The sequence below is a fragment of the Corynebacterium sp. LaCa54 genome (assembly GCF_046717495.1).
Classification (GTDB): domain Bacteria; phylum Actinomycetota; class Actinomycetes; order Mycobacteriales; family Mycobacteriaceae; genus Corynebacterium; species Corynebacterium kefirresidentii.
Genome location: NZ_CP177115.1, coordinates 1,136,680 through 1,252,022, shown reverse-complemented (window position 1 = coordinate 1,252,022; position 115,343 = coordinate 1,136,680). Strand labels below are relative to the sequence as shown.

General features: G+C 56.9%; 105 protein-coding genes, 2 tRNA genes, 3 rRNA genes, 1 pseudogene and 2 riboswitches (2 of these 113 only partly in view). Of the genes and pseudogenes, 61 read left to right on the top strand and 50 right to left on the bottom strand.

Features of this window, described 5'->3' with window-relative positions:
- A protein-coding gene (locus ACLI1M_RS06155) for a TVP38/TMEM64 family protein (protein ID WP_248098308.1) crosses the window boundary here: on the bottom strand, positions 1-584 show its 5' portion. 133 nt of this gene lie to the left of the window's left edge; only the first 584 of its 717 coding nucleotides appear in the window; it begins with the start codon at positions 582-584; the stop codon falls past the left edge of the window.
- A gap of 76 nt (positions 585-660) precedes the next feature.
- Positions 661-746: transfer RNA gene (locus tag ACLI1M_RS06150), tRNA-Leu, on the bottom strand.
- A 227-nt stretch (positions 747-973) separates the two neighbouring features.
- On the opposite strand from ACLI1M_RS06150, the gene ACLI1M_RS06145 reads away from it, so the two are divergent.
- Both ACLI1M_RS06145 and ACLI1M_RS06140 read left to right on the top strand, forming a co-directional pair.
- Positions 974-1,513 (top strand): YbhB/YbcL family Raf kinase inhibitor-like protein, encoded by a 540-nt coding sequence (locus tag ACLI1M_RS06145; RefSeq protein ID WP_086587667.1) that lies wholly within the window; start codon positions 974-976, stop codon positions 1,511-1,513.
- The gene (locus tag ACLI1M_RS06140) at positions 1,513-1,905 is read left to right on the top strand and encodes a hypothetical protein (protein ID WP_396335061.1); all 393 of its coding nucleotides are present in this window, start codon (positions 1,513-1,515) and stop codon (positions 1,903-1,905) included. The genes ACLI1M_RS06145 and ACLI1M_RS06140 overlap by 1 nt, the downstream gene beginning before the upstream one ends.
- A gap of 98 nt (positions 1,906-2,003) precedes the next feature.
- Here the strand turns inward: ACLI1M_RS06140 and ACLI1M_RS06135 are convergent, their stop codons facing one another.
- Positions 2,004-3,119, bottom strand: coding sequence for a quinone-dependent dihydroorotate dehydrogenase (locus ACLI1M_RS06135; RefSeq protein WP_248098294.1), 1,116 nt, complete (start codon positions 3,117-3,119; stop codon positions 2,004-2,006).
- 4 nt (positions 3,120-3,123) lie between these two features.
- Positions 3,124-4,170, bottom strand: coding sequence for a hypothetical protein (locus ACLI1M_RS06130; RefSeq protein ID WP_248098292.1), 1,047 nt, complete (start codon positions 4,168-4,170; stop codon positions 3,124-3,126).
- Between the two features lie 66 nt (positions 4,171-4,236).
- Here ACLI1M_RS06130 and ACLI1M_RS06125 point away from each other — a divergent pair, with 66 nt between their 5' ends.
- From ACLI1M_RS06125 to ACLI1M_RS06085, 9 genes are all read left to right on the top strand, one after another.
- Positions 4,237-5,091, top strand: a complete 855-nt coding sequence (locus ACLI1M_RS06125) for an undecaprenyl-diphosphate phosphatase (protein WP_239205993.1) — start codon at positions 4,237-4,239, stop codon at positions 5,089-5,091.
- Positions 5,092-5,116: 25 nt separating this feature from the next.
- Positions 5,117-6,355 carry a cysteine--1-D-myo-inosityl 2-amino-2-deoxy-alpha-D-glucopyranoside ligase gene (gene mshC, locus ACLI1M_RS06120; RefSeq protein WP_248098290.1) on the top strand — a complete coding sequence of 413 codons (1,239 nt, stop codon included), beginning with the start codon at positions 5,117-5,119 and terminating at the stop codon, positions 6,353-6,355.
- Positions 6,356-6,379: 24 nt separating this feature from the next.
- Positions 6,380-6,763, top strand: a complete 384-nt coding sequence (locus ACLI1M_RS06115; RefSeq protein WP_023021542.1) for a hypothetical protein — start codon at positions 6,380-6,382, stop codon at positions 6,761-6,763.
- Between the two features lie 128 nt (positions 6,764-6,891).
- Positions 6,892-7,608: an HAD family hydrolase gene (locus ACLI1M_RS06110; RefSeq protein WP_023021543.1), complete on the top strand. Its 717-nt coding sequence runs from the start codon at positions 6,892-6,894 to the stop codon at positions 7,606-7,608.
- A 58-nt stretch (positions 7,609-7,666) separates the two neighbouring features.
- On the top strand, positions 7,667-7,930 hold the full coding sequence (locus ACLI1M_RS06105; RefSeq protein WP_023021544.1) for a phosphoribosyl-ATP diphosphatase: 264 nt from the start codon (positions 7,667-7,669) through the stop codon (positions 7,928-7,930).
- Positions 7,931-7,959: 29 nt separating this feature from the next.
- The gene (gene hisG / locus ACLI1M_RS06100) at positions 7,960-8,805 is read left to right on the top strand and encodes an ATP phosphoribosyltransferase (RefSeq protein WP_023021545.1); all 846 of its coding nucleotides are present in this window, start codon (positions 7,960-7,962) and stop codon (positions 8,803-8,805) included.
- A 110-nt stretch (positions 8,806-8,915) separates the two neighbouring features.
- Positions 8,916-10,475, top strand: coding sequence for an aspartate ammonia-lyase (gene aspA / locus ACLI1M_RS06095; RefSeq protein WP_023027852.1), 1,560 nt, complete (start codon positions 8,916-8,918; stop codon positions 10,473-10,475).
- Positions 10,476-10,827: 352 nt separating this feature from the next.
- Positions 10,828-12,135 carry an anaerobic C4-dicarboxylate transporter gene (locus tag ACLI1M_RS06090; protein WP_023021547.1) on the top strand — a complete coding sequence of 436 codons (1,308 nt, stop codon included), beginning with the start codon at positions 10,828-10,830 and terminating at the stop codon, positions 12,133-12,135.
- 137 nt (positions 12,136-12,272) lie between these two features.
- On the top strand, positions 12,273-13,940 hold the full coding sequence (locus ACLI1M_RS06085; RefSeq protein ID WP_023021548.1) for a formate--tetrahydrofolate ligase: 1,668 nt from the start codon (positions 12,273-12,275) through the stop codon (positions 13,938-13,940).
- A 12-nt stretch (positions 13,941-13,952) separates the two neighbouring features.
- On the opposite strand, the gene ACLI1M_RS06080 is transcribed toward ACLI1M_RS06085, so the two are convergent.
- Positions 13,953-14,783, bottom strand: coding sequence for a RecB family exonuclease (locus ACLI1M_RS06080; protein WP_023021549.1), 831 nt, complete (start codon positions 14,781-14,783; stop codon positions 13,953-13,955).
- A gap of 46 nt (positions 14,784-14,829) precedes the next feature.
- On the opposite strand from ACLI1M_RS06080, the gene ACLI1M_RS06075 reads away from it, so the two are divergent.
- From ACLI1M_RS06075 to ACLI1M_RS06015, 13 genes are all read left to right on the top strand, one after another.
- Positions 14,830-16,083: a M18 family aminopeptidase gene (locus ACLI1M_RS06075; protein ID WP_023021550.1), complete on the top strand. Its 1,254-nt coding sequence runs from the start codon at positions 14,830-14,832 to the stop codon at positions 16,081-16,083.
- 28 nt (positions 16,084-16,111) lie between these two features.
- Positions 16,112-16,948 carry a tRNA (adenine-N1)-methyltransferase gene (locus ACLI1M_RS06070; RefSeq protein ID WP_023021551.1) on the top strand — a complete coding sequence of 279 codons (837 nt, stop codon included), beginning with the start codon at positions 16,112-16,114 and terminating at the stop codon, positions 16,946-16,948.
- 73 nt (positions 16,949-17,021) lie between these two features.
- Positions 17,022-18,587 (top strand): proteasome ATPase, encoded by a 1,566-nt coding sequence (gene arc, locus ACLI1M_RS06065; protein ID WP_248098288.1) that lies wholly within the window; start codon positions 17,022-17,024, stop codon positions 18,585-18,587.
- Complete coding sequence (gene dop / locus ACLI1M_RS06060; RefSeq protein WP_049378141.1) at positions 18,584-20,116, top strand: depupylase/deamidase Dop; 1,533 nt, start codon at positions 18,584-18,586, stop codon at positions 20,114-20,116. The genes arc and dop overlap by 4 nt, the downstream gene beginning before the upstream one ends.
- A 44-nt stretch (positions 20,117-20,160) precedes the next feature.
- A complete protein-coding gene (locus ACLI1M_RS06055) occupies positions 20,161-20,352 on the top strand; it encodes a ubiquitin-like protein Pup (RefSeq protein ID WP_023021554.1) in 192 nt (63 codons plus the stop codon).
- A 38-nt stretch (positions 20,353-20,390) separates the two neighbouring features.
- Entirely contained in the window at positions 20,391-21,770 is a 1,380-nt protein-coding gene (gene pafA / locus ACLI1M_RS06050) for a Pup--protein ligase (RefSeq protein WP_411706738.1), read from the top strand.
- Between the two features lie 38 nt (positions 21,771-21,808).
- Positions 21,809-22,795 carry a helix-turn-helix transcriptional regulator gene (locus tag ACLI1M_RS06045; RefSeq protein ID WP_248098285.1) on the top strand — a complete coding sequence of 329 codons (987 nt, stop codon included), beginning with the start codon at positions 21,809-21,811 and terminating at the stop codon, positions 22,793-22,795.
- 2 nt (positions 22,796-22,797) lie between these two features.
- Positions 22,798-23,754, top strand: coding sequence for a helix-turn-helix transcriptional regulator (locus tag ACLI1M_RS06040; RefSeq protein WP_248098279.1), 957 nt, complete (start codon positions 22,798-22,800; stop codon positions 23,752-23,754).
- A gap of 97 nt (positions 23,755-23,851) precedes the next feature.
- A complete protein-coding gene (gene tatA / locus ACLI1M_RS06035; protein ID WP_248098276.1) occupies positions 23,852-24,115 on the top strand; it encodes a Sec-independent protein translocase subunit TatA in 264 nt (87 codons plus the stop codon).
- A 109-nt stretch (positions 24,116-24,224) separates the two neighbouring features.
- Positions 24,225-25,319, top strand: a complete 1,095-nt coding sequence (tatC, locus tag ACLI1M_RS06030; protein WP_248098274.1) for a twin-arginine translocase subunit TatC — start codon at positions 24,225-24,227, stop codon at positions 25,317-25,319.
- A 21-nt stretch (positions 25,320-25,340) separates the two neighbouring features.
- The gene (locus ACLI1M_RS06025; RefSeq protein ID WP_248098264.1) at positions 25,341-28,157 is read left to right on the top strand and encodes a DEAD/DEAH box helicase; all 2,817 of its coding nucleotides are present in this window, start codon (positions 25,341-25,343) and stop codon (positions 28,155-28,157) included.
- A gap of 32 nt (positions 28,158-28,189) precedes the next feature.
- Positions 28,190-29,317, top strand: a complete 1,128-nt coding sequence (locus tag ACLI1M_RS06020) for a M24 family metallopeptidase (RefSeq protein ID WP_248098262.1) — start codon at positions 28,190-28,192, stop codon at positions 29,315-29,317.
- Complete coding sequence (locus ACLI1M_RS06015) at positions 29,318-30,064, top strand: SDR family oxidoreductase (RefSeq protein ID WP_248098260.1); 747 nt, start codon at positions 29,318-29,320, stop codon at positions 30,062-30,064.
- Between the two features lie 14 nt (positions 30,065-30,078).
- Here the strand turns inward: ACLI1M_RS06015 and ACLI1M_RS06010 are convergent, their stop codons facing one another.
- Positions 30,079-30,867, bottom strand: a complete 789-nt coding sequence (locus ACLI1M_RS06010; RefSeq protein WP_248098258.1) for a precorrin-3B synthase — start codon at positions 30,865-30,867, stop codon at positions 30,079-30,081.
- Positions 30,868-30,952: 85 nt separating this feature from the next.
- Between ACLI1M_RS06010 and ACLI1M_RS06005 the strand changes: the two genes are divergently transcribed.
- Genes ACLI1M_RS06005 through ACLI1M_RS05995 form a run of 3 tightly spaced genes read left to right on the top strand, consistent with a single transcriptional unit; the run spans position 30,953 to position 33,983 of the window.
- A complete protein-coding gene (locus ACLI1M_RS06005) occupies positions 30,953-31,555 on the top strand; it encodes an FxsA family protein (RefSeq protein WP_248098257.1) in 603 nt (200 codons plus the stop codon).
- Positions 31,555-33,084 (top strand): apolipoprotein N-acyltransferase, encoded by a 1,530-nt coding sequence (gene lnt, locus ACLI1M_RS06000; protein WP_248098254.1) that lies wholly within the window; start codon positions 31,555-31,557, stop codon positions 33,082-33,084. The genes ACLI1M_RS06005 and lnt overlap by 1 nt, the downstream gene beginning before the upstream one ends.
- Positions 33,085-33,089: 5 nt before the next feature.
- On the top strand, positions 33,090-33,983 hold the full coding sequence (locus ACLI1M_RS05995) for a polyprenol monophosphomannose synthase (RefSeq protein WP_023021566.1): 894 nt from the start codon (positions 33,090-33,092) through the stop codon (positions 33,981-33,983).
- A 78-nt stretch (positions 33,984-34,061) separates the two neighbouring features.
- On the opposite strand, the gene ACLI1M_RS05990 is transcribed toward ACLI1M_RS05995, so the two are convergent.
- The gene (locus ACLI1M_RS05990; RefSeq protein ID WP_023021567.1) at positions 34,062-34,445 is read right to left on the bottom strand and encodes an RNA polymerase-binding protein RbpA; all 384 of its coding nucleotides are present in this window, start codon (positions 34,443-34,445) and stop codon (positions 34,062-34,064) included.
- A gap of 130 nt (positions 34,446-34,575) precedes the next feature.
- Here ACLI1M_RS05990 and ACLI1M_RS05985 point away from each other — a divergent pair, with 130 nt between their 5' ends.
- From ACLI1M_RS05985 to ACLI1M_RS05975, 3 genes are read left to right on the top strand one after another with little or no spacing between them, the layout of a single operon-like run.
- Entirely contained in the window at positions 34,576-34,917 is a 342-nt protein-coding gene (locus ACLI1M_RS05985; protein ID WP_034655353.1) for a hypothetical protein, read from the top strand.
- 3 nt (positions 34,918-34,920) lie between these two features.
- A complete protein-coding gene (locus tag ACLI1M_RS05980; RefSeq protein WP_023021568.1) occupies positions 34,921-35,622 on the top strand; it encodes a YceI family protein in 702 nt (233 codons plus the stop codon).
- Positions 35,623-35,635: 13 nt separating this feature from the next.
- The gene (locus ACLI1M_RS05975) at positions 35,636-35,800 is read left to right on the top strand and encodes a hypothetical protein (protein ID WP_023021569.1); all 165 of its coding nucleotides are present in this window, start codon (positions 35,636-35,638) and stop codon (positions 35,798-35,800) included.
- 495 nt (positions 35,801-36,295) lie between these two features.
- Here ACLI1M_RS05975 and ACLI1M_RS05970 read toward each other — a convergent pair whose 3' ends face one another.
- Complete coding sequence (locus tag ACLI1M_RS05970; protein ID WP_200287501.1) at positions 36,296-36,769, bottom strand: hypothetical protein; 474 nt, start codon at positions 36,767-36,769, stop codon at positions 36,296-36,298.
- Between the two features lie 144 nt (positions 36,770-36,913).
- Here ACLI1M_RS05970 and ACLI1M_RS05965 point away from each other — a divergent pair, with 144 nt between their 5' ends.
- A complete protein-coding gene (locus tag ACLI1M_RS05965; RefSeq protein WP_200287502.1) occupies positions 36,914-37,822 on the top strand; it encodes a Dyp-type peroxidase in 909 nt (302 codons plus the stop codon).
- Here the strand turns inward: ACLI1M_RS05965 and ACLI1M_RS05960 are convergent.
- Positions 37,819-39,132, bottom strand: a complete 1,314-nt coding sequence (locus ACLI1M_RS05960) for an SAM-dependent methyltransferase (protein WP_200287504.1) — start codon at positions 39,130-39,132, stop codon at positions 37,819-37,821. The genes ACLI1M_RS05965 and ACLI1M_RS05960 overlap by 4 nt on opposite strands.
- A gap of 232 nt (positions 39,133-39,364) precedes the next feature.
- On the opposite strand from ACLI1M_RS05960, the gene ACLI1M_RS05955 reads away from it, so the two are divergent.
- From ACLI1M_RS05955 to ACLI1M_RS05940, 4 genes are all read left to right on the top strand, one after another.
- Positions 39,365-40,708, top strand: coding sequence for an NAD(P)/FAD-dependent oxidoreductase (locus tag ACLI1M_RS05955; protein WP_023021572.1), 1,344 nt, complete (start codon positions 39,365-39,367; stop codon positions 40,706-40,708).
- A 161-nt stretch (positions 40,709-40,869) separates the two neighbouring features.
- Positions 40,870-40,967: riboswitch (TPP riboswitch) on the top strand.
- Positions 40,955-41,767, top strand: a complete 813-nt coding sequence (thiM, locus tag ACLI1M_RS05950; protein ID WP_248098253.1) for a hydroxyethylthiazole kinase — start codon at positions 40,955-40,957, stop codon at positions 41,765-41,767. It overlaps the preceding riboswitch by 13 nt.
- Complete coding sequence (thiE, locus tag ACLI1M_RS05945; RefSeq protein ID WP_023021574.1) at positions 41,768-42,397, top strand: thiamine phosphate synthase; 630 nt, start codon at positions 41,768-41,770, stop codon at positions 42,395-42,397.
- A complete protein-coding gene (locus ACLI1M_RS05940; protein WP_248098249.1) occupies positions 42,390-43,925 on the top strand; it encodes a bifunctional hydroxymethylpyrimidine kinase/phosphomethylpyrimidine kinase in 1,536 nt (511 codons plus the stop codon). Before thiE ends, ACLI1M_RS05940 begins: the two co-directional genes overlap by 8 nt.
- On the opposite strand, the gene ACLI1M_RS05935 is transcribed toward ACLI1M_RS05940, so the two are convergent.
- Complete coding sequence (locus ACLI1M_RS05935; RefSeq protein WP_034655351.1) at positions 43,922-44,524, bottom strand: class I SAM-dependent methyltransferase; 603 nt, start codon at positions 44,522-44,524, stop codon at positions 43,922-43,924. The genes ACLI1M_RS05940 and ACLI1M_RS05935 overlap by 4 nt on opposite strands.
- Positions 44,525-44,632: 108 nt before the next feature.
- Here ACLI1M_RS05935 and ACLI1M_RS05930 point away from each other — a divergent pair, with 108 nt between their 5' ends.
- Together ACLI1M_RS05930 and ACLI1M_RS05925 are read left to right on the top strand one after the other, a co-directional pair.
- Positions 44,633-45,706: a magnesium and cobalt transport protein CorA gene (locus ACLI1M_RS05930; protein ID WP_023021577.1), complete on the top strand. Its 1,074-nt coding sequence runs from the start codon at positions 44,633-44,635 to the stop codon at positions 45,704-45,706.
- A 23-nt stretch (positions 45,707-45,729) separates the two neighbouring features.
- The gene (locus ACLI1M_RS05925) at positions 45,730-46,896 is read left to right on the top strand and encodes a saccharopine dehydrogenase family protein (RefSeq protein WP_200287510.1); all 1,167 of its coding nucleotides are present in this window, start codon (positions 45,730-45,732) and stop codon (positions 46,894-46,896) included.
- Here the strand turns inward: ACLI1M_RS05925 and ACLI1M_RS05920 are convergent.
- On the bottom strand, positions 46,893-47,339 hold the full coding sequence (locus ACLI1M_RS05920) for a PaaI family thioesterase (protein WP_023021579.1): 447 nt from the start codon (positions 47,337-47,339) through the stop codon (positions 46,893-46,895). The genes ACLI1M_RS05925 and ACLI1M_RS05920 overlap by 4 nt on opposite strands.
- 59 nt (positions 47,340-47,398) lie before the next feature.
- Here ACLI1M_RS05920 and gndA point away from each other — a divergent pair, with 59 nt between their 5' ends.
- The 4 genes from gndA to ACLI1M_RS05900 all read left to right on the top strand — a co-directional run bounded on the left by gndA (position 47,399) and on the right by ACLI1M_RS05900 (position 52,011).
- The gene (gene gndA, locus ACLI1M_RS05915) at positions 47,399-48,850 is read left to right on the top strand and encodes an NADP-dependent phosphogluconate dehydrogenase (RefSeq protein ID WP_023021580.1); all 1,452 of its coding nucleotides are present in this window, start codon (positions 47,399-47,401) and stop codon (positions 48,848-48,850) included.
- Positions 48,851-48,955: 105 nt separating this feature from the next.
- Entirely contained in the window at positions 48,956-50,257 is a 1,302-nt protein-coding gene (locus tag ACLI1M_RS05910; RefSeq protein ID WP_023027850.1) for a DEAD/DEAH box helicase, read from the top strand.
- Between the two features lie 19 nt (positions 50,258-50,276).
- Positions 50,277-51,125, top strand: a complete 849-nt coding sequence (locus tag ACLI1M_RS05905) for a 3-methyladenine DNA glycosylase (RefSeq protein WP_248098248.1) — start codon at positions 50,277-50,279, stop codon at positions 51,123-51,125.
- 40 nt (positions 51,126-51,165) lie between these two features.
- Complete coding sequence (locus tag ACLI1M_RS05900) at positions 51,166-52,011, top strand: hypothetical protein (RefSeq protein ID WP_200287516.1); 846 nt, start codon at positions 51,166-51,168, stop codon at positions 52,009-52,011.
- A gap of 274 nt (positions 52,012-52,285) precedes the next feature.
- Here the strand turns inward: ACLI1M_RS05900 and ACLI1M_RS05895 are convergent, their stop codons facing one another.
- From ACLI1M_RS05895 to secA2, 5 genes are all read right to left on the bottom strand, one after another.
- Positions 52,286-52,849 (bottom strand): MerR family transcriptional regulator, encoded by a 564-nt coding sequence (locus tag ACLI1M_RS05895; RefSeq protein ID WP_023021584.1) that lies wholly within the window; start codon positions 52,847-52,849, stop codon positions 52,286-52,288.
- A 146-nt stretch (positions 52,850-52,995) separates the two neighbouring features.
- Entirely contained in the window at positions 52,996-53,589 is a 594-nt protein-coding gene (locus ACLI1M_RS05890; RefSeq protein WP_239208335.1) for a bifunctional nuclease family protein, read from the bottom strand.
- A gap of 38 nt (positions 53,590-53,627) precedes the next feature.
- A complete protein-coding gene (locus ACLI1M_RS05885; RefSeq protein ID WP_034655346.1) occupies positions 53,628-54,374 on the bottom strand; it encodes a MerR family transcriptional regulator in 747 nt (248 codons plus the stop codon).
- Positions 54,375-54,474: 100 nt separating this feature from the next.
- A complete protein-coding gene (gene odhI / locus ACLI1M_RS05880) occupies positions 54,475-54,909 on the bottom strand; it encodes an oxoglutarate dehydrogenase inhibitor Odhl (RefSeq protein ID WP_023021587.1) in 435 nt (144 codons plus the stop codon).
- Between the two features lie 85 nt (positions 54,910-54,994).
- A complete protein-coding gene (gene secA2, locus ACLI1M_RS05875; RefSeq protein WP_200287520.1) occupies positions 54,995-57,286 on the bottom strand; it encodes an accessory Sec system translocase SecA2 in 2,292 nt (763 codons plus the stop codon).
- 87 nt (positions 57,287-57,373) lie between these two features.
- Here secA2 and ACLI1M_RS05870 point away from each other — a divergent pair, with 87 nt between their 5' ends.
- From ACLI1M_RS05870 to ACLI1M_RS05860, 3 genes and pseudogenes are all read left to right on the top strand, one after another.
- On the top strand, positions 57,374-58,525 hold the full coding sequence (locus ACLI1M_RS05870; protein ID WP_248098246.1) for an alpha/beta fold hydrolase: 1,152 nt from the start codon (positions 57,374-57,376) through the stop codon (positions 58,523-58,525).
- Positions 58,525-58,915: pseudogene (locus tag ACLI1M_RS05865) on the top strand (YchJ family protein). Before ACLI1M_RS05870 ends, ACLI1M_RS05865 begins: the two are co-directional and overlap by 1 nt.
- Before the next feature lie 71 nt (positions 58,916-58,986).
- A tRNA-Pro gene (locus tag ACLI1M_RS05860) sits at positions 58,987-59,060 on the top strand.
- Between the two features lie 221 nt (positions 59,061-59,281).
- On the opposite strand, the gene ACLI1M_RS05855 is transcribed toward ACLI1M_RS05860, so the two are convergent.
- Together ACLI1M_RS05855 and ACLI1M_RS05850 are read right to left on the bottom strand one after the other, a co-directional pair.
- On the bottom strand, positions 59,282-61,048 hold the full coding sequence (locus ACLI1M_RS05855) for a hypothetical protein (protein WP_411706732.1): 1,767 nt from the start codon (positions 61,046-61,048) through the stop codon (positions 59,282-59,284).
- Positions 61,049-61,930 (bottom strand): hypothetical protein, encoded by an 882-nt coding sequence (locus tag ACLI1M_RS05850; protein ID WP_411706731.1) that lies wholly within the window; start codon positions 61,928-61,930, stop codon positions 61,049-61,051. It lies immediately after the preceding gene.
- Positions 61,931-62,095: 165 nt separating this feature from the next.
- On the opposite strand from ACLI1M_RS05850, the gene ACLI1M_RS05845 reads away from it, so the two are divergent.
- Positions 62,096-62,407, top strand: a complete 312-nt coding sequence (locus tag ACLI1M_RS05845; RefSeq protein ID WP_167315508.1) for a helix-turn-helix domain-containing protein — start codon at positions 62,096-62,098, stop codon at positions 62,405-62,407.
- A gap of 269 nt (positions 62,408-62,676) precedes the next feature.
- Here ACLI1M_RS05845 and ACLI1M_RS05840 read toward each other — a convergent pair whose 3' ends face one another.
- Entirely contained in the window at positions 62,677-63,672 is a 996-nt protein-coding gene (locus tag ACLI1M_RS05840; RefSeq protein ID WP_411706729.1) for a tyrosine-type recombinase/integrase, read from the bottom strand.
- Between the two features lie 613 nt (positions 63,673-64,285).
- On the opposite strand from ACLI1M_RS05840, the gene ACLI1M_RS05835 reads away from it, so the two are divergent.
- From ACLI1M_RS05835 to ACLI1M_RS05825, 3 genes are all read left to right on the top strand, one after another.
- Entirely contained in the window at positions 64,286-64,954 is a 669-nt protein-coding gene (locus ACLI1M_RS05835; RefSeq protein ID WP_411706728.1) for a hypothetical protein, read from the top strand.
- 179 nt (positions 64,955-65,133) lie between these two features.
- Positions 65,134-67,419: a site-specific DNA-methyltransferase gene (locus ACLI1M_RS05830; protein ID WP_411706727.1), complete on the top strand. Its 2,286-nt coding sequence runs from the start codon at positions 65,134-65,136 to the stop codon at positions 67,417-67,419.
- A complete protein-coding gene (locus ACLI1M_RS05825) occupies positions 67,419-70,205 on the top strand; it encodes a DEAD/DEAH box helicase family protein (RefSeq protein ID WP_411706726.1) in 2,787 nt (928 codons plus the stop codon). Before ACLI1M_RS05830 ends, ACLI1M_RS05825 begins: the two co-directional genes overlap by 1 nt.
- Positions 70,206-70,898: 693 nt before the next feature.
- Here the strand turns inward: ACLI1M_RS05825 and ACLI1M_RS05820 are convergent.
- Positions 70,899-71,102 carry a hypothetical protein gene (locus ACLI1M_RS05820; RefSeq protein WP_411706725.1) on the bottom strand — a complete coding sequence of 68 codons (204 nt, stop codon included), beginning with the start codon at positions 71,100-71,102 and terminating at the stop codon, positions 70,899-70,901.
- Positions 71,103-71,565: 463 nt separating this feature from the next.
- Positions 71,566-72,138, bottom strand: coding sequence for a cadmium resistance transporter (locus ACLI1M_RS05815; RefSeq protein ID WP_200287524.1), 573 nt, complete (start codon positions 72,136-72,138; stop codon positions 71,566-71,568).
- Between the two features lie 91 nt (positions 72,139-72,229).
- Between ACLI1M_RS05815 and ACLI1M_RS05810 the strand changes: the two genes are divergently transcribed.
- The gene (locus ACLI1M_RS05810) at positions 72,230-73,153 is read left to right on the top strand and encodes an ABC transporter ATP-binding protein (RefSeq protein WP_248098241.1); all 924 of its coding nucleotides are present in this window, start codon (positions 72,230-72,232) and stop codon (positions 73,151-73,153) included.
- Positions 73,154-73,192: 39 nt separating this feature from the next.
- Positions 73,193-73,984 (top strand): ABC transporter permease, encoded by a 792-nt coding sequence (locus ACLI1M_RS05805; protein ID WP_248098238.1) that lies wholly within the window; start codon positions 73,193-73,195, stop codon positions 73,982-73,984.
- A gap of 152 nt (positions 73,985-74,136) precedes the next feature.
- Here ACLI1M_RS05805 and ACLI1M_RS05800 read toward each other — a convergent pair whose 3' ends face one another.
- Positions 74,137-74,340: a hypothetical protein gene (locus tag ACLI1M_RS05800; protein WP_411706724.1), complete on the bottom strand. Its 204-nt coding sequence runs from the start codon at positions 74,338-74,340 to the stop codon at positions 74,137-74,139.
- Positions 74,341-74,373: 33 nt separating this feature from the next.
- Here ACLI1M_RS05800 and ACLI1M_RS05795 point away from each other — a divergent pair, with 33 nt between their 5' ends.
- Both ACLI1M_RS05795 and ACLI1M_RS05790 read left to right on the top strand, forming a co-directional pair.
- The gene (locus ACLI1M_RS05795) at positions 74,374-75,129 is read left to right on the top strand and encodes a sensor histidine kinase (RefSeq protein WP_411706723.1); all 756 of its coding nucleotides are present in this window, start codon (positions 74,374-74,376) and stop codon (positions 75,127-75,129) included.
- The gene (locus ACLI1M_RS05790; RefSeq protein ID WP_200287529.1) at positions 75,122-75,730 is read left to right on the top strand and encodes a response regulator transcription factor; all 609 of its coding nucleotides are present in this window, start codon (positions 75,122-75,124) and stop codon (positions 75,728-75,730) included. Before ACLI1M_RS05795 ends, ACLI1M_RS05790 begins: the two co-directional genes overlap by 8 nt.
- A gap of 46 nt (positions 75,731-75,776) precedes the next feature.
- On the opposite strand, the gene ACLI1M_RS05785 is transcribed toward ACLI1M_RS05790, so the two are convergent.
- On the bottom strand, positions 75,777-77,159 hold the full coding sequence (locus ACLI1M_RS05785) for a hypothetical protein (protein WP_408918417.1): 1,383 nt from the start codon (positions 77,157-77,159) through the stop codon (positions 75,777-75,779).
- A gap of 204 nt (positions 77,160-77,363) precedes the next feature.
- Positions 77,364-77,537, bottom strand: coding sequence for an antitoxin (locus tag ACLI1M_RS05780; protein WP_023021594.1), 174 nt, complete (start codon positions 77,535-77,537; stop codon positions 77,364-77,366).
- Between the two features lie 357 nt (positions 77,538-77,894).
- On the opposite strand from ACLI1M_RS05780, the gene ACLI1M_RS05775 reads away from it, so the two are divergent.
- Entirely contained in the window at positions 77,895-79,154 is a 1,260-nt protein-coding gene (locus tag ACLI1M_RS05775) for a site-specific DNA-methyltransferase (RefSeq protein WP_239206083.1), read from the top strand.
- Here the strand turns inward: ACLI1M_RS05775 and ACLI1M_RS05770 are convergent.
- Genes ACLI1M_RS05770 through ACLI1M_RS05760 form a run of 3 tightly spaced genes read right to left on the bottom strand, consistent with a single transcriptional unit; the run spans position 79,151 to position 83,279 of the window.
- Positions 79,151-80,110: an alpha/beta hydrolase family esterase gene (locus ACLI1M_RS05770; RefSeq protein WP_023021596.1), complete on the bottom strand. Its 960-nt coding sequence runs from the start codon at positions 80,108-80,110 to the stop codon at positions 79,151-79,153. The two genes, ACLI1M_RS05775 and ACLI1M_RS05770, sit on opposite strands and share 4 nt — an antisense overlap.
- Positions 80,107-81,849 carry an ABC transporter ATP-binding protein gene (locus ACLI1M_RS05765; RefSeq protein WP_248098826.1) on the bottom strand — a complete coding sequence of 581 codons (1,743 nt, stop codon included), beginning with the start codon at positions 81,847-81,849 and terminating at the stop codon, positions 80,107-80,109. Before ACLI1M_RS05765 ends, ACLI1M_RS05770 begins: the two co-directional genes overlap by 4 nt.
- Positions 81,849-83,279 carry an ABC transporter transmembrane domain-containing protein gene (locus ACLI1M_RS05760; protein WP_248098235.1) on the bottom strand — a complete coding sequence of 477 codons (1,431 nt, stop codon included), beginning with the start codon at positions 83,277-83,279 and terminating at the stop codon, positions 81,849-81,851. The genes ACLI1M_RS05765 and ACLI1M_RS05760 overlap by 1 nt, the downstream gene beginning before the upstream one ends.
- A 37-nt stretch (positions 83,280-83,316) precedes the next feature.
- On the opposite strand from ACLI1M_RS05760, the gene ACLI1M_RS05755 reads away from it, so the two are divergent.
- On the top strand, positions 83,317-84,123 hold the full coding sequence (locus tag ACLI1M_RS05755) for a class I SAM-dependent methyltransferase (RefSeq protein WP_023021599.1): 807 nt from the start codon (positions 83,317-83,319) through the stop codon (positions 84,121-84,123).
- On the opposite strand, the gene ACLI1M_RS05750 is transcribed toward ACLI1M_RS05755, so the two are convergent.
- The 5 genes from ACLI1M_RS05750 to scpB form a co-directional block, all read right to left on the bottom strand.
- Positions 84,120-85,505, bottom strand: a complete 1,386-nt coding sequence (locus tag ACLI1M_RS05750) for an anaerobic C4-dicarboxylate transporter (protein WP_049360916.1) — start codon at positions 85,503-85,505, stop codon at positions 84,120-84,122. The two genes, ACLI1M_RS05755 and ACLI1M_RS05750, sit on opposite strands and share 4 nt — an antisense overlap.
- A gap of 156 nt (positions 85,506-85,661) precedes the next feature.
- A complete protein-coding gene (gene der / locus ACLI1M_RS05745; RefSeq protein WP_411706722.1) occupies positions 85,662-87,242 on the bottom strand; it encodes a ribosome biogenesis GTPase Der in 1,581 nt (526 codons plus the stop codon).
- Entirely contained in the window at positions 87,235-87,930 is a 696-nt protein-coding gene (gene cmk, locus ACLI1M_RS05740; RefSeq protein WP_200287537.1) for a (d)CMP kinase, read from the bottom strand. Before cmk ends, der begins: the two co-directional genes overlap by 8 nt.
- Positions 87,930-88,841: a pseudouridine synthase gene (locus tag ACLI1M_RS05735; RefSeq protein ID WP_005329503.1), complete on the bottom strand. Its 912-nt coding sequence runs from the start codon at positions 88,839-88,841 to the stop codon at positions 87,930-87,932. Before ACLI1M_RS05735 ends, cmk begins: the two co-directional genes overlap by 1 nt.
- Positions 88,842-88,896: 55 nt before the next feature.
- Positions 88,897-89,451, bottom strand: coding sequence for an SMC-Scp complex subunit ScpB (gene scpB, locus ACLI1M_RS05730; RefSeq protein WP_023021604.1), 555 nt, complete (start codon positions 89,449-89,451; stop codon positions 88,897-88,899).
- An 88-nt stretch (positions 89,452-89,539) separates the two neighbouring features.
- On the opposite strand from scpB, the gene ACLI1M_RS05725 reads away from it, so the two are divergent.
- A complete protein-coding gene (locus ACLI1M_RS05725) occupies positions 89,540-90,106 on the top strand; it encodes a GNAT family N-acetyltransferase (RefSeq protein WP_200287538.1) in 567 nt (188 codons plus the stop codon).
- Here the strand turns inward: ACLI1M_RS05725 and ACLI1M_RS05720 are convergent.
- From ACLI1M_RS05720 to ACLI1M_RS05635, 18 genes are all read right to left on the bottom strand, one after another.
- Positions 90,103-90,900, bottom strand: coding sequence for a segregation and condensation protein A (locus tag ACLI1M_RS05720; protein ID WP_200287539.1), 798 nt, complete (start codon positions 90,898-90,900; stop codon positions 90,103-90,105). The genes ACLI1M_RS05725 and ACLI1M_RS05720 overlap by 4 nt on opposite strands.
- 6 nt (positions 90,901-90,906) lie before the next feature.
- Positions 90,907-91,779: a ParA family protein gene (locus ACLI1M_RS05715; RefSeq protein ID WP_034668724.1), complete on the bottom strand. Its 873-nt coding sequence runs from the start codon at positions 91,777-91,779 to the stop codon at positions 90,907-90,909.
- A gap of 127 nt (positions 91,780-91,906) precedes the next feature.
- Positions 91,907-92,902, bottom strand: a complete 996-nt coding sequence (locus ACLI1M_RS05710; protein WP_248098233.1) for a hypothetical protein — start codon at positions 92,900-92,902, stop codon at positions 91,907-91,909.
- A 12-nt stretch (positions 92,903-92,914) separates the two neighbouring features.
- Positions 92,915-93,805, bottom strand: coding sequence for a site-specific tyrosine recombinase XerD (gene xerD, locus ACLI1M_RS05705; protein ID WP_239208317.1), 891 nt, complete (start codon positions 93,803-93,805; stop codon positions 92,915-92,917).
- Positions 93,802-94,440: an NUDIX domain-containing protein gene (locus tag ACLI1M_RS05700; RefSeq protein ID WP_239208316.1), complete on the bottom strand. Its 639-nt coding sequence runs from the start codon at positions 94,438-94,440 to the stop codon at positions 93,802-93,804. Before ACLI1M_RS05700 ends, xerD begins: the two co-directional genes overlap by 4 nt.
- A 3-nt stretch (positions 94,441-94,443) precedes the next feature.
- A complete protein-coding gene (locus tag ACLI1M_RS05695) occupies positions 94,444-95,346 on the bottom strand; it encodes a copper transporter (RefSeq protein ID WP_248098231.1) in 903 nt (300 codons plus the stop codon).
- 3 nt (positions 95,347-95,349) lie between these two features.
- A complete protein-coding gene (steA, locus tag ACLI1M_RS05690) occupies positions 95,350-96,501 on the bottom strand; it encodes a putative cytokinetic ring protein SteA (protein ID WP_239208314.1) in 1,152 nt (383 codons plus the stop codon).
- Positions 96,502-96,529: 28 nt separating this feature from the next.
- On the bottom strand, positions 96,530-98,191 hold the full coding sequence (gene recN / locus ACLI1M_RS05685) for a DNA repair protein RecN (RefSeq protein WP_239208313.1): 1,662 nt from the start codon (positions 98,189-98,191) through the stop codon (positions 96,530-96,532).
- On the bottom strand, positions 98,191-99,075 hold the full coding sequence (locus ACLI1M_RS05680; RefSeq protein ID WP_023021614.1) for an NAD kinase: 885 nt from the start codon (positions 99,073-99,075) through the stop codon (positions 98,191-98,193). The genes recN and ACLI1M_RS05680 overlap by 1 nt, the downstream gene beginning before the upstream one ends.
- Entirely contained in the window at positions 99,072-99,878 is an 807-nt protein-coding gene (locus ACLI1M_RS05675) for a TlyA family RNA methyltransferase (RefSeq protein WP_411706721.1), read from the bottom strand. Before ACLI1M_RS05675 ends, ACLI1M_RS05680 begins: the two co-directional genes overlap by 4 nt.
- Positions 99,878-100,039: a hypothetical protein gene (locus ACLI1M_RS05670; protein ID WP_005324658.1), complete on the bottom strand. Its 162-nt coding sequence runs from the start codon at positions 100,037-100,039 to the stop codon at positions 99,878-99,880. Before ACLI1M_RS05670 ends, ACLI1M_RS05675 begins: the two co-directional genes overlap by 1 nt.
- Entirely contained in the window at positions 100,030-101,013 is a 984-nt protein-coding gene (locus ACLI1M_RS05665) for an HAD-IIA family hydrolase (RefSeq protein ID WP_200287549.1), read from the bottom strand. The genes ACLI1M_RS05670 and ACLI1M_RS05665 overlap by 10 nt, the downstream gene beginning before the upstream one ends.
- Positions 101,013-101,822, bottom strand: coding sequence for a hypothetical protein (locus ACLI1M_RS05660; protein WP_234288096.1), 810 nt, complete (start codon positions 101,820-101,822; stop codon positions 101,013-101,015). Before ACLI1M_RS05660 ends, ACLI1M_RS05665 begins: the two co-directional genes overlap by 1 nt.
- 468 nt (positions 101,823-102,290) lie before the next feature.
- A 5S ribosomal RNA gene (gene rrf, locus ACLI1M_RS05655) occupies positions 102,291-102,408 on the bottom strand.
- A gap of 135 nt (positions 102,409-102,543) precedes the next feature.
- Positions 102,544-105,609, bottom strand: a 23S ribosomal RNA gene (locus ACLI1M_RS05650).
- Positions 105,610-106,077: 468 nt separating this feature from the next.
- Positions 106,078-107,595, bottom strand: a 16S ribosomal RNA gene (locus ACLI1M_RS05645).
- Together the 16S, 23S and 5S rRNA genes form the textbook arrangement of a ribosomal RNA operon.
- A 636-nt stretch (positions 107,596-108,231) precedes the next feature.
- On the bottom strand, positions 108,232-109,518 hold the full coding sequence (gene tyrS, locus ACLI1M_RS05640) for a tyrosine--tRNA ligase (RefSeq protein WP_023021619.1): 1,287 nt from the start codon (positions 109,516-109,518) through the stop codon (positions 108,232-108,234).
- Between the two features lie 64 nt (positions 109,519-109,582).
- The gene (locus ACLI1M_RS05635) at positions 109,583-109,756 is read right to left on the bottom strand and encodes a Trm112 family protein (RefSeq protein WP_034656461.1); all 174 of its coding nucleotides are present in this window, start codon (positions 109,754-109,756) and stop codon (positions 109,583-109,585) included.
- A 148-nt stretch (positions 109,757-109,904) separates the two neighbouring features.
- Positions 109,905-110,019, top strand: a riboswitch (TPP riboswitch).
- 1 nt (position 110,020) lies between these two features.
- On the opposite strand from ACLI1M_RS05635, the gene thiC reads away from it, so the two are divergent.
- The 6 genes in view from thiC to ACLI1M_RS05605 are tightly spaced (at most 28 nt apart) and all read left to right on the top strand, a layout consistent with a single transcriptional unit that may run on beyond the window.
- Positions 110,021-111,952, top strand: coding sequence for a phosphomethylpyrimidine synthase ThiC (gene thiC / locus ACLI1M_RS05630; RefSeq protein ID WP_023021621.1), 1,932 nt, complete (start codon positions 110,021-110,023; stop codon positions 111,950-111,952).
- A gap of 28 nt (positions 111,953-111,980) precedes the next feature.
- Positions 111,981-112,646 (top strand): thiamine phosphate synthase, encoded by a 666-nt coding sequence (locus ACLI1M_RS05625; protein WP_259825613.1) that lies wholly within the window; start codon positions 111,981-111,983, stop codon positions 112,644-112,646.
- Positions 112,639-113,847 carry a glycine oxidase ThiO gene (gene thiO, locus ACLI1M_RS05620; protein WP_248100396.1) on the top strand — a complete coding sequence of 403 codons (1,209 nt, stop codon included), beginning with the start codon at positions 112,639-112,641 and terminating at the stop codon, positions 113,845-113,847. Before ACLI1M_RS05625 ends, thiO begins: the two co-directional genes overlap by 8 nt.
- Positions 113,848-113,871: 24 nt before the next feature.
- Entirely contained in the window at positions 113,872-114,075 is a 204-nt protein-coding gene (thiS, locus tag ACLI1M_RS05615; RefSeq protein ID WP_200287553.1) for a sulfur carrier protein ThiS, read from the top strand.
- Between the two features lie 10 nt (positions 114,076-114,085).
- The gene (locus ACLI1M_RS05610) at positions 114,086-114,874 is read left to right on the top strand and encodes a thiazole synthase (RefSeq protein WP_023021625.1); all 789 of its coding nucleotides are present in this window, start codon (positions 114,086-114,088) and stop codon (positions 114,872-114,874) included.
- Positions 114,874-115,343: the 5' portion of a ThiF family adenylyltransferase gene (locus ACLI1M_RS05605; RefSeq protein ID WP_248100394.1), read on the top strand. The gene runs 706 nt beyond the window's last position; 470 of the gene's 1,176 nt are visible here — the first part of the coding sequence; the start codon lies at positions 114,874-114,876; the stop codon falls past the right edge of the window. Before ACLI1M_RS05610 ends, ACLI1M_RS05605 begins: the two co-directional genes overlap by 1 nt.

The window sequence follows — 115,343 nt, the reverse complement described above, 5'->3', positions numbered from 1 at the left end:
GTAGTAGGAATAGAACCGACAAGGGTGGCCAAGGTGAAGTGGCTGAGCTTTACCGGAGTAAGGGCAGCAACGTAGTTTAGGAGGCTAAACGGGACGCCGGCTACCATCCGGAGGGAAGCGATGGCCAGCCACCCGCGCCGCTCGAGATGCGCGTTGATTGTGAACACTGCGGGATGGGTCAGGTGCGGGCGGATCCAGGCTCCGAGGAGCTTGCGAACGATAAGAAAGGACAACGCCGCTGATACCGTCAAGGCGCACAGGGAAAGCGCGAGTCCCTTCCACGGGCCAAATAATAGTCCTGCGGCTACCGTCCAGAAGGTTCGAGGAAAGGGAAACTGGGTAAATATGACATAACCTAGGGTGAAGATGAAGGGGAACCATGCGCCAAATCGGGTGGAGGCATCACGCAGGCGAGCCACATCCGGCAGATCGTAGAAATAAAGCACGGCGAGGAGGGCGATTACTGCAGCGAGAACGGCTATCCACCGCTGCACGGTCCACCGCTGGATTGAGCGCCAAGCGGACCGAGTGAGCGAAAGCAGGAAGTGGCCGAAATTGCGCACCCAACTCAGAAATGTGGTCATGGGGAAATCGTAGTCCTTGAGGGAGTGCAGGATAGAAAAATCCGGCGGCTACCTCGTGGTAACCGCCGGAAGCCTGTGCCCGAGGGGGGACTTGAACCCCCACGTCCGTTAATAGGACACTAGCACCTCAAGCTAGCGCGTCTGCCATTCCGCCACCCGGGCAGGGTGTTTGTCAGCCTCTCGGCTGGGCACTCCGATACTGTATCTTGCGTGGGGTGTGCTTTACAAATCGCCAGCGTAGGGCGCCGAAAAGTCCATGCGTGAAGGGTGGTGAAATACATGGGTGTAATCCGGCCTAGGCGTCGTACTGGGGTACGACTGTAGTGTGACCATGGCGTGCGGTTACACCACATCGACATCGCCTTGTGAGGTGGGGTACAAATGGGTCTATGACTTCTTATGCAGATGACTCCCGTTTCCCTGGACCAGATCCCTACGCACCGCTGCGTGATGTTCCTTCCTTTGTTCTTTCTTCCACCGACGTGGTCGAAGGCGATGAGCTGCAAGAAAAGCTTCGCGCTCCGGAAAGCGTTTCCCCTCAGCTTGCGTGGTCCGGTTTGCCTGAAGGCACTAAGTCCCTGGCTGTGACCTGTTTCGACCCGGATGCACCCACCGCTTCTGGTTTCTGGCACTGGGCGGCCTTCAATATCCCCGTTGAGGTAAGCGAGTTGCCTACCAATGCTGGTGCTGCAGAAGACCTGGGCATTGACGGTGTTATTAGCTTGCGCAACGATTCGGGCGAGCGCACCTACTATGGTGCCAACCCGCCTGCCGGTCACGCACCTCACCGCTATCTGTACGCAGTCCATGCAGTAGACGTGGAGAAGCTCGATATCGACCCAGATGCAACCCCGACTGTGCTCGGTTTCAACCTGCATTTCCACGCGCTCGGCCGTGCCATTTTGTGGGGCTGGTACGAGGCAAAGTAATGGCAAGTGGCTCTAGTGCATCGCAGGCTAGCCCTCCGGCGACCCTGCGGGTCGGCGGCGCCTTCATGGTGGTCGCATTCGTGCTGGCTCTCTTCGCGCTAATCTCTGTCTTTTCGGATGGCTGGGGAGCCGACTTCGCATGGACGTATTCGAAGGTGGCTATTGTTGCTGCCGCGTTCCTCGTCGGGGCCTTTAGCACCATGAGTAAAGGCCAGGCGGGAAGCCGCGCCCAGGTTGTGGCATTAGTGGTTGCGATCGTAGTCATTGCGGCGAGCAGCTTCTTACCCGGCGGGATTTTATTCACCCAAGCGCAGTTTTGGGTGGTGTTCTACGCCGGCTTCGCAGTCCTGTGCGCACTTATTCTCAGGCGCAGCGCGATGGCGCAAGCCTAGCCAGTACCGTGTTTAATCAATGAAAGTCCGCCCCCAGCTGCTTAGGGTAGAGCAGGTGGGGGCGGACTTTCTTGTTCAACCAAGAGTCTCTATAGGGATTAATCCACGGGTTTCCATGGCAGGCCAGAGCCAACCGCTTGGGAAATATTGCGCAAGCCGTGGGCGCGGATTTGGGCGGCAATGCCACGGTGGATATCGCGGATCCAATCCGGACCGCCATAGATGAGGCCGGTGTAGCCCTGCAACAAGGAAGCGCCGGAAGTGATGCGTTCCCACGCCTGCTCCGGCGTGGAGATGCCCCCGACGGAGATGAGGGTGAGCTGGCCTCCGACACGCTCATTGAGACGGCGCAGCACCCCCAGAGAGCGCTCGGCTACCGGGGGACCAGATACGCCACCGGCCCCCATTTCCGCTACCTCGGCAGGAGGGGTCTTGAGCCCCTCGCGGGAAATGGTGGTATTGGTCGCTACGATACCGTCGAGACCGAGTTCAAGGGCTAGGTCTGCCACGGCATCTACGTCGGAATCCGAAAGATCGGGAGCGATTTTCACCAACACTGGAACGGCGGTGCACTCTTGCACGGCAGAAAGAATGGGGCGCAGCGACTCCACTGCTTGCAGATCACGCAGGCCCGGGGTATTCGGCGAGGAAACGTTGACTACAAGGAAGTCAGCCAAGTCGCCCAATACGGAAGCAGAGCGGCGGTAGTCTTCCACAGCGTGCTCGGCAGGGGTGACTTTAGTCTTGCCAATATTGATGCCGATAACATCGCTGTAGCGGCGCTTGCGGAGGTTTTCTGCAGCGGCCGCTGCGCCTTCATTGTTAAAGCCCATGCGGTTCAAGATGGCCTTATCGGCCTTTAGGCGAAAAAGTCGCGGCGCAGGATTTCCCGGCTGTGCTTGGGCGGTGACGGTGCCCAACTCCGCGAAGCCGAAACCAATCGGGGACCAGGTATCAGCAGCGGCGGCATTTTTATCAAACCCTGCAGCTAGTCCCAGTGGGCGGGGAAACTCTACGCCAAAGACCTCTTGGCGGAGCACCGGATCGTTGACCGGCAGCACCTTTGCCAAGGCCCGGTTGGCCGGACCAGCCGCCTGGAGTCCACTCAGTGCGGTGTTGATAATTCCGTGGATTCGCTCCGGGCTGAGCTGAAACATGCCTCGCAATGCCACTTGGTAGGCCTGCGCGCGCAGTCGATCGATTGTGCTGGTCATGGTGTTAAGACTCCTTCTTCAGGTGCGGGGTGTCCACGAACTGGAGGCCGTGGCCGGTGGTGGAGGCGGCGACAAAGGTGCCATCGGCAAGCACGGCAATGTTTTGTGCATCTGGCACGGTAGAGATATCTCCGCGCAGTTCCGGAACGCCTTTATTTATCTCATAGGCATGAGCCTTGTTCGTATCTGTGGCGCTGACCCACGCCAGATTGTGCTCCTTGTCCCAAGCTACGCCCCATGGGGTGCCATTGACGTTGCCGTATTGGTGCAGGCGAACGACATCATCGGAAGTGTAGATAGCCAAGCGTCCGCCCTCAGTATCGGAGGCAAGAACAACGCCATTGTCGCCCACCGCGATGCTTCCTACACCCTGGCCTACGCGCAGTCGACCGCCCGCGCGATCATTAGTCCAATCCACGTTTTGAATGGTGGAATCCTCGCGGTGAATGCGTACCACTCCATCGTCACCCGTGGAATTGGGCACGGCTAGTAGCTGGTCCGAGCCGGCTTCGACCTCGATGTCACCTTCGCGTTTGCCGTCTTTATAAATGCCAACGGTGCTGGAATCGGCTGAGGTAGCAAAGATCTCGCCGCTGGAAAGCTGGGTGGCAGCAGTAACAGGAGTCTCCTCCTCCATACGGACCTCCTCGGGAGAATCCGGGGAGGAGGGATCGATGAGCAGGACCTTTTCCGGGCAGGCCAGTACAAAGCCCGACGACGATGAACTTAGATCACCGCACTCCGCAGAAATGTCTAAAGCAGTGGCCTTATGGCCCGCAAACTCTTTATGGCTGCCGATAAGGAGCTGGTCCTTAGTGCGCACCGCAAGCGAGTTATCGACGGCAGCAAGGTCTGTGATGTCTTCCTTAAGGCCTACGACGGTGCCCTCCGGGTCCGCCTTGACAGGGGAGGCCGCTGGGGTGGCATTGCCCTTGACCGCGGTTTCTGGGTCGGCGCCTACGCCCACATCAGGCTGGCAGGCAGCCAATGCGGTGGCGCTTAACGCCAGCAAACTGGATAAGACAAGTGCGGTGCCGGATTGAGATTTCACGGCTACTAATCCTAACAGTGCGCGTTGTAAAAACCCGAAGCTTAGCGCGGCTGTAGTGTGAAGCAGGTGATTTCTAATACCGCTACTGACGCTGTTTCTTGGGCGCAGGTCATTGTTTTATCGATCGTGCAGGGGCTGACCGAGTTTCTTCCGGTCAGTTCTTCCGGTCACCTGCGCATTGTTTCCGAGCTTTTCTGGGGCAAAGACGCCGGCGCTTCCTTTACTGCCGTTATTCAGTTGGGTACCGAGCTGGCTGTGCTGGTCTATTTCGCTCCTATGATTTGGCAGATTCTGTCCGGTTGGTTCCGCGGTTGGACCGATAAATCTTCTCGTGGCCAAGACTGGCGCATGGGATGGATGGTCATCGTTGGCTCCATTCCCATCGGTATCATCGGCTACGCCTTCGAAGACGCAATCCGCGGAGCGCTACGCAACCTGTGGATCACCGCCGCCATGCTGATTCTTTTCTCCTTTGTGTTCATCGCCGCAGAAAAGCTAGGAAAAAAGGAGCGCGGTTTTGAACAGCTGACTATGAAAGACGCCATCGTCATGGGCCTGTGCCAGTGCTTGGCACTCATCCCAGGCGTTTCTCGCTCTGGCGGCACCATCTCTGGTGGCCTGTTCTTGGGGCTGGACCGCGAGGTGGCCACGCGCTTTAGCTTTTTGCTCGCCATTCCAGCAGTCCTGGCTTCGGGGCTTTTCTCGCTTCCCGACGCCTTTTCTCCCGACGCCGGCCAATCCGCTACCGGCCTCCAGCTTCTGGTAGGCACCGGCATCGCCTTCGCCCTAGGCTACGCCTCCATTGCATGGTTGCTGAAGTTCGTGGGCAACCATTCCTTCTCGTGGTTTGCCGCTTACCGCATCCCAGTCGGTGTTCTCGTTATGATCCTATTGGCGCTGGGAGTCCTGCAGCCGTTGTAAAGCACACCGCGTTAGTATGGTGGCTATGCATTCTTGGCCTATACCTTCTTTCCGCCCTGTGCCGGGTGAAGCGGCGCAGCTGCACTTGTACGATTCCGCGAATCAGACCATCGCTCCCGTAGAGGTCGCAGGGGATACCGCAACCATGTACGTGTGTGGCATTACGCCCTATGACTCCACCCATTTGGGCCATGCTGCCACGTACCTGACGTTTGACCTTATCTACCGCGCGTTCTTGGACGCCGGGAAGAAGGTCCACTACGTCCAAAACATCACCGATGTCGATGATCCACTGTTTGAGCGCGCCGAACGCGATGGGGTGGACTGGCGCGAGCTCGGTACGTCTCAGATTGAGCTCTTCCGCTCCGATATGGAGTTGCTTTCCGTCTTTCCACCGCAAGACTATGTCGGTGCCATGGAGGCCGTCGATGAAATCGTGGAGATGGTCCAGAAACTTCTAGACGCCGGTGCGGCCTACGTCGTAGATGATCCCGAACACCCAGATATCTACGCCTCCATCGAGGCCACCGAGCAGTTTGGATACGAGTCCAATTATTCTGCGGCAGAGATGCAGACCTTCTTTGCAGAACGCGGCGGCGATCCAGACCGCCCAGGAAAGAAGAACCCGCTTGATGCACTCATCTGGCGCGCTCACCGCGAGGGAGAGCCCGCTTGGGAGTCGCCCTTTGGTCCTGGCCGTCCGGGCTGGCATATTGAATGTTCCGCTATTGCCACCAATCGTTTAGGTTCGACCTTTGATATTCAAGGTGGCGGTAGTGACTTGAAGTTCCCACACCACGAATTTTCCGCCGCCCACGCCGAGGCGGCCCTAGGCGTGGACCGCATGGCAAAATTTTATGTACACACAGGCATGATCGGCCTCGACGGGGTCAAGATGTCTAAGTCCTTGGGCAACCTTGTCTTCGTCCACAAGCTAGTAGGAGCAGGCGAGGAGCCCTCCGCTATCCGCCTGGGCGTCTTCGCTGGGCATTACCGCGATGAGCGGGATTGGTCGGATGAAGTGCTCAAAGAGTCAAAGCACCGGTTGTCCGCGTGGCGGGAAGCAGTGGCTACGCCAGGAAGCATGGCGGGGGCTCAAGGGGTCGTCGCCAAGCTGCGCGCGGCGATTGCCAATGACCTCGATACCCCTGCGGCGCTGGCTGCTGTGGATGAGTGGTCGCAGGCTGACCGTGGCACAGACGAAGAAGGAGCGGCCGATTTGGTTCGCACTGCCCTAAATTCACTCCTCGGCGTGCAGGTTTAGCCAAGATAGGGCAGTATCTACAGCATGAGCATTCGCGCCGATTTCCAGCCCACCGTAGATGAGTTCATAAGTGATCTGAAGTCCTTCGCCACCGGCGATTACCTCAAAGAGGAGGAAAAGGAGTTCTGGGAGGCTCCGTTTGATGCCAGCGTGCTTCCGGAGCTGCGCGGTCACCTTGAGAATATGCTCGATGGGCTGGATGCCCTTCCGGATGATCCAGATGGCCCGCAGCTGGTAACCGTGTTGTCCAAGACCGTTCGTGCGTTGGCCGATTTTAATCGTGCCCAGCACGACGCTGTCCTCGAGCCGGAAGAGAAGGAAGAGCTATCTGAGCTTATCTACAATGCCTGCGCGGCAACTGGAGCAGATGACGAAGCTCTATCGCACATTCCAGAACTAGACTTTTAGTTCTTGTCCTCCCGCTTTTTGAGCGCCGGCCCGCGGCATATTCGCAGCCTGGCGCTTACTTCTGTGCCCTTAGCGCATGGTCGGTTTCACCCCACAGCCTTTTTAAAGAGAAAGTTAGTTTTATTCTCGTGCAGCACCCCGATGCCGTTTCTGGTCTGACAAAGCCCGCCGCCATTTTCTGGGACATGGATGGCACGCTCACCAATTCGGAGCCGCTTTGGGCGGAGGCAACGTTCTATCTCTCGGAGCTCCTGGGGAAGCGTTTAACTCCCACCCAGCGCCTTGCCACTGTGGGGGCGACTTTTGAGACGACCTTGGGGATTTGCGCAGATAATGCGGGGGTGACACTGCGGCCCGGTGACAGCGATCGATACCGCGCTCGGATGTTTGACTATGTCAAAGGTCTTTTCGCTCGCAAGCTGGAGATTTTCCCTGGCATTCCTGCGTTGCTGCATGAGCTGAAGGCGGATCGCGTGCCAATGATGGTGACGACTAATACCGAGCGCAACGTCGCCGATGCCGCCATTAGCGCGTTGGGGTGGCAGTACTTTGTCGATACTATTTGCGGGGATGAAGTGCCTGCCGGGAAACCTGCACCGGATATGTACCGCGAAGCGGCCCGCCGCATCGGAGCTAAGCCCGCAGATTGCTTGGTATTTGAAGATTCCGCCAACGGAATGCGCGCCGCAGTTGATGCTGGCTGTGTAGTCATCGGCTTGCCCGAAGATGACGAGGTGGAGGTTCCGCCGGAGGTCACCGAGGTCTCCCAGCTCCGCAACTCGCGGCACCTCGCCGGTGCCCGGGCCTCCGAGGTCTATGAGTGGTTTAGCAAGATTTCGGAATAGCGGTAGGACTTCAGGGTTTTACTACATTCCCTAACTACCTGTGGAACAATAGGTAGCCGTGAAGAACTTTGAGAACCTTTTTGCTGAATTATCCGAAAAAGCTGCCCAGCGCCCCGCTGGTTCTGGCACCGTTGCCGCATTGGATAAAGGCGAGCATCACATAGGCAAAAAGATCATCGAAGAAGCCGGGGAAGTGTGGATCGCCGCAGAGTATCAGTCTGATGCTGAGCTAGCAGAAGAAATGTCTCAGCTGCTCTATTGGATTCAGGTCATGATGCTCAAGCGGGGGCTTACCCCAGAAGACATCTACAACTACCTTTAAACAGCGCCCCACGGGACGGAAGGATCCACATGATAAAGATTGCTGTACCGAACAAAGGCTCATTGTCAGAATCCGCCGTGGAGATTCTTACAGAGGCCGGCTACAAGGGGCGTGGACATTCCAAAACACTCAACGTGGTTGATGCGGATAACGGGGTTGAGTTTTTCTTCTTAAGGCCCAAAGATATCGCCATCTATGTTGCCCGCGGTGTTTTGGATCTGGGTATTACCGGTCGCGATTTAGCTCTCGACTCAAAGGCGAGCTTTGATGAGGTTCTGCCATTAGGGTTTGGAGGATCTACTTTTCGCTATGCAGCCCCGCAGGGGGAGGAGTGGGATATCTCTCAACTGGATGGTCGCCGGATCGCGACCTCTTACCCCAATCTTGTCCGTGCGAACCTTGCCGAGCATGGAATTGAGGCCGATGTTATTCGGCTAGACGGCGCGGTAGAGATCTCCATCCGGTTAGGCGTTGCCGATGTCATTGCTGATGTCGTGTCAACTGGTACTACCTTGCGCCAACAAGGGTTGGCGCCGTTCGGCGAGCCGATCATTGAGTCCGAGGCCGTAGTAATCAAGCGCACAGGGGTAGAAGTTAGCGAAGAAGAGCAGGTGGTGCTCGACCGCATGCAGGGAATTTTGCACGCTCGCACCTATTTGATGATCGATTACAACATCGCGCAATCCAATCTCGATGCGGCTGCTGGTACTACTCCCGGGTTAACCGGTCCTACGGTCTCACCTTTGGCGCGTGAGGGCTGGGTGGCGGTGCGCGCGATGGTTCCCAAGAAAAACGCCAACCAAGTCATGGACCGGCTTTCCCAACTCGGCGCAGAGGCGATCTTGGCTTCTGATTTACGCATCGCCCGCTTTTAGGGGGAGCGAATTTTCTGGGTCGGCCCAAATAGATTCAGTCGTGGCTAACATTAGCGCTTGAGGTTACTCATCCGAATATAAGTCTCGACAGGCAAAGGAGCCGAGCCATCATGGCAAAGTCCTCTAAGAAAGAAGAAAAGGACACCAAGTCTGCAGCAAAGGACGTGAAGAAGAAGGAAGCTGATACTTCCACTCACGCTGCACAGCAGAAGGTGGCCGAACAGAAGGCACCTAAGAATTCCAGCAAGAAGACTCGCACCGAGACCGACCTTCTTGGCTCTTTGGAAGTTCCAGCGGACGCTTACTACGGTGTGCACACCGTTCGCGCTATGGAAAACTTCCAGATTTCTTACGTGACCATCAACACCATCCCGCACTTCATTCGAGGCATGGTCCAGGTCAAAAAGGCGGCTGCCATGGCAAACCGTCGCCTTCACGTGTTGCCTAAGAAGAAGGCCGAAGCCATCATCTGGGCTTGTGACCAGATCCTGGAAGAGGGCCGCTGCATGGACCAGTTCCCACTGGACGTTTTCCAGGGTGGTGCTGGTACCTCGCTGAACATGAATACCAACGAGGTCGTTGCCAACCTCGCTCTGGAATACCTTGGTGAGGAGAAGGGCTCTTATGACATCATCAACCCCAATGATGATGTGAACATGTCCCAGTCCACCAACGATGCTTACCCGACCGGTTTCCGCCTGGGTCTGCATGCAGCGGTTGACCACCTCATTGAGCGCATGGATGGCCTGCGCGCCGCGTTCCAGGACAAGGGCAATGAATTCCAGGACATCCTGAAGATGGGCCGTACCCAGCTCCAGGACGCTGTTCCGATGACCTTGGGCGATGAGTTCAAGGGCTTTGCCAATAACCTGAACGAGGAACAAGCATTGCTGCGCGATGCTCAGCGCCGCCTGCTGGAGATCAACCTGGGTGCAACCGCAATCGGCACCGGCGTAAACACTCCTGCCGGCTACCGCCACCAGGTCACAGCAGCCTTGTCTGAGGTTACGGGCTTGGAAATGAAGACCGCACGCGATCTCATTGAAGCAACCTCTGACTGTGGTGCTTACGTGCTGCTGCACGCAACCATTAAGCGCGCAGCGATGAAGCTCGCCAAGATTTGTAATGACCTGCGCCTGCTGTCCTCCGGCCCTCGCGCTGGCCTGGCTGAGATTAATCTGCCAGCCCGCCAGGCTGGCTCCTCCATCATGCCGGGTAAGGTAAACCCGGTTATCCCGGAGGTTGTCAACCAGACTTGCTTCAAGATCTTCGGCAATGACCACGTAGTCACCATGGCCGCTGAGGCAGGCCAGCTGCAGCTAAACGTCATGGAGCCGGTCATCGGCGAAGCACTGTTCCAGTCCATTCGTATCATGGGCAACGCCGTCGATGCGCTGCACGAAAAGTGCGTCACGGGCATCACCGCCAACGCGGATGTGTGCCGCGCCTACGTAGAAAATTCCATTGGTATCGTCACCTACCTGAATCCGTTCATCGGCCACCACAATGGTGATTTGATCGCTAAGGAGTCCTTGGAGACCGGCAAGGGCGTCAAGGAACTCGTCTTGGAGAAGGGCCTGCTGGATGAAGCAACCTTGAACAAGGTTCTGTCCGTAGAAAACCTCATGCACCCAGAGTTCCGAGGCCAGCTCTTCATTGACGAAGACTAAGCCCACAGCGCTTTAGGAGCAGCAGGGTATAGTGCCCGCGGAGTAGGCCCCCGCAGTTGCCGCCACTTTTACTTCACATGGAAGTAAAGCAGGCGGAGGCTGCGGGGGTTTGTGCATGGTGAAGGGGCACTATTCACATTCATCTTTTATTCTCCTATACAGGGACGATGCGTCTTAGAATACCGGTCATTTTATAGCGGAATCCTTATTTTATGTGGGAATCAACACAAACAGGCACTTTGAATGAATAAATCACCACAGCGGGTGCAAAATAGAAGATGTTGAGGACGGCATGCACTCTTTATGGAGATGCGTGCCCATAGTTTGCATAGAGAGCGTATGGAGTACGTCCATGGTTATTGTTCATATAGTCATCGTTCTCGCGGCCATCGTTTTGGGTGCGAGAATTGGATCAATTGGTATCGGTATGGCCGGCGGCCTCGGCGTGTTGGCGCTTGGTCTCACCGGTGTTCCCATTACTAGGGAAGATATCCCCTTCGATGTTATCGGCATCATCATGACCGTCATTGCTGCTATCGCAGCAATGCAGCGAGCTGGCGGTATGGACTATTTGGTGCACATTGCAGAGAAGTTCCTGCGCAAAAACCCAAAGCGGATCACGTTCTACGCGCCAATTGTGACGTGGCTAATGACGGTTCTCGCTGGCACCGGGCACACTGCGTTTTCTACTTTGCCGGTTATCGTCGAGGTAGCTAAAGAGGGTAAGGTTCGTCCTTCACGCCCGCTATCCATCGCGGTAGTTGCCTCTCAGATGGCAATCTGTGCTTCGCCCATTTCGGCAGCCGTGGTGTTGCTCGCTAGCCTGCTAGAGCCGACTGGGGTGGGCTATTTGCAGGTACTGGCGGTCGTTATTCCGGCGACATTCCTGTCTATCTTCCCAGCTGCCTGGGTAGCTAATAAGTTTGGCAAAGAGCTTGAAGATGATCCGGTTTACTTGGAGCGCAAGGCACAAGGCCTGGTCAAGGAACCACTCGGCGCAGGGAACTACTCTCCGCAGAAGGGTGCCAAGGCTTCTGTTCTCGTGTTCTTGGTAGCCATCATCATCGTGATGGCGTGGGCCACCCTGACCTCGGAGCAGGTGGGGCTTATCGCCGACCCGACCCTTCCACGTAATGAAGCCATTATGACGGTCATGCTCACCGCTGCCACCATCATCGTTATGATGACCAAGGTCCCGGCTGGAGATGTTTTGAATACGCCGGTCTTCAAGTCCGGTATGTCCGCATGTATTTGTGTGCTGGGCGTGGCTTGGCTGGGCACCAGCCTTATCAACCACTACATGGACGATATTCAGTCTATGGCTGGCAGCGTTATTGAATCTTCGCCGTGGCTGCTCGCAGTGGTGCTATTCTTCGCTGCAGCGTTGCTGTACTCGCAAGCCGCTACGACCAAGGCCCTTATGCCGGCAGCCCTTGCCCTGGGAGTAAGCCCCATTACCGCAGTCGCTGCGTTCCCGGCGGTGTCCGCTCTGTTTATCCTGCCGACTTACCCAACCTTGTTGGCAGCAGTGGAGATGGACGATACCGGCTCGACTCGTATCGGCAAGGCCGTATTCAACCACCCATTCCTGATCCCAGGTACGGTCAGCATCGTGCTCTCGGTTCTCTTGGGCTATGCATTCGGTTTCGTCCTCCTATAACTAGAGGAAGTTAAAACCATCTCCAAGGCGCCCTTCAGGGCGCCTTTTTGGTTGCAGCATCAGCGGGCAACTTAATTCATTTCACTTTCTTGTCTAAATGAGCCTTATTTAACTCAATCGCTCGGTAGGCTTAGGCCATGACTACTCAGCTATCCGATGTTGAAATTGCCCAAGCCCACCAACTGCAGCCGATCACGGAGATTGCCGCCAAGGCGGGCATTCCTTCCGACGCCGTGATTCCCTACGGCACCACCAAAGCCAAGGTAGATATCACCAAGGTTGACTATTCCAAGGAAAACCGGGGCCAGCTGGTGCTTGTCACCGGCGTATCACCTACCCCTGCCGGCGAGGGAAAATCCACCGTTCTCATCGGCTTGACCGATGCCCTAGACCAATTGGGCAAGAAAGCGATAGTTGCCCTGCGAGAGCCCTCCCAAGGGCCAGTGATGGGCATTAAGGGCGGTGCGGCTGGCGGCGGCTATGCACAGATTGTGCCCATGGAGGACATCAATCTGCACTTCACCGGGGATTTTCACGCGATTACCTCCGCAACCAACACCTTGGCCGCCATCATTGATAACCACATACATCAAGGAAACGCGTTGGGTATCGACCCACGACGAGTAACGTGGCAGCGGTGCATGGACGTCAACGACCGTGCCTTGCGCAACGTGGTCACTGGACTGGGCGGCCCAGCCCACGGCGTACCCGCTGAAACCGGTTTCACCATTACTGCCGCTTCTGAAATCATGGCCATTTTGTGCTTGGCCACAAACCTTGAAGACCTGAAGAAACGTCTTGGCGATATCACCATCGGGTTCACCTACGATCAACGCCCTGTTACCGCGCGTGACCTGAACGCAGAAGGTGCGCTCACGGCACTGATGCGTGATGCCCTTAATCCGAACCTCGTACAGACCCTCGGCGGGGTACCAGCCTTGGTACACGGTGGACCATTCGCCAATATTGCCCACGGTTGCAACTCCCTATTAGCAACTCAAACCGCTCTACAATTCGGCGATATTGTCCTGAGCGAAGCTGGCTTCGGCTCCGATTTGGGCGGGGAAAAGTTCGTCGATATCAAGGCACGCTTTGGCGATCTGGATGTTGCCGGTGCGGTTGTTGTTGCCACCATTCGTTCGCAAAAATACAACGGCGGAGTAGCCAAAGATAAGCTCACGGAAGAGAACCTAGATGCGCTCAAGGCGGGCATTGTCAACCTTGAGCGCCACGTAGAAAATCTGCGCAAATTCGGTATCAAGCCAGTGGTAGCGCTCAACCTCTTTTGGTCGGATACGGAGGCGGAACGCGAGTTTATGCGGCAGTGGGCCAAGGACTTTGGAGTGGCCTTGGAAGAAGCCAACGTCTGGTCCGAGGGCGGTGCAGGTGCGACTAAGCTGGCAGAGACCTTGCTGGAGAACCTGCAGGGCGGTGCCAAGCAGCTCTACGATCCGCAGCAAGGAATTGAAGCCTCCATCGAGACCATTGCTCGCGAGATTTATCGCGCCGACCGCGTGGAGTATGGAGCAAAGGCGCTTAAAGATCTGAAGTACATCCAGGACAATGGCTGGGACAAGCTACCCGTGGTCATTTCCAAGACTCAGTATTCCTTCAGCGATGATGCATCTGAATTGGGTGCGCCGGAAGGCCATACGCTGCATGTCCGTGAATTGCTGCCGCGCACCGGCTCAGGCTTTATCGTTGTGCTTACCGGCAATGTTATGACGATGCCGGGGTTGCCAAAGAAGCCAGCGGCCAACAACATAGACGTCGATAAGGACGGCACTATCTCCGGACTTTTCTAAGGCCGCGTGGACCTAGTCCTTGTTATCCGCCGCGGAACCAGGCCACCCTGGATACTGCGGCGGCGTGCCGCCGAATTCGGGGCAGAGATCCTGGTGGGCACACCAGCCACATAGCTTGGAGGGCTTGGGGCGGAAATCCCCGGCGCGCCCATCGGCTTCAATTTTGGCCCACAACTCGCCGAGATCGCGCTCGAAGTACTCCAGCTCCTCTCGGTTTGGGCTAAGAAACATCGAGTCCAAGACCTTGAGGTACATAAGCCGCAACTGGTGGGGGATAGTGCCTAGAATGCGCCAGTAGACTAGCGCGTAGAAACGCATTTGGAATTGGGCATCTTGTGAATAGCGGGGCAGTGGTTTCTTGCCGGTTTTATAGTCAACGACGCGGACCTCGCCCGTCGGCGCGCGATCCACTCGGTCGATGAAGCCACGAACGGGAACGCCATTGGGAAGAACTGTGTTGACGTACATCTCGGTTTCTTGGCAATCAAAGCCCTGTGGGTCTTCCATCTGGAAATAGCCTTTGAGCAGTTCTCTGGCGGAAACGAAGAAGTCATAGGTGTCTTCTTCTGGCACGAGCTCGAGCAGTTCCGCGTCCTTTGCGGTCATGTCTGCCCACGAGGGCTTAATCATCTTTACTGCGGCAGGATAGGTGCGCTCTGCGCGCGGTAGCTTATGCATTTCTTCCAGTACGGCATGCACTAGGGTTCCTTTGACCTGTGCAATGGTTTTGGGTTCGGGCAGCTTGTCAATGGCCCGGAAGCGATAGAGCAGTGGGCACTGCTTGTAATCGGAAGCGCGCGAGGGTGACAGGGCAAGCGGGCGGGGTGTCGATGAAGTAGCCATGGTGTATCTAGCCTATCGCCGTGCGTTTCGTGGCAAGCTAGGAGGTATGAGTTATACCGAAGAATTCCTTAATTTCATCGCCGCTTCTCCTTCCTCTTATCACGCTGCGGAGGAGGTATCCCGCCAATTGCGCGAGGTGGGATTTGATCTACAGGATGAGAGTGAGGAATGGTCGGCCGCACCAGGTGGCCACGTGATGGTGCGCGGTGGCGCGGTAGCGGCTTGGTATGTACCACAGGAGGCGGATAAGAATTCTGGTTTTCGCATCGTGGGGTCACATACGGACTCGCCGGGCCTGGTGCTCAAACCCACGCCGGACTTTTCGGCGGCGGACTGGCAGCAAGTAGCAGTAGAGGTCTACGGCGGGGCGCTACTGCATACCTGGTTTGACCGAGAGTTGACCGTCGCTGGCCAGATTGTGACTAAGGACGGCACGCGGCATGTGGTAAATACTGGCCCTGTCCTGCGCCTGCCGTCTTTGGCCATCCACCTGTACCGCAAGGATGAGTTCAAACCAGACCGACAGCACAATATGCAGCCTGTCTTAAGCGTCGGTGACCCAGAGGCATCGATCTTGCAGGTAGTGGGGGAGAAGGCGGGCGTCGGCAAGCAGGATATTGCATCCTTCAACCTGATTACGGCCGATGCCGCCCGCGGTGAGGTCTTTGGGGCAGGAGAGCAGTTCATTGCAGCCGGGCGCATGGATAATCTTTCTTCTGTACATGCCTCCTTGGCGGCGATGAAGAATGCTGCAAAGGACTATCAGGGCAAGGATATTTTGGTCATGATGGCCTTTGACCACGAAGAGGTAGGTTCCAGCTCCCGCTACGGTGCGGGCGGGCCTATTCTGGCGGACGTCATTACTCGAACGGCCCGGGCACTGGGAGCTAACGAGGAGGAACGCTTCCAGATGTTTTCCCGCTCGAGTTGTGTGTCGGCCGATGCGGCACATTCGGTGCATCCCAATTACGTGGGCAAGCACGATCCCACGCACCACCCGATAATCGGCAAGGGCCCAGTGACCAAGATCAACGGCAACCAGCGCTATGCCTCCGATGCCACCACAGTGGCGTTGTGGGAAGCAGCGTGCGACAAGGCTGGCGTGCCGGTGCAGCGCTTTGTGGGCAATAATGACGTGCCGTGCGGATCGACCATCGGTCCCATCACCGCAACCCGTTTGGGCATCGACACCGTGGATGTGGGCGTGCCCATGCTGTCGATGCACTCGGCGCGTGAAATGGTGGGCGAGCGGGACCAAGTATGGCTTGCACAAGCGCTTGAGGCATACTTGGTGGGATAGTAATCGCAACCTCGAGGAGTCTTGAGACATGGCTTATTCCGGCCCCTTTGCCTATGGCGACCGCGTGCAGCTTACTGACGCCAAGCGGCGCCACTACACGGTCATCCTTGAAGAGGGAGGCCAGTTCCACTCCCACAAGGGCATAATTAACCACGATGACATCGTGGGTATGGATGAGGGTTCGGTTATTGAGTCCACCCTTGGCTCCTCCTTCCTGCTGTTCCGCCACCTGATGGTGGACCATGTGCTGTCCATGCCGCGCGGTGCCGCGGTGATTTACCCCAAGGATGCGGCACAGATCTTGGTAGAGGGCGATATTTTCATGGGCGCGCGCGTGCTCGAGGCCGGTGCCGGTTCCGGTGCGCTATCCATGTCTTTGCTGCGTGCCGTCGGCCCAGAAGGCCATGTGTATTCCTATGAGGTGCGCGATGATCACCTTGAGTATGCGGTGGATAACGTGAAGGAATATTTTGGCGAGCAGCCGGAGTGGTGGTCGCCGCGCCTTGGTGATCTGGCAGACGTTACCGCTGCAGACCTGGGTGGGCCGGTAGACCGCGTTATCCTCGACATGCTCGAACCATGGGAACACTTGGAGACCGTGCGCGATCTCCTCATCCCAGGTGGCGTGTTTATGACCTACGTGGCAACGGTGCCACAGCTAATGAAGGTCATGGAAGGCATTCGTGAACTCAAGTGCTTCACTGAGCCCAAGGCATGGGAATCGCTGGTGCGTGAATGGAAGGTCGAAGGCCTAGCTACCCGCCCAGAGCACCGCATGAATGCGCACACCGCCTTCCTCATCTGGACTCGCCGCCTGGCCGATGGTGTCACCCCACCACGCCCGCAGCGCCGTGCCCGGAAGTAGGGCCGCTTTAACGCCCAGAATTTAAAGCGGAAGTGCCCTCTTTCGCTGCCCGCGCCGCGTTAGAGTAGTGGGCATGGATGAAGCCACGGACTATAAGCGGCAGGTAAGCCAGCTTGCCGCCCGCAATCAGAAGTTGGCGGGCTTATTAAAAGAATCGCGCGTGAAGCTGGAGCAGCTTTTTGCCGAGCTCAACGCGCTGGCTGAGCCGGCATCGACCTACGGTGTTTTTCTAGGTTATTCGCCGAACCACAGCGAGGTGGGAACCACCGCGGAGGTCTATACCAATGGCCGCATTATGCAGCTTAAGGTCTCGCCTAACGTGGAACCAGGCAGTCTCTCGGCCGGCCAGCAGGTTCGCTTGGGCGATGGCTTCGTGGTCGTGGAAGGGTGCCCGCCTGAGCGTACAGGCGAGCTAGCAACGGTGGTGGAGCGCCTCAGTCAAGACCGCCTGATAGTGGCAAATTCCTCTGGTGAGGAAAAGGTAGTGCTGCTAGCCCAAGCACTGCGCGAGGATACCCGGGTGTCGGCAGGCGAGGTAGTACTCGTGGATCCCAAAGCTGCCATCGCACTAGAAAAGGTGGAAAAGACTGAAGTCACCCAGCTTTCTTTGGAAGAGGTCCCGGATGTGCGCTATGAGGATATCGGCGGGCTGGACGAGCAGATTTCCCAGATCCGCGATTCCGTAGAGCTACCGTTTATCCATCCCGACCTCTATCACCAATACGAGCTACAGCCGCCTAAGGGCGTGCTCCTGTATGGCCCTCCAGGGTGCGGTAAGACGCTTATTGCCAAGGCAGTAGCCCACTCTTTAGCCCAGCAATTAGGCAGCGACGGCACGAGCTACTTCCTCAATATCAAGGGCCCAGAGCTGCTCAATAAGTATGTGGGGGAGACGGAACGCCGCATCCGCCTCATTTTTGAGCGGGCCCGCGAATTGGCCCAGCTCAGCGCTGACCGGCCAGTGGTCATCTTCTTCGATGAGATGGAATCGATCTTCCGCACTCGTGGCTCGGGTGTGTCCTCCGATATGGAAACCACGGTTGTTCCCCAGCTGCTCACGGAGCTCGATGGAGTTGAGAGCCTGTCCAATGTGATCGTCATTGGCGCTACCAACCGCGAAGAACTCATCGATCCCGCCATCATGCGCCCCGGCCGGCTTGACATCAAGATCCGGGTTAACCGCCCGAATAAACAGGGGGCCCGAGAAATTTTCGCCCGGCACTTCACCGAATCCGTCCCGCACCAGGGCGCGTTGGACGAACTCATTATCGCCGCGGTGGATGAGCTTTATGCCGATCGCCCCTTCGTACAGCTGCACTTTTCCAGCGGGGAACGGGAAATATTGCATTACCGCGACTTTGTCTCCGGCGCAATGATTGCCAATATCCTCTCGCGGGCCAAAAAGCTGGCTATCAAGGACGCTCTCCGGTTGCGTGCAGGCAGCGAGCAGGCGGCAGGTGGGGACCACGAGGGCATCGCCAAGCAACACTTGCTCGATGCCATCGCAGCCGAGCGCGCCGAGTCCGAATATGTACCTACCTCCACCAACCCGGAGGAATGGACCAAGATCATTTCCCAAGACCATTCCGGTGCCCGCGTGGAACGGGTGGAGTTATTGACCACAAGGAGGAGCGCATGAGCCGCATTGTAGGTACCGAAACCGAGTACGGAATTGCGACCCCAGAGCTACCGGAGTACTCACCTATTATTTCTTCCACTCACGCGGTAGTAGCTTATGCCGCGATGCACACAGGGGCGCGCTCACGCTGGGATTTTGCCGAGGAACACCCGCTGCGCGATTCCCGCGGTTTTGATCTCAAGCGCTACCAGACGGTGCCCGTAGTCGACCCGAATGCCATCGGAGTAGCCAATGTGGTCACGGCTAATGGCGCGCGCTTTTATGTTGACCACGCGCACCCGGAGTATTCCGCACCGGAATGCACTAATGCCTGGGAAGCTACGCTTTATGACGCCGCAGGGGACGCCACGCTCCTGCAAGCGGCTGCGGCCGTGGCGGGGCTGAGCGCGCAAGGAAAGTCCGTTCTTGCCAACCACGAGCCCTGCCCAGCCCTGCGTTTTTATAAAAATAACGTGGATGGAAAAGGCGCCTCTTATGGCTCTCATGAGAACTATCAGTACTCCCGTGAAACGGACTTCGACACCATGGCGCAGGCCCTCATCCCTTTCTTCGTTGCTCGCCAGGTAGTCATCGGCGCCGGGCGCATGGGACGCGGCGAGTTTGGTGAAGAGCCAGGTTTCCAGATCTCCCAACGCGCTGATTATATTGAGCAAGAAATCTCGCTGGAGACCACCCTCAACCGCGGCATTATCAATACCCGCGATGAGCCGCATGCGGTCCATGCTGACTTCGGCCGCCTCCACGTCATCATTGGGGACGCGAATATGTCGCAGACGTCTACATTGCTCAAACTGGGGATGACCTCTCTGGTGCTCGATGCCATCGAAGAGGGCGTGGACTTCAGCGACCTCCGCCTGCAGGATGCTGTGGCGGAAGTCCCACGCGTGAGCCGCGATCTTAGGCTTCAGCATCGGCTCACGCTTGCCGACGCCCGCCAGCTCACCGCCCTAGAGCTCCTTGCCGAATATCGCGCACGCGTCACCCCACGCACACCCACCGATCACAAGGTCCTCGCGGCCTGGGACGAGGTAGTTTCGCTACTGGAGAAAGACCCGATGCAGGCCGCACACCTGCTGGACTGGGTGGCAAAGTATCGCCTGATTAAGGGCTATCTCGACCGCGGCGTCAATCCAGACGACCCCAAGCTGCGGCTCATAGACCTGCAATACGCGGAGATTGACCCAGCCAAATCGCTTCACCACGCTCTAGTGCGCAAAGGCCAGATGCGGCAGCTTTTTAGCGCCGCCGAAATTGAGCGTGCTTCCAGCTGTCCGCCGGAGGACACCCGCGCTTATTTCCGCGGCCGAGTAACGCAGAAATTCGGCGAGAACATCATTGCCGCAAGCTGGCAAAGCCTCACCGTACGAGTAGGGGAGGGCACCGACGCACCGTGGGCCACAGTCCCCATGGATATCGCCACTGGTCTCACTCAGGCTGAATGTGGAGAGATGATTGACGCCGCCGACACGGTCGAGGATCTTCTCCAAAGACTCACTGACAGCGAGATCCACCCCGAGTACCGTAATTAACAACCACGAATTAAAGCAGGATCCACAGAAAGGATTTCCCACCTATGTCCACTCACCAGTCTCAGGTCACCGGCGGTAATGGCGGCGATAACTCCGCTGGCGACGAGGAATTTACCTCCACGCAGCTCAGCATCAATACAACCGGCACCGATGAACTCCTCGATGAGATCGACGGGCTACTAGAAAATAACGCCGAGGAATTCGTGCGCTCCTATGTCCAAAAGGGCGGGCAGTAAGGGTGAGTGACCAGCGCCCTGTCTTTGCCCGACGCATCATGGGCATTGAAACAGAATATGGCCTAACTACCAGCGCGGGCTCGAAGGAACGGACTCTGAGCCCCGATGAGGTAGCGCGCGTGCTTTTCCGGCCCATTGTCCAAGAGCATTCCTCCTCCAATATTTTTTCTACCAATGCCAGCCGCCTCTACCTCGATGTCGGTTCCCACCCCGAGGTAGCCACCGCCGAGTGCGATAGTTTAAGCCAGCTTTTAGCCTATGAATGCGCCGGCGATGCCATTGTCAACCGGCTTGGCGAGCAAGCAGAGCAAACTTTCGCCGCTGAGGGCCACCCGCGTGCGGTGTACCTTTTTAAAAACAACGTGGACTCGGCTGGCAATTCCTTCGGCTGCCACGAAAACTATCTCATCAGCCGCCATATGGTCCTCAAGGACTTGGGCCTTGAGCTCCTGCCGTTCCTCATCACCCGTCAGCTCATCTGCGGCGCCGGCATGGTCCAACCCGCTAAGGGCGATAAGCCCGCCCAATTCCTGCTCTCGCAGCGTGCGGACCAGGTGTGGGAAGGCGTTTCTTCTGCTACCACCCGTTCGCGTCCCATCATCAATACCCGCGACGAGCCGCATGGCGATTCCAAACGCTTCCGCCGCATGCACGTCATCGTGGGAGATTCCAATATGGCCGAGCCAACTATGGCGCTGAAAGTAGGTTCAACGCTGCTCATTTTGGAAATGTTGGAGGCCGGATTTGAGCTGCCGAAATATGAGATCGAAAAGCCGATTCACCATATCCGCGCTATTGCGCGCGATATGACGGGATCGACCGAACTACCACTTAGCGGAGGTGGATCAGTCACCGCGCTGGAGGTGCAACAGCAGCTCTGTATGCGCGCAAGCCAATGGCTGGAAGAAAGGGAAGACGCTGGTACCCCTACCTCCGAAATGCGGCGCGTAGTTGATCTCTGGCAACGCACCCTGCGCGCCATTGAGACCCAAGATTTTTCCGAAGTGGACAGGGAAATCGACTGGGTCATTAAACTCGCCCTGCTTGAGCGCTACCGTGCGCGGCTCGGTGGGCAGTGGGACCACCCTAAGCTGGCCCAGATTGATATGACCTATCACGATATCCGTCCTGGACGCGGGCTCTACCATGTACTGCTGCGCAAAGGTCTTATCGATCGCTGGATTGAGGATTCTGATATTGAACGCGCGATGGACACAGCGCCGGCGACCACGCGCGCTGCGCTGCGCGGCCAGTTCTTGGCTACCGCGCGTAACTGTGGCGCCAATGTCACCGTTGATTGGACGCGGCTGAAAGTCAATCGGCCCGAACCGCGAACCGAGGAACTTTTGGATCCCTTCATTGCCCACGATGAACGAGTCGATGCATTGCTAGACTATTTGCGTTCACACCACAGCTAGATCCACCATAGAGTCATATCAGGGAGACAACACAGCACGTGGCAGCACACAACCCCACGCCCAAACGGCATGATGAGGCGGTAGAAAGGCTCACCAACCTCTCCTTCGCGCTACAAGGCGCGGCAAACTCCGGCGGTAGCCCTGATCGCAGCGCTGCATGGATTCGTCGCCACGTTGCCGGGTACGGCGATAAGTCGGGCGAGGCTTTTGCCAAGTCCTTGGCGCGCGATATAGCGACCCTCCAACGCGCTGGGGTGCCCATTGTGCATTCCGGTGGTGAGGATGGCGCGCGCTACCGTCTTGACGCGAGTAGTTACCAGCTACCGCCGGTGGAATTTTCTCCGGAAGAGGCCATGGTTTTAGGCATAGCAGGGGGAATGGGTACCACGGGAGGCTTAAGCGATTTCTCTTTATCTGGGTGGACCAAGATTGCCGCCAGCGGCGCCTCGCGCAACCTTTCCGGCGCGCCGGTGTACACAGCAGTCAATGACATCACCCGCCTCGCCCCGGAAGTTATTACCTCTGTCCTCGCTGCGGTGCGCAACCGACTGCGCATTACTTTTTCCTACCGCGCAAACCCGGCCGCTAAGCCAGTACGCCGCGTGATGGATCCTTGGGGAGTGGTCAACCGTGATAGCCACATTTACATCGTGGGTTTCGATGTGGACCGCGGCGCCCCACGTGTCTTTCGTGCGCTTCGCGTCTCCGATATCAAACGCTCACATCATCCTGCAGAACACACCGTGCCAACAGAGACCTTGCAGGTCTTGGTAGAGCGCGCATTGCAGCGCGGAGAAAAGGTAGACGCGCGGCTTATTATTCCGGTGGGAAAGGCACAGGAGTTAATGGATGCGGGCGAGAAGCAGCCTGATGGCACGGTAATGCTGCGCAACGTGGATAAGGATTGGCTCGTGCGCACAGCGGCCGGGTACGCGCCAGAGGTACAGGTGGTCGAACCTGCCGGGGTGCGCCAGGAGGTCATTTCTCTTCTGCGCGCCGCCGCGCAACGGCAGGAAGGACGCTAGATATGGCCGATGCATCGCAAAAGCTCCAGGCGCTCGTGCGCTCTTTGAACCTGATTCCTTACTTTAAAAATCACCCCGACAAGACGCCGATGGAAGCGGCTACGGATTTGGGAATGGAGCCCGGTGAGCTGAAGGAGGCCCTCGATCGTCTATTTTGTTCCGGCACGGGCCGCAATACTGAAGATCTCATTGATCTCAGCTTCAGCTACCGCGACGGGGTAACCATCCACAATGATCAAGGCCTAAGCCAAGCGTTGCGTCTTACTCCCACCGAGGCCGGCGCCTTGCTCCTTACCTTGGAGTCACTGCAGGCAATGCCGGGGCTCATTGACGCCCAGGCTGTCGAATCCGCCGCTGCTAAACTACGCGGCATCATGGATGAAAAGACGGCAGCAATCTATGATTCGCTGTCTACTCCGGCCCCTGAAGAGACGGATATCCAAGCGCTTTTGACTCAAGCGGTCAATGAACGAAAGCGAGTGAGGCTGCGCTACTGGAGTGCTTCATCTAATGCAGAATCCGAGAGGCTGGTGGACCCAGCCCGCATCTTCATCGTTGATTCTGAGCCTTATCTAGCGGCATGGGAAGAAGCTAAGCAAGCCCATCGCACCTTCCGGATCGACCGTATAAGGACCGCTCACATGGAAGAAGAGCAGTCGCAGCCGCACTTAAAAGACCTCGATTTCGATGCCGTTTCACCCTTTAATTTGGGCAATGGGGACACCGTGAAACTAGCAATTAACCAAGAATTCACGTGGCTGGCTGAGTATTACGATATGCGGCTGGGCGAAGACCTAGGAAATGGGGAAGTAGCTGCGACGATGCCTGTGGGATCAGTGGACTGGCTGATTCGTTTTGCCTTGGGTCAAGCTGATAGGTTGCGAGTAGTTGCTCCTCAATCCGTGGTTAAGCTCATTGCGGAGCGAGGAAATGCCGCTTTGAGCGGCTATACTCAATAGCCAGTTACTTGCCCGTTAACTGCGCCCGCCCGCTGGAAGATTTTCCGGCAGTACCGCTGCTCGGCATGCTGGCGCACTAGTTGAAAGAGGTTTCTCCATGAACCTAGGACCTATGGAAATCGGCCTAATCGTTCTCGTTATCGTCTTGCTATTCGGTGCAAAGAAGCTGCCGGATCTGGCACGTTCCATGGGCCGTTCCATGCGCATCTTCAAATCTGAGGTTAATGAGATGCAGTCCGAGGATACCCAGCGTTCCCAGGCGCAGGCACAGCTGAACCAGAAGCAGCAGTCCGACGAGGAATTCTGGAATCGACCGGACATGCAGCCGGGCCAGCAGAGCAACACCAACCCTCAGCAGTAAACGCCCCCAGCCCGTCGTTGCGCGAACACCTCTGCAGCGCGTGGATACACTCTCGTAATCCGCGCAGCAGGGAAGTGTTCGCTTCTTTGCGTTTGAAAGAGCCATACTGATGTCGCCACAGTCACAACCTGTTTCTGCCCCGAAGGCAAGCAAGAACGTGAAGGGGAAGCTGCGTTTTTCGCGCAAGCAGAAGAACCCTACCGGGGAGATGACCTTGGTGGAGCACCTGCAGGAGCTTCGCCGCCGCGTCATCATCGCCGTTTTAGCGGTGGTCGTCGGCGCCATCATTGGCTTTATCTGGTACCAACGCGCACCGTTCGGTATCTCCCCGCTGGGTGAGATCCTCCGCGAGCCCTATTGTGCGCTGCCAGCAGACAAGCGCGCCTCTTTCAGTGCGGATGGCGAATGCCGTCTTTTGGCCACCAGCCCTTTTGAAATGCTCCTGCTGCGCTTGAAGGTAGGCGCTCTGGCGGGCACCGTATTGTCCTCGCCGGTGTGGCTATATCAGATTTGGGCCTTCGTAGTCCCTGGCCTCCATAAAAATGAGCGTCGCTACACCTTGAGTTTCGTCTCTGCCGCAGTGGGACTATTCGTTGCTGGCGCCGTGCTCGCGTATTTCATCCTGTCCGTTGGGCTGGAATTCCTCATGGGCATCGGTGAAGAGTACCAAACAGCAGCGCTGACAGGTGAACGCTATTTCTACTTCCTTTTGGCATTGCTGCTGATATTCGGCATCAGCTTTGAAATTCCCCTGCTTATCGTCTCGCTCAATCTTATCGGCGTGCTCGAATATGAGCATGTCAAAGACAAACGGCGGATCATTATCGTCCTCGTGATGATTTTTGCCGCCTTTGTCACCCCGGGCCAGGATCCCTTCTCAATGGTGGTCTTAGCTGGATCCCTCATTCTTCTTATTGAGATTGCATTCCAGTTCTGTCGCCTCCACGATAAGCGCATGCAACGCCAGCGCCCCGAGTGGATGGACCTTGATGACGAGACAGCCTCACCGCTCGGCGCCGGACCAGGAGCGGTCGGCGGGCCTACTCCCGTCGCGGCGCCAACCCAGGTACACCCTTCGCCCGCTCCTTCTCAGCAGGTTTCTCAACCAGTCCAGCAGGCACAGCGACAGCAGCCGCAGACGTGGACCACCGGCGGCACCGGGACTTCGTCGAACAGCGGCGGCTTTTTCGACGATGTCCTCTAGGCACGGGTAGCCTGGGGAGTCATGACTGAAACTCATCTGGATTCTTTTTCTGCAGCCCTGCCATACCCCTTGGATGAGTTCCAGGTTAAGGGCTGCCAAGCCGTGGAAGACGGGCACGGTGTGCTGGTGTGCGCGCCGACCGGCGCCGGCAAGACCATCGTGGGCGAGTTTGCGGTGTCGCTGGCATTAAGCCGAGGTACCAAGTGCTTTTATACAACTCCCATTAAGGCGTTGAGCAACCAGAAGTATCACGACTTGGTGGAAGAGCACGGTGAGGAAGCCGTCGGCTTGCTCACCGGTGATGTATCGATCAACTCCGATGCAGAGATCGTCGTTATGACCACCGAGGTGCTGCGCAATATGATCTACGCAGAATCCGCAGCACTAGATCGCCTTACCCATGTGGTCATGGATGAGATCCACTTTTTGGCCGATGCCTCGCGCGGCGCAGTGTGGGAAGAGGTAATCCTCAACCTGGCAGACCATGTCTCCATCATTGGTCTATCTGCCACAGTGTCCAATTCGGAAGAATTCGGCGATTGGCTTTCCACTGTGCGTGGCGATACCACCGTCATCGTTTCCGAACACCGCCCAGTTCCGCTCGACCAGTGGATGATGCTGGGACGTAAGATTTATCCGCTTTTCGAACCCGAATCCGGCGGACAAGTCAACGCCGAGCTAGAGCGTAGAATCCAGCGCCTTGAGGCCGGCGATACCGACGACGGTCGCGCAGACTATAAGTCCGGCAAGGGTTTTCGCGCACGCGCCCGCCACAAGAGCGGCGGTCGTAGTGAATTCCGTGGAAGGGGAAGGGGACGCTCCGGTGCTTCTCGCCAGCAGGATCGCTATCGCCCCTTGGGCCGTCCGGAGGTACTGAAAGTACTCCAGTCCCAAGACATGCTGCCGGCCATTACCTTCATTTTCTCCCGCGCTGGCTGCGATGGCGCGCTCTATCAGTGTCTGCGCAGCCGCATGGTGCTTACCTCCCAAGAAGAAGCGCAGCAGATCAAAGAAATCGTCGATGCTGGTGTAGAAGGTATCCCCGAAGAAGATCTACAGGTCCTAGACTTCAAGCGCTGGCGCGAAGCCCTTTCCCGGGGCTTCGCGGCACACCATGCAGGTATGCTGCCGGCCTTCCGGCACATCGTGGAAGACCTCTTCGTACGCGGCCTCGTCCGCGCCGTCTTCGCTACCGAAACCTTGGCTCTCGGCATCAATATGCCGGCGCGCACCGTGGTGCTAGAAAAACTCATCAAATTCAATGGTGAGGCCCACGTTGATCTCACCCCCGGCCAGTACACGCAGCTAACTGGCCGCGCGGGGCGTCGCGGCATCGATACCTTGGGCAATGCAGTCGTGCAATGGGCCCCCGCCATGGATCCGCGTCAAGTAGCCGGCCTTGCTTCCACCCGCACTTACCCTCTCATTTCTACCTTCGCTCCAGGCTACAATATGGCAATCAACTTGCTGGGCATGCTTGGGTTCGAAGACTCTCTTCGGTTGTTAGAGAAGTCTTTTGCCCAGTTCCAAGCGGATGGCTCGGTGGTGGAAGAAACCCGTGAAATTGAGCGCGCGGAACATCGAGTACGCGAGCTGCGCAGCCAGCTGGATGATGCCGTGGCATCGCTCGCACCTCCTGCCAAGGATGGGGAAGATCCCGCCGAGGTACTGATGGACTACGTCCGCCTGCGCCGCGAACTCAGCGCTGAAGAAAAGCAGTCCAAAATCGATAGCGCTAACCAACGCAACCAAGAAGTAATCGCGGTTCTGGGACGCCTGCAGCTAGGCGACGTTATTGCCATGCCTGGCAAGAAGCGCCCTATTCTCGCTGCGGTTGTCACGCCCGCTAACCAGACCGCGGATCCCCGCCCGTGGATTACCACGGAATCTGGGTGGTCTGGTCGGATCGACGCCGCTGGGATCAATAACCCTCCCATTCAGGTGGGGCGCATTAAAATACCCAAGCCGGTACGCAAGAATCCGCGGCGCAATACCCGTTATGTGCAGGATGTCTTGCACCGAGAGCACTTCGACCGCCCCAAGCGAATGAAGTCGCAGCCCCGTACTCGGCCCAATAAGCGGGTAGGGCAGTTGCGCGATCAGCTACGCGCTCATCCCGCGCACGAGTGGCCGGCCACCGACCGCGAGCAGCTGGCGGGCTTGGCACAAAAGCTCGCACGGCGCGAGCGTGACCGAGACAAGCTCCAGTCCAAGGTAAATAAGGCTACAGATACTTTGGGCCGCACCTTCGAGCGCATTGTAGACCTTCTGGCAGAGATGGACTATGTCGAGTTCACCGGGGTAGGTTCCGAACGCACGCCCGTAATTACTGAGGAAGGCGAGCGTCTAGCCAAAATCCACAGCGAATCCGATCTGCTCGTGGCGCAATGCCTCAAACGCGGCATTTGGGATGACCTGGATCCGGCGGAGCTTGCTGGCGTTGCCTCCTTGTGCTGCTTCGAAAACCGCAAGGCTACCAGTGGGCAGCCGGAAGCAGCTACCGAGCGCATGGCCGATGCCATGAATGGCACGTGGCGCGTTTATACCGAACTCACCGCCGATGAGCAGCGCCACCGTCTGCCGCCTACTCGTGAGCCGGAGGCTGGTTTCGCCCTGGCCGTCCACCAATGGGCAGCCGGTGCCCCCTTGGGCTATTGCATGGCTGCCGCTAATGAAGCCGGCGCCGAACTTACCCCCGGTGATTTTGTCCGCTGGTGCCGGCAGGTCATTGACCTCCTGCAGCAGGTGGCGAAGACCGGCTATGACGGCGAGATTCAGCGCAATGCCCGTCGGGCTATCGATGCCATTCAGCGCGGTGTGGTAGCCATCGGCGCCTAGAGGCCGCGGCTTGGGCGAGTAGACTCTGGGACATGACTGTTACTCAGACTTTTTCCGCTGATGTCTACGCCCAGCGCCTGCAGGCCGCCCAACAGGCCGCTAAGGACAAGGACATCGATCTGCTCCTCATCGGTACGGGTCCAGACTTTGCCTATCTCACTGGCTCCTGGGTTTCCTCGCACGAGCGCCTTACCGTTTTGGTCGTGCCGCAGCAAGGCAATGCGTGGATCGCAGCGCCTAATACCGATATCACCGATATCAAGGCGGCTCCAGTAGGAGAGCTGGATGTAGAGCTGCGGGGTTGGAACGACGGCGATAATCCCTATGAGCTAGCACTAGATGGTGCAGGCGCTGCTCTAAACAACGTGGCCCTGGGGCAGTCGCTGACTGCAGACCACGTCCTGCGTTTTCAGGATCTGATCCCACTCGCTAATTATCAGTTGGCTACCTACGCGCTGGCGGAGCTTTTTACCCGCAAGGATGAAGCTGAGATTGCTGAGCTGCGCAAGGCTGGCCAGGCCATCGATGCGGTCCACGCACAGGTGCCAAAACTCCTCCAGCCGGGCCGCACCGAGGCGGAGGTGGCTCAGGAATTGGAAGAGCTCATCTTGCAAGAGCACACCGTTATCGATTTCGTGATTGTCGGCTCGGGTCCGAACGGCGCCAACCCGCACCATAGTTTCTCGGACCGTGTGTTAGCGGAGGGCGAGCCAGTCGTCGTCGATATCGGCGGCACTCTGCCTTCTGGTTACCACTCCGATTGCACCCGCACCTACGTGGTCGGCGGGGACGTTTCCAAGGCACCGCAGGACTTTCAGGATGCTTATGCCGTGCTTGCCGACGCCCAAGCAGCCGCCCGCGCCGCAGCCCACCCCGGTAGCACCGCCGCAGAGATCGATGCCATTACCCGCAAGGCGATCGCTGCAGCCGGCTGGGGCGACAACTTTGTCCACCGCACCGGACATGGCATTGGACTATCTACGCACGAAGAGCCGTTCATTATGGAAGGCAATGACCTCACATTGGAAGAAGGCATGGCCTTTTCCATTGAGCCGGGCATCTACGTGGAAGGCAAGTGGGGCATGCGCTTGGAGGATATCGTGGTGCTTACTAGCGATGGCTACGAGTCCCTCAACCTAGCTCCGCGTGAAGTCCGTTAAATGGCTGGCGTATTAATACTTGGCGGTCGCAGTGATATCGGCGGCGAAATAGCTCGGCGGGTGGCTCCCGGTAAGGACATTGTGCTCGCTGCTCGTGGCACCCACGGAATGGACGGTAGAGAACAGCAGTTGCGGGCGGCGGGCGCGCGCAGCGTGCACTTGCTTGATTTCGACGCCGCAGATTTTCCGTCCCATGCTGGAGTTGTCGATCGCGCGATAGAGCTAGCAGGACCTCTGGAGATTGCGGTTGTAGCCTTTGGCATCCTGGGTGACCAGGAGCGAGCGGAACGCGATGCTTCCCACGCGGTCGACATCGCCACGATTGATTACGCGGCGCAGATTTCCCTGCTCACCTTGGTTTCTGAGCGCATGCAGCGCGGCCACATCATCGCGTTTTCCTCGATCGCAGGGTGGAGGGCCCGTCGAGCGAATTACGTCTACGGTTCTACCAAGGCTGGTCTTGACGCCTTCTGTCAAGGTTTGGCCGATAAGCTGCACGGCAGTCGGCTAGGACTCATTACCGCACGCCCCGGCTTCGTGATTGGCAGCATGACAGAAGGAATGAAACCGGCGCCGCTTTCGGTGCGTCCAGAGGATGTGGCCGGGGCCGTGGTCAGCTGCATAGACCACGATGCACGGCGCGGTAGACCGCGTTCGCGCACCATCTGGATCCCCAGAGCTCTACAGGGCCTAGCGTGGATCATTCGCCTCGTGCCGCGCCCAATCTGGCGTCACATGCCACGCTAGAGTCTGCGATCCTGCTAGTGTGCGCGGAGCAGTGGGGAGTTGATGTCGAAGATGAATCCACGCGGGGCGAGTACGCGCAGAACCACCTCGGCATCGCCCTCAGCGATATTGTGAAAGACTAATCCACCCCACGGGGTGACGGTGATGTCTACCTCCAGCTGCCCAATGAGCTGTGCAAACTCGGCTGGAATTGCGCCTTTATGAACGCCTGCGCCCAGATCAACGATGCCCGCAGGCAGATGCTCATCCAGCCAGCCAATGGGGCCGGGTTCTGCCAGGGCGGAGCTTGTGTGTTCCTCGGCCTCCGCGCGCTGGAGTGCTTCCTCATAATGACGGGCGGCGGCGTGTGGGGTAAGTGGGGCAGTAGGGGCGTCGACAAGCGGGGAGCGCCCAAGGTGCAAAGAACCATCCTTGTCGATGTTTAAACTCACACCAGCGGCACCCGCGGGCAAGCTATCCTCTTCCGCGATGACTGCAAGACCTGGCCCGCCTTCTATCGCACCCAATTCAGCCGCAATATCTTGGGCCGCCTGCTTGGCCGCTGCCGATAGGGGTGAGGCCAGCACCGGCACCGTGGCGGCATGTAGATGCAGGCCCTGGAGCCGCCGCTTAAGCGCCTCCGCATCCGTAATTCCGCGCAGCTCGATGGCAGAAAACCGGTCGATGTACACAAATCCATCCGCGCAATCACTGGCGCATTCTGCCAAAGTTACCCAATCTGGGGCGTGGGTGCTGCCGCCGGCAACGTGGATGCGGGTGCACGTGCCGTACTGAGGGTCGTCGAAAAGCGCAGGAGTAAACATGCGCACCAGTTTAACCTGCCGCAGCTGCAGCATAGTTCACGAGTGTTGCCAGCGCATTTTCAGTCTGCCTCGTTAAACTGAGGCCATGCCGTTTTTCTATTTTGCTCTCTACATGGTCGCAGAAACCCTGACTTTCTGGGCTGTATCCACATGGATCGGTGTAGGTTGGGCGCTAATCGCGCTCTTTGTCACCATGTTTTTCGGAATGTCCATCGCCGGCATTGAAGTCCGGCGCTTGATGGGAAAGCAGGTCGAACGCACAGGAGACGGCACTTACGTTGTCCGCGGCGGCAATATGGGCAAGACTGCCAGCAACGTAGGTCTTACCTTGGTAGGCGGCATGTTGCTCTCCTTGCCTGGCTTCCTAACCACGATTCTCGGCGCCCTACTTATTTTCTCGCCCACCCGTGCAATCATCCGCACAGTTATGGCAGCGTCTTTGTACCGCAAGATCGAGAATATGGGTGTCAAGATCTACGAGGCAACCCCGATGGCGCAGCAGCATGACACGTATGGCGATTTTGTCTCCTTCGGCCGCGGACAAGCCGCACACAGCGGGCACCCGAGTACTCAGGACGCTGGCCCACATGAGGTCTTGGATGAGGAAGAGATTCGCCGGTGGACTGAAAACCTAGATCCGGATGACTTTGGCCCTGCCGGTGGCGAGACCAAGGGCGGCAAGAGCTAGTGTTGCCTATCCTTGCCCGCCTTTTAGTGGCGGGCCTTTCTGGTCTGCTTACTTATGCCGCCATTGAGCCCCGCGGCTGGTGGTGGGCCTCAGTAGTAGGTATGGGCTTGCTCTATGTGAGTTTGATGCCTTGGGGAACTAGGCACGTCTCCGCCCGTCTGGGCGCACTACTCGCGGTAGCGCATTCACTCGTGCTCTATCTTCTCACCTTGCCCTGGATCGGTGAATTGGTGGGAAGCGGGCCGTATATTGCGTTGGCAGTATGGCTTGCGGTTTACGCCATCCTATTGGGCTTTGGCGGCGCTGCGGTGGCACGGTGGAAGTACGGTTTTATTGCTTTCCCGTTCGTCTACCTCGCGGTGGAGGTGCTGCGTTCTTCTCTACCTTTCGGTGGTTTTTCCTGGGTCAAACTGGCTTGGGGGCAAATCGACGGGCCGCTAGCCAAGCTAGCGCCGTGGGGTGGCACCTCGCTTATCACCGTCGCCACAGTACTGTGTGGCTGCGGAATCGCCGCCCTGTTGTTTCACCGCAGCTGGACGGTCAAGGGTATCGCCCTTGCAGCAGCTATCCTGCCCCTAATAACGGCGACGGTGGCAGGATTGGGCATCAACCGAGACGACGCTACTATTGGCGAAGCAAAGGTTGCGGCAATCCAAGGAAACGTGCCTCGCATGGGCCTAGATTTTGCTGGGCAACGCCAAGCGGTTCTCAATAATCATGTGGCTGAAACGAAGAAGCTGGCCGCGCGCGACAAGGACATCGACCTTGTCATCTGGCCTGAAAACTCATCCGATATCAATCCTTTCCATGACGGTAGGGCAGCCGCGGCAATCAGTGGTGCCGTTGATGCGATTGATGCCCCCGTTCTGGTTGGCACCGCTACGCGCGATGACGTGGGCGCCCGCAATACCATGCAGGTCTTTGCCCCTGGCCACGCGGTAGGGGACCACCACTATAAGAAGTACCTGCAGCCTTTCGGTGAGACCATGCCCATGCGGGATTTCTTTGCCAAATTTTCTGACTACGTGGATCTTGCCGGGGACTTCAAACCCGGCGATGGTCCAGGTGTGGTTTCCATGGCGGGCGTGCCGGTAGGCGTGGCAACGTGTTACGAAGTCTCCTTCGACAACGCCTTTAGAGAATCGGTCGAAAATGGCGCACAATTGCTGACTACGCCAACCAATAACGCCACCTTTGGCTACTCGGATATGACTTACCAGCAATTGGCCATGAGCCGGCTGCGTGCGATGGAGACAGACCGTGCCGTGGTGGTGGCGGCAACCTCTGGAGTATCTGCCATTGTTCACCCCGATGGCCGCGTCAGCCAGTCCACGGAAATTTTTACGCCGGCCGCTCTCGTGGAGCAGTTGCCTTTGCGTAGCGGCGAGACCTTTTCCGTTAGGTTTGGTTCGCCCCTGCAATGGCTCATGGTTATTATTGGAACAGTCTGCGCACTGGTAGCTTTGCGCACAAACCGCCTGCGACGCACCCCGCGCCGCTCCGGCACAGATACATACGTAGGAGCATAAACACTGTGAGCACGCTTGAAGCCTCGACCTTGGTCATCATCCCGACCTACAACGAGATCGAAAACCTACCTCTCATTACTGGACGCGTCCGCGCGGCGGTCCCAGAGGTGCATATCCTCATCGTGGACGATAACTCGCCCGATGGCACCGGCGACAAGGCCGATGAGTTCGCAGCGCAGGATGACCATATCCACGTTCTCCACCGCGAAGGCAAGGGTGGCCTGCTAGGCGCCTATATCGCTGGCTTTGAGTGGGGCTTGGAGCGTGATTACCAGGTACTGTGCGAGATGGATGCAGATGGCTCCCACGCGCCGGAGCAGCTGCACTTGCTGCTCGAAGAGGTAGACAAGGGTGCGGACCTAGTTATCGGCTCCCGCTATATTCCGGGCGGCGAGACCGTCAACTGGCCGGCTTCTCGCGAGTACCTTTCCCGTTTGGGCAATATCTACATTTCCGTGGCGCTGGGCGCTGGTCTGTCCGATATGACCGCCGGTTATCGTGCCTTCCGCCGCGAGCTCCTCGAATCCATTGATTTCGACGAGCTATCCAAGGCGGGCTATATCTTCCAGGTGGATCTGGCTTTCCGCGCGGTTAAGGCCGGCTTCGATGTCCGCGAGGTTCCTATTACCTTCACCGAGCGCGAATACGGCGAGTCCAAGCTTGATGGTTCCTTCGTGAAAGATTCCCTGCTGGAGGTAACCAAGTGGGGCGTTGCCCACCGCACGGAGCAGCTGCAGGATTTCGGCGGCGCCGTATCCAAGCTGGTCAATCGTGAGGTCAAGGATGGCTCCATTCACGATCTAGGCGTGCAGGCCCGCAAGGGCGCCGGCTGGGCATCTGACTTCGCCGGGGAAATTGCTCACCTAGCAAAGCACCAGATTGCACAGTTGAAGAAGTAGCCCATGCTTCAACGCTAAAGGCCCGTACCGTCCCTTAGTAAAACTAAGGAGGTACGGGCCTTTGTCTGCGGCAGAACCTTATGAGTTCTTTTGCTGCTGTTCCTGCTGCTCCTTTAGCAGGCGGGCTGCGGAACGGCGACGGGAGCGCAGGTGGTTAATGCGCTCTTCTAGGAGCTCGTCCAGCTCCTCAATGGAGCGGCGCTCACGCAGCATATCCCAGTGGGTACGTGGCGGCTTAGCCGGCTTAGACTCAACGCCTTCACCTTCTACAAGGTGGCCTAGCTTGCCGTTTTTGCACATCCATTCCTCAGGGATTTCAGCATCATCCGCAAAAGGCACCTCATAAATCTCGCCGTCTTCGGTGCGGTACTTCACCATTTGGCGCGGTGCGAGGTCGTGGTCGCGGTCGGTTTCGTAGCTGACTGCGCCCATACGGCTGCCACGGAGTACGCGATCTGCCATGCAACATCATCCTTTTCAAAGAGATCCCTGATTGAGTGCGAAGCAAAACTTCGCCTAAGAGCTACTAATTATAACGAACACCCTCGCGCCTTTGTTCCCAGCCCGCCCAAAATGGACTAAAGTGTATCGGGTGATCCGTACAGCTAGTCGTGAACGCAACGTCGGTTCCTGCCAGTGGTGTGGGAAGGACATTGATCAAGGCGGTAGAGGGCGGCCACGGAAGTTTTGCAGCGCCTCGTGCAAACAGCGGGCGTATGAGCAAAGAAATAATGTTAGTGGCACGGGTATTCCCGCTAACGCTGTGATCCTTACTCCGGAGAAGGCAGAAAGTTTGCGCGACGGACTTTTTGAACTACGTTGTTCCGCAGAAGATATCAATACCGCCGCGGAGGAAGGTGCTAGTGCGCAGGAGCTTGCCGGTTTGTGCGAAGAGCTTGTAGCCCTGGCCCGACGCCTAGAAGGACTTCGATAGAAGATGAAAAAGCTTTTTTATAACCGCAAGCTCGTCATTACCATCTTTGTGGTGCTCATTGTATTGCTCACCGCCGTGGCCATTGGCCCTATGGTGTATTCGCTTCTCAAGGGCGCCGGTGTAAAAACAGAGCCTATTTCCGCCGATGGAGCTAAGGCTGCGTCTACGGAACTAGATGGATCCTGGCAGGTTGCCAAGGGGCGTGCTGATAATCATACCTCGGTTGGTTTTACCTTCAATGAGATCCTACCTGCAGAAAAGACCACTACATCTGGTTCGACTACTGAGGTAACCGGTCAAGCAGAAATTTCTGATTCCACCCTCAAAACCGCGACGGTCACCGTGGATATGGATGAGTTGTCTACGGATAAAAAGGTCCGCGACCAAAATATGAAGTCCAAACTCTTTGAGACGCAACTTTTCCCAGAGTCTTCCTTTAAGCTCACCAAACCCGCTTCGCTTGCCGACGTCCCAGATGACGGCACCATTGGCACGGTAAAGCTCACCGGTGACTTGACCATCAAGGATGAGACACACGAGGTTTCCCAAGACTTTGACGTTCTCCGCGACGGGGATAACATCGTCATCGGCGGCACCGTTCCAGTTAATCGCCTTGATTATGGCGTAGAAACCCCGGAAATGTTGGCCGCAAAGGTTGAGGAAAAGGGCGAGGTCAATCTTCGCATTTCCTTCAAGAAGGACTAATAAGGACGAGCCTATGAACACCCGCCAAATGATCCCGTTTATGTGGCTGCGCCTTCTTATAGTCATCGGCTTTACCATTTTCGTAGCCGTTCAACACATGTGGGTCATCGTAGCGATTTCTGCCTGCTTGGCGCTTTTGACTATATGGCAGCTGTGGAGTGCTTACCGTAATCGTTAAATAAGACATCCAAAGCGAGCGGTAGTTGCCCCGAATATCGTCAATGTGACGTTATATGGTGGTGTGGTTGCATACTCCAGTGGGGGTGCATTTTTGCCAAAATCCACCCGTCTGACCACCCATCGGGAGCCACACGCCATAGATGGCTGGCGCCCGTGGCACGGAGGGGCTCAATAGTGCTTAATAGTTAAGGCGCCTGGCGTCGCAGAGGCAGACTGCATACCGGCGGCCCTCAATAGGATTAGTCAGCCAGCTTGGCGGACCAGTGGCCACTGGAGTGTATCGCGGCAACTGCGCGACATCGCAAAGCAGAGCTTCACAGCAGAAGGCGGAGCGAAGATAATCGCCGCAATAAAAGGAGCAAGCGGGGATTCTGATAAGACCGACCAGAAGGCTCGAGGTATGCCAAGGTATAAATGAGGAACTGCCTAACCATGGATAAATGTCCGATAATGTACATTATGTCATTTAAACTAGGGGTGGCATTCCCCCCTTTTAGTTCCTGACTCCATACATTGATACCTGGACCCCGCCTCTATTGTTCGCTCCTGACAACACGCGCCCGAATGAAGCTTTCCAAATATGACATTCCTTCACGAAGATTGGTCTCTCGTCATTACTCTTGCCGCGGGCGACTTCTTTCTCGGCTTGGTCTCTCGTAGCCCATGCGGCCTTAAGCTCTGGATCGAATTCTGCGCTCGACGGATCCGATCCCTGCGCGTGTCCACCTCTAAATACGATGTAAACCACTTCCGGATGGTGTTCTTCATCCAGTGGACCGTTCCACCCACGCAGGCATGTCTCTTCAGTCCAACAGGTCACCCCTGAGCGGTCTACGCATTGCCCCATGGCTTCTTCTTGGGCGCGCGTCAGCGCAACCCCTGCAAAGGACTCATCAAGTGAATCGTCTTTCCGCGCAAATAATACGAAGATCCGCGCGGTGCTTTTCTTTTGCTTCTTCGTATCCATGCCCCACATCTTCTCACCCGGCTATCGGTTAGTTTTCAACTAAAATGCACACTAGCGCATATAAAGGCCAAGCAGGTCTCTATCAGGGGCGATTCCAAGTCGGCGAACGGACCTGATCACTACTGGGTGCGTAAAATCGGCATTATGACGATTCAGCATGTAGTAGATAAGCCTTCCCGCGCAGCCCTCTTTCTAGTTCTCGAAATCAAGGACGGCTGCGAGCAAGCCACCCGCGACATGCTGACGGGGTTCGCCGGACTCTTCAAGTCCGTGAACTTCCGCTATAACGAAGGCGAGCTTTATACCGTAGTTGGCATTGGCGCCTCCATGTGGCCGCGTTTGACCAGCGCACCCCTTCCTAATCGGCTAAAGGAATTCGAGGCAATTGACGCAGCGCACAAGGCCCCAGCAACGCCAGGCGATATTCTGTTCCACTTCCGCGCTAATAGCTACGATCTCTGCCACGAAATGGCCCGGCAGGTTTTAGACCAACTGGGTGATGCTGCAACGGTCATCGATGAGACCCACGGGTTTAAATACCTTGACCAGCGCGACCTGCTTGGCTTTGTAGACGGCACCGCCAATCCCCTCGCCGAGGAAGCTTTGGATACCGTGCTGCTTGACGACGCCGCCGATTACCCCCGTGGCTCCTATGTCACCGTACAAAAATACATCCACGACCTCGACAAGTGGAACGAGCTGAGCACCGAAGAGCAAGAAAAGGTCATTGGTCGCACCAAGGCTGACGATATCGAGCTCGACGATGATATCAAGCCTTCCAATTCTCACGTTGCTCTCAACGACCTTGAGGAAGATATCTACCGCGAGAATATGGTCTTTGGTTCTTTTGCTGCTGGTGAGATGGGTACTTACTTCATCGGCTATGCAAAGGATCCAGAAAACGTCATGGAACGTCTGCGCAATATGTTCATCGGCAAGCCAGAGGGAAATTACGACCGCATTCTAGACTTCTCCACCGCTCTTACTGGCACCAACTTCTTTGTGCCCAGCGCGGACCTGATGAAAAACTTCGACGAGCTACCGCCCGCCTAGCGGCGTCCCCCACGGTTGCGGTGGACCAATCCAAATTGCACCGCATCAATCATTCCGAGCGTCATTAAGGCCTCGCGGAGGGCAAATTGGAAGTTCCACAGGCGGCGGAATACTGGGTCGAACCCAGCCGCCGCGGCCTCCCGCAGGTGCCCATCAAAAAAGGATCGTTGCTGACGCAAAGATTCTAGGTAGTGCGTCCCCACGTGTGTTTCCGATACGATGCGCAGGTTCGAGTTCTTATCGACGAGCTGGTGCAGCTCCGCAGTAAGCGGATAGTCCAGTGCAGGCCACACATATGCCCGCAAGGCCTGAATCGAGGCCTTTCCGGCGTCGGTCATTGCTTCGGTCGCCACAAGGGACTGAATTCCTGCCCGGCCATTAGGGGTTAAGAACCGGTCGACTGCGCGAATATACTCTTTGCGCTCCTGTGGGCTAAGCTGTTCTATCTTTTCCACGGTGACGATTGCGTCATAGTGTCCGCGCCATTGCTTGGGATTTGGGACAACCCCGGGAATGCGTTCCACATGGATGGAATCATCTGCCCCCTCGAGCACGAGCGCCTCACGCATGTGACTTATCTGCTCTACATCGCTGGTCAATACGTCTACCGTTGCGCGCCGCTTGGTTGCGCGCATGGCAGGCTGCATTCCAGCGGCTGGGTACACCAATAGGTGGGTTCCGGCGCCGGTGCGAGTGACGTCGAGAAGCCAATCAGCGGCGCGACGCTGGGCATCGCCCAAATCATCTCTGTCCACACTCGTGGGCTCGCTTAGCGTCGTGACATCCACGAAGTGGCTTTTCGGTTCCTTGCGGCCGGCCTTGGGGCTATAGCTTTCTACTGTCTCCCTAATGGTCGTCGGCACACCGCTAGAAAAGATGCCACCCACATGGCTTAAACCATCACCGGAATAGAGCCGGACCAAATCCATCGGCAACTCCCCTGGCTCCGAATTGCCGGTGTCTAGCATCTTGGCCTTGGGAAGATATCCCACCCCCAGCAACCGCCCAAGCACTTTTACCAGCTGGGAGGACGAGCTGACGGACCACTCTCCTGCCATAAAGCTTTCTGCGAACCCCAGCCATCCACTGGCGGCGATTCGTTCAAACAAGGCATCGTGTCCGACCTTGAGATCTGGTCCGCCCTCTACTTCCAAGTCGAGTTCCAATCCGGCGTCATCGCAAGCCTTGGCAAATTCAGCCTCTGCACGGCGAGCCTTTAAACCAGGCCAACGAGGTGAAGGGACTGTAGCCACATTGGGCCAGGAATCTGCATCGATGGAGCTCAAATGCTCGGGGCGGATAAAACTCATAATGCCAGGTGCGCTCCTTGGTGGGCGGAGGAAGTCACTATCGGCAATTACCTTAGTCAGCTTGGCACGCACCTCGGCTTAGGCGCTCCGCACAGGCGCAATGGTTCCTGCCGCGAAAATAATAACGATGCACGGAAGTTTATCAGTCAATGAGTATGCACGTTCTGTTAGAAGTGTTTACACTGAATGGGTGCAAAACATTAGCTTTCTTGAGGAAGGTCGCAATAAATCCATGACTGATACCGCTTATCGTCCCAATGGTGGCCGTCACCACGTTGTCGTGGTTGGCGCTGGCTTCGGTGGTCTCAACACCGTCCAGAAGCTAAAGAACGCCGATGTAGAAATCACTCTCATCGATAAGAAGAACCACCACCTGTTCCAGCCGATGCTGTACCAGGTAGCAACAGGCATGATTTCCGCCGGTGAGGTGGCCCCGTCCACCCGCCAGCTGCTGCGCGATCAGGATAATGTTCACTTCGTCAACGCCGAGGTTACCGATATCAACCTGGCTGACCAGACCGTCACTGCCGAGCAGGATGAGTTCTCCCGCACTTACGCATATGATTCCCTGGTGGTTGCAGCGGGCTCCGGTCAGTCCTATTTTGGCAACGACCATTTTGCAGAGTTCGCCCCAGGCATGAAGACCTTGGACGATGCCCTCGAGCTGCGCTCTCGCATCATCTCCGCGTTTGAGAAGGCTGAGCTTACCGATGACCCAGCGGAGCGCGAGCGCCTGCTTACCTTCATCATCGTTGGTGCTGGGCCAACCGGCGTCGAGCTGACCGGCCAGATTGCCGAACTAGCAAACCGCACCCTCAACGATGTCTATTCCAACTACGGGACCACCTCCGCCAAGATCTACTTGCTTGACGGCGCCCCACAGGTACTGCCGCCATTTGGCAAGCGCTTGGGCCGCAAGGCACAGCGCACCTTGGAAAAGGAAGGCGTACAGGTGCACCTCAACGCCATGGTGACCGATGTGACTGCGGATACCGTCACTTATAAGGACATGAAAACCGAGGAAGAGACCACCCTGACGGGCGCTACCAAGATCTGGTCCGCCGGTGTGGCCGCTTCCCCACTGGGCAAGATGGTGGCCGAGCAGGCTGGCGTCGAGGCAGACCGCGCTGGTCGTGTCTCCGTGAATGAGGACCTGACCGTGGGCGAGCACAATAACGTCTACATGGTCGGTGACATGATCTCCCTCAACCGCCTGCCTGGCCTCGCACAGGTTGCTATCCAGGGTGGCGCGCACGTCGCTAAGCTCATTCAGGCAAAGGTGGACGAGGAGTCTACCGCCAATGAGAAGGAAGCCTTTGATTACTTTGACAAGGGCTCCATGGCAATCGTCAAGCGCTTCAACGCCGTCGTCAAGCTGGGCAAGACCGAGTTCGGTGGCTTCGCTGGCTGGGTAGCTTGGCTGGGCCTGCACCTGACTTATGTGATTGGCCTGCGCAGCCGCCTGGCAGTGCTGGTGAACTGGGCAACCAATATTCTTTCCCGTGACCGCGGCAACCTAGAAATCACCACTCAGCAGCGCATCGCGCGCAACATCATTAACAAGAACGAGAAGTAATTACTCCTCGATCGCATCGCCGCTCTCCTGCCTCAATGCAGGGCAAGGGCGGCGATTTTCTATTTTCCTGTCGTTACTCATTGATAGCGATAGCACCACCCCAACTGGGCACTGGAGCGCCGATTTTCGCACATAGTTTCCGTGACCTTTGTTAGGCTGAGAAACGCAACATGGGGTGCCGCACACAGTGCGGCTGAGAAATACCCATCGAACCTGCACTCAGTTAGAACTAGCGAAGGGATAGTTGTGGGATATAGTTTTCTCCGCGCGCACGATGCCGTGCGCGAGTCCACACCACTTATTCAATGTTTGACCAATAAGGTCGTTTCCAACGTCACCGCCAACGCCCTCTTGGCCGTTGGCGCCAGCCCGGCGATGGTTGATACTCCGGAGGAATCCCGCGAGTTTGCACAGGTAGCCGGCGGTGTTCTCATCAACTGTGGCACGCCTAGCTCCGAACAATACGGCGGCATGCGCGAGGCCATCGCGGGTGCGAATGCCGCACAGACCCCCTGGGTACTCGATCCGGTAGGTGCCGGCGGTCTCTCCAACCGCACCAAGTTCATGCACGACGTGCTGCCCCTTGGCCCAGGGGCAATCCGCGGCAATGCTTCAGAAATCATTGCGCTCGCAGGTACCGGACAGGGCGGCCGCGGTGTCGAATCTACTGATGAAGTGGAAGCCGCGTTAGATTCCGCACTAGCGCTTTCCCGGGACACTGGCGCTGTAGTAGCCATTTCCGGCCCACGCGATCTTATCGTCCACGCCGGTGAAACCACGCGCGCTGCCTATCTGCACTCCGGTCATCCGATGCTCCAAAACGTCATTGGTACTGGTTGTTCACTCGGTGCTATCTGCGCAGCATATTTGGCGGCGTGGGAGGATCCTTTCGAAGCAATCATCGCGGCCCACGCACACGTGGGAGCCGCAGGCAGCGTGGCAGCTGAAAAGCACCACGCGCCAGGCTCCTTTGCCGTTGCTTGGCTGGACGCGCTCTACGATGTCCCGACGGCGGACATCGAGGGACTAATCAAGCTCACAGACGTCGAAGGGGTTTAAATGGCAATCGACTGGTCGCTTTACCTTGTCACAGATCCAGATCTGGCAGGCGGGCGAGAAAACGTGGTTCGCATCGTGAAGGAAGCTGTACGCGGTGGGGTTAGCGTCGTCCAGCTGCGGGATAAGGAAGCTAGTGATGAGCAGATTGAACACACCGCCCGCGAGCTGCTGGCCGTGCTCGGCAATGTTCCGCTTTTTATCAATGACCGCGTGGAGGTAGCAGCAAAACTCGGCTGCCATCTACACATTGGTCAAAATGACATGGCCTTTCGTGAAGCCCGAGGGATGCTGTCCGATGAGCAACTTATCGGCTTGTCCATTGGCAACCACGCCGAACTTGCTGCCATTTCGGATGACGCCCGCCCGGATGTCATCGGTATCGGCCCTGTGTATTCTACGAACACGAAGAAGAACGCCCCGGCGGGGATGGGGCCAGATGCAGCAGCAGCCCTCGCCCGCGCCGCACGGGAACGCGGCATTGATTCCGTCGCCATCGGCGGCATTAAAGACCATAACGCGCACGAGCTGGCGGGAAGCGACTTTGCCGGCATTTGCGTAGTCAGCGACATCATGGCGGCCAAGGATCCTGCGGCAGCAGCCGCCCGATTAAAGGAGGCTTTCCATGGCTAAGGGCAACTATCCCCGCGTACTGTCCATCGCGGGTACAGACCCCACGGGCGGAGCGGGCATCCAGGCTGACCTAAAGTCCATTGCCGCTGCGGGCGGATATGGCATGAATGTGGTAACAGCCTTGGTAGCCCAAAACACCCAGGGTGTCCGCAGCGTACATGTCCCGCCAGTAGAATTTCTGCAAGAGCAGCTAGACGCAGTCATTGACGATGTGGAGATAGACGCGGTAAAGATTGGCATGCTTGCAGACGCCGCCATTACCGCCAAGGTCGCAGATTTCCTACGTCGCCTGCCGGAGGATGTTCCCGTGGTCTTGGATCCGGTCATGGTGGCTACCAGCGGGGATAGGCTGCTGGAGCAGGAAGCCGAACAGGCCGTGCGAGATCTGTGTTCCCGGGTGGATATCATCACCCCAAACTTGAAAGAATTGGCTGTTCTCACCAACACCGAGGAGGCAGGCGACCTCGAGCAGGCCATCGCCACCGCTAAACAATGGGCGAAGGAAGCTTCTACTGCAGTTGTGGTCAAGGGCGGTCACCTCGATTCCGATATCGCAGACAATGCGGTAGTGAATCCGGATGGGTCCGTTCACCGCGTCTCCTCGAGCCGGGTGGACACGAAGAATACGCACGGCACAGGTTGCTCCCTCTCCTCTGCTCTGGCTACCCGGCTTGGAGCCGGCGATAGCCACACCGCAGCGCTTACGTGGTCCACCCACTGGCTGCACGAAGCCATTGTGCACGCGGATGCGCTCCAGGTGGGCAAAGGGCACGGTCCCGTGGACCACCTGCACCGCTCGCAGCGCCTCATGCGGGCGGCCTCTACCCTGCCGCAGCCCTACCTGTCCGGCAGCTTGAAGGAACCAGAAAACGTCGAGCAGCCCCGCGTTCCTGCGGCCGGACCACACACGCAACGTCTGTGGAACCTGGCGGGAAATCACTGGGAGGCTATCAAGGCTCTGCCGTTTATTCGGGCATTGGGAACGGGCGCTTTGGATAAAGAAGCCTTTGGGTTCTATCTTGACCAAGATGCCCAGTACCTCAACGCCTACTCCAAGGCCTTGGCGCGCCTAGCCAGCCTAGCCCCTGCAGCGGCACAGCAACTGCACTGGGCCGAAGGAGCGCATGATTGCTTGGCGGTTGAGGCCGAGCTGCACCGCGGCTGGCTCCAAGAGGGCATCACTACCGCAGCTTCTAGGGTTACTAGCGCCTATACGGACTTCCTTATCCGTTCAACTCATACGGATGACTACGTGGTAGGCGCTGCGGCAGTATTGCCCTGCTACTGGCTTTATGCAGAGGTAGGCCTACACCTCGCAGATTTCGATTCCCCAGAACATCCCTATCACTCCTGGCTTTCCATGTACGGCGGTGAAGACTTCCTCAACGGAGTCCGCGCCAGCCTCGACATTGTCGAGCAGGCTCTCAGAGGGGCGGATGAGCGCACTCGTACACGGGCCGAGCGCGCCTACATCACAGCGAGCCACCATGAGGTAGATTTCTTCGACCAAGCCGATAGGCGCTTTTAGGCCAGAAGGTCCGACCCCGGACGCGAAAGGACGGCGACGAGGAAGGTGGAATGCTCCGAGAATAGCTTCATGTCCCACGAGGAGAAGGTGAAGTCGACTCGGTAGCCCACCTTCTGCGCCATATCAAGAAAGTCGGAGAACTCCCAGCCCCGGCCCTCGCCGAAGCCGGTGACCAGGCGACCACCTGGTTTGAGAGAATTAAAGATATTGCGCAAAGCGGGCTCGCGGCCTTCTTTTGCTAGAAAGCCCATCACATTGCCGGCAGACACGGCGATATCAAAGGGGCCTTCCGGCACCTCTTCCTCGCACAGGTCTCCAACGAACCAGTGGCCGTCCGGAAAGTCGTGCTCTGCGTGCTCAATAAGAATGGGATCTACGTCGACTCCCACGACGCTGTGGCCGCGGCGAAGCAATTCGCCACCGACTCGGCCAGTGCCACAGCCGGCGTCGAGGATGGTGGAGTTGCGCTCGACCATGGCATCAATAAGCCGGGCCTCGCCATTGATGTCCTTGCCTTGTGCGGCAAGCAGCTTCCATTTGCGGGCAAAATTATGGGAGTGCTCGGGATTAGCTTCGGTTACTTCTTTCCACGTGGGCATAGATTCGATTATATTACCCGCCTTCGGTGTAAGATTTACCCGCTGCATAAAATCGCCGTCGAATTTTTGCGAACTTGTCCGCACTACCGCGCAAAGGAGGCTGAAACGATGCCATCCGTACCTTCACCCTTTAGGGGCCGCAAGAAACCCGAGCCTCTAAGTAAGCCCACCTCCCTGCCGGTACCGCCGGAACGCGCGATTGAACACTGCCGCGTTTTTGTTGATGGCGAGTCGCTTCCCGGTGAATACTCCACCAGCTCTGCTTTGGAAGCTATCGAAGAATATGGCCGTGGTTTTATCTGGGTGGGCCTGCACGAGCCCTATGAGTCTCAGATGACCAAGGTAGCCTCACAGTTTGGCATCCACGAACTCATCGTGGAAGACGCAGTTATGGCTCACCAGCGTCCCAAACTCGAACGCTACGATGACCAGCTCTTCGTCGTCGCCCGCTCCGTGAACTATCGCGACCATGATGAAGTAACGGATAAGCGCCAGATCATTTCTACCGGTGAGATCCAGATGATCATGGGTTCCAACTTCATCATTACCGTGCGCCACGGGGCAAAGCTTCCCAACTTGGCCTACACGGTGGAAGATGAGCAGGATCTGGTGGAGCTTGGCCCAGTGGCTATGGCCTGGAAGATCCTGGATATGATGGTGGACCGTTACTCGGAGATCTCTCGTCTCATCAGCATTGAGGTCGATGAGCTGGAAGAAGAAATCTTTACCCCTAACCTCAAGTTTGATGTGGACCGCATTTACATGTTCAAGCGTGAGGTGCTGGAGATGAAGCATGCCATCGACCCACTTTCGGTGGCACTGAAATCCATGGTTTCTGACCACAAGGATCTGATTTCTAAGCAATTGCGCTCGTATCTGCGCGACGTCAACGACCACGAGCTCGTAGTCAAAGACCAGGTCTCCAGCTTCGATGAGCGCCTTACCTCGCTTATCGATGCCTCGGTGGCCAAGGTAACCATGCAGCAAAACTCAGATATGCGCACCATTTCTGCGGTCGTTGGCATGTGGGCTGCGCCCACCCTGGTGGCCGGTATCTACGGTATGAACTTCGACATCATGCCGGAACTGCATTGGGCTTTGGGCTACCCCATGGCGATTATCATTATGATTTTGGTCGTTGTGGGCCTGTGGGCTTGGTTCCGAAAGAACCACTGGCTCTAAAAACTGCGGTACGCTCGTATACTATGAGCGATATCACTGTCTATGGTGCCACCGGGCTTGTCGGGCAATTGGTGGCGCGCTACCTTGCCTCGATTAACGCGCCCTCTGTGACTCTGGCCGGCCGGAACCGACCGGTGCTAGCCGCGCTGCGCGATGAACTCAATCAGCACTGGGACATCGCCATCGCCGCCGCCGATGATGCCGACGCTGTGGAGCACATGGTGGAACATACCAAGGTACTAATCACCGTGATCGGACCCTACAGCCTTTATGGGGATAACGTCGTTGCCGCCTGCGCGCGCCATGGCGTAGACTATGTTGACCTGTGCGGTGAGGTTCCCTTTATTCGCCGCAGCATCGATTCCCACCATGCCGTGGCCGAATCTACAGGTGCGCGCATCGTTCATTCCTGCGGCTTCGATTCCGTCCCCTCGGATATTGGCATGCTCAATCTCTACCAGGCGGCAGGAAAGCCGTTTGCACGGGTGCAGATGGTCGTCGACAAGCTCAAAGGCGGAATCTCACCGGGCACCATAGAGTCTTCCCTGCAGGTCTCGCATGCCGCGCACGCGGATAAAGATGTGGCCCGCAACCTGCACAATCCTTACTCACTAGACCCGGATCCCAAGGCCGGGCCACGCTTAGACGGCCTTCAAAATGACTTCGAAATCAAAGAAGTCGACGGCGTGGGCTGGGTGGGTCCATTTTTCATGTCCATGTTTAATACCCGCGTGGTGCGCCGCTCCAACGCTCTGCTTGGGCGGGCGTGGGGCAAGCGCTTGTTTTATAAGGAAGCGTGGTTTGCAGGGACTGGGCTAGCCGGTCGTGCACGGGCCTATGGACTGGCACTCGCCACCAAGCTGCTTTTTGATGGCACCCAATCACGCTTGCGCCCCGTGGTGGAAAAGGTCCTGCCCACGCCTGGGCTTGAGGGCGCACATTTCCACATCAGCCACCACGGTGTGACTGAGGACGGCGAGCGCTGGCTTGCAACCGTCTCAGCGCAGGGGGACCCCGGCTACGAGGTTACCGCCATGATGCTGAGCCAGGCTGCACTCTGCCTACTCGAATCGCGCACCGACTCTGACCGCACAGGAGGCGTGCTTACCCCGGCCACCGGACTAGCTGAGCCGTATTTGGAACGGCTATCCTCCCACGGGATGTCCTTTACTGCCAAGCGGGTGAGCTAACGCAAAATCATGGTGCGCAAAGTGGTGCGGGCAATGAGCTCCCCGCCCTGGCGCATCTCAACGCTCCACAGGTGGGTGCGCCCGCCAAGCTGCACTGGTGTAGCCACAGCCTCCAGTTCCCCCTGTCCCGTAGAGCGGATAAAGTCGCTGGAATTATTCACTCCTACTGCGGGGGCGTCGGCAGCCACCACGCTCGCGATGGAGGCCACGGTTTCTGCAATGGAACAGTACAGCCCGCCATTGGCCACTCCCCAGGGCTGATGATGCTCGGGCTTAACCTGCAGTTTCGCACGCGCTTCGCGCGGGCCTATATGGGTAAATTGCAGCCCTATCAATTCCGCAAGGCCGCCATTGAGGGCATTAAGTGACGCCAATTCTTCTGCAGTGAGTACCCGCGTATGAGCGAGGTGAAGCAAGTCATTGAGTTTCTGCGTATCCGACATAGTCCACCAGCCTAGCCATTGATGCCAGCACCGCATCTCAGTGACGTAGGATAGGCAGCATGACTGATAAGAATGAACTTGCTCAAATTGGCGTCGTGGGATTGGCGGTCATGGGATCTAATTTGGCCCGTAACTTTGCCCGCAACGGCAATACCGTAGCGGTCTACAACCGCAGCCCTGAAAAGACCCATGCGCTCATTGAGGCTCACGGTGAGGAAGGCAATTTCGTGCCTTCGGAGACCATCGAGGACTTCGTGGCTTCTTTGGAGCGCCCACGCAAGGCAATCATCATGGTTAAGGCTGGCAAGGCCACCGATGCGGTCATCGATCAGCTGGCTGAGGCCATGGATGAGGGCGATGTCATTATTGATGGCGGTAACGCGCTGTTCACGGACACCATTCGCCGCGAGAAGGACGTAGCCGCCCGCGGCAAGCACTTTGTGGGTGCTGGCATCTCTGGCGGCGAGGAGGGTGCGCTCAATGGCCCGGCTATCATGCCTGGTGGCCCGAAGGAATCCTGGGAGACTCTTGGCCCGATTCTTGAGTCCATCGCCGCTAATGTTGATGGCACTCCATGCGTTACCCACATTGGTCCAGATGGCGCCGGCCACTTTGTAAAGATGGTCCACAATGGTATCGAATACGCCGATATGCAGGTCATCGGCGAGGCTTATCAGCTACTGCGTTACGGTGCAGGCATGGCGCCGGCCGAGATCGCAGAGGTATTCCGCGAATGGAACTCCGGCGACCTTGACTCCTATCTCATTGAAATTACCGCCGAGGTTTTGGCCCAAAAGGATCCGGAGACTGGTGCCCCGCTTGTCGACGTCATCGTAGACGCCGCCGGCCAAAAGGGCACCGGCCGCTGGACTGCCATCAATGGCTTGGAGCTCGGTGTTCCCATTACCGGCATCGCCGAATCGGTCTTCGCCCGCGCGCTTTCCTCCTCCACCGCGCAGCGCAGCGCTGCCCAAGAAGGCCAGCTGCCTGCCGGCACTATCAAGGAGCTGGACGTGGACAAAGCCGCGTTTATTGAAGACGTGCGCCGCGCCCTTTATGCGGCCAAGCTCATTGCTTACTCCCAAGGCTTCGATGAGATCAAGGCTGGATCCGAGGAATTCGGATGGGATGTGGACCCTCGCGACCTAGCTACTATCTGGCGTGGCGGCTGCATCATCCGGGCCAAGTTCTTGGATCGCATCCGCGCAGCCTACGACAATAATGCAGACCTTCCTGCCCTCATCCTCGATCCTTACTTCAAGGGTGAGCTGGAAGACCTCATCGATCCGTGGCGCCGAGTAGTCGTCGCTGCCACTCAGCTGGGCCTACCGGCCCCAGTCTTTGCCTCTTCCCTCTCCTATTATGACAGCCTGCGCGCCGAGCGCCTTCCCGCCGCCCTGATTCAAGGCCAGCGCGATTTCTTCGGCGCACACACCTTCAAGCGCACCGATAAGCCAGGTGCCTTCCACATCGAGTGGTCTGGCGACCGCAGCTTGACCCAAATCGACTAGATTCGTATTTCTTTGATGGGGCCCTTCGGGGCCCTTTCCCATATTTAGCAGGCGCTTCCACACGAATGCGGCGATCCGCCTTACTGCCGATAGTATGGGTAAACAATGACTACCTTTGCCGATCTCGGCTTACCCCAGCGCCTAGTGCACGTATTGCGTGACCAAGGCATCACCGAACCATTTCCCATCCAAAGCGCCGCGATTCCCGACGTCCTCGCGGGCAAAGATGTACTCGGCCGCGGCCCTACCGGTTCCGGAAAAACCTTTACCTTCGGTTTACCCATGCTCGCGCGCCTTGCCGGAACGGGTGCTTCCAAGCCCGCTCATCCCCGTGCGCTCATTCTTGCGCCAACCCGGGAGTTGGCCACCCAGATTTACCAGCGTCTTGATGAACCTGCGGCAACGCTTGGCTTGAGAGTTCTCGCCGTGGTGGGTGGGGTAAATATCAATCACCATATCCGCTCGCTGGCACGCCCCGTCGATGTTCTCGTCGCCACCCCTGGCCGCGCCCAAGATCTCATAAACCAGGGAAAGCTGTATTTGGATGCGGTCCGCATCACCACCCTTGATGAGGCCGATCAAATGGCCGATATGGGCTTTCTACCCCAGGTACGCAAACTCCTGCGGTTGACCCCAGCAACAGGTCAGCGATTGCTGTTTTCGGCGACCCTCGACGGGGACGTCAATAAGCTGGTGGAGCAATTCCTCCACGATCCTATTGTCCACTCCACTGCTCCGGTTCAAGCTGCGGTGGACTCCATGTCCCATCATCTCTTTTTCGTCGGTGACCGTCCGGCGCGGAATGAAGTAGCCTTGCGAATTGCTGCTCGCCAGGGCAAAACCATCATGTTCATGCGTACGAAGCACGGGGTGGATAGGCAAGTCAAAAAGCTGCGCCGTGCTGGCATCAATGCTTATCCGCTACATGGAGATAAGGGGCAAGGCGCGCGCACCCGCGCCATCGAGGGCTTTAGCGATGGCAGCGTCCCCGTGCTGGTTGCCACAGATATTGCCGCGCGCGGTATCGATGTTGCGGATGTTTCCCTCGTCGTTCATATCGATCCACCCGCAGAACACAAGGCATATCTCCATCGCGCTGGGCGCACGGCACGTGGCGGCGCGGCGGGGACCGTCGTTACTTTGGTCATGGATGAACAACGCAAGGAAGTATCAGCGCTTATTAACAAAGCAGGGGTCACGGCTACTGAGCACGATATTTCTAGCCGCGATAATCCTGCAGGTGCACCTGTACTCAAGGAGGTAACGGGTGCTCGCAAACCGAATGGTCCCGCCCTTCCCCCGCCTGGGCAGGCCACGCCCCAGAACCAAGCGAAGCCCGCAAAGAAGAAATCCCCATCTCAACGCCGCCGCCCAGGTAGTAGAAACACCCGTCGCCGCGGCCGCTAAGACAAGGAGGAATGCCCTCGTGCACACTTTGAGCCCGGATGATTGGCAAGCTCAGCTGCAACAACACGAAAAGCAAGCCACCGACCGCTTACAGCGTTTCCGCCACCCTGGCAGCTATCACCCTGTCTTCGATTTTCTCTTTGAGTACTACCCCGTCCGGCCTTCCCACTTGAAGCGTTGGCACCCGGGTGTAGGAATAGCGCTAGAAGGCACTCCCCCACACGCCGAATGGCGCGACTACCACGCCACCCCAGACGGCGTAACCGTCGATGTGGCTGGCTTTCTACAACGCCGCGGTAGCTCGGTTCGTTATATCTCGAATCTTCTTCGCCACTCTGCAAGCAACCCCGCCCACTTTGACTGCTTTGGCCTGCACGAATGGGCGATGGTTTACCACACAGACACCCCGCGCCATTCGCTTCCTTTGCGCCTAGGTGCAGAAGGCACAAACCGCGTTGTGGATGAACACTCAATTAAGTGCTCCCACTACGATGCCTTCCGTTTCTTCACCCCACCAGCTCGTCCGCTTAACCTCACCGTGCTGCACCGCGAAGACCAGCCCGCAAATGACCAAGCGGGCTGCGTACACGTCACGATGGATCTTTATAAATGGGCGTGGAAGCTAGGCCCTTTGGTTCCCGGCAAGCTATTCCTTGACTGCCTAGATTTGGCGATTGAAGCACGCATCCTAGACATGGAGGCCTCTCCTTATGACTGCCGTGATTGGGGTCTCGGGGTAGTGCCCATCGAAACCCCTGAAGGCAAAGCCGAATATGTCTCTCGGCAGCGTTCCCTGGCGCAGAAGGCCGAACCGCTGCGAGCCAGGCTTGTCGCTGTGATAGATCAGGCACTCGCCCCGCTACAATAAGCCACTAACAACGGCAGTTTGCTTGGGAGGAACACACCACATGGCACGGCATTCAAATGGGAAAAATACCTTCGCAGTAGCGGGATGGGTTATTGCAGTGGCTGTCATCGCGCTTCTGGCCATCATCGCCTTGGTGACCTTCCTCGTGCGAGGTATGGACAACGCCGATGAGAACGATGCCGCTGCTCCCGCAGCTGTTGAAAGCAGCAGCGAGGCTACAACGGAGATGACCACGAAAACGACCTCCAGTGTCCCCACTTCCGCCGCGCCTACCAGTTCTTCCTCTCCACGGAGCTCCGCCCCAGCTCCTAGTTCCGCAGCACAACCCAAACCCGATCTAACGATGGCTGCAAATACCCTACTTCTTTTGGATACTTCCTCCTCAATGGCTCCCATCTACGGTCCTGTCTCCCAGGCCTTGGGCACCACCGCGTCTGACCTAGCTGCTGACGGCGGGGCTGTGTCCTTGTGGAATTATTCTTCACCCATCTCTGAGACGGCAACGGTTGGCTACCGCCAGAACTTGGGTTTTGGGGATGGCAATGCCGTATCCGGCACCCTCGGCGGCTTTGGTACCGGCGGTGTTCCACAAACGCGCAGCGCTGTTGTAGCGGCTGTAGCTAACGCTGCCGACCAAGCTGCAGGTAGCGGCGACAAGGCGCGGGTGCTCGTGGTGACTACAGGTACCGAGCAAGACATGGATGATGCTCAATTTACGGCTGCACTTAAGGACGCTGCTTCGAAGGACGTTTCCCTCAGTGTCGTGCACGTAGGTGAAGGCAACGTGGATGCAGCTCTAAAGTCCGCAGCCGATAGTTTCACCACCGTTGACTCAGCGGAGGAAGCCAAGCTTACTGGCGCTATAACTAAGGCCGCAGGCGTTTAATATCCAACCGCCCTTTCCCTCGGCACCAAACGATTATGTTGGGTGCCTTTATTTCTATCTCCATAGAGGTACCGACAGCTAGGCACAGGTGGCACTTCAATAATCGAGCCCGTGTTAAAAGCCGGATTGAAGCGCCTTGGGCTAGGGCCCAGCGACGCGAAGAGATAAAAGGTTCCGAGGGGCGCTTAACGTAGGCTGCTCGTTGTTTGGAGATCAAAAATCCACCCTATTTCCCCGTGAGCCGGGAAATAGGGTGGATTCTTATGTTCAAAGCCTAGGAGCTCTTGCGCTTGCGACGGGCAGCAAGCTCGTCGAGCCCGACGACGTTGTCCTCGGCGAAGTCTTCGATGCGTTCCGAAGGGAAAGAAGAAATGGTACCGGACAGTTCCTTCAAGATACCAGGAACTGCAATGCCAAAGACGCCCTGGCCACCGGCAAGCAAGTCAATTACCTCATCGTTAGAACGGCACTCATACACGGTGGTGCCATCTGATACGAGGGTGAGCTCTGCCAAATCATTGACACCACGATCCCGCAGGGACTCAACGGCCAAACGGATATTTTGCAGGGAAATGCCGGTATCTAGCAGGCGCTTAACAATCTTGAGTACCAATACATCCTTGAAGGAATACAGGCGCTGGGAACCAGAACCACGTGCCGTTCGGATGGACGGATTCACCAAGTTGGTGCGTGCCCAATAGTCCAGCTGGCGATAAGTAATGCCGGCAACCTGGCAGGCAATAGGCACGCGGTAGCCCACTTCCTCATCAGGTCCGACATCAAAAAGTGATTCCTGTACGTAGGTGGATTCGGACTGGGAGTCCTCGATAATGCTCACGTAATTACTCCAATGGGGTTTGTTGGAAGTTCTAAAGATCAATTAAAAGCCAAGCGCATGCACCCGTCAAGCGCTGCCTGCTCAACTTTCAAGTACAACTTTAGACTTCTAGAACCACATTGTCACCATTAGTCACACGCGTGTCATTAACTTTTTTCTTCATCATCCCCCGAAAGGAAATCCTTTTCTTCCATTCCCAAAGATCTCATCATGGCCTCGAAATCCGCATCTGCCTGCGCATTCCCTGATGCCGATGTGGAAGACTCCGCGTTTTCGCTGCCAGTTTCCGAATCATCTTGAGAAGGGGTAGAAATCTCCAAGTCGAAATATTCTTTCAGATCCGCATCACTGGCATAAACGGATACCTGCGCGAGGAGCTCCGCCTCGGCAGAAATGGGGACATTGAAAAATTCGGATACAGCTAGCGCATCGCTAACCCGAGCATCATAAGCCTCGCCGTTCGCAGCCTTAATGTCTACCATGAACGTTCCCTGGTGGTAGTTGGCAACGTCTATGGATTCCACCCCGCCTGTTGCCTCAAGGATCTCGCAGATCAGATCGTGCGAGTTGGGCCGGTTTGGCTGGTGCCCATCTAAAGCGGCGGCCAATTGCATGCCCTCAATGGGAGAAATCCACACGGGGATCAAGCGATTTTCCTCTGGCCAGCGCAACAATGCGCAGACATCATCTTCAGGACCGACTTGGTGGATTCCGTGGAACTCTAGGGTTACATCACTCATGACTACCACTCTCCCACAAAGATGGAATTGGTGGTGTATTAAGCCTGGTATTCGTCACGTAGGTCTGATTTCACCAGGGTCGCATGCAAAGACACCACGAGCGCGGTCATCTGCTGGGAGATTTCTTCCGCCTTCTGGTGTGCAGTATCAGAGTTTGAGTGTGCCACTGGAGCTGCGGCCTGGGAAATCAGGTCAGCCTGCCGGCGCGCGTTATTGCGCAGGGACTTAAGCTCACGGGCACCGAAACCAAAAGCCTTGAGGGCCACGGCGGCTGAGACAATAGCCACGTCATCGGTATTGAAAAACCCAGCAGCATCTGGGCGAATGAGGCCGTACTTCACTAAGGATGCGACGTCATCTTCACTGGACCCCGCCTGCGTGGCTACCTCTACATCAGTCAAACGCGTGACGACAGGGGCCTTAAACTGCTGCGGGGACAGGAGGGTTTCGGCATGGCCCGCAGAAACAATGGCGGTGACCTGACCGGAATCCATGGCCTCTAGCTGCTCACGGATAACCTTTAGCGGCGTATAGTTATCGCGCTGAGTGGTGAGAATATAACGCAGCCGGTCCACGTCTTCTTGGGTGAAGCGGCGGTAGCCCGAGGCCGTGCGCTGCGGGCTAATAAGCCCCTCTGATTCAAGGAAGCGAATCTTGGACACCGTGACGTCTGGGAATTGCTGATTCAGCGTCTCCAAAACCACGCCAATGGACATAGTCTTAGCCTTTTTAGCTTTGGGGCTGGTACGGCGTACTGCTGCTGCCGAAGAATCTGCTGCGCTCACTGTGTCTATCTCTTAGGGGTCCTGAAAAAAGTTCTTATCGTGCCATACGTAGACTACACCGCCCTTCCTCGAACGGAAGCGCGGCTGGTCTACGAAAGAATTAGCTCTGGTTAGCGATGAAAACCAAACGGAACTTGCCAATCTGGATTTCATCTCCCACCTCGAGCACCTGGGAGTTGCGTGGCTCGCGGTTCACGTAGGTTCCGTTGAGGGATCCCACGTCAACTACCTCAAACTTGTCATCATCATTCTTGCGGAATTCCGCGTGACGGCGGGATACCGTAACATCATCGAGGAAGATGTCCGCCTCGGGATGGCGGCCAGCGGTGGTAGTCGCCTGGTCCAACAAGAAGCGGGCACCCGCATTCGGGCCGCGCTTGACCACCAAGAGTGCCTGGCCCTCTGCCAGGTTATCGGTACCGGCAACGGCAGTCTCGTTGCCATTCGCGCCGTTTTCCATCTCCTTGAGCAGGTCTGCGCGGAATACAGATGTGGTCTCTACCTGTGGTTCCGGGGTTCCGGTGTTCTCGCTCATTGTTACCTCCGGGGATTAGTTACGAGTTACTTATGACAATACTAGCGACTTATTTGGGTCCGCGACCCTTTGGTGGAGATTTATTTCACCGGAAAATGTTTCCGATACCGCTCAGCACGGAATTTCCCTTGCCCGCAAGGGGGTTATCGGAAACCATGTAGGTCCACGTAGCACTCGGGCGGGCTAGGCCGGCGTCATCAAGGTGCGCCCCGGCGGCGTCGATAAGCACTGTGTGGAAGGTTTCCACCGACTTTTCGACGGCCCGCTGGGCCAAGTCCTTAAACTCCCTTACCGCAATGCGGTGGTATTCATCGATCGGCGTCTCGCGGGCGATAGCGCGCAAGTGAATGGACTCACGGACATCGTCCATGAGCTCCAGATGGTCGGCCCATGCAAGGTCCAAGTGATAAAGCATGATTTCGCGTGCGGCCTTAACGCGAGCTTCCTCGGGAACCTCCGCAAGCTCTGCTGCGCGCTCTGGGGCGCGTTGGGAAAGCTCCTGCCAGGCTTGATCGGTATCCAAAAGCTTGGCTCGGCGCTCATCAATGATGATGCGTTGATCAGCTAAGAGCTGATTGTACTTCCATGTCTGGGCATGGATCTCGAGCAATTGCCCTTCGGTCACGCGCTGGCAGTGCGCTACAAAGTCACTGACCCGTTTGGACTCGATACGTCCGTCCTCGGCCGGTTGGGCGCGGACAGTTTCGCCGTCGCCGCCTTGCTGAACCACGTCATCCTCCAAGGAGACAAAGAAGAGGGAAAGCCCCGGATCTCCTTGCCGGCCCGCACGCCCGCGCAGCTGGTTGTCCAAGCGGGCGGTGCGGTGCCGCGAGGTACCGATGACCGCTAGGCCGCCAAGCTCCGCTACTGCGTCATGGTCGGCCTCACTAGCGCCGCCCAACTTGATATCAGTACCACGACCGGCCATCTGGGTAGAAACGGTAACGCGCCCGATATCTCCGGCCTCGGCGACTATCCGCGCCTCTTGCTCATCATTTTTGGCGTTGAGGACATTGACCTCAATGCCCCGCTTGCCCAGTGCATCTGCCAAATCCTCCGATTCGGCGACATCCTGCGTGCCCACCAGGATGGGTTGCCCCGTAGCGTGGATGGCGGCGATTTCTTCCACGATAGCGGCAGATTTATCCTCGACCGTCGCAAAGATACGGTCTTGTTCGTCAAACCGCTGCAGAGGCTTATTACGGTCAATAACAGAGACGTGCAGACCGTAGAACTGGCGCAGCTGATCGGTTGCCTCCACCGCGGTGCCCGTCATCCCGCACACCAGTGGGTAGCGCCGCATAAGTTCTTGCAAGGTGATGGTATCGAGAATGCGCCCACCTTCAGAGACTTCCAGGCCTTCCTTGGCCTCTACCGCCGCTTGCAGGCCATCGGGCCAGCGCTGCAGGTCGGCAACGCGGCCCCGCGAGGCATCGATAAGCTGCAGCTTGCCGTCAACCACAATGTAGTGAATGTCTCGGATAAGCAGCGCTTTGGCATGCAGAGCAAGGTTAACCTTCACCAAAATGGTGCCGATATTCTCCTCGGAATAGAGCGAATCAATGCCCAATTCTTGCTCCACACGGCGCGCACCATCTTCGGTCAATTGAACGGTGCGGCCGTCCTCAGAGATGATGTAGTCCAGCTTTTCGCGCAGGTGGGAAACCACATTGGTGATATGTCCGGTGGGTGCTTCGCCCGGTCGGTTTCCGGCAAGTACCAGCGGCACAAGGGCCTCATCTACCAAGACGGAGTCGGCTTCGTCCACCAAGGCAACATCCCCGGCGGCCTGCACGGTGTGGGAACGGTCAGTGATCTGGTTATCGCGCAGCAGGTCGAAGCCTAGCTCGTTCACGGGCGCATAGATAATATCCTGTGCGTAGGCAACGCGGCGCTCGTCCGGAGTCATGCCCTCTGTTACCGAGGCAACGCTCAGGCCAAAGAACTCCACTACGGGGCGCATCCATTCGGCGTCGCGAGCAGCAAGATAGTTATTGACGGTAACTACATGGACGCGCTTTCCGGTCAGCGCAAAGCCGGTGGCAGCCATGGCACCCACCAGTGTCTTGCCTTCACCGGTGGCCATCTGGATGACGTCTCCGGTGAGTAGGCGCAGGACCGCTTGTGATTGCACGTTAAAGGGGTTCATGCCCAGGGTGCGTTCGCAGGCCACTGCCAGGGCCGCGAGGAACTGCGCCTTGTCCACTATCTCACCGGACTGAACGGCATCGCGCGCGGCCTGGGCCACAGCTGCGTCATCGTGCTGGCTCAATGTCCGGGCAGCTTCGTCTGCCGAACCCACGATGGCCTTGGATTTCTTATTATTACGCTCGCTTTGCGAGCCCATTGCCTTCCAGAACCAATCAAACGCGCCCATGACTCATCCTCCTTAAATGGATTGCTCCTATCGACTGTAGTCAACCTCGTATGGATTGCGGGAAAGAGGCCCGTTATTCTAGTTCTCATGCAATCCGTCAATGTAAAGCTGCCTTCGAGCCGGGGTACTGAGATGGCTGGAACCATCGACTTCCCGGATTCTCCCCCGATCGCCTACGCCATCTTTGCCCATTGCTTCGCCGGCTCCCGCCATACCCCTGGTGCCGCCCGCACCGCGAAGCAGCTCACCGAGTTCGGCATCGCCACGCTGCGCTTTGATTTTCCCGGCCTGGGCCAGTCCGCCGGTGAATTCGGCGATACTACCTTTAGCCAAAACGTCGATGACATCCACGCCGCAGCCGCGTGGCTGACGGAACACTATTCTGCACCCCAATTGCTGATGGGCCACTCGCTGGGCGGAGCCGCCGCTTTGAAGGCAGCTAAGACCATGAAGTCCCTCAAAGCGGTAGCTACCCTCGGCGCCCCGTTTGATCCAGCCCACTCCGTGCTTCACTACGCGGATAAGATTGGCGAGGTCGACGCCAATGGTGAAGTAGAAGTCGTCCTCGGCGGCCGCGGGCTCATCATCTCCCGCAAGTTCTTGGAGGACTTGGCAGATACCAACCCCGAGGAATATCTGCCTAAGCTACGCAAGCCCTTGATGGTGTTGCACTCTCCCATCGACCAAACCGTGGGTATCGATAATGCGCAGAATATCTTCCTCCTCACGCGCTACCCCAAGTCCTTGGTCTCCCTCGACAAGGCCGACCACCTGCTCACCAAGCAAGGTACGGCCGCTCGTGCAGCGGATCTCATCGGGGCGTGGGCCGAGCAGTTTATCGTTCCCGATTACACGCCGGAAGAAGTAGGTACCGACGCCGCTGTTGCGCAGCCGGCTACCGGCACCAAATTCGGCGTGGTCGTGCGCCACAATGACCATAGCCTTAGCGCCGACCGCACTAAAAAGAACGGCGGCAAGGGCAAGGGTTTTACCGCCGAGGGCCTTCTTATGTCTGCCCTCGCTGCGGCGTCGACCCAAGCTATCAAGGAGGCTGGCAAAAAGCTCGCGCTTGACGACGTCCATGTGAGCATCATCCAAACCGGCCCTGCCAGCTTCGAGCGCCGTATCGAACTCGCCGGTAACCTCTCAGCGGAAGAGGTATCAATTTTGCACTCTGCCGCGAAGGATACTGATGTCCAGCGCATGCTAGGCAACGTCACCATCGTGGACGCACACTAATGCCTGCTTATGACTCCTCGCGCCGCTGTCCTTGTGGCACCGGCCTTTCCTACGGCGAGTGCTGCGGCAAGTACCATGCCGGTAGCAATGCGCCCACCGCAGAAGCGCTCATGCGCTCCCGGTTTAGCGCTTTTGTTACCGGCGACGAGGAGTACTTGCTGCGCACGTGGGACCCTGTCACTCGACCTGAGGCCCTCGACTTGGCAGACTCCCCCCATTAGGTTCTACCGCCTCGATATCCTAGATACCCAAGGCGGCGGCCTTATGGATAGTTCCGGCGTAGTGGAATTTGAGGCGTTTTATAAGGGAGCAGCTGTCGGTTCGCAGCGCGAACGTTCCTCGTTCCGCCGCTTCGACGGTACGTGGGTGTATTCCACCGGCGAGCTTTAACGCAGGTTACACCCCAAATTTCACAGTAGAATCCTACTGATGTAATCTAGATGAGTCGCACAGTGCGACGGCGGGCTATGGCGCAGTTTGGTAGCGCACTACACTGGGGGTGTAGGGGTCGCAGGTTCAAATCCTGTTAGCCCGACAAATAGCGGCGACGGTTTTGCGAATCTAGCTTAAATCATTTGCGAAACTGCTCCGCATAGCTAAACCCACCGCTTTATCGCGGTGGGTTTAGTCGTTTTCGCTTCGGCTCGGGTCTGAAACAATAAGAAACATTACATGGTTCGTCCCCTCTAAAACGACTTCTAGCCCGGAACCCCATGTGGTTTTCCGAGCTAGAAACAAAGGCGTATTCAGTTGGTCTTAAGCAGCCTCGCGCGCAGGCGGCGCGTTCGGGCATACCTTCTCGCGCGCCGGATCGCGCGGCGGCTGTGGCTCATGGCGTTCAGGTGGTGGGGTCTTTTCGTCCCTTTCCACCCGGCCAAGAAAACGCCGAATCATAGATACATTGGCCGCAACCACACCAAGAGCTGTATAGAAGAAGGCCGCAGCAAAACCACGAACAGGCCTTCTCGTATGGTCACCAATCGCAGCACCACCGCGATTGTTCTTTACATAGTCGTTGCGCGTTTCAATAACGTTGCGCCACGTGCCATAAATCTTCTTCCATTCCGGTGTCTTAAAAGCAGGGCCAGTCTGGCGGTAACGCATCCCTTCCTTGTTAGGAATGGTTACCGAGGCCTTATTGGTGCAGCACTTGCCTTTTTCTTTGCGTGCAGCAATCAGATTTGGCCCAGAGATGGCGGGAAGTCCTTTGGCTTTCGCGTCCTGGCGCTGACTCTTTTCCACCAAGGGACATGCCAGTGTCTTTCCTTTACCTCGTCCCGGACACATAAACCTCTGGCTCTCACCGGTATCGTCAGCACCTTTACGACGCATGGCATAGGCGCGGCGTTCATTGATTCGCTGGTTGTAGGTGGCCTCATCTATAAGGCCAGCCCTGAACTGCTCAGTGGCCTCAATCAGGGGCTTCGGCATGGCCGGGCAATACCAGTGGCCTTCAACCAAGCACATGGTTTCAAAGCTGCCGCGCTGGCCCAGCTGGTTGGACTTGTAATCACCAACCAGCGTGTACCCCTTTTTACGTAGTGGCTCGTGGAAGTCTTTGGTCTTGGCCACAGCGAAGTACGCGCGGTCACCAACCACCACGCCTTTAGGCGTGGTGGGGTCGTCGGTTAAGTGACACATGGCTTGCAGCCCGCGGATGGCAGGGTTGTGGCTGGGCCGGTCGAAGGCCATGCCCATAATCAGGTGTGGCTGTTCGTATGGGCCTTGGTCGCGGATGACTCCGGCCACGAGTGTGGCCTCCCAGCCCCAGACGTGTTTGGCGTTCCTTGTGCGCTTGTTTTCTCCGTGTGTTTCCTGTTGCCCATCGCGGGAGTACCAGCCTGCTTCCGGCTCGGAGGACATGAGATCATCTGTCCGGTTCGTCCAACGCTTGTTTCCACGGCGCACCCCTGGAATCAGGGTGCCGTCTAGGGTGAGGTCTCCCTGCCAGTTGTTGAGGTATTCCTCAGGCATGTCTTTGGTACTGGACATAACCAGCTGGTTGAAGACATAGGTGGCGCGCTGCCATTTTTCTTCGCGGCGCTCTGGGTCTTGTTCATCCATCAGCCGGTTGAATTCATCACGGGTAAGCCGCACGTGGTGCGGGATGTTGTCGAAAGGATCAACCAGTTCCAGGAATCTGTGCAACGCGCGCCACAGGCGGTAGTACCAGATGTTGTGCTGGGTTGCGTAAGAGTCACCTACCCGTCGTGCCCTATCGCGGCTGGGCAGGTTAAGGAGTTCTAAGGCCTTGTCTGTCGTATCAGGCGAGGCCAGGAGCGTGGTCATGGTGGTCAAGTGCATGGGTTGACCGGAGCGGGCCAGAATCAGATACAGCGCAAGGATGGCGCGGTCGCTAACAGTCTTTGGTCGCCCACCTTTTTGCGGGTCGTATCCTTCCTCGCGCCGCCATGTTTCAAGGCTGTGGCATATGTCGGTGCGGTCGATGGTGTTTAGTGCCCAGGACACACTAGCTCCATCCAAGCGCAGCAGTGGGGTGGGAGTGACCGATATGCGGGCCATTTAGGTATCCTCCCCTGTAGGTGTAACCAGCCGCAGCGGTGGGTAGGTAGGTTCGCCCCTGTTGCCTTTTGCCCACACCCAGTACTCGGTCTCAGTCAGTGCCCCAGCCTCAACGATCATCTGATGGAAGGCGTGGTGGAATGGCTGTATGACGCCGGTGGCATAGACCAGCTGGTTAAAGTCCACATACTCGGCGGCATGGTCGGCAATCCAGGTATAGCGCAGCCTGTTGATGATGGGTGCAATCCCGGTACTCGATGGGTTCTGGCTCGTCTTGTGGATGAAGTCAGGAATCAGGTGTGGGCCGGTGGCATCATCACGGCGGCGTACTGAGTTGGGTTTCACCAGTGGTTCGTCCCTGCGGTCTGCGCCCACACCGCGCAGGACTTGGCGCATGACATCGCCATAAGGTTCCGTCAGCGGAATGGTACGCGGCTTGAGGCCTCGACCACCACGGGCATGTACTGCCAGCACGGTGCCGTAGTCAGTGAAGTCGCCGTAACAGCAGTGATAGATCTCTTCTGTGGTCATGCCAGCACCAAGCCCTAAGGCCACAAGGATGTAGGCCACGCGCCGCGAGTCGCGGCGAGGTCTAGAGCGCAGCCAATCCGTAATACGGATTAGTTCGCGGGAGTTGTAGGCGAGGCGCGGAGACCTTGCAGCAGGATAGATAACCTCGGGTAGCTCTTCTACCCAGTCCAGCCCACCGTGATGTTCAATGACGTGGCTTGCGCAGCGGTTAAGGAGTCGGCGGGCGGCATTGAGGCTGGACTTAGATAAATCCGCGTTACGGGCTTGCAGGTAGGTGCGGATCGAGCCGCCGTCTTGCAGCAGCGTGATGCAGTTGTCCACGGTGGCATCCACGTGCCAGCGGTCACGCATGTAGCTAAAGTACGCAGCGAGTTGAGTCTTGCGGTTTGTCGCTGCCGCAGGCGTGGTGGCAGGCAGTAATCCGCGTGTAGTCAGTGTGTCGATCACAGCGTAGACCTCACTGTATTTAGACTGAGGTGGTTCGTCTTTTTCGTCTGGTTCAAAGGAAGTGGTCTCGTGGCTTCCGACCTTCCCGCCGAGGCTCCGGTCAGGCGTTACGCCAACTGGCCTAATGCCCATATCGAGGCCCACGATCCGGTCATGCGGAAATTGCAGGACTTTGCCCGCAACGTCCAGCAGCTCACCCTGAACGGGAGCTACCCCAGTGCCAAGCACTTGGCTGATGCCTGCGGTATCCCCGCCTCCACCATCACCCGAATCATCCGCGGCGAGATGATCCCGACGGGACGTGTCATTGCCAATATCGAGGTCACTACAGGCAAGGCCTTGTGGCCTTACCATCGCAGCAACCGATACGGCAGTCAGTGACCCGAGTGTTGGAAACTGCATGTTTCCAACACTGGTGAGTCGGGTATTAGTTACAGGCGTGTCGTTCATGGCTAGAGAGGTGAGCACACCTACACCACGAAATAGGTGGCGGTGCCTTCTTACCTCAGGCCATGAGTAAACCCGCAGGTCACAGGGTGGTTCGTCCCTGGTGGGTTCTGTGCGCCATGAGACCAGTTTTGCGTATCCGCAATTCAACTTTGCAGATATGCAATCGCCAGGGATAGCTCAGGGAGCCTCCGTGAGACGAGCTACAGCACGTACAGGCCTCCACCTGGGGTGCCATGGGTCGATCCTCCGGCCAAAAGAATCCGGTAGGCATGGCGGCGGTTAGCTCCGGCCTCAACCACATAGTCCTCGAACTGGTGCAAAGACTTTAGTCCCGCCGCAGCACACAGCACATCAGTGGGCACTCCTGCTGCAATGCGGTCGATAATCCACGTATTGCGCAGCCTGCGGGCATCCGGCACCATATCCGGGGACGAACTAGGTGTTACCCGGCGCAGGTAGGCAGAGAGCTGGCTAACGTTCTCGTTGTCCCGGCCCGGCCTGAACAGGTAGTCCTCCGGGCGGGTAGCCATAATGACCGGCTGGATAAGCTCGATGTGCGACTTCAAAAGTGGCACCTCGCGCGGGCCAGCCCCGCGGTAGCCGTGCGGAAACAGCAGCACCCCATCGCCGTCAACGCGCACGTCTTTGCCGCGCAGCGTGCAGATTTCTCCCGCGCGCAGCCCAGCACCCAGGGTAAGAGCTAATACCGTGGTGAAGTTGCGGCGACGGGCAGCTGTGGGTTGCGACTCGGCCCAGTCCCACAGCCGGTCACAGGCATAACTGTCATAGGGTTCAAGGGTTGGCTCGTAAGCGATCGGGTGCTGGTAGTCAGGGTTCCAGTCGTCGTTGATCGCTTCTGCCACCCGGCACAGCAGCGAGCGCTGGGTTCCAGCGGTGGACGGACTGAGCTTTGCGCCATCTCCGGCAAGGAAGTAGTTGCCGATGATGTCGGGGTGGAAGACGGTCTCAACAGTCACCACGCCGTAGCTCACCCAGACCCAGGCGGCGAGCTTGGACACGCAGTTGAGCGTGTTGCGCAGTGCGTCGCGGCTGGTGTTATCCGGGGTGATGTTAAGTGCGCGCACGCACTCGCGGGTGAAGTCGGCAACGTGGCTCCACGGCTCAGAGCGCACGGCGTGTGGTGTGTAGTTGGCGATGATCGCCTCATAGTCGGCGGTGGTGTAGTTACTGGACATAGGCCTTTCCTTCGTCGGCACGATCGCAGTGGAATGGGGCGGTGTAGTGGATGCTACGTAGCTAGGCCACGCAGTGCACTCCGCTACACATAGTCTTGTTTGCCGATCTGCAATCTGGCAAGCAGGTGGCCTCACACCGCCAACTTCGCAGGAATTTCTTATATGGCCTGCATGTTTGCGGTTCCGCAAACATCTACCTGACGAACCACCACATCATGTTGTGGAGATCAAAAAAGGGACATGCCATATTTAGTACCCCCGCGCGAGCCTCGGACGCGGCCTTAACTCTACCCACCAAGTCCTTCAAGGCCCCGCTTTGTGGCCCACAGCTATGTCCACCACAACATGTAGATCCGCTGCCCCCAGTTGTGGCTAACCGATGCGTGCGCGACCTGCGCGGAGCCTCAACCACACCCCGCACCGACTAGCGTGACCACCGTCGAGCGCGATTGCGTATCCGCAATTTTGTCTTAACTCACGCGGCTTATTGCCATACCTCGCACATCGGCAACCCACCGCGCGGATAGTTTGCGTATCCGCAAATTTCTACCTGTTACCGTGCCCGACACTTGACATTTCCACTGCTCACACCCTCAAAGGAAAGGGACGAACCATGTCCACACTCGACATGAGCACACCACTGTACTGCCAGTACTTCACCGCCGAGCTTGAGGTAGACGACCTCGCCCAAGTCACCGAAACCCTGAAACAGGGAAAACAGGTGGCCGACACCATCTTGTCCATGTCCACCGCCGCGCTCTACAACCACGTCATTAGCTTCACAGGCCCGCAGGGGCTTATCACCGAGCGCGAAATCAACGTCCTCACCGCGTTTAACTCCATGTCGGTGGCCACTGCCCCGGTGCGCGTCACGTTTGTCACCCTGGCCGACACTTACGGAAACCGTGCGGGACTCACCCGAATCCAGGGTAGTGATGCGGCCCGCGGCCCCATCCCACTTACCCGGTCTGTCAACGAGGCTACGGTTGCCGACATGTCGTACTCCGCCCCAGGACTCACCATCAATCTGCCCAATAGTGTCCACGACGACCTGATCATTCGCTGCACGACTTTTGACCCGGACGGGTGCGTTCCCGAAGCAAAGGACGAGTTTCCCGGCGTGGACTACTGCCCTAGCCTGTACCACCTTTTGCGGGACGAACCATCTCCAGGCATCGACATCCCCCACGACATTATCCGCGCACTACTTCCCTACCGCGGGATCCACATGGAGCTAGAGCCGAGGATTCTCGATGGCGATGTAGACATCGAGCGGTTGTAGCTGAGGTTAGGAGGAGGACGAAGCCCCAGCCGCGGTGCAATGCTGCGGCTGGGTTCCTTCTTTTTGGGCAGGGTGAAGAGGGGACGTGATGGGGCACCGGCCACGTCCTGAGTCGGGCTGTGGGCTACCCTTAAAGCTATTGATTCATCGACTTAACTGCCTGATTAAAGGACGATTAAATGTCACGTCTTTCCGACCTTTTAGACCAACTGAAAAGGGAAAACCCGCGGCTCGAAGCTGACCTTAAAGCGGAGCTGTCCAGCCATAATCAACGCACGTTTGGACTCGTTTTTGAGCGTCACCTTCCAGAAAACGTGGAGCTTCCAGGCCGTCCTGTACGACGTGGCGATAGCGTGCATGTCCTCCCGCCACGTGGCTCCAAAGACACCCCTGACACTCGCCTGTGGCGCGTAGATTGGCTACGTAGAGACAATGAACTAGGCCGTGTAGCCCGGCTAGTAGAACTCCAGCCTAAGCAGGACACCGAACCGGAGATGCGCGATAATGTGCCTGTTGATGATCTCGTGGTCGTCGCTCAGCACAACGACACTATCTATCCCGGCCTGGTACAGACCGGCGAGGTCATTGGCAGCAACGACCCAGACGCGCCGTTCCACAGCGTGATTAACGCGGAAAACTACCACGCGCTGAAAATGCTGACGTACACACACCACCACTCCATCGACTGCATTTACATCGACCCGCCGTACAACACGGGCAAGGACGATTGGATTTACAGTGACCGCTACATCGACGCCAACGACGGCTACCGGCACTCGAAGTGGCTTGCATTCATGGAGCGGAGACTGCGGGTTGCACGGAACCTACTTAGCCCGACCGGAATCATCATCGTGGCTATCGGAAACGAGCAACAGCACCGTCTGCGAATGCTGATGGACGATGTGTTCGGGGAGGCAAACTTCTTATCTAACGTCACCTGGAATGGTGGGCGGAAGAATGATTCCCGGTTCGTCTCAAACGGTGAGGACTACATGCTCATTTACGCCAACGACAAGGCGGCGTGGATTAAGGAAGGCGTGAAGGTCAAGGACGCTCCCGATGTGAGCAGTCTTGAAACAGCAGCGGATATTGCGGCGAAGGGTGCCCGCTGGCGCGTTCCAAAAGACGGGTATGAAGCGGTGATTGCGAAAGGTGCCGAAGTCTGGCGCGAAGCACGACTTGCTGCGGTTGAACAACACTTCGGCCCCGATAGCGCGGAGTTCACGCGGCTTGCGAGCGTGGGAGACGACACCGACTTCGACACTATGTACGCGTCGATTAACGAGGCGTTGCCCGCCGACGATCAGAGGCAACTGTTTCGACGCGCGGAACTGGACGGGGAGCAGCGTATGCGCGCGTTCTACCGTCAGTTTTCGACGAAAGACCCGGTACGCAAAACGTTCGGACGGTACAACTATTTCCTGCCCGATGGAACCCTTTGCCGAGATGACAACATCACGTGGCCTAGTGGGGGTGGACCAACTTATAACGTTATACACCCCGAAACCGGAAAACCCGTGCCAGTCCCCGACTCCGGCTGGCGTTTCCCCACTCCCGAACGCATGCAAGAAGTCATCGAGGCGGGGCGGGTCATTTTCCGCAAGGACCACACCAAACCGGCCAGCCTAAAGCAGCCCCTGGAACAGACTTCCGGCATTGCGTTGCTGTCCACGTTTGACCGACAGCGAACGCACGGATCGCGGCACCTGCATTGGAACAACAAGGGTGAGGTGCGCGGCGTGTTCGCGGAGAACCGTTTTCCCAACCCGAAGGACGTCACCGTTCTTGCGGATTGGATTGAAGTCTGTACCCCGAAAGACGGCGTGGTCTTGGACTTCTTCGGCGGCTCCGGTTCCACACTGGAAGCCGTCATGTTGATAAACGAGCGGTCGCGCTCTAAGCGCAGCGCGATTGTGGTGACGAACAACGAGGTAGGAAGTAAGAAGGCTGCGGCGCTGTCTAAGCAGGGGATTCGCAAGGGCGACCCCGAGTGGGAGCAATGGGGCGTTTGCGAGTACGTGACGAAACCACGTATCAGGACTGTGGTGACCGGCAAGCGCGAGGACGGAAGCCAATTTTCCGACGGCTTCGAGGCCAATGCCCGGTTCTTCACCCTGACCTATCAGCCACCATCGCGCGTACGGCACGGCTACGCTTTTGCCGACATATCACCGATGTTGTGGCTGCGTGCAGGGCAGACTGGACGCATTATCGAAACTATCCCCGAGCGCGGGTGGGATATTGCCGAATCCTACGCCATCATTGAAAATGTCGCCGCCTCCGCCACCTTCGCCGAGGAATTAAGCAATCACACTGGCGTGAACGTTGTCTACATTGTCACCAACGACGACCTAGTGTTTGAGTCCATGGCTCGCGAGCTGAGCAACCACGATGCTGAGCTGGTACGCCTGTACTCAACGTACCTTAACAACTTCGCATTTCAGCAAAACAGGGAGACCGTCTAATGAAGTACACGCTTAGGCCATATCAGGAAATTGCTGCATATCGCATCATGGAGGGCTTATCTCGCGCCCAAAACTCGACAGATCAGACCATCTTCGCACTCTCCGCTCCTACGGGTGCGGGAAAGACCGTTATCGCAACCAGCGTCTTTGAGCGTCTTTTGTTGCCAAGTGACGACCACACTCCAGACACTAAGGCTGTCGTTCTGTGGCTGTCCGACAATCCGGATCTTAATCAGCAATCCCGCTTCCGTATTGAGGGAGCCTCCAGCGACTTAGCTTCGCGCACAGTGGAAATCGACAACACGTTTAACCGTCCTACTTTTGAACCGGGATGTATCTATTTCCTCAACACTCAAAAAATTGGCAAAGGAACAAAGCTCACCGGAGGCACCGCTGATACCGACGCTGCCTTAATATCGCGCTCCGATACATTACAAGTCACGATCTGGGACACGATCCGCAATACCATCGAGTCCGACAACCTCAACCTGTACTTGGTCGTTGATGAAGCCCATCGCGGCGCAAAGAAGCAAAACAAGGATAAAGTCACTATCCTTCGCCGGATGATCGAGGGCCATACGCCTGAGGGACATGCCGCTCCAGTTCCTCCCATGCCCACGGTCTTGGGTATTTCGGCAACTCCTGGCGCGTTCAAAGACATGATTAAAGATATGTCCGGCTCGCGGCTTGTCCTTGAAGATGTGGAAGTACCTGTTTCCGAGGTGCAAGAGTCTGGTCTTATCAAAGACACCATTGAGCTGCGCATTCCTAACGAAGAAGGAGCTAGTTTCGATGGTGTCCTAGTGCGCGAAGCGGCACGAGTCTTAAAGGAAACTACTCGCCGTTGGGAGGACTACCACCAAAGCCAGGATTCCGATGGGGAAAAAGTAGTTCCTCTCATGGTGGTTCAGATGCGGGATAAGGCCACTCCGCAGGATTTGTCGCAGGCCATTGACGCTATCTACGAGGGGTGGCCAGAAATTCACCCAGATTCCTTTGCTCAGGTCTTCGGTGAGCACAGCAACATCCAGGCAGGCACCACTATGGTTCCCTATGTGGAACCACAAACAGTCCAAGATCGCACGCACATTCGCGTGTTGTTTGCCAAAACCGCAGTGTCTACTGGGTGGGACTGCCCCCGTGCCGAAGTGATGGTGTCGTATCGTACCGCGAAAGACAAGGCACATATCACTCAGGTTATTGGACGTATGGTGCGCTCTCCGCTGGCTCGTCGAATTGAGGGAAACGCAGAGCTGAACTCCGTGCTGTGTATCCTTCCTAAGTTCGACCGTGATGCAGCTGACGACATTGTAAAAAGTATCAATTCCAACACCAACGAGGGGAAGGATGATGATGGTGATGATGATCGAGATCCGATAGCTGTCATTAAACCGGAGAAACTGGTTCCTTATACTCCCCCGCAGCCTCAGGTTACGCCCCTGCCGGAGAAGGAGTCCGAACAAAACGGCACGTCCCCGCAGACGGAAACTCCCGCTGAGACACCGCCCCACACCACGCCGAACACAGTGCCTGCCTTAGCTGAGGACACCGAGGCTAAGGCAGGCACTAGCAACGAGTTAGCGCCGCAACCCACTGCCCAACAGATGATGCTGAAGGATAGTGACGCTGTATGGAAGGTGTTTACCTCACTGCCTCGCCTGGTGGCTCCCAAACGGTCTGATAAGCCGATTTCGATGCTGATCAACCTGGGAATTGAGCTGGAGCGTGATGGTCTCCGTGCCAGAGGAAAAAAGGAGGCTGAAAAGGAACTGGTCTCCATTGTCAACGGCTACATGGTGAGGTACAAGGAGCAGGTTAGTGCGCACCGCAAAGACATTCAGCGAGTGGAGACAGTAAAACTCGTTTACGCCTACGCTGACCGTAAAATGGTGGATACTGACGACATTGACCTGTATGCCGACCAGCGTGTGATCGAAGAGGCATACCAGAAATCCATTCCGGTCTTTACCCGTACACTGGCTGACTTGTGGATTACTTCCTATGTTGATGAACACGCTGGTGAGGATGCGGACGAGGACGAACTTATTGATGAGGCGCGTCTTTCCCTCGCATCTTTGAGCAACGTTGACGGCGTGAAGGATGAAATCTGCTATGACGCAAACAAGGTGGCGACCAATTGGCTCGACGCATCTCGCGCAGACATCGCAGCGCTACCCGATGGTCGAAAGGGTAGGTACACCGCACTACGTGAGATGGCCGTGAGTCCGGTAAGTGAGCTACTGACACGCCCGATGAACCGTCTCGTACCACCCGGGCGTAAGACCAAGAACAATGGCTTTGAAGAGTATCCGCGCTATGCGGGCCACATTCTTGCAGGAAGTGATGGCTGCGCTCCGATGAAGCTCAATGAATGGGAAAAGAAGGTAGTAGAGACCGAGCAGGGACGTGCCGACTCGTTCGGTTGGTACCGAAATCCATCACGGGCAAGTGCAGATGCAGTAACCGCGGTCTATCAAGACTCGACCGGCGCATGGAAGAACATGCAACCTGACTTCATTTTCTTCCGTGTTGTGGACGGCACGATAAAGCCCTCCATTGTTGACCCGCACGGCGAGCACTTAAGCGATGCCCTAGACAAGCTGCGCGCCTTGGCCGATTACGCGGACAAGTTCGGCGATCAGTTCCTGGAAATCCTATCGCTGTCGGGCAAAAACGCAGATAACCTCAAGTTTCTGGATCTAAAAGACCCAGACACAAGGCAGACAATTGCGCAGGCGGCTACAGCCACGCAGGTGTATGCAGAGAAGGGACGCACGTACAAATAGGTAACCGGGGCTGTCACTGCGGCTGCGCAAACAGCGCGACGCGCTGCTTACCACCGACCGCGACGTGCTACGCAACGTGATTTCCACCCTGGCTGAAATCATGGCCGCGGCGAATGAGGCATGGCGAGCTGGAGTAGGACAGGGGACGTGCCGGGATGAGGCTTTGGTAATCCGGGGGGCTGTCACTGCGTCTGTACGTAGCGCGCTGCGGAGGTCGACTTGACAATTCCCTCAGTCACCTGACACTGCCACCACCCCGGCAGCTTAGACAATCCGCACCTACGCACTTCGTGCCTGACAAGGAGGACTGTAGCTATTATGACCGACGAGAAACCCACCTTCATCCGTGAAGGTGGGTTTCAAGATTTTTGTTGGATGTGCTTCATAAATGAGGACCAACGTACAAAACTTTAATTTTGTCAGGTCCCCAGTAGCTCCAGTAAATTCGCCACGCTTGGGGCGTGTGATTCTCTACATAGGAGATATAAATGGTTTCACCACTATTGGCCGTCTTGCCCTTCAACGGGTGCGTGTTGAGGCTTGGGTATGAAGGCCCTGGGTCTTCCAAGAACCCAATTGCTTTCTTGACCTTTTTCTTCTTGTCGGGATACTTGGTAAGCGCTTTCCGAAGGTCATCTGCGGCAGACAGAGCAAACTGGATCTTGAAACGTGGCATTTCTTCTGGCTGGTCAGTTAGAACTCAAAATCCACGAATCGGCCGTCTGCGTAATCTTCCAAGCTGTCTCGGAATACGCGAAGGGCATCGGGATTCGAGTAAATGAGCTCGATGTCTTGGTTCATGTCTTCTTTCGCAACGTGGGATACGCGACCTGCGGAATCCGAAAATGCCAGCATCTTCCCGCAATCAACCGCGTTCTTGTAAAGCGTATTGCTCATGCTGCGTCCTTTCTTTGTTCAACCCATCCGACCTAAAGCCGATTGGGCTTCCCGTTGGATGTCCTCGTCGGGCTGGTTTCCATCTTGTCATAAAATATGACAGCGGTGTGCTTACTTGAGACTGTGTACGCTCTGAGCTTGTGGTTCTATCTTGAACTACATCAGAGAGGACGCCCCTAACAGGGGGTGAGGTGTCCCCAGCTCCTACACACACCAGTCTTGGTGTTCAAGGTCGGTGAACATAGAAGCCACCGTTATTCTGGCTCCGCGTAGAACGCGCATGAAACTGCGTCTTTCCCACACTACTCAACTGTAAAATCCAGCCATCGCCACCTCATCCCACCAACCGACGGAACCAGGAGGGGAAACCGACGGAAACCATAGCTGTGGTTCGGGTCGTTGCAGGTGGGTGGGTAGTTTCACAAAAGACTCGCGGCCAGCACCTACACGGTGCTGGCTTTTCTTATACTGCAAGCAAAATCGAGATTCCCAGCGCAATGAGCACCACGGGAAAGAGCACACTCTCCCACTTCTCCAGCGCTTCGGCTATTCCAGGCCGAGTTGCCACAAACCGCGCCGCCCAAACCAGTGGAGCTACAAGCGCGAGAAAGACGGCACAATAAACTGCTACTTCGGCCGGCGTAGAGGTAGTAAAAACGGGCACGTATACGCCGATATTGTCCCCTCCATTGGCAAAAGTGACTCCGGCGACCGCCAGCGTGCTCAGCTTTTTGCCGGAAATATCCTCATCGTCATCCTCACCTCGGAATGCCTGCCACGCCGCCCACAGGCCCAGCAACAACGGGATGAGGCCAAAGTAGCGAATGAGATCGGTCGGTATAACGGCGTTGAAGCCCAATCCGACAACGGAAGAGGCCACCAGTATGCCAAGGAAACCGAGATACTGGCCCATCAGTATCGCGGCAGTTGTTCCCTTGCGCCCAGCACCGCGGGCGAAAAAGAGGGATAGCACTATAATGTCATCGATATTGGTGGCCACAAATAGCCCAGCGGCCGCTGCGAGAGTAGTAAGCACTCACCCAGCCTATCGCGCCATGACACTTGTCATGAAAATTTCATGACAGATCCTATTCACCATTCTTGCTGGCCCCGAATACCTTTTAGGTATGAGCACGACAGACCTTAGGGCTAAACACACGCCAGCCATAAAAGTATCCGGAGTCAGTAAAACTTTCGCCACGAGGAGCTCAGAGCCGGTCCGTGCGCTGAGCGAGGTTTCATTTAGCATCTCCCAAGGCGAGATCGTAGGGCTCCTAGGCACCAATGGTGCAGGTAAAACCACCCTCTTTGACCTCATCCTAGGGCTCACCACCCCCACCGCAGGCAACATTGCCGTGCTTGGCCGCACCCCACGGGCCGCCGTCCAAGGCTCAGAAATCGGTGCCGTACTGCAAACCGGCGGCCTCCTACCCGAGCTCACAGTCCTTGACACCCTGCAGATGATGTCCGCCACCTTTCCACATCCACTGCCAGTCGGGGATATAGCCGCACAAGCCGACCTCACACGGATCCTTCACCGAAAGGTGGGCAAATGTTCTGGTGGCGAACAACAGCGTGTACGCTTCGCCCTCGCGCTTTTAGGCAATCCCCACGTTCTCTTGCTCGATGAGCCTACTGCAGGAATGGATGCTAATGCTCGCCACGAATTCTGGACCACCATGCGCCGCCAGGCAGAGATGGGACGAACTATTGTCTTTGCCACCCACTATCTGGAGGAGGCGGACAATTTTGCGCAAAGGATTATTCTCCTTCATGAAGGCAAACTACGTGCGGATGCAAGCGCCCAGGATTTTCGCGAGCAGTCGGCCCAGCGCATTGTCGAGGCGAAGTTCGCAGGGCCAGTCCCCTCTACAGACGAGCTACCGATTTCTGCCGAGATTTCCCAGTCTGGCGACTACGCCCGCATGGTAACCAGTGACTCTGATGCGCTTGCAAGATACCTCCTTAACCACACCTCGGCGCGCGACATCACAATTCGGAACCGCTCCTTAGAGGACGCATTTTTAGCGATGACTGCGCCCCAACTTTAACCAGCCACTTCCAGTAAACCTTTGCACAAGGAATCTCCCATGACGATAAAATCTGCAACCACCACTGCACGAACCCTGCGGTTTGCTGCCCATAACATGCTGCGCCTGCGTCGAAACTTCACCCCGATATTTTTCAGCACCATTTTGCCGGTGCTTTTCTATCTCCTCTTCGGCGCCATGATGGACTTTGGCGATACCCCCTTTAAAGAAGGAAATTTTGCTGCCTTAGAAATGATCAGTATGGCTCTCTACGGTGGCGTCGCCGGTTCCGTTGCAGCCGCCGGCTCCGCCGTCACCGATGCCAAGACTGGGTGGGCACGCCAACTAGCGCTTACTCCATTACGCTCACGCCAGCTGCTGTGGGCAAACCTCATATCCATCGGCTTTCAAGCCCTGCTACCCATTACGGCAGTATATTTGACTGGCGCCGCTACACATGCGGAAATGCAGCCACACCAGTGGATCTTAAGCTTCATTTCCTGCCTCCTAGTTTCCATTCCCTTGGGCTTTTATGGCTTGGTGTGGGCAATGGCGTTGCCCACCGACAACTCCGTCGCAATCGCCTCGACGTCTGTTGTTCTATTTCTTTTCGCGGCGAATGTGTTCACACCGCTGACCAAGCCGCTAATGGAGTGGGGCCGCTTCACTCCCCTTTTCGGTCCAGTTGTACTAGCCCAGTGGCCTCTGGCAGAAGGAAGCCAGTTCCTCAACGGGGATGAAGGCACGATTACGCACCCGTTGTGGATGGCGTGGCTAAACTTCGCGGTATGGACGACAATCTTCCTGACCGCGTGCCTCCTGCTACGCTCCCGCGACAAAGCTCGGCGCTGATGTCATCTCTCCGAGAGCCATTCCGCGGTTTCAGCCTCAAAAGTGCGCTTTTTGCCAGTGTGTGGTTTGTCTTTCTCATTCCCGGACTGGGGAGCACTTTTGCCGCGCCGGGGATGACCCTCACTAATCAAATCGGGGCCCTTTCGTGCGCTCTAGTGTTCGGTCTTGTCTATTTCTTCGCTTTCGGCGCTAGAGGCTACTACCCCCGCGGATGGCGAATAGAGCAGCGAATCGGGCTGTATTGGTTTGTACTTGCAGCCATCGCGGTATTGTCGACTGTCTTCTTCGGGAGCATTGCCGTCATTTTTGCGCCGTACTTGGCGGCGTTGCTCGGCTTTAACCTTCCTTTGCGCCACAGCTTAGCGTTCACCCTTCTTACAGGGGCTGTGGTGGCTGCTGCCACTTGGTACCTTACGCCCAAAAATATCGGCTGGGTCCTCATCGTCCTTTTCGCTTGGCCAATATTTTTAGTGCTGCTCGGCACCTTTTCCCAGCGTCAAGATAGTCGTGCAGAGCTAGAACGCCGATTGGAGCTGGCACGCCAGCGCGAGGATATTGCTACCGATGTTCACGATCTCTTGGGGCACTCTCTTACCGTAATTAATCTTAAGTCCGAGCTGGCGCGCCGGCTAATAGATACGGATCCACAGCGGGCAAGTCAGGAACTGCAAGAGGTAAGTGAGCTTTCTCGCCGAGGTCTGGCGGAAGTCCGCTCCACAGTGACTCGGATGCGCATGCCCACCTTTGAAGGCGAAATCCACGCCGCCCGGAGGGCGCTCGAAACTGCGGGTATTACGCCCTATTTGCCTTCGGCTACCAAGGCCTCTGGTCTTTATGACGCCGAATTTTCCTGGGCTCTGCGCGAATTGACCACCAACGTGGTCCGACACTCCGGTGCCACCCACTGCTGGGTCCAAGTGACAGACCACCAACTGCAGGTAGCAGACGACGGCTGCGGATTCGGTGCAGAAGAAAGCCTGTTCCGCCCCCAAGGAGGGCTTAGTGGTCTGCGCAACCGCGTGACAAAAGCTGGCGGGCAGCTGCTTTTTGCGCGCCGCAATGACTGCACGCTCGCCTTGGTTACTATGGACGGAGACAACGACTTTCTTCCTCTTAGCACCGACGGAGGTGTAGGCGATGCCTGAAACCATTCGAGTTCTCATTGCTGAGGATCAATCATTGGTGCGAGGGGCGCTAGTTGCTCTCTTGGAAACAGAGCCAGACATTAGCGTTGTAGCACAGTGCGCAACGGGTGCGGAGGTTGCGGGGCTCGTCGCCAAGCATAGCGTCGATGTTGCTCTGCTGGATATTGAAATGCCCGGCAAGAACGGGCTAGATGCCGCCGCTGAACTGCAAGGCACGGGCTGCCGCAGCCTCATAGTCACTACCTTCGGCCGCGGTGGCTACGTGAAACGGGCGCTGGAGACCGGAGTTTCCGGGTTCGTAGTCAAAGATACCCCGCCAGAAAAACTAGCCGAAGACATTCGGCGGGTGCACTCCGGGCTCAAGGTCATTGACCCAGCACTCGCCCAAGAGACCATTTTCATTCAGGAAAATCCACTGAACACACGCGAACAGGAAGTCGCAAAATTTGTCTTGAAAGGTAGCGGAACTCACCAGATCGCCCGCAAGGTACACCTGAGCAATGGCACGGTACGCAATATTGTATCTTCGCTCATCGCTAAAACCGCGGCTGAAAATCGCTTTGAGGCAGCGACCATTGCGCAAGCACAAGGTTGGCTTTAATAAAACGCGGCCCCGGTGCTGAAATCCCCCTGTTGCTTGTATATGCCTAATCGGGCCTTTTTAGCTCGAGCACATTGACCATGCCCTGAAGGATTATATCCATCACCTTAGAAGCCAGGTTGAAGTAGAAATTAGCCGAGTGATAGCGCAAGGCCCCTACGGTACTTAGCTGCGAGAGGCCGTGGATGGAAGCCCACAAAGCTGCAATCTGGGTAAAAAGAATCCACGGCGAACGTGGTCCATTAGACTCAGAAATGGCATCTCGCACCAAATTCATGATGAAAGTAAATGCCTTGCCCATATCAAATGGTTGCTCAGTTTCGCCGGTCTCGTCGAAAGAAACGGGGACGATTGAGCGGCTAGAGACCTCAATGAGGGCAACAAACCCAATGGGATCCTCAAGCGCATATTCCAAGTACCCAAAGCCGGTTGCCTTGATATAAGCAAGTCCGTGGGAGCCTTCAGGCAGAACCTGGTTTTGGCGCATGATTGCCAGCGTATTAGCTTCATCCAAGGATTCTTCCAAAGCACGCAACAGGTGAGAATCGCCGTCAAAGAGATGCTCGGCATCTGGCAGATCTACGCCCGCCCGCGCAGCTGCTGAGCCCAGATGCAAATTAGGAAGCCCATTGTAGACGATTTCTTCCGCCGCACCTCGGAAAACGGCTGCGCGCTTTTCCTCCGCCGTGGACTTTGGCATGTCCTTTGCAGCAGTAGTAAACGGGACCGGCGGTTCCCCAGAAAGCGCCTCTGGTTCGAAGGGGGCTATCTGCCCGTCGCGCAAGCAAATTTCCAAGCCGGAAAACAACGTCTCAAGACAAGCATTAAAGGTCTGCTTCTTCGCCGCCGGCGAAAGGTGTCGCATAATTCCAAACGTGGCCAAGTGGGTAATTCCCTGCAGCTCACACAAGAAAGAGAGCGACTGGATAACTACCAGCCGGTGCTTAAACTCGCCCCGTGCGGCAACTGCCGCATCCCGCATGTGCTCGAGTACCCAGCGGAAGATGGGAGGAAATGCGTCGAAGCTTTCCGCCTGCTCAATGCCGTCCTCAAAGTTGGGAAAGCTCGTCGCCGTCTGACAGTTATTATAAGCAGCGAAATAGGTAGGGTTTTCAATAGCCAAGTTGAAGTAAACCTTGGCTACTTCACGAAGTTTCTCAATAGCCGCAGCATCATCCGGCAACTCATCCAGTGCCTTAAACGCTGCCACACGGATTCGTTCATCCAAGAATCGGCTGGTTTGAATATAAAGGTCGTGGTCGTCTTCAAAAAAGGACTTAGCTTCATCGACTGGCACATCGATTTGCTCCGCGACAGCACAAACCTGTAAAGCGTCGCGCCCACCCTTGGCCAGGATACGAGCACTCTGCTCCAGCAAGCGCTGCTTAGCGGAGCCCGCGTGGGAGACAGAGCCTTCAAGATTGTTCACACAAATAATCCTAGCGATTTCCTGCAAAAATTCAGCCCGGTTCGCCCATTTTATAGTTCAATTCACCCACAAAAAGGTGACATCACTGGGATAGACCTATTGCAGATCACTGCGTTCAAGCCCGATACAATTTTGGCCCCACCCTGACGGGTTGGGGGCCAAAATAAAAACTAACTGTTCACCCGTCTAGCAGGTGAACGCTATTTACTCGTTGCCGAGCTTGCCATCAGCAGCGTCGCGAGCCTTGTCGATCTGGTCTGCCTTGTCCTCGCCCAGCTTGCCCTTAGCTGCGTCAGCAGCCTTGTCCAAGCCCTTATCGGTGAACTCTTCGCCCTTGTCGGAGTTCAGTGCATCCTTGGCCTTATCGAAGATACCCATGTGGTTATCCTTTCTTCTAGTTCTAGCTTTGTCTAATTATTGCCGTGTCCGGCAACACATCCCAACGTACCGATACTTCTAGCTCCATGCCACCAAATCGAGCGATTGAGTCACTAGACCAAATATTCTTTTCCGCTAAACCAAAAGCAATTCCGCTCTGTAACGGAGTTCTTCTCAGAATGACAAATGGAGGCCCCACAGCCTGACGACCATGTCAGGCCACTGGCTTAGCCGCACTCCAAAGCCCCATGCTATTAGGCAGCGGCAGCATTTTGGCTAATACCAAATGCCCAGATTCTTGCGAATGCTAGCGTTAGACGATATTGACGTTTCCTCCCCTGACAAAGGCTTTGCACCATGGCTACTGCTAACCCACCGCGCCCATCACACCCGGATACGGGCGGGGAATTTTTTGGCTTAGTTTGGCCAGGCAAAGACGCAGCCCGAGAAGCCGCACATACGCCCTTGGCGCGGAATTTCCCGCTCGATTCTGCTCTTAGTACACCGGGTGACTCCCTCAATAGGATTTTTGCCGCAGATAACCTTCCAGTCTTAAAAGAGCTAGCCGCCCGCCGGGAAGTCTTCGACGTCATATATATCGATCCCCCTTATAACACGGGCAAAGACTTCGTCTACCGCGATAACTATCGTTTACGTCGCCAGATGCGTTCAGGTAGCTATGCGGAATGGCACTCGGAATGGCTGTCGATGATGCTCCCCCGGTTAATTTTGGCTCGTGAAGTACTGTCCCCTGAGGGGTTCATCTTCGTCTCCATTGGCGAAGACGAGGTAGCCAATACCCGCAAGGTTCTCGATGAGGTTTTTGGCGAGGGATGCTTTGCCGGCCAATTGATTTGGAAGAAGGCCGGTACTGGCAAAAATGATGCAAAATACGCCGTGGTAGAGCACGAATACATCCTGTGTTATGCCCGAACTCCAGACAACCCCGGTTTCAATATCGATATCCAAGGTCATACCTCCACTAAATATAACCATGAGGATGACAAGGGAAAATACTCCTTGGTACGCCTAGATTCTAAAACCCTTGGTTACCTTCCTTCTCTAGATTTTCCTATTTCAGGGCCCGATGGAAAGGAGTATTGGCCAGACCAACCGGCGGGAAAGAAAAAGGTCGCTCGCTGGCGATGGAGCCTCGACAAGGTGGAACAGTTCTACGATGAGCTGGTTTTCCGTCGAGGGTTTGTCTACACCAAGAACTACCAGAAGGTAGGAGCACGCCCACGTTCGATCCTGGACGGCGAGCGCTTTGGAGTGACCCGCACCGGCCGACGCGATGCGGAGGAAGCAATGGGTATAGAGGGCATCTTCGATTTCCCAAAGCCGGTACGCCTGATTAAACACCTTCTGTCCATTGGTGGTGGCAAGGATGCTCGCGTCTTAGACTTCTTTGCTGGGTCCGGCACCACAGCGCAGGCGGTTATAGAGCTCAACGCCGAAGATGGGGGGTCCAGGACTTTCCATCTAGCGCAAATTCCGGAGCCTACCTCCCCGCGTAGCACGGCTCACCGCGCTGGTTTTTCTACCGTTGCAGATATTTGCATGGAAAGGGTGCGCAAGGTTCCAGGTGCTACCTTTCAGGTCTTTAAGCAGTTCTAGGTTTGTGCGGTACCGGATGGACGACCAGGAATTCCGAAGAAATCTAAGACGCGATCGGTAGCGAAGAACCTACCTACCTCGTTGTGCGCGTCCGCCGTGCCTCCAGGCCACACGTGCGAACCCCCGGCGATACGGATATGTTCGAGCGGTGCGGTACAACCACTCCACCTCATATCGAGCGCATTATTGACCAAGCGGGTGGTATCGACCTTGGTCGAACAACCATTGCGTTTGCGGTCTTGTTCCAGCACGGACTCCACGGAGTAGTACTTGGTCTTGTGGCGAGTGCCTCCGTAATAGCCCACCACAGGGTCTACGGTGCCGTGCATATCCAGCCGCCCGACGGGAGAGTGCGCACAGTTTTTCAGAATGTCTTCATAATAGGCAGCGGAAACGGTGGCAACGGATTTGAAGGTATCGGGCATCTGGCAGGCCAGATAGGCAGCGAATCCGCCGCCATTAGACATACCGGTGGCAAAAATTCGACCATCATCGACATGGTAAGTAGCGCGGACCGCATCAATTATTTCCCGCACAAACTTCTTATCTTCCGTTGTCGAGGTCTTGGCATATGGAGCGGGGCTCCACGCCTTTTTCTTGCCTTCTGGGAAAATCATGATGGCATCTGCAGCATCAAGACGAGAATAACCACGGAGGTTTTCGGCAGACTGACCCCACCCGTGAAAGGCGAGGACGATAGGCCATTTTTTATCCCCAGAATAGTCTTTGGGCACACTGAGGATAAAGGAACGCCCGGAAGGCAGGTTGATCGTCCTAAAAGAGCCCGGCTCAGGGCCGTTCAAGGGTGCGGAGGTAGGGATTCCTAGGTTAACGGTGTTGGTGGTCTCTGCCGCGTGCGGGGACTCTGTTGATTCGCTAGAACACGAAGTGCCAGCAGCGGCAAGGAAACACACAGTTACCGCACCGAGCACGGCCCGAAGTGACCTCGCGTTCATCCTTGTCTTCCCTTCTGCCATGCGTCCCATAAGTGCTTATAACGGCCACCATAATCTAGCAGGTCGTGGTGACTTCCCTGTTCAACCACGCGGCCATTATCCATCACGATGATTCTATCCGCCCGTGCTGCTTGGTCGAGCCGATGCGCCACGACCAACGCCGAACGCCCACGGGTGACTTCGATGGCGGCCTTTTCGAGGGCTTCGGCTCCCACCGAACCCGCCTCCGCAGTGGCCTCATCCATAATGACGATTTTCGGGTCCAAAAGCAATATTCGTGCTAGCGCGAGTTGTTGGGACGCCACAGGATCTAATTGGACTTCCTGTGAGCCGATAACCGTATCTAGGCCCTCGTCTAGTTGCGCAAACCAGCGTGCGCCCACCCGGTCGAGTGCTTGAAGCATCTGTGCGTCGCTTGCCTGAGGGGCAGCCAAAGAAAGATCCTCGCGGAGGGTGCCTGAAAAAACGTGTACCTCTTGGGAGATCATGGCTAATCGCGCCACGCGCTCAGCGTCCGAAAGAAGTGCTACCTCTACCCCGTCGACCAAGACCTTTCCTTCCTCAGGAACCCGCAAGCCAGCCAAAAGTGCGGCCACGGTAGTCTTACCCGCGCCGGAGGCTCCGACTAAAGCCACCGTATGCCCGGCAGGAATATTGAGGCTGATGTCTCGTACAGCCCAGCCACCGTTGCCGTAGCTAAAACTCACATTTCGCATTTCGGCTTCTCCGTATGGGGCTGGAGCGCCGTAATCCGGCACCGCCCGCGGCGGGTCAACGACGACCCCGACTATGCGAGACAGCGAGGCGTAGCCGGATTGTACGGTGTCGATTACCCGCATCAATCCCATGAGTGGGCCCCGCAAACGGATGAGCAGAAGCATGGCTGAGGTTACGGCGCCAACCGTGAGTGCTCCCGTTTGCACCGCCCAAAAACTCACCCCAAGACCACAGCACAGCATGGTGAGCTCGATGCCAGTCATCCACAGCTGTAGAACCATCATGGTTTTACGTGCTGCGTAGCCATCCTTTACCACTTGCGCGGAGGCACGTTCGATGCCGGCATGCATCTGCCCTTCCAGTCCAAAGGCGCGCACGGTCTTTCGCCCTCGTATCGCCTCAAGAAGCCTGCGCGCGCGCTCAGCCATGGCCGCACGCTCGTCGGCATAGCGGCCAGGGGCTCGGTGCAGGTACCTGCAAGCGGCGACTACATATAGCGGCGTAACTGCAACTATTACCAGTATGTATTGCCAATTGAGGCTAAGCAGCGCCACCCCGGTGGTGGTGATGGCAAAAGCAGATTTGGCCAACACTGGTGCGGTCTCGGTGACCGCTGCCGAGAGCTCTGCTACATCATCGGTAGAGCGAGAGACCAAATCCCCGGTGCCCGCTTCCTCCACACGATGTGTGGGCCAGCGCAAAGCGGTAGACAGCATGTCTTCACGCAAAGCCGAAATCACCCGCTCTATAAGGCGGGAGAGAAGAAAGAACCCCGCTGCAGAGAGCACTGCGGAGACGACGGCTACCACTATCAACGAAAGGCCAATAGTAGAAATTGCGCTTTTGGTGATGACGGCATCAACAATCTTTCCCAGCAGGATCGGGATCGCTACATTGGCGCTTGCGCCCGCGGTGAGTAAGGCAAGGGCCACGGCAGCCTGCAGCCGCGAACCGGGGACGTCGGAAAGTTGCCGGCTAATTTCTTCGCGCACCTGGCGCCAAGAAGCCGTAGGAAACCGCATCATAGCCTCGATCCCATAGCAGTCCATGCCGGCGAAGCGGTATAAACGAGTGTTGGCTTTATACCGCGGTGGTGTGCTACCCGCTGCGCAATGACTTGCTCAGTCACCGAGTCCACGGCGGTAGTGGGATCGGCTAAAACAAGGACCGCAGGGTCCGCCGCAATTGCTCGTGCTAGCGCCACGCGCTGCTGTTGTCCCCCGGAAAGATTCCGGCCGCCCTCCCCCACCTCGCGATCTAAACCACCCGGGATATCTTCCCCCGCGGCCGTGTAAAGCGCCCGTTTGGCAACCGCGCTATCGGAAGAAATATTCTCCTGCACGGTTCCCTCAAAAAGCAGCGTATCGTGCGGAGCAACAAGGAAACGCTCCCGCGGCAGAAAAACTAGATCACCTGGGACAGGCTCGGCCACCACGCTCACTCCAGGGGCGAGGGCCGGAAGCTGCGGTTTCTTGCCTTCCACGCTGGGAGCAGCAAGGACGGCTGTAATGCGGGCAGCACTTGCCTGCGCGGCTGCCCAGCGCGAGGCAATATTTCGTCCCAACATCGTCATCGGCGTGATGACGAACTGCGTCAGACCAATAACCGTAATAAGCTCACCCACACTGATAGTGGAATGCATTGCCAGCGCGCCTGCCCCAAGGCCCATCGCAATGACATACACCGAGCCCAAAATCTCCGTAGCAGCATTGAGGCGCGCTTGGGAGGCATTGGCGTCTACCGTTCGCTCATAGGCAGTGTCAGAGGCCTGGGCATAGCGCATACTCACCGTTGCTACCGCACCCAAGCCTTTGAGTATCCGAAGGCCGTGCACCAGATCGGTGGCCATTGCACTGGCTTTGGCCAACGCCGCCTGGCGGATTCCTGAGCGGGCGCGCAGTGGCTGTGCCGCGCGCACCGAGCCCGACACCACGAGCGGGCCGCCACACAAAATGGCAATGCCCAAGGATAGATTGATGCGGCTGGTCATGATAGCGACATACACAATGGCGCTAATCTCTGCGACGGGGAATACCGTCATCATCACCGCATTCTGCACCCGCCTAGCGTCCGTGGAGGCAATAGCCAGCAACTCGCCGGCGCTGCGGGGCTTGCCCGCCATTCCACGCGGGTCTTGAATCCTATCCGTGATGGCCATGCGGACATCGTGGCCAATTACCAACATGGCTCGGGCATTCAGCCCGCGCCCGTACCAGGCGGCTAGGGCATTAAGACCGAATGCGGCTACTAATACCGCTAGCCATAGCCCCAGCCGGTGGATGGATCCCTGCTCCACGGCTTCATCGATGGCATGGCCCACTATCACTGGGGTGGTGGCGTTAAGCAGAAAGGACACAACCATGCATAGCGCTGCCGGCACAGTAAGAGCAGGGCGGGAAAAGACCGTCTTCAGCAGCCACCTGGGATCTGATGCTGCGGGAAGTGTCCTCATAGGCAGCCATTCTAATTCGCGGTAGGTTAGATGAGCTATGTCGACTCGCCGCCCAGATCCCCGTCACTTTCCTAGCTACCGCAAGGCCTCCACGAAGCAAGGCCCCGGTTTCCGCACTGCCGCGCAACGCACCGCCTCCGCCCAAGCCTTCCGCCGCGGCGCTAGCACGTACCACGATGTACGCCCTGGCTATCCGGACGAAGTCACTGCCCTTATCGCCCCTGCCCACACCGTAGCTGATATAGGTGCAGGTACCGGAAAGCTCACTGAGTCCCTTCCCAATGAGCGGGTTATAGCCTTGGAGCCTTCCGCCGATATGGCGGGAGTTCTCGCTTCCCGTCTACACCTGCCGGTCCTGCGTGCTACGGCCGAAAACACCGCGCTTGCCGACGCCTCCTTAGACGCAGCCTGCCTCGCCCAAACCTGGCACTGGGTTGATGTGGCAGCCGCCTGCGCAGAGCTTGACCGCGTCCTCGCGCCGGGCGGAAAAATCCTCTTGGTCTGGAATACGCTCGATGTCAATGCCGACCCATGGGTTTTGCGGCTTTCTCGCATTATGCACTCTGGCGATGTACATAAACCGGGTTTCTACCCGGACTATACGGCGCCGTGGTCTTTAGAGCGAGAACTCCGCCTGACCTGGGAGCACGAACTTACCCCGGAACAACTTCACCAGCTAATGCATACCCGGTCTTACTGGCTACGCAACGGCGAAGCCATCCATGAGCGCATGACCCACAACCTGGACTGGTACCTCTACGAGCACTTGGGATATACGCCCGGACAAAAACTGCACATCCCGTACCGCACGGATGCCTTTGTGCTGGTACGGGAGTCGGATTAAAGCAGGATCTGCGCTAGGAGCGAGCCCACGACGCAGGAAGTAAATACCGAGATGGCGCCGGGAATCAGGAAGGAGTGGTTGATGACGAACTTGCCAATGTGCGTCGTTCCCGTGCGGTCAAAGCCGATGCAGGCAAGGTCCGAGGGGTAGGTGGGCAAGATGAAGTAGCCGTAGGCCGCGCCGTAGAAACCGACGATGATGGCAGGGTCGATGCCCAGCTGCAGGCCAATCGGAGCAATTGCAACCAAGGCCGCGGCCTGCGAGTTCACCAGCTTAGACACGATGACCAGCACCACGGCGTAGGCCCATGGGGCGGCCTCCACTACGGAGCCCAGGTTGGATTCCAAAGCGTCGATATGGGCTTCGAAGAAGGTATCCGCCATCCAGGCCACACCGAACACGGAGAATACTGCGGTCATGCCGGCTTTAAACACCGGGGTGGAAGCGATCTTTTTTGGGTCTGCCTTGCAGCTGAGCAAGATAATTGCGCCGGCTACCAGCATGACCATTTGGATAACCAGGTTCATAGACAGCGGGCTTAGCTCGCCATCATCTCCCGGAACAAGCGGGCGAAGGAATTCAAAGGCACCGAGGGCGACAACGCTGGCGATAGCGACGAGGAAGATAACTACCGCACGCTTTGCTTCCGGCGAAAATTCCTCATCCATAAGCGACCCAGTGGATTGGTTGATGCTTTCGGCAAACTCCGGATCCTTCATTCGCTCCTGGAATGCCGGATCCTCGTCCAAGTCCTTGCCGCGGCGCAGCGACCACAGTGCGGCAAGAATGACGCCAGAAAGTGACGCTGGAAGAGCCACCATCAGGATCTGCGGGATGGAATAGGCGTGGTCGATAGCGCCGGCATTTTCCGCGATGATAGACGCCAAGGACACGGTGGCCACAGACACTGGAGAGGCCGTAATACCCATCTGCGCCGACGTCGAGGCGACAGCCATCGGGCGTTCTGGGCGGATGCCCTTTTTCAGCGCAATGTCCTCAATAATCGGAAACATCGTGTACACCACGTGGCCCGTACCGCATAGGACCGTCAAGAACCAGGTAGTAAGCGGCGCGAGGATGGTGATGCGCTCTGGGTGGGCGCGAAGGAACTTTTCGGCAAATTGCATCATCACTTCCAACCCGCGGGCCTGTTGCAAGGTAGCCGCGCAACCAATGACTGCGATGATGGTCAGCATCACTGACACCGGAGGCTCGCCCGGGGCGAGGCCGAAAACAAAGACCATGAGCATCAGACCGATGCCGGAGATTAGTCCCAGCCCGATGCCACCATAGCGAGTGCCCAAGAGCAGGGCGCTAAGGATAATGATGATCTGGAGCACGATGGCCAGAATTGAATCTGGCGCGATTACGCTGGCTAACATACAAAGCCTTCCATCACGAGAGGATCTATAACTGGTTATATCCTATCGATCCCCACATGAACGGACATAAACGGACAGGCGAGCTAATTCTCACACCGTTTTCAGTGCAAAAATCGCTCGCCTGAATGCTATAATCCCAGCGTAACGGGCATACTGCTAGCGCTTCTTGCCGCGCCTCTCCCGCACTCGCACTGCGATGCGGATGGGCGTTCCATGAAAGCCAAAACGCTCACGGAACTTGCGCTCGAGGTAGCGTCGATAGGCCGCATCCAAAAATCCTGTCGTGAACAAGACAATCGTCGGCGGCTGCGTGGATGCCTGCGTGGCGAACAAAACGCGCGGCAGGCGGTTATTTTTCATCGGCGGAGGATTAGCTGCGATGGCCTCACGCAACCAGTTATTCAACTGACCCGTAGACACGCGCTGGTCCCAGCTTTCCAGCGCCTCGATCATGGCAGGTTCCAGCTTCTGCAGGGCGCGGCCCGTTTCGGCGGAAATATTCACACGCGTAACCCACGGTAGGTGGCTCAGCTGCTGATCGATCTCGCGGTTAAGGTAGTAGCGGCGGTCCTCATCCATGAGGTCCCACTTATTGAATGCGATAACGAGGGCTTTGCCTGCCTCTAGCACCATATTAAGCACGCGCTGATCCTGCTCAGAAATCTCCTCAGAGGCGTCGATAAGCATAATGCAGACCTCGGCAGCATCGATAACGCCGCGCGTACGCAAGGAGGCATAGTACTCATGTCCCTGCGCGGTTTTGACCTTCTTGCGCAGGCCGGCAGTATCAATGAACTTCCACAGCTGCTCATCCAGCTGTACCAAAGAGTCCACCGGATCCACGGTGGTGCCCGCGACATTATCCACCACGGAGCGCTCTTCACTGGTCAGCTTATTGAGCAGGGAGGATTTACCCACATTAGGCTTGCCCACCAAAGCGACGCGGCGCGGACCAGAAGTAATCGCGGTCTGCCGCAGCTCTTCCGGAAATACCCGCAAAATCTCATCGAGCACATCCGCGCCGCCGCGGCCGTGCTGAGCAGATACCGGCCACGGATCGCCCAGGCCCAGCGCATAAAACTCGGCCATATCCGCATACTGATTATCGGAATCAAACTTATTCGATACCAGAATCACCGGCACGGGGGATTTTTGCAGGCGGCGGGCCATGACCTCATCCGTCGCAGTAATTCCCACCTTAGTGTCTACCACCATGACGATGACGTCAGCGGTTTCCATCGCCACCTCTGCCTGGCGAGCGATTGCGCCATGGATGCCCTTGACGTTCGGATCCCAACCGCCGGTATCTTGTACCAAAAAGCGCTGCCCATTCCAGTCCGCTACATAGGAGATTCGGTCACGGGTAACGCCCGGGTGGTCTTCTACCACTGCTTCGCGACGGCCAAGGAAACGATTGACCAAAGAAGACTTGCCCACATTAGGGCGACCCACGATGGCTACCGTGCACAGAGCTTCTTCGGTGTGATCATCGGACTCAACACCAAAAGCACGGGAGAGTTCCTCCCATTCCTCTTCGCTTAGCGGCTCTTCCCCTTCTGTTTCTTCACCAAAATCGGCCTCGCCGAATTCCGAGTCATCGAACTCATAGTCAAACTCCTCGGCATTGAAGTCATCAGCGGCCCAACCAGGAGAGGCTTCTACCACCTCATCATCGAACTTTCCGGCCGGGTAATGGAACTGAGTCTCCGACTCTTCCTGGGGATCGTGCTTAGTCATTGACCGACTCCTTTACCACGTTAATCAAGGCCTGTATGACATCCTCAGGGCTCATATCCGAGGTATCAACTAAGGTTGCATCGTCTGCTGGGCGCAATGGCGAGGTTTTGCGTGAAGAATCTGCCGCATCGCGGCGCTGCACGTCTGCGAGTACCGTCTCGTAGTCTGAAGCGATTCCTGCCCTTTCGTTCTGCGCCTGACGTCGGCGGGCTCGGACTTCAGCAGAGGCGGTCATGAATGCTTTAGCAGGGGCATCAGCAAGCACAACGGTGCCAATATCGCGCCCTTCTACAATAGCCCGGTGTGCCTCGCGGGCTAGCTTGCGCTGCAGGGCTACCAGGTTTTCCCGAACTTCCGGAATGGCAGATACGGCGGAGACATTGCGAGTGACTTCGTCTTCCCGAATAACGCGCGCGACATCCTCGCCGCCGAGAAGAACCTCGGTGGAATCTGGATCATCGGAAACTTCCAATGGCAGATCGGCTGTAGCGGCAATCACCGCGGACGTATCCGCAGGGTCCACTCCCTTACGCAACACTGCAAGAGTTGCTACACGGTACATGGCACCAGTGTCGATGTACTTTGCATCGAGTTGTTTGGCTAGGGCGCGGCACGTGGTCGACTTACCAGTCCCAGAAGGGCCATCCACAGCTAAGATGAGGCCCTGATTCGGCATATTAGAAATCATTACATCTCCACCGCCTTATACAAACTAGTCAATTCGCTGGAATTGAGAGCACGTAGGCCGCCGGGCTTCATATCGCCCAACTGCACCGTATGAAGTTTGGTACGCACCAAACGCTGCACGGGGAAGCCCGCCTCTTTCAACATGCGGCGCACAATGTGCTTGCGCCCCTCATGCAGCTCAAGACGAACCAAAGAATATCCCTGGTTGGTATCTACAACCTGCGCAAAATCTGCCTTTGCCAGGCCATCCTCCAACTCGATTCCTTCCTTGAGCTGTCGCACAAGCTTCCGATCGGCCTCACCCAAAACAGTGGCGAGGTAGGTCTTCGTCACCTCATACTTAGGGTGCATCAAACGGTTAGCCAACTCGCCGTCATTGGTGAGAATAAGCAGACCTTCGGTATCGGCGTCGAGGCGGCCTACGTGAAAAAGACGCTGGCCAGCAGCAACCTTTTCCGAAACCACGTCGCCTACGCACGGGCGGCCCAAGTCATCAGACATAGTGGACTGCATGCCGCGCGGCTTGTTGAGCACAAAATATTCGTGCTCCTCGTTGACATTAACGCGCACACCATCTACTCGGATGACGTCAACAGAGGGGTTTACCTTAACGCCCTGCTTGGAAATGATCTTGCCGTTGACCTCAACACGGCCGGCATCGATGAGGATTTCGGCGTGGCGACGAGAAGCAACGCCTGCCTTAGCGAGCACCTTTTGGAGACGTTCCCCCTTAGGCTTGTCTTCATCGACCAGCCAATCGGCGCCCAGTTCTCGGGCTACGGATTCTGCAGTAGCCTTCTGCTTTTTCTTTGACACATGCTGGTGACGGGCCGGCTTAGCATTAGAGACAATGATGTCACTGTCTCGCTGCTTCTTATCCGGTGTGCCGTCACGGCGAGCGGGAGGAGTCACGTACGTGTCCTTTTCTCTCGAAGATATGAAATTACCTGGGCAATCTTACCCCACGCTAGTACTCCTCGTCGATCGCCTCCACGTCAGGCAATAGCGGCGCCAAGTCCGGCAAGCGCTCCAAAGAATCAATCCCTAATAACTCGAGGAACAATTCCGTCGTCTCATAGCGGTGCGCGGCACCTTCAAAATCATCCTGCGGCAGCTCCCGCACCAATCCGCGCAGGCCTAGGGTCCGCATAACACCATCGACATTGACGCCGCGAACAGCGGCAACCTGCTGGCGGGTTACGGGCTGGCGGTAGGCTACCACCGCCAACGTCTCCAGGGCCGCACGCGAGAGCTTTGTCTGGGCGCCATCCAATAGGAATTCTTCTACCGCGCCTGCGTTTTCGGAACGCGTATAAAAGCGCCACCCCTCTTGGGTCTCGCGCAACTCGATACCAGAACCACGATCATTCAGCTCGCGCTGGACAGCGCGCAGGCAATCACTGACGACGTCCCTTTCCGCCCCCAAAGCACGCGCCAAGGACTCCACCGAAGCTGGGGAATCGAGCACGAGCAAGATTGACTCAAGGCGGGAACGAAGCTGCGAGATGAGGGGAAGGTCCATAGAAGCCAAGCTTACTGCAGCGTAAAACGATGCCTGAGATTTCCTAAATCACTTTCACTTCCTATTGTGAGTCGTATAACATATTGCCATGGAAACTATTACACGCACCGACAGACTCATTCTCATCCCACTATCCGCTGCCAATATCGAAGAGACCCACAAGGTCTACAGCGACGGGCGAATTTGGAGCCACCGACCCAACGGGCGCTTTGCCGATATCCGCACCACCCGTGCATTCGCGCAATCCTCCTCCCAGTCGTGGGAAGCCCACCATTTTGGACCATGGGCCGCCTACATGCGCCATAATCCTTCTGAGTTCGTCGGAGTTGGTGGGGCCATTTTTGTCGAAGACGGAAATTTCTGGGACATCAAATACCGCCTCCGCCCTGCTCACTGGGGCTCAGGATTTGCTACAGAGATCACTTCGGCGACGCTAAAGAGCATTCACCAGGTTGATCCTGAATCCCCCATCACCGCCCGAGTGACGACCAACCACCCAGCAGCGATCCGGGTCATTGAAAAGCAAGGACTCCAAGAAGTGTGGGAAGGCCGCCGCGTAGGCACCGAGGACAACCCAGATGAGCCTGACGTACGCGTTTATTCTGACCGCGAGCTGACACCCGAGACGCTGAAGTTTATCCAGCAGCGTCCTTAGTCCCAGTTCGCGGCGGCAACTACCGCTGGGTCAACGTCCAAACCCGTCCACGAAAGGTCCAACTGGCCCAGCGCTTCTTCCTGTTGTGCGTCAACCGCCTTGGCCTTGTACAACTCCAAAAGAGCCAAGAAACGGCCCACAACTTGCATAGAAACCGTGCAATCGCGGGTCAGGGAACCAAAACTCATCCATTGACCGGCGCCCAGTAGCTTTAGGGTTTCCAGGATCTTGCCGGCTTGCTCTGGTACCGATACCGCCACGGAGTGCACGTGGCCGGTGGCCACTTCTTCCGGCGGCTTTGGGCGGAAGACTCCCGCGGCGAGCTCTGCGAAACTGGCTGGCGTATGGCCGAGGGAGACAGGAGGCAGTAGCTCCGCAAACTTCTCCTCGATAGCTACCGCCCGCGGATAGCTCCGCTGGGCCTCGCGCTGCCACTCCGCGAATTGGTCCGCTACTAGTTTATAGGCCTTATATTGCAAAAGACGAGCAAAAAGAAGGTCGCGCGACTCCAGCAGTTCCAAGTCTTCAATCTCGTCGACATCACCGCGAGGCAGGAGCCGCGCCGCCTTTAAGTCCAAAAGCGTCGCTGCCACCAGCAAAAAATCAGTGGTTTCATCCAAATCCGCAGACTCGCCCAGCTGCCGCGTATAGGCGACAAACTCGTCCGTTACCTCTGAAAGCGCAACATCAGTTACGTCCATCTTTTTGGACTGGATAAGCTGCAAAAGCAGGTCAAATGGGCCCTCAAAATTTCGCAGTGCAATGCGAAAGCCCGTAATCTCCGGCTGGGTCACGATACCTTAAACGGTCGAGCGCTCAATGACCTCTTTGGCCAGGTTGCGATACTGCTGCGTAGCAGGAGAGTTTGGCGCCCACGTAGTAATCGGCTCTCCGGCCACTGACGTTTCCGGGAAACGAACGGTCCGAGTAATTACGGTGTCAAAGACCTTATCGCCAAAATAGTCCACCACACGGGACATAACTTCCCGAGCATGCTTCGTGCGGCGATCAAACATCGTCACTAAGATGCCCATGACCTCAAGATCAAAGTTGATACGGTCAGAGACCTTTTCCACCGTGTCAGTCAATAGCGCTAAACCACGCAGGGAGAAGAACTCGCACTCCATTGGGATGATCACGCCCTGGGAACAGGCAAGCGCGTTGACGGTAAGCAGCCCCAAGGAGGGCTGGCAGTCGATGATGATGAAGTCATAATCGCGCCGCACTGGGCGCAGGGCCCGAGCTAGCGTGTGTTCGCGGCCTACTTCATTGACCATCTGAATTTCCGCAGCAGAAAGGTCAATATTCGCCGGTACCAAATCCAGGCCTGCTACTCCAGTGTGCTGGATAGCGGAGTGAATAGAGGTATGGCTATCGAGCATGACGTCATAGATAGTGTCCTCGATATCATCATGTGTGAGCCCCAAACCTGCCGAAAGCGCACCCTGCGGGTCAAGGTCAACCAAGAGGACTTTACGGCCATACTCAGCCAAGCAGGCTCCCATATTAATGGTGGAGGTGGTCTTACCCACGCCGCCCTTTTGGTTACACATCGAAATAATGGTGGCCGGCCCATGCTTTTCCAAGGGTGCGGGTTCTGGCAACTCGCGGATAGGACGACCGGTCAGCCCCACCTCTACATCAGAGGCAGAAAAGAGACCCTCTTCGCTCACAGTCACACCTGCTTCCTTGACGCCAAGTTCCGGACCATGACACTTGGCTTAGGGTTGATTACAACGTTGTCATTAAAGCGTACCCGCTACAGCAAGAAAGTACCGAGACTTAGTTTATATCAAGCTTTTAGCGTTGACTAGAACGTCGTTTGAGTGCGGCCGCTAGAGCGATCAGAACGATAAGTATCGCCGCAGCTGCCCCTCCGATAATCCAGCCCATATGCGAGCTCTCATTATCATCTTTGGGTTCTTCCTGTTGCCGCTTATCGAGGTTCTCTGACGCAGATTGATAATTAGGGTCCTGCAAAGTGACGATGAGGGCGGCACCAGAGCCATCGTTGCGCAGCAACTGCATAATGAAGGGATTATCAGGCGCTTCCCCCTCTGGATACGTCAGAGTGAGGGTACGTGATGAAGCATCCACGTCGCGCTTTACGCCTTGGATAATATTGCCTTCACCATCAAGGTAGCGCAGCTTAACGTCGTTTTCCTCCGTGTCCTTAAACTGCTGGTAGAGGTCGTAGGCCTGCTTGAGCCCCATCTTCGCGGTAATCGTATTGCCTTCGATATGAGATTCAAGGTTGACGTATTCCGCACCTTCAAGGTTGGCTTCCCCTGCCGGCTTACGTTCCGGTTTTTCGCCTGGGACTACCGGGAGATTTTCGTTCTCTTTCGCCGGCGCGGGCTTTTCCGCCCCACCTTCGGCCCCCTTGTCTGCCGGCGGATTGCCGCCGTCATCCGGCCTATTCGGTGCCGGGCTCGGCGCTGGAGCACCCTCTGCACCGTCGATTTCTTCCTGAATGTCTTCCTGCTCCACCGAACCATCAGCTACCAGCGTGAGAGTTGCATTCATACCCTGGGCGGAGACGGGAACAGAGATTTGGCCGCCCTCTGGTGGGGCGGTGATGGTAGCAGAGGTACCAGAGGCAGAAACGTTCCACCCATCACCCGAGTAGCTCGCCTCGGCCGGCACTGGCAGGCTCACGGTCGTGGTTTCGCCGGCCGGAACCGGGATAGGCGCGGCAATAGCGGCTTCTACCTCCGGTGGCAGCTGTGCCTGCGCCACCGCGGGGAAAAGCAACGCGGTAGAAAGTACCGCGCCGGCTACACGAGTAGAAAACATATATGTCCTTTCTTAGGCACGGGGGTGAGCGGTGCGCCACACCTCACGCAAGGAGTCGGCAGTGACGTGAGTATAAATTTGCGTTGTCGTCACGGATGAATGTCCCAGCAATTCTTGCACGGTGCGCACATCTGCGCCGCCTTCAAGCAGGTGCGTCGCAAAAGAATGCCGCAAGGTGTGGGGAGAAATGGACTTTCCCAGATCTACACGCTGTGCAGCTGTCTTTAACACTGCCCACGCGCTTTGGCGCGATAAAGCTCCGCCGCGGGTATTGAGAAACAACGCCGGCGTTGTGCCTTTGCTCAGCATCGGACGAGCCCGCACCAAATAGGCGTCAATGGCTTGGCGGGCATGCGAACCCAAGGGCACAATCCGCTCTTTGTCGCCCTTTCCGTGCAGGTGGATTACCTCTTGCGCGGAGGAAACGTCATCAACGTTTAGGGAGATTACTTCTGAGATTCGCGCGCCAGTACCGTAGAGCATTTCCAGCAGAGCACGGTCGCGCACATCCACCGGGGTTTCAGTGGGAATTGCCTCAATAAGGCCGCTAACCTCGTCCACCGATAACGTCTCCGGCAAATGCTGTCCAGTTGATGGAGGGGTAACCTCAACCGCAACATCGACGTCTACAACGCCTTCTGCCACGGAAAATTTATGCAAACCGCGGGCTACGATGAGAGCACGATTAGCCGAGGACGCAGCCATTTTTGACCGCAGATCCTTGAGATAAGCCTCCACCATAGGCCGCGTTACCGCGCGCAGGTCCTCTACCCCGTTGTCCTCCAACCAAGTGACATAGCGCCGAACATCACGGCGATAATTACTCAACGTATTGGCAGAAACGCCTCGCTCAACCGCTAGATGGTTAAGCCACGTCTGCGCTATATCTTCGACCGCGCTCACAGCTGCTTCAGGTCCGCGCCCGTGCGCCGGGCACTCATCGACGTCGGCCGCAACGTGAAAGGCTCATCCACGCTGCGGGTCGCCTTGCCACCGCGCAGCACTGCATAAGCCGCCAAAATGCCGCTGCAGGCGATGGAATTGACGATTTCGCCCCGCATTACCTTGTCGACGGCGTCCTCGAGCCGGACCCAAGCAACCTCCATATCAGCTTCTTCATCCCCGGTAGCCTCCATACGCGGCACCTCAGAAAGGTCGGAGGCTAAGAAAACACGGACCGCTTCTTCGCAGAACCCCGGTGAAGTTACCAAATCCGACAGCACTGACCACGTCTGCGCGCTCAGACCAGCTTCCTCCTGTAACTCCCGCTTCGCGCCGGTTAGCTCATCTTCGCCGCGTACGTCGAGCAAACCTGCCGGTAATTCCCACAGGCGCTTGCCCACGCTGTGGCGATACTGATACACCATGGCAATGCGTTCGTCCGAGTCCAGTGCCACCACTGCCACCGCGCCTAGGTGCTCTACTACCTCGCGGGAGGCAGAAACATCGCCGGGCATGACAACCTCGTCGCGGCGGAGAGCGAGAATGGGGGCGTCGACAAGCAATTGCGAGTCAAGCACCTTGAAATCATGCGCCATGAGCTATTTCTTTCCCGGTAGGGCAGAATCCGCGGTCTCTGTGGCACCATAATCGCCTTGACCACCATCGAGCTGCTCCTCGGTGGCCAAAATAACGGCAATGCGCTCGACTGCACGCTCGGTGCCATCGACCGTGGACAGCTTCGCATCTTGGTCGCGCACCTGGGCAAGTGCCTTATCGTCCTGAGTTTGTTTGGTACGCCCGCTAAATACAACAGAACCATTGACATCATCCAACCCGGTAACAAATTCCGCCAAAGCATCGGAAGGGTAGCCGCGCAGGCCATTGCCAGAGACGACGATAATGGCCTGGGCAGGAACGATGGTCCCATCCTCGTAGTCAATGAAGCCTTCGTCGCGCAGCTTATGGAGCACATCCGCACGCTCTTGTACTGATGCCATGGGCTTCGTGCTCTCAGGATCCATAGACAATGCAGTGCCGAGCACCTCACCGCTGAGCGCTCCCGCAGAATCCAGATCCTTGGTATCTGCCTTCTTAGGCGCAGTGTCTTTCAGGATGGGCAAAAGCTTGTCTTTAGTTTCGGGGCGCAAAAAGTCCTTGGTCAGCTTAATCTCGCCGGCCTCCGTGGCACCGGAAGTTTCCAAGAGCTTCCGGATTGCGTCCACGTCTCCGCCATTTGCATCGTCGGTGGTGACGATGAGCACGGGGCGCTGAGACAATGCCCCGTTTACTAGTTCCGCCCCGGAATCAGCCACGATTTTATCGCTCGCCTCATTTTGGGTCTGCAAAATCTTATTGTCCTGGACGACCTTGCGGTGCTCCTCACGGATCGGATCATCATCGGCCATGCCGGTGGTCAGATTGGGAGCAATGATCAGGGCACCCAGCGCCACGCCTACTGCGGCGCCGAAGCCCAAGCCTGCTACTAGCTCAGTCTTTGCCATGCTCTATGCGCCCCCAAAGAGCCTGGACCAGGTTTCACTGAGGTTACTTGCAAAGTCCTGACTTCCGCCGAAACCGACAATGAGGATAACCGCCGCAATGGCTACCAGGATTCCCAGCAGTGCCCACAGCCAGCCAAGGTTGGACGAAGGTGCACTGTAGAGGTTAATCACCGCATCCGCGTCAACCACCTTGGTGCCGGCCTTAAGCCGGGAAAGCACCGCCGACGGGTTGGTGCGATCCGCAAAAATATCATCAAGGTCTACCCCACCGCCTGCCTGCACGATGAGGTCTGCGCCGTGATAATCAGCAAAAAGCAGACCCAAATCGGTACCTGAATGCGTCGCTGCGGGAAAAGTCATGGCACCGATGCCGAGGTCGTGGATGCGGTCAAGGCCTTCTACCTCGCCCTCTGGATCCGCAGGAACAACCACACGGGCGCCACAACGCAGGGCCTCATCGCTGACGCCATTGGGATCACCAATGATGAAATCTGGCTTATACCCCTGTGCTAGCAACGAATCTGCAGCCTCTCCCACCGCAATCAGCAGCGGCTCATACTCGCGGATAAAGTTCCGCAGCTGCTTGAGCTGTTCGCGGTGTCTGTCTGTTGGCGAAAACAGCACGACCTTGCGGCCTGCGATCTCAGAGCCAGAAGCGGGAACCCCGAGGCCGTCGATAAGCAGCGGCCCCTCAGAGTTAATAAAATCAATGGAGTTGCCAAAGAAGGATTCCATGTGGTCAATCAGCGCACCCTGTGCCGCGGTAAAGTTCTTTTCTGCTCGCTCGCGAGTAACCACGCGGCCCGTGCCAAGAGCTTTATCACCGCTAAAGACGGTGCCATCCTCCCCGATTCGCGCCTTCTTTCCATCCTTGAACTCGGACACGAAGGACTGGCCAACGCCCTCAACGAGGGCAATGTCGGCGTCAAGCAAAATGTGCGGGCCATAATTGGGGACCGTACCGGTAGAAAACTCCGCCACGTTAATCACGGCGGAGGGTTTAAGGTCAACGAGGGTCTGGGCCTCGTGGCGAGAGATATTAGCCGCATCAATTACGGCGACATCGCCTTCACTAAATTTTTTCATCCCCTTAGCGCCCGGAGTGCAATCGCGCAGTGCACCAGGCTGCTCGGGGTTACGGGAAAACAGAGCCATGACCCCTATTGTGACGTGATTATTGTTTCTAGTGGGTTAGGCGCGCGGAAGCTTCTTGCTGTGCCCGCTCAAAAAGCTCCTGCGCGTGCGCGCGACCAGTCTCCGTATCATCCAAGCCTGCCAGCATGCGCGCCAACTCCTCCACGCGCTCGTCCTGCGAAAGCTCGGCCACACCAGAAGTGAATTTTTCCTTCGAAACATGCAGGTGTGCATCGGCATACGCTGCTACCTGCGGCAAGTGTGTTACCACGATAACTTGGTTGTGCACGGCCAAACGTGCCAGGCGGCGGCCAATTTCCACCGCCGCGCGTCCGCCCACACCGGCATCTACCTCATCGAAGACCAAGGTGGCGCCGTCCTCATCCGCTAGCACCACCTCCAAGGCCAACATGACACGGGAAAGTTCGCCGCCTGAAGCTGCAGACGCGATCGGCTTTCCGTTCAGCTGCAGCTCGGCCGCGTCCGCGCCAGTTTTAGAATATTTCGCCTGCGTCAACTCAACCGTCAACGTTGAATTCGGCATGGCTAGGCCGTGCAGCTCTTGCGTGACCTGCTCCCCCAAAGCCTTCGCCGCTTGCCGGCGCCCCTTTGTCAGCTCCCCAGCCCGCTCAACCATCACCGATTCAGCGTCCTTGACCTGCTTTTTCAATTCCTCTAGGGCTTCAGTTGAGGTATCCATGGATTCGAGCTTTGCTGCAGCTTCATCCCGCCAAGCTATAACTCCGTCAATATCCCCGGCATATTTGCGGGTCAGTGTACGAAGCTCCTGCTGGCGCTGCAAGGACTTTTCTAAAAGCTGCGGATCCGCCGGCAACCCGGCCAGATACCCTCCCAGCTCGCCGGAAATATCGCCCAGTTGTGAAGAAATCTCACTGAGCCGTTCGCCCAAGGCGGCCAATTCCTTGTCGGTAGTCCCCGCCAATGCCGAAACCGCCCGGCCCAGCAACGCCGAGGCAGCCTCTTCCAGTTCCTCGGTGCCGTCGATAGAAGCCAGTGCAACTTCCGCGGATTCGCGAAGACCGTCGACGTCTTGCAGCTTGCGAACCAGCTGCACCAGCTCCTCATCCTCACCCGGCTCCGGCGCAACGCCGTCGATCTCATCCACCGCGAACTGCAGGCGATCAACCTCTTGCGCGAGTTCGCGGCGCTGCTCTGTACGCCGCTTATAGTCCTTTGCCAAACGGCGCCATTCTTTAAAAGCCTCGGTATAGCGACGGCGTACCTCGGTCAACGTAGGATCCGCACGGTCTACTGCACCCAATTGTTCCTCGGGAGCAAGCAAACGCAGCTGATCATTTTGCCCATGGACCGTAATAAGTTCGCGGGCAAATTCGCCTAAGGTTGCCGCAGGCACCGCCCGACCACCCAAATAGGCCCTCGATCTACCTGCAGCAGAAACCGTCCGGGAGACGATGTATTCTCCATTTTCATCGGGCTCCCCACCTACTGATTCGACCAACTCGCGGATAGAATCTTTCCCCGAGGAAAAATGCCCCTCTACTGCTGCTTTCTTCGCCCCATCCCGCACCCGGGAGGCATCCGCGCGTCCACCTGCTAAAAGCCGCAATCCAGTAACCACCATGGTCTTGCCCGCGCCAGTCTCACCAGTAAGCACGGTTAGACCAGTAGAGAGCTCCGCGGAGCTCTGGCTAATAACGCCCAAGTCATTAATGGAAATATCGACGAGCACTACTTCTCCTTCGGCCCGCGCCACCCTTCTACGGGCAGGCGCAGCTTCGAGACTAAACGGTCAGTAAAAGGTTGGTCATCCAAGCGTACCCATCGCACCGGACGCGCGCCTCGCACTACCTCCACGCGAGCTCCCGGCGGCATTGCGAGCTCACGGAAACCATCCAAAATCACGGTCGCCGGAGTTGTACGCATGGTTGATTCAACGGCAACTAAAGAATTGGGCGAGACGACTAGTGGCTTAGTAAACAAAGCGTGCGCATTATTCGGTACTACCAAAATCGCATCGAGAGAGGGCCACAGCACCGGCCCGCCAGCCGAAAACGCATAGGCGGTCGACCCAGTAGGCGTGGAGATGAGCACCCCATCACAACCGAAGGAAGACACCGGCCTGCGGTCAACTTCCAAAATTGCGTCCAATACTCCAGAGCGATTTTGGTTTTCTACCGAAGCCTCATTCAGAGCCCAGCTGCGATTGAGAAGGGTTCCTTCCTCGTCAAAGATGGTGACATCGATGGTGAGTCGATCCTCAATGCGGTACCTTTTGTCTATGACCCGCACTAAGGCCTGATCTAGGGATTCGACTTCCCACTCAGCCAGAAATCCCACATGCCCGAGGTTGATTCCTAGCACCGGAATATCCACAGAACGTGCCATATCCGCTGCACGGAGGAAGGTTCCGTCTCCACCGAGTACCAGGACTAATTCGCACCCCGAAGCCGCGTCTTCGGTGTGGGGGACGTGCTTTAGCCCAGGCAAGACCTTCTCGTCCGCGCACACTCGAACAGTAATCCCGGCATCTTGTAGCAGCTCCGCTGCTCGCGACGTTGCCTGCAGGTTCTGCTCGCGGTTGGCATGAGGCACCAACAGGATCTCACGGGTCATTGCGGGCCTTCCTCGACTGCACGGTCAATCATTTCTTCTACTCTAGCCAGATCCGTGGGAGCGCCGTCCTTTTTCAGCCACAGGAAATACTCCACGTTGCCACTTGGCCCAGGCAGCGGGGACGCTACAGCTCCGTGCATGCTCAACCCAAGGGACAGGGCAAACTCAGCGACTTCCTTGGTTACTTCCTTGCGCAGTTCCGGTGAACGAACGACACCACCGCTTCCGAGGCGCTCTTTGCCCACTTCAAATTGCGGCTTCACCATGGGCAATAACCAGGCACCATCCTTTAGGCATTCCACAATGGCTGGCAATACGAGCCGGAGGGAGATAAAGGACAGATCTCCAACCATGCCGTCACAAGGGCCGTCGGTAAGCTCGAGCGTCAGATTCCGGATATTGGTACGGTCGAGAACTTTTACTCGATCGTCGTTTTGGAGGCGCCAGAGCAGCTGTCCGTAGCCGACATCCACAGAAAGAACTTCCTGCGCGCCGTATTCTAAGCACACATCAGTAAAGCCACCGGTAGACGCGCCGGCATCAAGAATGCGACCATTCATATCGACGTCGAACGCCGCCAAGGCGCCCAAAAGCTTGTGCGCACCGCGGGAGGCCCACTTATCTTCCTCGGACTCCTCCACCTTGATGGAGACCTCTGGTTCTACTATCGACGCCGGCTTTTGTGCCTTGAAACCACCGACCGTGACACGGCCGGACTTGATCATTTCCCGGGCCTGCTCACGAGAGCGCGCAATCTTCCGGCGCACCAGCTCCGCGTCTAACCTACGACGTTGAGGGGGCATTAATTCTCCTGCAATGCATCGCGCAACACATTGTGGGCGCGATCAAGCTGATCTACTTCAGCGGCCAAATCCGCTGCGTCTTCTCCAAGGATCTCTGCTACTTCCGCATCGATCTCTGCCGGCTCCTTGACAGCCCGAAAATCATGCGGCTTTACCGCCATTGCGCAACAACCCTTTCCGCACGCTCGCTTCGCGGCTGAATATAGCGGGGCGGTGACGGCATGGCCCATGCAACTTCCAACACGGTGCGCAATGCCTGAACGGAGGTAGATTTTTCGTCACCGCCCTCGAGCAGAAGATCATGTCCATCACACCGAGCAGTAAATCCACCCTGTGCTCCAGGTCGGGCAACAGAGACCGGCAAAGCCAGTTCATGCATACCTGCACCAATAAAGTTGGGGCGCGCCTCCACAGGTGCCTCAATAAGTTCTAGTTCCCCAGAAACACCGGTAAGCACATGGAAGGTATTCATGGCAGCAGAATTACCACCGGCAATATCGGTATCCAAACGGTCGCCTACAGCAAGCGGTTTTTTCGCACCAATTTGCTTCGCCGCAAAAGTAAACATGGCCGGCTCAGGCTTTCCAGCAGACACCGGCTCTACCCCGGTGGCGGACTGGATGGCGGCCACGAGGGAACCATTGCCCACGGCAAATCCCCTCTCGATAGGCAGGGAAGTATCTAGGTTCGATGCGAAAAACTTCGCTCCCTGGCGGATGGCCAGAGCCCCTTCAGTCAATTGCTCCCAGCCAACAGAACGGTCAAAACCCTGCACAACAGCGGCAGGCTTGTCATCAGCGCTGGAGACCACCTCAAAGCCCATCTCGCGGGCCAAATCACGGAAGGAATCAGCACCAATAATGAGGAGTTTCGAGGTGGCTGGCACCTCATCCGCCACTAATTGAAGGACTGCTTGGGCAGAAGTAACAATCTGCTGCGTGGTCGCCTCGAGCCCTATATCTGCCAGCATCTTCGACACTGCTTCTGGGCTGCGCGAAGCATTGTTGGTCACGTACACCGCCGGCACACCACAGGTATTGATGACGTCCACCACGTTAGAAAGTGGGCGGCCGCCTTCCCACACGGTGCCATCTAGATCGAGCAGAAGAGCATCGTGTTTGCTTAGAACCGTCACTACTTACACTCCTCTAAGCGCTCCGCTGCATCGGTCCAGTCGCCCTCATCAATCGACACTGCGTGTTCAAACCAATCCTTGGCCTCATCTTTCCGGCCAGCTTCCAGCAGTGCGTTGGCGTAGGCATAAGCCAGGCGGCATGCACCTATACCGCGTGCATCGCGATCAGGATGAGCGCGTTGGATAGTTACGACGGCAGACTCGGCTTGGCCCATATCTAAGCGGGCTCCGGCTAAAACAATCGCTAGCTCAATTTTAGATTCATCATCTAGGTCGGCCGCCTCATCCGTGCGCCCAAGCTCGAGCGCCTTTTCTGGGCGTCCCAAGCCGCGCTCACAGTCAGCCATTACGGCCAGCAGCCCAGGCCCGCCGGAAATACGCCGGGATGCACGCAATTCAGCGAGCGCTTCCTTCCACTCGCCAGCACGATATGCGGCAATACCATTGACCTCTCGGGCGATAGCCACGCGGCCGGCACGGTCCTTAGCAGCACGTGCATGGCGCAAGGCAAGCTTGGGATCGTCTTCCATCCAGGTCGCAGCCATGATCATATGCTTGGCGACGGCCTCGGAGTTCTCCTTCGAGAGCGATTTTAGGTCCTGCAGAACCATGGGATCCAAATCGTTGACATCCACCTCTGCCGGGATGTCTGGATCACTCATGCGACGATTGATGCGTTCCTCACGGTAACCGGAGCGTTGCGGCGAAAAAGACTTCTTCTTGCGAGAGTCACCCTTAAAATCACGGCCTTTGTTATTGCGTGGCTTACGGTCACGTCCACCTCGCCCGTTGTGATTGCGCTCCGACATTCAGCCCTACCCTTTCTTGGTTGGAACTAGCACAGAAATACCGGCCCTATTCTACAACCCCAAGCGAAAAAGCCGGAATTTAGATCCTCTTGCGCTGCCGCAGCGTGAGCCATACAGCGCTAGGCCAAACGCTCGCCCAGACCGGTTCAATGAGACGGCGATCGATCCTACTAGACGCAAATACATTGCCAGGACCACCCACAGTGGAAAGCCACTCTGCCCCGTAACGCCCCACAACTCTTCACCGCCGACCGGCCGCGCAGTTGTACGAGCGTGCAAAAGGACACTAGGAGGCTTAATCGCTCATTGCGTTCCTGAACGCTCCGCGGACGCCCTAGTGCCGTACTCCTGGCTTTGCAGATGAGCCCTTCCACCAGCTGGGAGGGCTGGTAAAACGCAAAAAGAAGAGGGCGGTGATGTGCCGTCCTCTTCTTTGTTGTTTGTATTGAGTTTTGTGTTGTTGTTTGGTGTCGGCGGTGACTTACTCTCCCACAACCTCCCGGTTGCAGTACCATCAGCGTGTGCAGGCTTAGCTTCCGGGTTCGGAATGGGACCGGGCGTTTCCCTGCAGCTATTGACCACCGACAAACCTTCAGAACATCTACCCTCTTTTTAATGGGTGTTCGGGTGTTGTGTCAGATACTGCATAGTGGACGCGGTCACGACAGTGACAAATTTGTTTCTTGTTTTGTTGCTTTTTGCCAGCACACATAGTGTGTGTTGGTGTTTGTTGTGGTCAATTAGTACCAGTAGCCTTCACACCTTACAGTGCGTCCAGGTCTGGCCTATCTACCCTATCGTCTTTAGGGGACCTTAACGAAACCTCATCTTAAAACAGGCTTCCCGCTTAGATGCTTTCAGCGGTTATCCCTTCCGTACGTAGCCAACCAGCGATACCCCTGGCGGGATAACTGGCACACTAGAGGTACGTCCGTCCCGGTCCTCTCGTACTAGGGACAGCTTTCTTCAAGTTTCAACGCGCGCGGCGGATAGAGACCGAACTGTCTCACGACGTTCTGAACCCAGCTCGCGTGCCGCTTTAATGGGCGAACAGCCCAACCCTTGGGACCTACTCCAGCCCCAGGATGCGACGAGCCGACATCGAGGTGCCAAACCATCCCGTCGATATGGACTCTTGGGGAAGATCAGCCTGTTATCCCCGGGGTACCTTTTATCCGTTGAGCGACACCACATCCACAAGTAGGTGCCGGATCACTAGTCCCGACTTTCGTCCCTGCTCGACATGTCTGTCTCACAGTCAAGCTCCCTTGTGCACTTACACTCACCACCTGATTGCCAACCAGGCTGAGGGAACCTTTGGGCGCCTCCGTTACATTTTGGGAGGCAACCGCCCCAGTTAAACTACCCACCAGGCACTGTCCCCAACCCAGATCATGGGCCAAGGTTAGATGCTCAATCCGATCAGAGTGGTATTTCAACAACGACTCCACCACCACTAGCGTGATAGCTTCCAAGTCTCCCACCTATCCTACACAAACCGAACCAAACACCAATACCAAGCTATAGTGAAGGTCCCGGGGTCTTTTCGTCCTGCCGCGCGTAACGAGCATCTTTACTCGTAGTGCAATTTCACCGGGCCTGTGGTTGAGACAGCAGAGAAGTCGTTACGCCATTCGTGCAGGTCGGAACTTACCCGACAAGGAATTTCGCTACCTTAGGATGGTTATAGTTACCACCGCCGTTTACTGGGGCTTAAATTCTCAGCTTCGCCAACAACGTTGACTAACCGGTCCTCTTAACCTTCCAGCACCGGGCAGGCGTCAGTCCATATACATCAACTTAACGTCTTCGCATGGACCTGTGTTTTTGATAAACAGTCGCTTCCCTCTATTCTCTGCGACCCCACAACGCTTAACACCGCAAGAGTGCTCACATCGTAGGGCCCCCCTTCTCCCGAAGTTACGGGGGCATTTTGCCGAATTCCTTAACCACAGTTCACCCGAACGCCTTAGTATTTTCAACCTGACCACCTGTGTCGGTTTAGGGTACGGGCCATACACACACATCGCTAGAGGCTTTTCTCGACAGTACAGGATCACCACCATCAACCCCAATGGGTCTACGCATCACGCCTCAACCAAAATGTGCGGCGGATTTACCTACCACACGGTCTGCACGCTTACACCACCAATCCAATAAGTGGCGTGGCTACCTCACTGCGTCACCCCATCACTTGAACCACACATCAGGCCCCACGACATCAACACCACCAGACTTCAAAGAAGACCAGCAATGCATCCGCGGTGGTTAGTATCAGTGCTTTATCATGGGCGCGCATGTACGGGTACCAGAATATCAACTGGTTATCCATCGACTACGCCTGTCGGCCTCGCCTTAGGTCCCGACTCACCCTGGGAAGACGAACTTGACCCAGGAACCCTTAGTCATCCGGCGGATAGGATTCTCACCTATCAATTCGTTACTCATGCCTGCATTCTCACTCGCACACAGTCCACGCCTCCTTACGGTAACGCTTCAACCCATGCACGACGCTCCCCTACCCAACAAAAAATTGTTGCCGCGGCTTCGGCGGTGTACTTGAGCCCCACTACATTGTCGGCGCAGAACCACTCGACCAGTGAGCTATTACGCACTCTTTCAAGGATGGCTGCTTCTAAGCCAACCTCCTGGCTGTCTTCGCGATCCCACATCCTTTTCCACTTAGTACACCCTTAGGGGCCTTAACCGGCGATCTGGGCTGTTTCCCTCTCGACTATGAAGCTTATCCCCCACAGTCTCACTGCCGTACAACACAATTAGTGGCATTCGGAGTTTGGCTGACATTGCTAAGATTGTAGTCCCGCTCAACCAACCAGTCGCTCTACCTCCACCAAGCTATAATACGACGCTGCACCTAAATGCATTTCGGGGAGAACCAGCTATCACGGAGTTTGATTGGCCTTTCACCCCTACCCACAGCTCATCCCCGCAGTTTTCAACCTACGTGGGTTCGCGCCTCCACAACCTCTTACAGCTGCTTCACACTGGCCATGGGTAGATCACCCCGCTTCGGGTCCAGGACATGCCACTTTGCACCCCATTAGGATTCGGTTTCCCTACGGCTACCCCACACGGGTTAACCTCGCGACATGCCGCTGACTCGCAGGCTCATTCTTCAAAAGGCACGCCATCACACACACGGTGCTCTGACGGATTGTAAGCACATGGTTTCAGGAACTATTTCACTCCCCTCCCGGGGTACTTTTCACCATTCCCTCACGGTACTCATACACTATCGGTCACACTGAGTATTTAGGCTTACCGGGTGGTCCCGGCAGATTCACAGCAGATTCCACGAGCCCGCTGCTACTCGGGCAACCCAACAACCCACACATCATCATCTTCAGCTACAGGACTCTCACCTACTCCGGCAGGCCATTCCAAACCACTTCACCTAACAACAATGCGAGGGCGCGGCAATGGTAGTCACCGCACATCAGGGCCCACAACACCGCACACACAACCCCTACCAGGTATCACATGCACACGGTTTAGCCTCATCCACGTTCGTTCGCCACTACTAGCAGAATCATTATTATTTTCTTCTCCTACGGGTACTGAGATGTTTCACTTCCCCGCGTAAACCCCCACAACAGCTATGAATTCACTGAAGGGTAACCCCACATAACCAGGGCCAGGTTTCCCCATTCGGACATCCTCGGATCAACGCTTAATTGACAACTCCCCGAGGCTTAACGCAGCCTTTCACGTCCTTCATCGGCTCAGCATGCCAAGGCATCCACCATGCGCCCTTAATAACGAACACACAAACCACCACACACAAAAAGCGCGGGCGGCCACACAAGTGAACTTGACAAAATAAACACAAAAAAGAAATCACACAAACACACACAACACACCACACAAAGCGCAGCACGTCATACGTGTTTAATGCTCGCGTCCACTATACAGTTCTCACACAACACCCCAACCACAAACCAGCACACACAAACCATGCACACCAGCAAAATGGTCAGGCACCAAAAAAGGGGATAATGCCCCAGACACCCAACAATGCACCAACATACAAACAAATACTTTTTTCAAACTGTGCACGACACTGTGTGTCACAAAGCGCCATTCAAACACTCGGTCTTTGTCTTAAAGGTGTATCTTCCACCCGGAAATTTTCAAACAAACAACGTTGGCAGCATGACACTCGCACACTCAACCAACACCCACCACAAAGTGGCAGGACAAGGCACAACTGTGCCCGAATAATAAAGCTCCTTAGAAAGGAGGTGATCCACCCGCACCTTCCGGTACGGGTACCTTGTTACGACTTCGTCCCAATCGCCGATCCCACCTTCGACGGCTCCCTAACAAGTTTGGGCCACCGGCTTCGGGTGTTACCAACTTTCATGACGTGACGGGCGGTGTGTACAAGGCCCGGGAACGTATTCACCGCAGCGTTGCTGATCTGCGATTACTAGCGACTCCGACTTCATGGGGTCGAGTTGCAGACCCCAATCCGAACTAAGGCCGGCTTTCAGCGATTCGCTCCACCTCACAGTGTCGCTGCGCGTTGTACCGACCATTGTAGCATGTGTGAAGCCCTGGACATAAGGGGCATGATGATTTGACGTCATCCCCACCTTCCTCCGAGTTGACCCCGGCAGTCTCTCATGAGTCCCCAACCAAATGCTGGCAACATAAGACAAGGGTTGCGCTCGTTGCGGGACTTAACCCAACATCTCACGACACGAGCTGACGACAACCATGCACCACCTGTACACCAGCCACAAAGGGAAAGACTATCTCTAGCCCGATCCGGTGTATGTCAAGCCCAGGTAAGGTTCTTCGCGTTGCATCGAATTAATCCACATGCTCCGCCGCTTGTGCGGGCCCCCGTCAATTCCTTTGAGTTTTAGCCTTGCGGCCGTACTCCCCAGGCGGGGCGCTTAATGCGTTAGCTACGGCACGAAAGTCGTGAAAAGACCCTCACACCTAGCGCCCACCGTTTACGGCATGGACTACCAGGGTATCTAATCCTGTTCGCTACCCATGCTTTCGCTCCTCAGCGTCAGTAACTGCCCAGTAACCTGCCTTCGCCATCGGTGTTCCTCCTGATATCTGCGCATTTCACCGCTACACCAGGAATTCCAGTTACCCCTACAGTACTCAAGTTATGCCCGTATCGCCTGCACGCCCGGAGTTAAGCCCCGGAATTTCACAGACGACGCGACAAACCACCTACGAGCCCTTTACGCCCAGTAATTCCGGACAACGCTCGCACCCTACGTATTACCGCGGCTGCTGGCACGTAGTTAGCCGGTGCTTCTTATCTAGGTACCGTCACAAAAAGCTTCGTCCCTAGCGAAAGGAGTTTACAACCCGAAGGCCGTCATCCCCCACGCGGCGTCGCTGCATCAGGCTTGCGCCCATTGTGCAATATTCCCCACTGCTGCCTCCCGTAGGAGTCTGGGCCGTATCTCAGTCCCAATGTGGCCGTCCACCCTCTCAGGCCGGCTACCCGTCGCCGCCTTGGTAGGCCATTACCCCACCAACAAGCTGATAGGCCGCGAGCTCATCCTACACCGAAAAAACTTTCCAACCATCACACTAAAAATGGCTCCTATCCGGTATTAGACCCAGTTTCCCAGGCTTATCCCGAAGTGCAGGGCAGATCACCCACGTGTTACTCACCCGTTCGCCACTCGAGTACCCTGCAAGCAGGGCCTTTCCGTTCGACTTGCATGTGTTAAGCACGCCGCCAGCGTTCGTCCTGAGCCAGGATCAAACTCTCCACAAAAAAATTTCAGAACAAATCCGAAACAGGCCGTGAAAAGCCCGAAACCCAACAAAAGAACAAACCACCACAAACCACACAAAATGCAGCTCATGCTGGCGTCCAAAAAATTACTACAAAGAAAAAATAAACAGTCCCCTCAACCCGACGGGGTCAAAAAGAGGAAACCAAAAAAGGTAAACACAATCACATGCCAACCAATCCATCTCAATGCAGCCGAAACACCAAACAGCATTCAAAAAGGTACGTGTTCCACATACCCAACCGGCACACACCAACCAACAAACCACTAAGCCTGCTGGCAGACAAACCAATCAACACACAACCATGCACACAAAAAATAAAAAGTACATTGGCACACTATTGAGTTCTCAAACATCATCACCAACCAACAGAAATTAACTTCCCGTTAACCTCTCATCGGCAGCCCGTACAAACCTACTCAACTCAAAGAACAAAATCAAATCATCGAACCAAGTCCGTACAAAATGTCACCATCAAGTAACCTCCCGGCTACCTCTCAGCGACTTCGATAAAGCTACACCCCACACCTAGAAACACACAAATCCCCTGGTAAATGGCCAATAACCGTTACCAAGGGATCATGTAGCTACCTTATTGACACGAAGCGTGACGGCATTAGGAAGGATTCACAACCCGTGCCCCAGCGAAGCGCTTCTTGCCCTTGCGCAATACCAGCCACGAGCCATGCAGGAGGTCTTGGGAAGACGGAGACCATTCGATGTCCTCGATGCGCTGGTTATTCACGTATGCACCGCCTTCACCCACAGTGCGGCGCGCGGCACCCTTCGATTTCTCCAATCCCGCACCTACCAATAGATCCAGGATCGTGGCATCCGAGCTGACTTCCGCTACCTCGGTCTCCTGCAATGCAGAAGACAGGGTGGCCTCGTCCAAATCCTGTAACTCCGCCTTACCGAACAAAGCTTGAGAGGCCAGCTCCACTGCTTCGGTGGCTTGTGCGCCGTGGACCAGTGTGGTCATTTCTCGCGCCAACACTCGCTGCGCCTCACGCTTGTAGGGTTCCTCCTCTACCTTGCGCTCCAGATCCGCGATCTCCTCCTGAGTCAAGAATGTAAACCAACGCAGGTAATCGATAACCACCGCGTCTCCAGCATTAATAAAGTACTGGTACCAGGAGTATGGGCTGGTTAGCTGCGGATCCAACCATAGCTTGCCGCCGCCGGTGGATTTGCCGAACTTATTACCCTCGGCGTCCGTCACCAGCGGTACCGTCAGGCCGTGGACTTTCGCACCATTCACGCGCCGGTTCAGATCCACACCGGAAACGATGTTGCCCCACTGGTCGCCACCGCCAATCTGCAGGACACAGTCGTACTCATTGTGCAGGTGCACAAAGTCGTTAGCCTGCAGCAGCATGTAGGAAAACTCGGTGTAGGAAATGCCATCGGACTCCAAGCGGCGCTTAACCGTATCGCGGTCCAGCATGGTATTCAGCGAGAAATTCTTACCGATATCGCGCAGGTACTCGATGACGTTGATCTGGCTAATCCAGTCCGCGTTGTTCACCATCACCGCTGGGCTTGAAACGTCACTCTCATCGGTGAAGTCCACGAAAGATTCAAGTTGTGTCTTGATCATCTGCATATTCTCTGCGATCTGCTCTTCCGTGAGCATAGAACGCTCCCCAACATCACGTGGGTCACCAATCATTCCCGTCGCACCGCCGGCCAGCGCGATTGGACGGTGGCCGAATTGCTGAAAGCGTTTCAGCATAATCAGTGGTACTAGGTGCCCAGCGTGCAGCGAGCTTCCCGTCGGATCGAAACCGCAGTACAAGCTGATCGGGTTCTCTGTGGCCTCTTTCAAAGCCTCCAAATCCGTGGACTGGTTAATGAGCCCGCGCCATTCCAGTTCGTCAACAATGTTCGTGTTGTTAGTCATACGTAGGTGCTCCCCTGTTCCCTAATTATCTAAGTGTCTGCTTTTCCAGAGCGTGTGGCTTTAGTTACTTGGACCCAATGGGCCAGTCCTTAGCCTCGTCCACCAGCAGGACCGGAATGCCGTCCTGCACCGGATAGGCCTTGTTCAGCCTAGGGTTAACCAAATAGTCGCCGTGATCCTCCAGCGGTTGCTTGTCGATCGGGCACGCGAGGATCTCTAGGAGCTTCTGATCAATCATGCTGTTAAGTCTAACCCGTGCCCCAGCCATCCCACCGAGTGACTCTCTGTAGTTGTTTACCGCTTTTCTACTTTGCTCATTGAGGCTGTCCAATCAACCGTCCGCCCTAGGACTTAACACGCGGGTGCTGTGCGTTACAGTAGGAAGTGCAACCGAACACGGGCGCTCGAGGTATCGAGCTGAGATCGCGCTGTAATCCCCGCGCGAGTACCGCTAGAACCTGCCTGGTTAGAACCAGCGAAGGAAGAATGAGGAGAGACTTTTATGACGGATCCGTCTACACAGCACACCCGCACTACCATCCCGAATGACGACTATGGTGCGGAAATCCACCCGAAGCACAGCTTCGCCCCCATCGAAAAGCAGGTGGAATCCTTCGGCAAGACCTTCACCCTACAGGTGCCGGAAACCGAAGTTCAGCTGGACGATTCCCCAACGGGCCCGAATCCACCGCAGAAGCTCTACCGCACTCGCGGCCCCTGGGCCGAACCGACCGAGGGCCTGGAGGCTTTGCGCAGTGAGTGGATCGAAGCCCGCGGTGATGTAGAAGCCTACGAGGGCAGGCGCCGCAACCTGTTGGATGACGGTAACCGCGCCCTCAAACGTGGCGAGGCCAGTGACGAATGGAAAGGCGCTAGCCGCCAGACGCTGCGGGCCAAGGAGGGCAAGCGCGTAACCCAGATGCACTACGCCCGCCAGGGTATTATCACCCCGGAGATGGAATACGTCGCACTGCGCGAACACTGCGACGTAGAAAAGGTGCGCGAGCAGGTTGCCTCCGGCAAGGCGATCATCCCGAACAACATCAACCACCCGGAATCTGAGCCGATGATCATCGGCAATGCCTTCAATACGAAGATCAACGCCAATATCGGTAACTCCGCGGTGAGCTCGTCCATCCGCGAAGAGGTAGACAAGCTGCGCTGGGCCACCCGCTGGGGTGCAGACACCGTAATGGACCTATCCACCGGTAACGACATTCACACCACTCGCGAGTGGATCATGCGCAACTCCCCGGTACCGATCGGTACCGTGCCGATTTACCAGGCACTCGAGAAAGTCGACGGCGTGGCCGAGGACCTGACCTGGGAAATCTTCCGCGATACCGTGATCGAACAATGCGAACAAGGTGTGGACTACATGACGATCCACGCCGGCGTACGCCTGCCCTTCGTGCCGCTGACCACCAAGCGCGTAACCGGCATCGTTTCCCGCGGCGGTTCCATCATGGCCGGCTGGTGCTTGGCTCATCACAAGGAGTCCTTCCTGTACGAGAACTTCGACGAGCTGTGCGAGATCTTCGCCAAGTACGACGTTGCGTTCTCTCTGGGCGACGGCCTGCGCCCAGGCTCCATCGCCGATGCCAACGACGCAGCCCAGTTCGCTGAGCTGAAGACCATCGGCGAGCTAACCCACCGCGCCTGGGAGTACGACGTTCAGGTCATGGTCGAAGGCCCAGGCCACGTGCCGCTTAACATGGTGCAGGTTAACAATGAAAAAGAGCAGGAATGGTGCGGCGGCGCACCGTTTTATACCCTGGGGCCGCTGGTCACCGATATTGCGCCTGGCTACGACCACATTACCTCCGCCATCGGTGCGGCCAATATCGCCATGGGAGGTACCGCAATGCTGTGCTACGTCACCCCGAAGGAGCACCTTGGCCTGCCGAACAAGGACGACGTGAAGACCGGTGTAATTACCTACAAGGTCTCCGCCCACGCCGCCGACGTCGCCAAGGGCCACCCTGGCGCCCACGAGTGGGACGATGCGATGAGCAAGGCGCGCTTCGAGTTCCGCTGGCACGATCAATTTGCCCTGTCCCTAGACCCGGATACTGCCCAGTCCTACCACGACGAAACTCTGCCCGCGGAGCCGGCAAAGACCGCTCACTTCTGCTCGATGTGTGGACCTAAGTTCTGCTCCATGCGGATCAGCCAGGACATCCGCGACGCATTCGGTGACAAGATCGATGAGGCTCTGGCCACCGACCAGAAGCAAACGCTAGTCAAGGACCTCGGCTTGCCAGGCTTCGGGCGCCAGAGTGTAGACGGAGAACGCGTCACTAATACCGAAGGCGAAGAAGAAATGGCCGAGGAGTTCCGCCGTGCGGGATCCAAGCTGTATCTAGACCGCAATGAGGCCAAGGAAGTGGCCGAGGATCTGGAGAAGGAAGCAGCGATCCCCAGTGAGCGCTAAGCCTCGCCCTGCTGCGCAGGGTAGCCACCTGGATCTGCGGTGCTACCACGTTACGGGAGCACCGCAGGAAAAGGTCGTCCAGGTTGCCGCGGCAGCGGCCGCCGGTGGTGCGGGCGTGATTCAAGTGCGCAGCAAGCCCATCAGCGTGCGCGATCTGACCGCCCTAGCTATCGACGTTGCCGCGGCAGTCGAGGAAGCCAATCCGGCAACGAAGGTGCTTATCGATGACCGAGTGGATGTAGCGGCCGCCCTAATGGATGATCACTACATCCACGGCGTACACATCGGCCAAGACGACTTGAACCCGCACCTGGCGCGGCAGATTCTTGGCGAGGATGCGATCATCGGGCTGACCACCGGAACCCTAGAGCTAGTGCAGGACGCTAACGAGTACGCAGATGTGATCGACTACATCGGTGCCGGTCCGTTCCGCCCCACCCCGACGAAAATCTCCGGCCGCACTCCGCTGGGGTTGGAAGGCTATCCCCCACTCGTGGCGGCCTCGGCCGTTCCGGTCGTGGCAATCGGCGATGTACAGGCCACCGATGCCGCAGCACTGGCCCAAACCGGTGTGTCTGGTGTGGCGATTGTGCGTGCCTTCATGGACTCCGATGATCCGACTACCTTGGCGACCACGGTTGTGCAAGCTTTCGATCGGGTGAACGGGAATGCAGCAATCGGTTCACATGAATAACACTGTTCTCAGCCCGGGCAACCACCCCGATAGTCAGAAGCTACGCGCGGAGCACGCCATCATTGGCGCGGGAATCATCGGGCTGGCCACGGCATTCGAATTGGTGGAAGCGGGCGTATCCCCACAAGAAATCGTCGTGGTCGATCCCCAGCCCATTAGCGGTGCCACGTTCGTGGCCGGTGGCATGCTGGCGCCGGTTGCGGAGGTGCAATACCGGCAAGAGCCGCTGTACCCGCTGATGGTGGCTTCGGGCGAGATGTTCCCCAACCTGCTGGCCAGGTTAGGTAAGAAAACTACCGCACCGACCGGGCACCGCAGTGAACCCACCCTGGTGGTGGGTGCCGACCGCGCCGATGGCGTGCACATCCGCGAGTTGCTGGCGCTGCAGCAAAGACACGGTATGGATGCCCAGGCGCTGACACTACGGCAAGCCCGAAGGCTAGAGCAGGGGCTAAGCCCCCAGTTGGCGGCGGCAGTGGAAATCCCGGGCGACCATCAGATCAACCCGCGCATGTTCAGCGCGTGCCTGTTGGACTACCTGCAGCAAGCCGGAGTTCGCTTCGTGGCGACGGCCGCAACGCGCATCAACGGGCACGATGTACAGCTCACCGATGGCCGAGTGGCCACCGGCGACACGGTCTATCTCTGCAACGGGCTAGGTGCCAAGGACGTAGACGGCTGGTTCGAGGGTGTCAATCCCCTAGCGCTACGGCCGGTGTACGGTGACATGCTGCGGCTGCGGGTCCCAGACGCGCTGGTGCACACCAGTGGCGAACCGCTTACCCGAGTGGTGCGCGCATTCGTGGAGGACCGGCCGGTTTATGTCATCCCCCGCACCGATGGCACCATCGCCGTCGGTGCAACCAGCCGCGAAGACAACCGCAAAGGTCCTTCTGTAGACGGTGTGCACACGCTTCTTCGAGACGCCATCCGCGTGGTTCCTGGGCTAGAGGATTGCGAGTTCATCGAAGCCATCGTCGGCGCCCGGCCCGGCACACCAGATGATCTGCCCTACCTTGGCAAGGTGCGCGACGGGCTGGTGATCTCCACCGGCTACTTCCGCCACGGAATCCTGTTGTCCGCCTTTGGGGCTAAGGTAGGTGCCCAGTTGGGGTTGGGCACCTACCCCGCCAACGGGTTGGAGATAGACATCTCTGCCTGCGATCCACTACGCCACGCCCGATACAGCCCACCCCGATAGCCACAAAAGAAAGGAATAAGCACCATGGAATACACGCTTAATGGAAAGCGCCGCAGCAGCGAGGGGCATATCACCGTGGCTGCCGTCGTAAAAGCAGAGACCGGCGATGCCTCGCCGAAAGGCGTCGCCGTGGCCGTCAATGGCGACGTGATCCCAGCCAGCGACTGGTCTTATGAAGTTACCGACGGCGATGAAATGGATATCCTGATCGCCGTGCAGGGCGGGTAGGGCTTTACTCATGCTTTCTATCGCAGATAAACAATTCGATTCGCACCTAGTGATGGGAACCGGCGGGGCAAGTAGCCAGGCTATGTTGGAACAATCCTTAGTTGCCAGCGGTACACAGCTGACCACCGTTGCCATGCGTAGGCACAGTGCCACGAGCGCTAGCACCGGTGGGGAATCCATCTTCGAGCTCTTGCAGCGATTGGGCATTGACGTGCTGCCCAACACTGCTGGGTGCCGCACCGCTCGGGACGCAGTAACAACCGCCAAGCTAGCCCGCGAGGCGCTGGGCACCAATTGGGTGAAGGTGGAAGTTATCGCGGATGACCATACGCTTCTGCCCGACGTGGTAGAGCTCGTGGATGCCTGCGAGATGCTGGTTGCTGAAGGATTTGTGGTGCTGGCATATACCAGCGACGATCCGATCGTCGCCAAGCGTCTAGAAGACGTGGGCGTGGAAGCGGTGATGCCTTTAGGCTCGCCCATCGGCACGGGCCTAGGCATCCTGAACCCGCACAACATCGAGCTGATCTGTTCGCGCACCCATGTTCCCGTGCTGCTGGATGCCGGTGTGGGCACGGCCTCCGATGCTGCACTGGCCATGGAGCTGGGCTGCGATGGCGTGCTTTTAGCGAGTGCTATTAACCGCTGCCAGGACCCCATGGCGATGGCCACTGCAATGAAATACGCCGTGGAAGGTGGCCGGTTGGCCCGGCAAGCTGGCCGCATTCCGAAACGGCAGCACGCCGTGGCCTCGTCATCATTCGAGGGGTTGGCTAGCTGGGAAGACAAAGTCCTGTAATGAGCCCACTGCCCCGTGAAGAGTTGTACAGAGTAGCCCGCCAAACCCTATTGCCTGGCTTCGGCATCCCCCAGCAAGAGGCGCTGCACGGCACCCACGTGTTCGTCATCGGCGCTGGCGGATTGGGCTGCCCCCTGATGCAGCAGCTAGCTGCCGCCGGTGTTGGCGAAATCTCTGTGATCGATGACGACACGGTGGATCTCACTAACATCCACCGCCAGATCCTGTTCGGCACCCACGATGTGGGAAGGCCCAAGGTGGACGTCGCCGCCGAAAAGCTCCGGCAGCTGCAGACCGGCATCGTAGTACATGCGATTCGCGACCGTTTTACCGTCGACAATGCCGTGGGCTACCTTCGTGGGGTGGACATCCTAGTGGATGGTTCTGACACGTTTGCCACCAAGTTCCTAGCAGCGGATGCTGCGGAGATCACAGGCACCCCGCTGGTGTGGGGCTCGGTGCTTCGCTA

Bases quoted from the DNA above. Each gene is read 5' to 3' on its own strand.
- steA (WP_239208314.1), bottom strand. From the start codon at position 96,501: ATGGCTCTGTTTTCCCGTAACCCCGAGCAGCCTGGTGCACTGCGCGAT.
- ACLI1M_RS06115 (WP_023021542.1), top strand. From the start codon at position 6,380: ATGAGCATTCGCGCCGATTTCCAGCCCACCGTAGATGAGTTCATAAGT.
- thiO (WP_248100396.1), top strand. From the start codon at position 112,639: ATGAATAACACTGTTCTCAGCCCGGGCAACCACCCCGATAGTCAGAAG.
- arc (WP_248098288.1), top strand. From the start codon at position 17,022: ATGGATGAAGCCACGGACTATAAGCGGCAGGTAAGCCAGCTTGCCGCC.
- thiS (WP_200287553.1), top strand. From the start codon at position 113,872: ATGGAATACACGCTTAATGGAAAGCGCCGCAGCAGCGAGGGGCATATC.
- thiC (WP_023021621.1), top strand. From the start codon at position 110,021: ATGACGGATCCGTCTACACAGCACACCCGCACTACCATCCCGAATGAC.
- ACLI1M_RS05920 (WP_023021579.1), bottom strand. From the start codon at position 47,339: ATGTCGGATACGCAGAAACTCAATGACTTGCTTCACCTCGCTCATACG.
- ACLI1M_RS06140 (WP_396335061.1), top strand. From the start codon at position 1,513: ATGGCAAGTGGCTCTAGTGCATCGCAGGCTAGCCCTCCGGCGACCCTG.
- ACLI1M_RS05980 (WP_023021568.1), top strand. From the start codon at position 34,921: ATGAAAAAGCTTTTTTATAACCGCAAGCTCGTCATTACCATCTTTGTG.
- ACLI1M_RS05970 (WP_200287501.1), bottom strand. From the start codon at position 36,769: ATGGATACGAAGAAGCAAAAGAAAAGCACCGCGCGGATCTTCGTATTA.
- aspA (WP_023027852.1), top strand. From the start codon at position 8,916: ATGGCAAAGTCCTCTAAGAAAGAAGAAAAGGACACCAAGTCTGCAGCA.
- tatA (WP_248098276.1), top strand. From the start codon at position 23,852: ATGAACCTAGGACCTATGGAAATCGGCCTAATCGTTCTCGTTATCGTC.
- ACLI1M_RS06080 (WP_023021549.1), bottom strand. From the start codon at position 14,783: ATGGCTACTTCATCGACACCCCGCCCGCTTGCCCTGTCACCCTCGCGC.
- ACLI1M_RS05930 (WP_023021577.1), top strand. From the start codon at position 44,633: ATGCCATCCGTACCTTCACCCTTTAGGGGCCGCAAGAAACCCGAGCCT.
- ACLI1M_RS05805 (WP_248098238.1), top strand. From the start codon at position 73,193: ATGACGATAAAATCTGCAACCACCACTGCACGAACCCTGCGGTTTGCT.
- gndA (WP_023021580.1), top strand. From the start codon at position 47,399: ATGACTGATAAGAATGAACTTGCTCAAATTGGCGTCGTGGGATTGGCG.
- ACLI1M_RS06055 (WP_023021554.1), top strand. From the start codon at position 20,161: ATGTCCACTCACCAGTCTCAGGTCACCGGCGGTAATGGCGGCGATAAC.
- ACLI1M_RS05965 (WP_200287502.1), top strand. From the start codon at position 36,914: ATGACGATTCAGCATGTAGTAGATAAGCCTTCCCGCGCAGCCCTCTTT.
- ACLI1M_RS05760 (WP_248098235.1), bottom strand. From the start codon at position 83,279: ATGAGGACACTTCCCGCAGCATCAGATCCCAGGTGGCTGCTGAAGACG.
- ACLI1M_RS06075 (WP_023021550.1), top strand. From the start codon at position 14,830: ATGAGTTATACCGAAGAATTCCTTAATTTCATCGCCGCTTCTCCTTCC.
- scpB (WP_023021604.1), bottom strand. From the start codon at position 89,451: ATGGACCTTCCCCTCATCTCGCAGCTTCGTTCCCGCCTTGAGTCAATC.
- ACLI1M_RS05710 (WP_248098233.1), bottom strand. From the start codon at position 92,902: ATGTTTTCTACTCGTGTAGCCGGCGCGGTACTTTCTACCGCGTTGCTT.
- thiE (WP_023021574.1), top strand. From the start codon at position 41,768: ATGGCAATCGACTGGTCGCTTTACCTTGTCACAGATCCAGATCTGGCA.
- ACLI1M_RS06145 (WP_086587667.1), top strand. From the start codon at position 974: ATGACTTCTTATGCAGATGACTCCCGTTTCCCTGGACCAGATCCCTAC.
- odhI (WP_023021587.1), bottom strand. From the start codon at position 54,909: ATGAGCGAGAACACCGGAACCCCGGAACCACAGGTAGAGACCACATCT.
- dop (WP_049378141.1), top strand. From the start codon at position 18,584: ATGAGCCGCATTGTAGGTACCGAAACCGAGTACGGAATTGCGACCCCA.
- tatC (WP_248098274.1), top strand. From the start codon at position 24,225: ATGTCGCCACAGTCACAACCTGTTTCTGCCCCGAAGGCAAGCAAGAAC.
- ACLI1M_RS05770 (WP_023021596.1), bottom strand. From the start codon at position 80,110: ATGAACGCGAGGTCACTTCGGGCCGTGCTCGGTGCGGTAACTGTGTGT.
- ACLI1M_RS06015 (WP_248098260.1), top strand. From the start codon at position 29,318: ATGGCTGGCGTATTAATACTTGGCGGTCGCAGTGATATCGGCGGCGAA.
- ACLI1M_RS05840 (WP_411706729.1), bottom strand. From the start codon at position 63,672: ATGTCCAGTAACTACACCACCGCCGACTATGAGGCGATCATCGCCAAC.
- ACLI1M_RS05610 (WP_023021625.1), top strand. From the start codon at position 114,086: ATGCTTTCTATCGCAGATAAACAATTCGATTCGCACCTAGTGATGGGA.
- ACLI1M_RS05830 (WP_411706727.1), top strand. From the start codon at position 65,134: ATGTCACGTCTTTCCGACCTTTTAGACCAACTGAAAAGGGAAAACCCG.
- ACLI1M_RS05820 (WP_411706725.1), bottom strand. From the start codon at position 71,102: ATGAGCAATACGCTTTACAAGAACGCGGTTGATTGCGGGAAGATGCTG.
- ACLI1M_RS05835 (WP_411706728.1), top strand. From the start codon at position 64,286: ATGTCCACACTCGACATGAGCACACCACTGTACTGCCAGTACTTCACC.
- ACLI1M_RS06020 (WP_248098262.1), top strand. From the start codon at position 28,190: ATGACTGTTACTCAGACTTTTTCCGCTGATGTCTACGCCCAGCGCCTG.
- ACLI1M_RS05695 (WP_248098231.1), bottom strand. From the start codon at position 95,346: ATGGCAAAGACTGAGCTAGTAGCAGGCTTGGGCTTCGGCGCCGCAGTA.
- ACLI1M_RS05810 (WP_248098241.1), top strand. From the start codon at position 72,230: ATGAGCACGACAGACCTTAGGGCTAAACACACGCCAGCCATAAAAGTA.
- ACLI1M_RS05955 (WP_023021572.1), top strand. From the start codon at position 39,365: ATGACTGATACCGCTTATCGTCCCAATGGTGGCCGTCACCACGTTGTC.
- ACLI1M_RS06070 (WP_023021551.1), top strand. From the start codon at position 16,112: ATGGCTTATTCCGGCCCCTTTGCCTATGGCGACCGCGTGCAGCTTACT.
- ACLI1M_RS05660 (WP_234288096.1), bottom strand. From the start codon at position 101,822: ATGTCGGAGCGCAATCACAACGGGCGAGGTGGACGTGACCGTAAGCCA.
- ACLI1M_RS05790 (WP_200287529.1), top strand. From the start codon at position 75,122: ATGCCTGAAACCATTCGAGTTCTCATTGCTGAGGATCAATCATTGGTG.
- ACLI1M_RS05900 (WP_200287516.1), top strand. From the start codon at position 51,166: ATGGCACGGCATTCAAATGGGAAAAATACCTTCGCAGTAGCGGGATGG.
- ACLI1M_RS06090 (WP_023021547.1), top strand. From the start codon at position 10,828: ATGGTTATTGTTCATATAGTCATCGTTCTCGCGGCCATCGTTTTGGGT.
- ACLI1M_RS05960 (WP_200287504.1), bottom strand. From the start codon at position 39,132: ATGAGTTTTATCCGCCCCGAGCATTTGAGCTCCATCGATGCAGATTCC.
- der (WP_411706722.1), bottom strand. From the start codon at position 87,242: ATGACTAAGCACGATCCCCAGGAAGAGTCGGAGACTCAGTTCCATTAC.
- ACLI1M_RS05700 (WP_239208316.1), bottom strand. From the start codon at position 94,440: ATGGCGCATGATTTCAAGGTGCTTGACTCGCAATTGCTTGTCGACGCC.
- ACLI1M_RS06005 (WP_248098257.1), top strand. From the start codon at position 30,953: ATGCCGTTTTTCTATTTTGCTCTCTACATGGTCGCAGAAACCCTGACT.
- ACLI1M_RS05825 (WP_411706726.1), top strand. From the start codon at position 67,419: ATGAAGTACACGCTTAGGCCATATCAGGAAATTGCTGCATATCGCATC.
- ACLI1M_RS05940 (WP_248098249.1), top strand. From the start codon at position 42,390: ATGGCTAAGGGCAACTATCCCCGCGTACTGTCCATCGCGGGTACAGAC.
- ACLI1M_RS05780 (WP_023021594.1), bottom strand. From the start codon at position 77,537: ATGGGTATCTTCGATAAGGCCAAGGATGCACTGAACTCCGACAAGGGC.
- ACLI1M_RS05925 (WP_200287510.1), top strand. From the start codon at position 45,730: ATGAGCGATATCACTGTCTATGGTGCCACCGGGCTTGTCGGGCAATTG.
- ACLI1M_RS05750 (WP_049360916.1), bottom strand. From the start codon at position 85,505: ATGTTAGCCAGCGTAATCGCGCCAGATTCAATTCTGGCCATCGTGCTC.
- ACLI1M_RS05855 (WP_411706732.1), bottom strand. From the start codon at position 61,048: ATGGCCCGCATATCGGTCACTCCCACCCCACTGCTGCGCTTGGATGGA.
- ACLI1M_RS05775 (WP_239206083.1), top strand. From the start codon at position 77,895: ATGGCTACTGCTAACCCACCGCGCCCATCACACCCGGATACGGGCGGG.
- ACLI1M_RS05755 (WP_023021599.1), top strand. From the start codon at position 83,317: ATGTCGACTCGCCGCCCAGATCCCCGTCACTTTCCTAGCTACCGCAAG.
- ACLI1M_RS06010 (WP_248098258.1), bottom strand. From the start codon at position 30,867: ATGTTTACTCCTGCGCTTTTCGACGACCCTCAGTACGGCACGTGCACC.
- ACLI1M_RS05850 (WP_411706731.1), bottom strand. From the start codon at position 61,930: ATGCGTGACCGCTGGCACGTGGATGCCACCGTGGACAACTGCATCACG.
- ACLI1M_RS06040 (WP_248098279.1), top strand. From the start codon at position 22,798: ATGGCCGATGCATCGCAAAAGCTCCAGGCGCTCGTGCGCTCTTTGAAC.
- ACLI1M_RS05725 (WP_200287538.1), top strand. From the start codon at position 89,540: ATGGAAACTATTACACGCACCGACAGACTCATTCTCATCCCACTATCC.
- tyrS (WP_023021619.1), bottom strand. From the start codon at position 109,518: ATGACTAACAACACGAACATTGTTGACGAACTGGAATGGCGCGGGCTC.
- secA2 (WP_200287520.1), bottom strand. From the start codon at position 57,286: ATGGGCGCGTTTGATTGGTTCTGGAAGGCAATGGGCTCGCAAAGCGAG.
- ACLI1M_RS06025 (WP_248098264.1), top strand. From the start codon at position 25,341: ATGACTGAAACTCATCTGGATTCTTTTTCTGCAGCCCTGCCATACCCC.
- ACLI1M_RS05910 (WP_023027850.1), top strand. From the start codon at position 48,956: ATGACTACCTTTGCCGATCTCGGCTTACCCCAGCGCCTAGTGCACGTA.
- ACLI1M_RS05890 (WP_239208335.1), bottom strand. From the start codon at position 53,589: ATGAGTGATGTAACCCTAGAGTTCCACGGAATCCACCAAGTCGGTCCT.
- ACLI1M_RS05990 (WP_023021567.1), bottom strand. From the start codon at position 34,445: ATGGCAGATCGCGTACTCCGTGGCAGCCGTATGGGCGCAGTCAGCTAC.
- ACLI1M_RS05870 (WP_248098246.1), top strand. From the start codon at position 57,374: ATGCAATCCGTCAATGTAAAGCTGCCTTCGAGCCGGGGTACTGAGATG.
- ACLI1M_RS06135 (WP_248098294.1), bottom strand. From the start codon at position 3,119: ATGACCAGCACAATCGATCGACTGCGCGCGCAGGCCTACCAAGTGGCA.
- mshC (WP_248098290.1), top strand. From the start codon at position 5,117: ATGCATTCTTGGCCTATACCTTCTTTCCGCCCTGTGCCGGGTGAAGCG.
- ACLI1M_RS05670 (WP_005324658.1), bottom strand. From the start codon at position 100,039: ATGGCGGTAAAGCCGCATGATTTTCGGGCTGTCAAGGAGCCGGCAGAG.
- ACLI1M_RS06085 (WP_023021548.1), top strand. From the start codon at position 12,273: ATGACTACTCAGCTATCCGATGTTGAAATTGCCCAAGCCCACCAACTG.
- ACLI1M_RS05680 (WP_023021614.1), bottom strand. From the start codon at position 99,075: ATGACCCGTGAGATCCTGTTGGTGCCTCATGCCAACCGCGAGCAGAAC.
- ACLI1M_RS05935 (WP_034655351.1), bottom strand. From the start codon at position 44,524: ATGCCCACGTGGAAAGAAGTAACCGAAGCTAATCCCGAGCACTCCCAT.
- ACLI1M_RS05675 (WP_411706721.1), bottom strand. From the start codon at position 99,878: ATGCCCCCTCAACGTCGTAGGTTAGACGCGGAGCTGGTGCGCCGGAAG.
- ACLI1M_RS05635 (WP_034656461.1), bottom strand. From the start codon at position 109,756: ATGATTGATCAGAAGCTCCTAGAGATCCTCGCGTGCCCGATCGACAAG.
- cmk (WP_200287537.1), bottom strand. From the start codon at position 87,930: ATGATTTCTAATATGCCGAATCAGGGCCTCATCTTAGCTGTGGATGGC.
- pafA (WP_411706738.1), top strand. From the start codon at position 20,391: ATGGGCATTGAAACAGAATATGGCCTAACTACCAGCGCGGGCTCGAAG.
- ACLI1M_RS05975 (WP_023021569.1), top strand. From the start codon at position 35,636: ATGAACACCCGCCAAATGATCCCGTTTATGTGGCTGCGCCTTCTTATA.
- hisG (WP_023021545.1), top strand. From the start codon at position 7,960: ATGATAAAGATTGCTGTACCGAACAAAGGCTCATTGTCAGAATCCGCC.
- ACLI1M_RS05765 (WP_248098826.1), bottom strand. From the start codon at position 81,849: ATGCGGTTTCCTACGGCTTCTTGGCGCCAGGTGCGCGAAGAAATTAGC.